The organism is Paenibacillus montaniterrae, from assembly GCF_018403185.1.
Classification (GTDB): domain Bacteria; phylum Bacillota; class Bacilli; order Paenibacillales; family Paenibacillaceae; genus Pristimantibacillus; species Pristimantibacillus montaniterrae.
This window is the reverse complement of record NZ_BOSE01000007.1, coordinates 1-115,343: the sequence shown is the minus strand read 5'-3', so window position 1 is coordinate 115,343 and position 115,343 is coordinate 1. Positions and strand designations below refer to the sequence as shown.

The 115,343-nt window shown below is 48.1% G+C and carries 85 protein-coding genes (1 of these 85 running past the window's edge); 59 read left to right on the top strand and 26 right to left on the bottom strand.

Going from position 1 to position 115,343, the window contains the following annotated elements; translation table 11 throughout:
* On the bottom strand, nucleotides 1–400 hold the 5' portion of the coding sequence (locus tag KJS52_RS17775; RefSeq protein WP_306433587.1) for an exosporium glycoprotein BclB-related protein. The gene continues 608 nt to the left of window position 1, outside the view; only the first 400 of its 1,008 coding nucleotides appear in the window; it begins with the start codon at nucleotides 398–400; the stop codon falls past the left edge of the window.
* A 269-nt stretch (nucleotides 401–669) separates the two neighbouring features.
* Between KJS52_RS17775 and KJS52_RS17770 the strand changes: the two genes are divergently transcribed.
* Nucleotides 670–1,524, top strand: a complete 855-nt coding sequence (locus tag KJS52_RS17770) for a VOC family protein (RefSeq protein ID WP_213517797.1) — start codon at nucleotides 670–672, stop codon at nucleotides 1,522–1,524.
* Nucleotides 1,525–1,657: 133 nt separating this feature from the next.
* Here the strand turns inward: KJS52_RS17770 and KJS52_RS17765 are convergent, their stop codons facing one another.
* Nucleotides 1,658–2,305: a DUF4358 domain-containing protein gene (locus KJS52_RS17765; RefSeq protein ID WP_213517794.1), complete on the bottom strand. Its 648-nt coding sequence runs from the start codon at nucleotides 2,303–2,305 to the stop codon at nucleotides 1,658–1,660.
* A 326-nt stretch (nucleotides 2,306–2,631) separates the two neighbouring features.
* A complete protein-coding gene (locus KJS52_RS17760; protein ID WP_281425627.1) occupies nucleotides 2,632–4,089 on the bottom strand; it encodes a collagen-like domain-containing protein in 1,458 nt (485 codons plus the stop codon).
* 426 nt (nucleotides 4,090–4,515) lie between these two features.
* Between KJS52_RS17760 and hisJ the strand changes: the two genes are divergently transcribed.
* The 10 genes from hisJ to KJS52_RS17710 all read left to right on the top strand — a co-directional run bounded on the left by hisJ (nucleotide 4,516) and on the right by KJS52_RS17710 (nucleotide 17,375).
* Entirely contained in the window at nucleotides 4,516–5,343 is an 828-nt protein-coding gene (hisJ, locus tag KJS52_RS17755) for a histidinol-phosphatase HisJ (RefSeq protein WP_213517791.1), read from the top strand.
* A gap of 1,162 nt (nucleotides 5,344–6,505) precedes the next feature.
* Entirely contained in the window at nucleotides 6,506–8,143 is a 1,638-nt protein-coding gene (locus KJS52_RS17750; RefSeq protein ID WP_246563696.1) for a Na/Pi cotransporter family protein, read from the top strand.
* Nucleotides 8,144–8,347: 204 nt separating this feature from the next.
* Nucleotides 8,348–9,361 carry an ABC transporter substrate-binding protein gene (locus KJS52_RS17745; RefSeq protein ID WP_246563695.1) on the top strand — a complete coding sequence of 338 codons (1,014 nt, stop codon included), beginning with the start codon at nucleotides 8,348–8,350 and terminating at the stop codon, nucleotides 9,359–9,361.
* Nucleotide 9,362: 1 nt separating this feature from the next.
* A complete protein-coding gene (locus KJS52_RS17740; protein WP_213517789.1) occupies nucleotides 9,363–10,151 on the top strand; it encodes an IucA/IucC family C-terminal-domain containing protein in 789 nt (262 codons plus the stop codon).
* 627 nt (nucleotides 10,152–10,778) lie between these two features.
* A complete protein-coding gene (locus KJS52_RS17735; RefSeq protein ID WP_213517786.1) occupies nucleotides 10,779–12,536 on the top strand; it encodes a helix-turn-helix domain-containing protein in 1,758 nt (585 codons plus the stop codon).
* A gap of 119 nt (nucleotides 12,537–12,655) precedes the next feature.
* The gene (locus tag KJS52_RS17730) at nucleotides 12,656–13,087 is read left to right on the top strand and encodes a VOC family protein (RefSeq protein WP_213517784.1); all 432 of its coding nucleotides are present in this window, start codon (nucleotides 12,656–12,658) and stop codon (nucleotides 13,085–13,087) included.
* 217 nt (nucleotides 13,088–13,304) lie between these two features.
* The gene (locus KJS52_RS17725; protein ID WP_213517781.1) at nucleotides 13,305–14,348 is read left to right on the top strand and encodes a FecCD family ABC transporter permease; all 1,044 of its coding nucleotides are present in this window, start codon (nucleotides 13,305–13,307) and stop codon (nucleotides 14,346–14,348) included.
* A 57-nt stretch (nucleotides 14,349–14,405) separates the two neighbouring features.
* On the top strand, nucleotides 14,406–15,380 hold the full coding sequence (locus tag KJS52_RS17720) for a FecCD family ABC transporter permease (RefSeq protein ID WP_213518266.1): 975 nt from the start codon (nucleotides 14,406–14,408) through the stop codon (nucleotides 15,378–15,380).
* A 49-nt stretch (nucleotides 15,381–15,429) separates the two neighbouring features.
* Nucleotides 15,430–16,479, top strand: a complete 1,050-nt coding sequence (locus tag KJS52_RS17715; protein WP_213517780.1) for an NAD(P)/FAD-dependent oxidoreductase — start codon at nucleotides 15,430–15,432, stop codon at nucleotides 16,477–16,479.
* A 23-nt stretch (nucleotides 16,480–16,502) separates the two neighbouring features.
* Nucleotides 16,503–17,375, top strand: coding sequence for an ABC transporter ATP-binding protein (locus KJS52_RS17710; protein WP_213517777.1), 873 nt, complete (start codon nucleotides 16,503–16,505; stop codon nucleotides 17,373–17,375).
* A gap of 120 nt (nucleotides 17,376–17,495) precedes the next feature.
* On the opposite strand, the gene KJS52_RS17705 is transcribed toward KJS52_RS17710, so the two are convergent.
* The 3 genes from KJS52_RS17705 to KJS52_RS17695 all read right to left on the bottom strand — a co-directional run bounded on the left by KJS52_RS17705 (nucleotide 17,496) and on the right by KJS52_RS17695 (nucleotide 20,508).
* A complete protein-coding gene (locus KJS52_RS17705; protein WP_213518264.1) occupies nucleotides 17,496–18,395 on the bottom strand; it encodes a glycine betaine ABC transporter substrate-binding protein in 900 nt (299 codons plus the stop codon).
* A 72-nt stretch (nucleotides 18,396–18,467) separates the two neighbouring features.
* Entirely contained in the window at nucleotides 18,468–19,313 is an 846-nt protein-coding gene (locus tag KJS52_RS17700; RefSeq protein ID WP_213517775.1) for an ABC transporter permease, read from the bottom strand.
* Nucleotides 19,300–20,508: a quaternary amine ABC transporter ATP-binding protein gene (locus KJS52_RS17695; protein WP_213517772.1), complete on the bottom strand. Its 1,209-nt coding sequence runs from the start codon at nucleotides 20,506–20,508 to the stop codon at nucleotides 19,300–19,302. Before KJS52_RS17695 ends, KJS52_RS17700 begins: the two co-directional genes overlap by 14 nt.
* A gap of 499 nt (nucleotides 20,509–21,007) precedes the next feature.
* Here KJS52_RS17695 and KJS52_RS17690 point away from each other — a divergent pair, with 499 nt between their 5' ends.
* On the top strand, nucleotides 21,008–21,565 hold the full coding sequence (locus KJS52_RS17690; protein WP_213517770.1) for a GbsR/MarR family transcriptional regulator: 558 nt from the start codon (nucleotides 21,008–21,010) through the stop codon (nucleotides 21,563–21,565).
* Between the two features lie 86 nt (nucleotides 21,566–21,651).
* Here the strand turns inward: KJS52_RS17690 and KJS52_RS17685 are convergent, their stop codons facing one another.
* On the bottom strand, nucleotides 21,652–22,845 hold the full coding sequence (locus KJS52_RS17685; protein WP_213517768.1) for a ParB/RepB/Spo0J family partition protein: 1,194 nt from the start codon (nucleotides 22,843–22,845) through the stop codon (nucleotides 21,652–21,654).
* Nucleotides 22,846–23,101: 256 nt separating this feature from the next.
* Here KJS52_RS17685 and KJS52_RS17680 point away from each other — a divergent pair, with 256 nt between their 5' ends.
* Together KJS52_RS17680 and KJS52_RS17675 are read left to right on the top strand one after the other, a co-directional pair.
* On the top strand, nucleotides 23,102–23,605 hold the full coding sequence (locus KJS52_RS17680; RefSeq protein WP_213517766.1) for a CYTH domain-containing protein: 504 nt from the start codon (nucleotides 23,102–23,104) through the stop codon (nucleotides 23,603–23,605).
* 52 nt (nucleotides 23,606–23,657) lie between these two features.
* A complete protein-coding gene (locus tag KJS52_RS17675; RefSeq protein ID WP_213517764.1) occupies nucleotides 23,658–24,644 on the top strand; it encodes a Gfo/Idh/MocA family protein in 987 nt (328 codons plus the stop codon).
* A gap of 379 nt (nucleotides 24,645–25,023) precedes the next feature.
* Here the strand turns inward: KJS52_RS17675 and KJS52_RS17670 are convergent, their stop codons facing one another.
* Both KJS52_RS17670 and KJS52_RS17665 read right to left on the bottom strand, forming a co-directional pair.
* A complete protein-coding gene (locus KJS52_RS17670; RefSeq protein WP_246563694.1) occupies nucleotides 25,024–25,401 on the bottom strand; it encodes a helix-turn-helix domain-containing protein in 378 nt (125 codons plus the stop codon).
* Nucleotides 25,402–25,464: 63 nt separating this feature from the next.
* The gene (locus tag KJS52_RS17665; RefSeq protein WP_213517762.1) at nucleotides 25,465–26,430 is read right to left on the bottom strand and encodes an aldo/keto reductase; all 966 of its coding nucleotides are present in this window, start codon (nucleotides 26,428–26,430) and stop codon (nucleotides 25,465–25,467) included.
* Nucleotides 26,431–26,578: 148 nt separating this feature from the next.
* Here KJS52_RS17665 and lplA point away from each other — a divergent pair, with 148 nt between their 5' ends.
* A complete protein-coding gene (gene lplA, locus KJS52_RS17660) occupies nucleotides 26,579–27,568 on the top strand; it encodes a lipoate--protein ligase (protein WP_213517759.1) in 990 nt (329 codons plus the stop codon).
* A 294-nt stretch (nucleotides 27,569–27,862) separates the two neighbouring features.
* Here the strand turns inward: lplA and KJS52_RS17655 are convergent, their stop codons facing one another.
* Nucleotides 27,863–28,372 carry an SRPBCC family protein gene (locus KJS52_RS17655; RefSeq protein ID WP_213517757.1) on the bottom strand — a complete coding sequence of 170 codons (510 nt, stop codon included), beginning with the start codon at nucleotides 28,370–28,372 and terminating at the stop codon, nucleotides 27,863–27,865.
* Between the two features lie 28 nt (nucleotides 28,373–28,400).
* On the bottom strand, nucleotides 28,401–28,730 hold the full coding sequence (locus KJS52_RS17650) for an ArsR/SmtB family transcription factor (protein ID WP_213517754.1): 330 nt from the start codon (nucleotides 28,728–28,730) through the stop codon (nucleotides 28,401–28,403).
* Between the two features lie 238 nt (nucleotides 28,731–28,968).
* Here KJS52_RS17650 and KJS52_RS17645 point away from each other — a divergent pair, with 238 nt between their 5' ends.
* From KJS52_RS17645 to KJS52_RS17630, 4 genes are all read left to right on the top strand, one after another.
* Entirely contained in the window at nucleotides 28,969–30,204 is a 1,236-nt protein-coding gene (locus KJS52_RS17645; RefSeq protein WP_213517752.1) for an aminopeptidase, read from the top strand.
* An 869-nt stretch (nucleotides 30,205–31,073) separates the two neighbouring features.
* Complete coding sequence (desA, locus tag KJS52_RS17640) at nucleotides 31,074–32,102, top strand: Delta(5) desaturase DesA (protein WP_213517750.1); 1,029 nt, start codon at nucleotides 31,074–31,076, stop codon at nucleotides 32,100–32,102.
* 523 nt (nucleotides 32,103–32,625) lie between these two features.
* Entirely contained in the window at nucleotides 32,626–33,762 is a 1,137-nt protein-coding gene (locus tag KJS52_RS17635) for a sensor histidine kinase (RefSeq protein ID WP_213517748.1), read from the top strand.
* Nucleotides 33,759–34,361 (top strand): response regulator transcription factor, encoded by a 603-nt coding sequence (locus KJS52_RS17630; protein ID WP_213517745.1) that lies wholly within the window; start codon nucleotides 33,759–33,761, stop codon nucleotides 34,359–34,361. The genes KJS52_RS17635 and KJS52_RS17630 overlap by 4 nt, the downstream gene beginning before the upstream one ends.
* A gap of 1,113 nt (nucleotides 34,362–35,474) precedes the next feature.
* On the opposite strand, the gene KJS52_RS17625 is transcribed toward KJS52_RS17630, so the two are convergent.
* Nucleotides 35,475–39,317, bottom strand: coding sequence for a galactose-binding domain-containing protein (locus tag KJS52_RS17625; protein WP_213517744.1), 3,843 nt, complete (start codon nucleotides 39,315–39,317; stop codon nucleotides 35,475–35,477).
* Between the two features lie 297 nt (nucleotides 39,318–39,614).
* On the opposite strand from KJS52_RS17625, the gene KJS52_RS17620 reads away from it, so the two are divergent.
* The 6 genes from KJS52_RS17620 (at nucleotide 39,615) to KJS52_RS17595 (ending at nucleotide 49,133) form a co-directional block, all read left to right on the top strand.
* A complete protein-coding gene (locus KJS52_RS17620) occupies nucleotides 39,615–41,459 on the top strand; it encodes a sensor histidine kinase (protein WP_213517742.1) in 1,845 nt (614 codons plus the stop codon).
* A 21-nt stretch (nucleotides 41,460–41,480) separates the two neighbouring features.
* On the top strand, nucleotides 41,481–42,809 hold the full coding sequence (locus KJS52_RS17615; RefSeq protein WP_213517739.1) for a response regulator transcription factor: 1,329 nt from the start codon (nucleotides 41,481–41,483) through the stop codon (nucleotides 42,807–42,809).
* 99 nt (nucleotides 42,810–42,908) lie between these two features.
* Nucleotides 42,909–43,832, top strand: coding sequence for a carbohydrate ABC transporter permease (locus tag KJS52_RS17610; protein ID WP_246563693.1), 924 nt, complete (start codon nucleotides 42,909–42,911; stop codon nucleotides 43,830–43,832).
* Nucleotides 43,829–44,698, top strand: coding sequence for a carbohydrate ABC transporter permease (locus KJS52_RS17605; RefSeq protein ID WP_213517737.1), 870 nt, complete (start codon nucleotides 43,829–43,831; stop codon nucleotides 44,696–44,698). The genes KJS52_RS17610 and KJS52_RS17605 overlap by 4 nt, the downstream gene beginning before the upstream one ends.
* Nucleotides 44,699–44,843: 145 nt before the next feature.
* Nucleotides 44,844–46,283: an ABC transporter substrate-binding protein gene (locus tag KJS52_RS17600; RefSeq protein WP_213517735.1), complete on the top strand. Its 1,440-nt coding sequence runs from the start codon at nucleotides 44,844–44,846 to the stop codon at nucleotides 46,281–46,283.
* A 111-nt stretch (nucleotides 46,284–46,394) separates the two neighbouring features.
* Nucleotides 46,395–49,133, top strand: coding sequence for a discoidin domain-containing protein (locus tag KJS52_RS17595; protein WP_213517733.1), 2,739 nt, complete (start codon nucleotides 46,395–46,397; stop codon nucleotides 49,131–49,133).
* A 41-nt stretch (nucleotides 49,134–49,174) separates the two neighbouring features.
* Here the strand turns inward: KJS52_RS17595 and KJS52_RS17590 are convergent, their stop codons facing one another.
* Nucleotides 49,175–50,611, bottom strand: coding sequence for an MDR family MFS transporter (locus KJS52_RS17590; protein ID WP_213517731.1), 1,437 nt, complete (start codon nucleotides 50,609–50,611; stop codon nucleotides 49,175–49,177).
* A gap of 381 nt (nucleotides 50,612–50,992) precedes the next feature.
* Here KJS52_RS17590 and KJS52_RS17585 point away from each other — a divergent pair, with 381 nt between their 5' ends.
* From KJS52_RS17585 to KJS52_RS17570, 4 genes are read left to right on the top strand one after another with little or no spacing between them, the layout of a single operon-like run.
* Entirely contained in the window at nucleotides 50,993–52,021 is a 1,029-nt protein-coding gene (locus tag KJS52_RS17585; RefSeq protein WP_213517729.1) for an ATP-binding cassette domain-containing protein, read from the top strand.
* Entirely contained in the window at nucleotides 52,018–52,833 is an 816-nt protein-coding gene (locus KJS52_RS17580; RefSeq protein WP_213517727.1) for an ABC transporter permease, read from the top strand. The genes KJS52_RS17585 and KJS52_RS17580 overlap by 4 nt, the downstream gene beginning before the upstream one ends.
* Before the next feature lie 16 nt (nucleotides 52,834–52,849).
* The gene (locus KJS52_RS17575) at nucleotides 52,850–53,524 is read left to right on the top strand and encodes a response regulator transcription factor (RefSeq protein ID WP_213517725.1); all 675 of its coding nucleotides are present in this window, start codon (nucleotides 52,850–52,852) and stop codon (nucleotides 53,522–53,524) included.
* A 29-nt stretch (nucleotides 53,525–53,553) separates the two neighbouring features.
* The gene (locus tag KJS52_RS17570; RefSeq protein ID WP_213518260.1) at nucleotides 53,554–54,633 is read left to right on the top strand and encodes a sensor histidine kinase; all 1,080 of its coding nucleotides are present in this window, start codon (nucleotides 53,554–53,556) and stop codon (nucleotides 54,631–54,633) included.
* Nucleotides 54,634–54,744: 111 nt separating this feature from the next.
* Here KJS52_RS17570 and KJS52_RS17565 read toward each other — a convergent pair whose 3' ends face one another.
* Nucleotides 54,745–55,557, bottom strand: coding sequence for a 3'-5' exonuclease (locus tag KJS52_RS17565; protein WP_213517723.1), 813 nt, complete (start codon nucleotides 55,555–55,557; stop codon nucleotides 54,745–54,747).
* A 354-nt stretch (nucleotides 55,558–55,911) separates the two neighbouring features.
* Here KJS52_RS17565 and KJS52_RS17560 point away from each other — a divergent pair, with 354 nt between their 5' ends.
* The 9 genes from KJS52_RS17560 (at nucleotide 55,912) to KJS52_RS17520 (ending at nucleotide 66,568) form a co-directional block, all read left to right on the top strand.
* The gene (locus KJS52_RS17560) at nucleotides 55,912–56,727 is read left to right on the top strand and encodes an undecaprenyl-diphosphate phosphatase (protein WP_213517720.1); all 816 of its coding nucleotides are present in this window, start codon (nucleotides 55,912–55,914) and stop codon (nucleotides 56,725–56,727) included.
* A gap of 377 nt (nucleotides 56,728–57,104) precedes the next feature.
* On the top strand, nucleotides 57,105–58,313 hold the full coding sequence (locus KJS52_RS17555) for a multidrug effflux MFS transporter (protein ID WP_213517718.1): 1,209 nt from the start codon (nucleotides 57,105–57,107) through the stop codon (nucleotides 58,311–58,313).
* Between the two features lie 778 nt (nucleotides 58,314–59,091).
* Nucleotides 59,092–59,760 (top strand): bifunctional 2-keto-4-hydroxyglutarate aldolase/2-keto-3-deoxy-6-phosphogluconate aldolase, encoded by a 669-nt coding sequence (locus tag KJS52_RS17550; protein ID WP_213517716.1) that lies wholly within the window; start codon nucleotides 59,092–59,094, stop codon nucleotides 59,758–59,760.
* A 191-nt stretch (nucleotides 59,761–59,951) separates the two neighbouring features.
* Nucleotides 59,952–61,337 (top strand): class II fumarate hydratase, encoded by a 1,386-nt coding sequence (gene fumC, locus KJS52_RS17545; protein ID WP_213517714.1) that lies wholly within the window; start codon nucleotides 59,952–59,954, stop codon nucleotides 61,335–61,337.
* Between the two features lie 173 nt (nucleotides 61,338–61,510).
* The gene (locus KJS52_RS17540) at nucleotides 61,511–63,433 is read left to right on the top strand and encodes an ABC-F family ATP-binding cassette domain-containing protein (RefSeq protein WP_213517712.1); all 1,923 of its coding nucleotides are present in this window, start codon (nucleotides 61,511–61,513) and stop codon (nucleotides 63,431–63,433) included.
* A gap of 6 nt (nucleotides 63,434–63,439) precedes the next feature.
* Entirely contained in the window at nucleotides 63,440–64,063 is a 624-nt protein-coding gene (locus KJS52_RS17535) for a fumarylacetoacetate hydrolase family protein (RefSeq protein ID WP_213517709.1), read from the top strand.
* A 1,020-nt stretch (nucleotides 64,064–65,083) separates the two neighbouring features.
* The gene (locus KJS52_RS17530) at nucleotides 65,084–65,671 is read left to right on the top strand and encodes a TetR/AcrR family transcriptional regulator (RefSeq protein WP_246563692.1); all 588 of its coding nucleotides are present in this window, start codon (nucleotides 65,084–65,086) and stop codon (nucleotides 65,669–65,671) included.
* 55 nt (nucleotides 65,672–65,726) lie between these two features.
* On the top strand, nucleotides 65,727–66,191 hold the full coding sequence (locus KJS52_RS17525; protein WP_213517707.1) for an SRPBCC family protein: 465 nt from the start codon (nucleotides 65,727–65,729) through the stop codon (nucleotides 66,189–66,191).
* Nucleotides 66,188–66,568 carry a VOC family protein gene (locus KJS52_RS17520; protein ID WP_213517704.1) on the top strand — a complete coding sequence of 127 codons (381 nt, stop codon included), beginning with the start codon at nucleotides 66,188–66,190 and terminating at the stop codon, nucleotides 66,566–66,568. The genes KJS52_RS17525 and KJS52_RS17520 overlap by 4 nt, the downstream gene beginning before the upstream one ends.
* A 52-nt stretch (nucleotides 66,569–66,620) precedes the next feature.
* Here KJS52_RS17520 and KJS52_RS17515 read toward each other — a convergent pair whose 3' ends face one another.
* On the bottom strand, nucleotides 66,621–67,631 hold the full coding sequence (locus KJS52_RS17515; protein ID WP_213517702.1) for an alpha/beta fold hydrolase: 1,011 nt from the start codon (nucleotides 67,629–67,631) through the stop codon (nucleotides 66,621–66,623).
* Nucleotides 67,632–67,767: 136 nt separating this feature from the next.
* On the opposite strand from KJS52_RS17515, the gene KJS52_RS17510 reads away from it, so the two are divergent.
* The gene (locus tag KJS52_RS17510; RefSeq protein ID WP_213517699.1) at nucleotides 67,768–68,676 is read left to right on the top strand and encodes a LysR family transcriptional regulator; all 909 of its coding nucleotides are present in this window, start codon (nucleotides 67,768–67,770) and stop codon (nucleotides 68,674–68,676) included.
* Nucleotides 68,677–68,823: 147 nt separating this feature from the next.
* On the opposite strand, the gene KJS52_RS17505 is transcribed toward KJS52_RS17510, so the two are convergent.
* The 5 genes from KJS52_RS17505 to KJS52_RS17485 all read right to left on the bottom strand — a co-directional run bounded on the left by KJS52_RS17505 (nucleotide 68,824) and on the right by KJS52_RS17485 (nucleotide 75,238).
* The gene (locus KJS52_RS17505) at nucleotides 68,824–69,258 is read right to left on the bottom strand and encodes a Dps family protein (RefSeq protein WP_213517697.1); all 435 of its coding nucleotides are present in this window, start codon (nucleotides 69,256–69,258) and stop codon (nucleotides 68,824–68,826) included.
* Nucleotides 69,259–69,547: 289 nt separating this feature from the next.
* Nucleotides 69,548–71,485, bottom strand: a complete 1,938-nt coding sequence (locus KJS52_RS17500; RefSeq protein ID WP_213517695.1) for a glycoside hydrolase family 15 protein — start codon at nucleotides 71,483–71,485, stop codon at nucleotides 69,548–69,550.
* 5 nt (nucleotides 71,486–71,490) lie between these two features.
* Nucleotides 71,491–72,519 carry a LacI family DNA-binding transcriptional regulator gene (locus KJS52_RS17495; RefSeq protein ID WP_213517693.1) on the bottom strand — a complete coding sequence of 343 codons (1,029 nt, stop codon included), beginning with the start codon at nucleotides 72,517–72,519 and terminating at the stop codon, nucleotides 71,491–71,493.
* A gap of 240 nt (nucleotides 72,520–72,759) precedes the next feature.
* Nucleotides 72,760–74,517, bottom strand: a complete 1,758-nt coding sequence (locus tag KJS52_RS17490) for a sensor histidine kinase (protein WP_213517691.1) — start codon at nucleotides 74,515–74,517, stop codon at nucleotides 72,760–72,762.
* Nucleotides 74,507–75,238 carry a response regulator gene (locus tag KJS52_RS17485; protein ID WP_213517688.1) on the bottom strand — a complete coding sequence of 244 codons (732 nt, stop codon included), beginning with the start codon at nucleotides 75,236–75,238 and terminating at the stop codon, nucleotides 74,507–74,509. The genes KJS52_RS17490 and KJS52_RS17485 overlap by 11 nt, the downstream gene beginning before the upstream one ends.
* Before the next feature lie 160 nt (nucleotides 75,239–75,398).
* Between KJS52_RS17485 and KJS52_RS17480 the strand changes: the two genes are divergently transcribed.
* The 6 genes from KJS52_RS17480 (at nucleotide 75,399) to KJS52_RS17455 (ending at nucleotide 81,822) form a co-directional block, all read left to right on the top strand.
* Nucleotides 75,399–76,406: a M23 family metallopeptidase gene (locus tag KJS52_RS17480; RefSeq protein ID WP_246563691.1), complete on the top strand. Its 1,008-nt coding sequence runs from the start codon at nucleotides 75,399–75,401 to the stop codon at nucleotides 76,404–76,406.
* Between the two features lie 158 nt (nucleotides 76,407–76,564).
* Nucleotides 76,565–77,737 carry an acyl-CoA dehydrogenase family protein gene (locus KJS52_RS17475; RefSeq protein WP_213517686.1) on the top strand — a complete coding sequence of 391 codons (1,173 nt, stop codon included), beginning with the start codon at nucleotides 76,565–76,567 and terminating at the stop codon, nucleotides 77,735–77,737.
* 23 nt (nucleotides 77,738–77,760) lie between these two features.
* A complete protein-coding gene (locus tag KJS52_RS17470) occupies nucleotides 77,761–78,627 on the top strand; it encodes a phosphorothioated DNA-binding restriction endonuclease (protein WP_213518254.1) in 867 nt (288 codons plus the stop codon).
* A gap of 42 nt (nucleotides 78,628–78,669) precedes the next feature.
* Entirely contained in the window at nucleotides 78,670–79,098 is a 429-nt protein-coding gene (locus KJS52_RS17465; protein ID WP_213517684.1) for a (deoxy)nucleoside triphosphate pyrophosphohydrolase, read from the top strand.
* A gap of 23 nt (nucleotides 79,099–79,121) precedes the next feature.
* On the top strand, nucleotides 79,122–80,777 hold the full coding sequence (locus tag KJS52_RS17460; RefSeq protein ID WP_213517682.1) for a helix-turn-helix domain-containing protein: 1,656 nt from the start codon (nucleotides 79,122–79,124) through the stop codon (nucleotides 80,775–80,777).
* A 97-nt stretch (nucleotides 80,778–80,874) separates the two neighbouring features.
* A complete protein-coding gene (locus KJS52_RS17455) occupies nucleotides 80,875–81,822 on the top strand; it encodes an iron-hydroxamate ABC transporter substrate-binding protein (RefSeq protein WP_213517681.1) in 948 nt (315 codons plus the stop codon).
* Between the two features lie 84 nt (nucleotides 81,823–81,906).
* Here the strand turns inward: KJS52_RS17455 and KJS52_RS17450 are convergent, their stop codons facing one another.
* Nucleotides 81,907–82,527 (bottom strand): hypothetical protein, encoded by a 621-nt coding sequence (locus KJS52_RS17450; protein WP_213517679.1) that lies wholly within the window; start codon nucleotides 82,525–82,527, stop codon nucleotides 81,907–81,909.
* Nucleotides 82,528–82,968: 441 nt separating this feature from the next.
* Here KJS52_RS17450 and KJS52_RS17445 point away from each other — a divergent pair, with 441 nt between their 5' ends.
* The 8 genes from KJS52_RS17445 (at nucleotide 82,969) to KJS52_RS17410 (ending at nucleotide 102,674) form a co-directional block, all read left to right on the top strand.
* Entirely contained in the window at nucleotides 82,969–84,009 is a 1,041-nt protein-coding gene (locus KJS52_RS17445; protein ID WP_213517677.1) for a LacI family DNA-binding transcriptional regulator, read from the top strand.
* Between the two features lie 107 nt (nucleotides 84,010–84,116).
* Nucleotides 84,117–85,451: an extracellular solute-binding protein gene (locus KJS52_RS17440; protein WP_246563690.1), complete on the top strand. Its 1,335-nt coding sequence runs from the start codon at nucleotides 84,117–84,119 to the stop codon at nucleotides 85,449–85,451.
* A 74-nt stretch (nucleotides 85,452–85,525) separates the two neighbouring features.
* The gene (locus KJS52_RS17435) at nucleotides 85,526–86,809 is read left to right on the top strand and encodes a sugar ABC transporter permease (protein WP_213518245.1); all 1,284 of its coding nucleotides are present in this window, start codon (nucleotides 85,526–85,528) and stop codon (nucleotides 86,807–86,809) included.
* Nucleotides 86,810–87,652, top strand: a complete 843-nt coding sequence (locus KJS52_RS17430; protein WP_213517675.1) for a sugar ABC transporter permease — start codon at nucleotides 86,810–86,812, stop codon at nucleotides 87,650–87,652.
* A gap of 35 nt (nucleotides 87,653–87,687) precedes the next feature.
* The gene (locus KJS52_RS17425; RefSeq protein ID WP_213517673.1) at nucleotides 87,688–90,237 is read left to right on the top strand and encodes a glycoside hydrolase family 31 protein; all 2,550 of its coding nucleotides are present in this window, start codon (nucleotides 87,688–87,690) and stop codon (nucleotides 90,235–90,237) included.
* Between the two features lie 876 nt (nucleotides 90,238–91,113).
* Entirely contained in the window at nucleotides 91,114–97,533 is a 6,420-nt protein-coding gene (locus KJS52_RS17420) for an S-layer homology domain-containing protein (protein WP_213517671.1), read from the top strand.
* A 578-nt stretch (nucleotides 97,534–98,111) separates the two neighbouring features.
* Entirely contained in the window at nucleotides 98,112–101,192 is a 3,081-nt protein-coding gene (locus tag KJS52_RS17415; RefSeq protein ID WP_213517669.1) for a carbohydrate-binding protein, read from the top strand.
* A 447-nt stretch (nucleotides 101,193–101,639) separates the two neighbouring features.
* Complete coding sequence (locus KJS52_RS17410) at nucleotides 101,640–102,674, top strand: LacI family DNA-binding transcriptional regulator (RefSeq protein ID WP_213517667.1); 1,035 nt, start codon at nucleotides 101,640–101,642, stop codon at nucleotides 102,672–102,674.
* 154 nt (nucleotides 102,675–102,828) lie between these two features.
* Here KJS52_RS17410 and KJS52_RS17405 read toward each other — a convergent pair whose 3' ends face one another.
* Together KJS52_RS17405 and KJS52_RS17400 are read right to left on the bottom strand one after the other, a co-directional pair.
* A complete protein-coding gene (locus KJS52_RS17405) occupies nucleotides 102,829–103,893 on the bottom strand; it encodes a hypothetical protein (protein ID WP_213517665.1) in 1,065 nt (354 codons plus the stop codon).
* Between the two features lie 70 nt (nucleotides 103,894–103,963).
* Nucleotides 103,964–104,422 (bottom strand): hypothetical protein, encoded by a 459-nt coding sequence (locus KJS52_RS17400; protein ID WP_213517663.1) that lies wholly within the window; start codon nucleotides 104,420–104,422, stop codon nucleotides 103,964–103,966.
* Nucleotides 104,423–104,902: 480 nt separating this feature from the next.
* Between KJS52_RS17400 and KJS52_RS27925 the strand changes: the two genes are divergently transcribed.
* A complete protein-coding gene (locus KJS52_RS27925; RefSeq protein ID WP_213517662.1) occupies nucleotides 104,903–105,076 on the top strand; it encodes a transposase in 174 nt (57 codons plus the stop codon).
* 548 nt (nucleotides 105,077–105,624) lie between these two features.
* On the opposite strand, the gene KJS52_RS17390 is transcribed toward KJS52_RS27925, so the two are convergent.
* On the bottom strand, nucleotides 105,625–106,911 hold the full coding sequence (locus KJS52_RS17390) for an adenylosuccinate synthase (RefSeq protein ID WP_213517660.1): 1,287 nt from the start codon (nucleotides 106,909–106,911) through the stop codon (nucleotides 105,625–105,627).
* A 112-nt stretch (nucleotides 106,912–107,023) separates the two neighbouring features.
* Here KJS52_RS17390 and KJS52_RS17385 point away from each other — a divergent pair, with 112 nt between their 5' ends.
* Nucleotides 107,024–107,926 (top strand): LysR family transcriptional regulator, encoded by a 903-nt coding sequence (locus KJS52_RS17385; protein ID WP_213517658.1) that lies wholly within the window; start codon nucleotides 107,024–107,026, stop codon nucleotides 107,924–107,926.
* A gap of 52 nt (nucleotides 107,927–107,978) precedes the next feature.
* On the opposite strand, the gene KJS52_RS17380 is transcribed toward KJS52_RS17385, so the two are convergent.
* Nucleotides 107,979–108,851: a helix-turn-helix transcriptional regulator gene (locus KJS52_RS17380; RefSeq protein WP_213517656.1), complete on the bottom strand. Its 873-nt coding sequence runs from the start codon at nucleotides 108,849–108,851 to the stop codon at nucleotides 107,979–107,981.
* A gap of 171 nt (nucleotides 108,852–109,022) precedes the next feature.
* Here KJS52_RS17380 and KJS52_RS17375 point away from each other — a divergent pair, with 171 nt between their 5' ends.
* The 4 genes from KJS52_RS17375 to KJS52_RS17360 all read left to right on the top strand — a co-directional run bounded on the left by KJS52_RS17375 (nucleotide 109,023) and on the right by KJS52_RS17360 (nucleotide 113,509).
* The gene (locus KJS52_RS17375; RefSeq protein WP_213517654.1) at nucleotides 109,023–110,162 is read left to right on the top strand and encodes an LLM class flavin-dependent oxidoreductase; all 1,140 of its coding nucleotides are present in this window, start codon (nucleotides 109,023–109,025) and stop codon (nucleotides 110,160–110,162) included.
* Nucleotides 110,163–110,176: 14 nt separating this feature from the next.
* Nucleotides 110,177–111,466, top strand: coding sequence for an ABC transporter substrate-binding protein (locus KJS52_RS17370; RefSeq protein ID WP_213517652.1), 1,290 nt, complete (start codon nucleotides 110,177–110,179; stop codon nucleotides 111,464–111,466).
* A gap of 1 nt (nucleotide 111,467) precedes the next feature.
* Entirely contained in the window at nucleotides 111,468–112,340 is an 873-nt protein-coding gene (locus KJS52_RS17365) for a carbohydrate ABC transporter permease (protein WP_213517650.1), read from the top strand.
* Between the two features lie 353 nt (nucleotides 112,341–112,693).
* Nucleotides 112,694–113,509 (top strand): carbohydrate ABC transporter permease, encoded by an 816-nt coding sequence (locus tag KJS52_RS17360; protein WP_213517647.1) that lies wholly within the window; start codon nucleotides 112,694–112,696, stop codon nucleotides 113,507–113,509.
* A 128-nt stretch (nucleotides 113,510–113,637) separates the two neighbouring features.
* Here KJS52_RS17360 and trxB read toward each other — a convergent pair whose 3' ends face one another.
* Nucleotides 113,638–114,561, bottom strand: a complete 924-nt coding sequence (trxB, locus tag KJS52_RS17355; RefSeq protein ID WP_213517645.1) for a thioredoxin-disulfide reductase — start codon at nucleotides 114,559–114,561, stop codon at nucleotides 113,638–113,640.
* Between the last annotated feature and the right edge of the window lie 782 nt (nucleotides 114,562–115,343).

The window sequence follows — 115,343 nt, the reverse complement described above, 5'->3', positions numbered from 1 at the left end:
TGGCTCCAGTAGCGCCAGTGGCCCCAGTAGCGCCAGTAGCACCTGTGCCTGGCCCAGTAGCGCCAGTAGCGCCAGTAGCGCCAGTAGCGCCAGTAGCGCCATTGGGACCGGTAGCGCCAGTACCCGCAGGCCCTGTAGGTCCAGTAGCGCCAGTCGCACCAGTTGCACCAGTCGCGCCTGTGCCTGGCCCAGTCGGCCCTATAGCACCAGTAGCCCCGGTAGCGCCGGTTGGCCCAGTAGGTCCAGGCATGCCAGGAAAGCCCATTGCCCCCGTCGGCCCGGTCGGTCCAGTTGGCCCAGTAGGTCCACAATGAATTGGACGAATACCGCTCGTCGTAACTTCTTTCTCTGGAAGAGAAGAAGATGGTTCAAAGTTTTCGTTATTGGATCTTATATCCAAAATAGGACACCTCCTCAAAGTTTCTATGAGTTTTAGAACTTCTATATCATATGATAGCTGGTAAAATTTGCATGTGCGAACGCACATCTGAAAGTCAGCTTTTTTTCGAGCTCGCTGCAGTGCACTATGGACCGCTTCGTTATCAAAGTCGGGCTGTTGGGACATCCTCTAAATTAGGGTTATTAACCTTGCGCATTGACAAGCAAAGCTGCTCACAGTAAAATAAACTTACAAAAAGTAAGTTACAATAAAATTTGGAGGTTTGTACTATGACCTATCAATTAAATCCGGCAACCTCTCTTGGGATTGTTAAGTTAAAAGTTTCAGATATTAAGCGTTCTATTGCTTTTTATGAGCAGGTAATTGGCTTGAAAGCTATCCATACGACGGATGCTGCGGCAAGCTTGACTGCGAATGGAGCTGATGTTCTGCTTGAGCTGGAGCAGACAAGCAAGCCTTATTCAGGCAGCCATCGTGGACATACCGGGCTGTACCACTTTGCACTTTTAGTTCCTAGCAGAAGGGCATTAGGCAATATTTTGAAGCATTTTGTTGACTTGAAGGTTGCAGTTGGGCAAGCGGATCATATGGTTAGCGAAGCATTGTATTTGTCGGATCCGGATCAGAACGGAATAGAAATATACCGCGATCGGCCGCGTTCCGAGTGGGCGTATGATGCTCATGATCGAGTTAAAATGGCTACAGACCCAATCGATTGGGAAGGGATATTGGCAGAAGCTGATCAGGGACCGTTTCAAGGGCTTGATCGTGGAACAGTCGTAGGGCATGTGCATCTTCATGTAGCAGATTTGAATACGGCGTATCAGTACTATTGCGAGCTGCTTGGCTTTTCACTTGAGTCCGACTGGTCGGCGAATGGAGCGTTATTTGTAGCAGCAGGCCGCTACCATCATCATCTAGGCTTGAATATATGGAATGGTCGTGGCGGTACGCCGCTGCCGCCACACGCTACAGGCATTGAATATTACACGATAAAATTAGCCAATGCTGATGAGCTTGATACGATTGTAGAGCGTTTGACGAAGGCAGGCTACGCCGTTCATAAAAATGAAGCCGGTTATTATACAAAGGATCCATTTGGCATCGGGATTCAGCTGCAATAATGGAGTAAGCAGCTTAACCAATTTATATGCTGCGGCTATAGACAAAATAAAAACACACCCTGCTGTTGGACATTTGTCCTGAACCAGGGTGTGTTTGCGTGTTTAGTTTTTTCTGTTAGTTGCTGAAAGCCAATTATTTCAAAGCTGCTTTAAATGTTTCCAGCACTTTTTCCTGATCATGAGAAATTGAGTAAAGCACATACTCACCTTCTTGTACGATCTGGTAGTTTTTGGCGTCCTCATGCTGATCTGGCAAATAAGTACTGAATGTTTTAATAACATCCTCGGCACGCTTAGTTAATGCTTCCTTGATTGTATCGAAGTCATTGGTATCATTTAATTTAATGATAGCCATGTCGGTTGCCTTTATATTCATCATTGCAACGAGGAACACGCCTTCAGCATATTGATCGGCCTCTAAATAAAAGGTGTCTTTAATGGCGTCGCCATCGAGCTCCATCATCGGAGGCATTTCTACATTCTCATTAATTTGTTGAACGATGCCTTGCAAGCCTTCTGCTTTTTCTGGCGTGGTATTGTCCGCTCCAGCGTCAGTTTCAGGAGCATTTTCTTGATTTCCATTTTCTGTATTTTCTTGTCCAGGTTCGCTATTATTGGAGTCCTCAGGAGCAACGGCGTTGCCGGAGCCATTTTCCGAAGCAGGTGTTTCAGTAGGCACAACCTCGCTATTATTGTCTTTATTGCTGCTGCAGCCACTTAGCACAATTGAGCATGCAAGCAAAAGCGTAGCTGTCCATTTCCATACATGATGTCTTTTCATAAGCTGATCTCCTTTTTAATGTCTTTCATAGTTGTAAACGACAGCAGCGTACAAAATGTTGCATAGCTGATATAATCGTCAAGCATGAACAAGCAGAGGCATCACGCGTTTCTCATATCTGTGGTAAAATAAATTGAATTTATACATGTAGATGAGGTGCCGAGCAAATCGAAATTACGGTTGGCGTGGAGCTTGATTATTTGCACGGCAGCGTTGAATATACGGATCGTTTGTTGGAACAATGGGGCATTGAGCGGACAAAGACAATCAGTGAGAAGAATAACGGCATAAAAAAGGGGGAGCATACACTCCCCCAGTGAAACTTATTAGCACTCTGTTAATACCATGTTCACTTTAACAATTTCAATGCTGGTAACATTAGTATTATATTGAGCAGGAAGTCCTCCTGTTAAAGAAACTTGAACATTTCCTGCTTGACCGTTTGTTTCAAAAATGTTCACGTAACTATAAGCAAAGATCCCGTTGCCAAGCGGGTTAAAAGGAGCGCCGCTCGGGTGGAAATAAGAGGCGTAAACCGTTCCTTCATCATGACCTGCTGCGTTCAGATCAAGGGATAAATTTATAAATGCTTCTTCAGCCACATTTACATAAGTCGGCGTTACGCTTAAATAATATTCAACTTTAATTCTTGATCCTGCCTGGATGTTAATCGTGCTAGATGCCAAAGTAAGGCTTTGGTCCAAAGCGATATTTTGACTACTTTCTGTAACAAGGACTACATTGTTTTGGCCTGCTGGTCCCGTTGGTCCAGTAGCTCCTGCTGGACCTTGATCGCCAACAGGTCCTTGAGCTCCTGTAGCGCCTTCAGGTCCTGTTGGCCCAGAGAAACCGCTAGGACCCGTAGGACCCGTTGGACCTGTACTACCATTAGCCCCTGGTAAACCCGGTAAACCTGTTGGTCCTGTTGGTCCTTGCTCACCAGAAGGCCCCTGGGTTCCCGTAGGCCCTTGAGGTCCAATCACTCCTTGAGGTCCAATTGGTCCTTGAGGCCCTGTCGGCCCTGTTGGCCCAGAGAAACCTGTAGGCCCAGCCGGTCCCGTGGGGCCTGTTGGACCTGTACTACCATTAGCCCCTGGTAGACCCGGTAAACCTGTTGGTCCTGTTGGTCCTTGCTCACCGGAAGGCCCCTGGGTTCCCGTAGGCCCTTGAGGTCCAACCTCTCCTTGAGGCCCTGTCGTTCCTGTTGGCCCAGAGAAACCTGTAGGCCCCTGGGTTCCCGTAGGCCCTTGAGGTCCAACCTCTCCTTGAGGCCCTGTCGGCCCTGTTGGCCCAGAGAAACCTGTAGGCCCAGCCGGTCCCGTGGGGCCTGTTGGACCTGTACTACCATTAGCCCCTGGTAAACCTGTTGGTCCTGTTGGTCCAGAGATACCTGTAGGCCCCTGGGTTCCCGTAGGCCCTTGAGGTCCAACCTCTCCTTGAGGCCCTGTCGGCCCTGTTGGCCCAGAGAAACCTGTAGGCCCCGTAGGTCCAGTGGAACCGGTAGGTCCTGTAGGTCCAGTGGAACCGGTAGGTCCCGTATACCCAGTTGGCCCTTGATCGCCTGCAGGTCCTGTTGGCCCAGAAAAACCGGTAGGTCCCGTATCTCCAGCTGGCCCTTGATCGCCTGCAGGTCCTGTTGGGCCAGAGAAACCGGTCGGCCCCGTAGATCCCGTAGGTCCCGTGGAACCGGTAGGTCCTGTAGGTCCCGTGGAACCGGTCGGCCCCGAAGGTCCTGTTGGTCCGACATCTTGTAGAGCCGACAAATTACGTTCTTCTGTTGACATAGACATCAAACTCCTTTGCACAAAATGCTCTCGGTTCGGCTTTCGCCGAGGCGATGAAGCAGAAACTTTTTGTACCGATTCAATTCATCCTGTTCTGTTTATAATACAGTTCTCTAAAAACGAAAAATTGATTTTTACGCCTCCTTCCTCCTTGACTTCTGTAGAGAAACTCTTCTGGATGAAAAGAACTTGTCGCGCATTGTTAATTCAGGATGGATGGTACAAGTTATTAATATGTGCGGTAATTCGGCAATGCGTGGGGAAGAGCCTCTTTGAACGATAAATATGCAAATTCCCCGTCTGTCCTCCTTTCAATTTTTATATAACTGCACTCTTGCTCGAGCATGAACAAGCAGAGGCATCACGCGTTTTTCATATCTGTGGTAAAATAAATTGAATTTATACATGTAGATGAGGTGGAACAACATGCTGAAATGGGATGGACATACCCATACACAGTTTTGTTATCATGGCAGCAACGCTCCCCTGGAGGAGTATATTGAGCGCGCGATTGCGTTAGGCTTTCAGCGTTATACGGTTACGGAGCATCCTCCTTTGCCGCAGGGCTGGGTGAAGGATAAAGCTTTATTTGACGAGCTTGGCATGCCCGAAGCTGAGCTGCAGCAATATTTTGATTACGTATTAGCAGTTAAGAAGCGCTATGCTGAGCAAATCGAAATTACGGTTGGCTTGGAGCTTGATTATTTGCACGGCAGCGTTGAATATACGGATCGTTTGTTGGAACAATGGGGGCACTTGCTAGAAGATGTCATTTATTCGGTCCACTATCTGCCTGGTGAGGATGGCAATTATTGTGTAGATTTTACGGTAGATGATTTTAAAGCGAATTTGCTTTCGTTCTATGGTTCAATCGACGTGCTCGTCGATATGTATTTTGATCATGTCGAGCTTGCTATACAGGAAGCGGGCAAGCTGCCTGTTCGCAGTCGTATCGGCCACATAAATTTAATCCACAAATTTCAAAAGCAGCTTCCAGCAATGAATGAGCAGCAATTCAACCAGCGGCTGGAAGCGCTGCTGCCCTTGCTTAAGGAGCATGGAGTAGGCGTAGACGTTAATATAGCTGGCTTCCGTGTGGCAAGCTGTGAGCAGGAGTATGTACCGCAATGGTTCATTAAGCGCTGCCTGGAGCTGGATATTCCTGTTGTCTACGGGTCGGATGCGCATAGGCCCGAACAAGTAGGGTTATTTTGGGACTGGTTTGAAGATGTAACTTCAAATACTGGACTTTGATGACGATGTAGTTGCGTTGTAGCGTATTCGACGGCGAAGATAGCATTCATCGGGAGCCTGCGGTGCTCACGTACCAAAACCGTACGCTGCGCTCCTCATTCCCTAACTTCATGCTATCTTCTTGGTCCTGAAAGCCCAGCATTTGAACTCTCATTGGAAGGGGTAAGTTCAACTGCTGGACTTTGATGACGATGATGGGCGTTGTAGCGTATTCGACGGCGAATATAGCATTCATCGGGGGCCTGCGGTGCTCACGTAGCTATTGGCCTACGCTGCGCTCCTCGCCCTCTAGTATCGTGCCATCTTCTTGGTCCTGAAAGCCCAGCATTTGAACTCTCATTGGAAGAGGTAACTTCAAATACTGGACTTTGATGACGATGATCTGCTCTTTGGCGGATTCGGCGGCGAAGCTTGAACGCTAGCGAAAATTCCGGTGCTCACGTAGCTTATTGCCTACGCTGCGCTCCTCATTTTCTACTAGCGTCCAAGCTTCTTGGTCCTGAAAGCCCAGCATTTGAACTCACAATGAAAGAGGTAAGTTCAACTGCTGGACTTTGATGACGATGATCTGCTCTGTGGCGGATTCGGCAGCGAATCTTGAACGCTAGCGAAGGAATAGGCTTCCAGCGGGCTGCCTAAAAAGTGAGGGTGCTAGTGGCCTAAGGAAACTGGAGAACGTTAATTGAGACAAATGAGGCAGTTCTCAATTCTAATGAATGTGTAGCGTCTTATTTGATGATTTTTACTACAACCAAGGTAGTTTATCATCATTAACGTTGTGTATATTCATTAGATCTCGATAAGCTCCAACTAAATTCATTTAACGTTACCAGAATTCTTTAAACCTTCTCTGTAACCTGCCAAGGGGTTTTCTACACAGCCTTTTAGTTGCTCACAAGTAGTGCTGCAGCTAGCACTCCTTGCCTTATACTAGCGCACAAGCTTCTTGGTCCTGCATTCAAAAAGCTACTCCGTAGCGCTGAGAAACGCTTTGCTCCGGAGCACAAAAAAAGGACCCACAGCAACGGGCTGTGGGCTGTCAAATTTATATATCATTAAAAAGGGGGTCACTTAGAAGTATAGACAAAGTATGTTAAAGGGAAATGAAAGGAATATTTCAGTTATGTTACAAATTCACTGCAGGCATTACAAAGCATCATAAATGCCCGGCGTTACGGAGGAAATCGTGGATACACAGCATTTGGTCTTTTATCTGATAGGCGGTATAGCGATTTTTTTATTCGGTATCAAGTCCTTGTCCGAAGGCTTGCAAAAAATAACTGGAGATCGAATTCGTCACTGGCTGGCAACCTATACGGCGCATCCTTTGCTCGGCGTTGTTGCGGGAATTTTTATTACGACCCTGTTTCAAAGCGCTACAGGTGCGGTCATTTTAATAATCGGTTTGCTGAATGCGAGTATTTTAAGCATGAAGCAGGCTGTGCATGTGTTAATCGGTGTTAATTTGGGGACAATCGTAACGATTTTTATCGTAGGCTTTCGCATTGAGGACTACGCGCTTCCGATTGTCGCAGCTGGCGTATTTTTGCTGCTGTTTGGCCATTATAAACGTATTCAGTATGTTGGACAAATTATTCTCGGCTTTGGCACCTTGTTCCTCGGCTTATCATTCGTTAGGGACGGCTTGCGTAGCGACAGTCTGTCGAACGAGATGACAATGTTTCTGCTCAATCTTGCTGACTTCCCGCTGTTTGGCTTGCTGGCGGGCATCGTGCTGTCGCTGCTGCTGACTAGCTCCAACGCCGCGATTGGCGTGCTGCAAACGGTGGCAGATGAAGGGCTGATTGATCTGGCGGGGGCGCTGCCCATTTTGCTCGGCAGCAATCTGGGCTCGGCGATCATTGCTTGCATAGCTGTCATTGGCGCAAGCATTAAAGCAAAGCGCGTCGTATTGATCGATGTGATGTACTATCTGTTTGGAGCGATTCTGTTCCTCGTTTTGCAAAAGCCGTTGCTTTCCTTAATGTCGTGGCTGGAGCAGCTTACACACATGAAGCTTCAGCTTGCAGTTGCGCATAGTTTATTTCAGGTGCTGACAGGCGTTGTATGCCTGATGCTGGCTCCATGGCTGCTGCGGATCGCCAATCATCTCATTCAAACGCATCAGACGACCGCAGAGGTATGGTTTGGCGCGCAATATTTGGACAAGCGCTTTTTAGCTACGCCAAGTGTCGCCCTCGGGCAAGCTCAGCATGAAATATTGCGGATGGGCGGTATCGCGCGCGAGACACTGGGACATGCTTCGCAATACTTTTTCGAGCATGACAGCCGCTCGGCGAATTTGGCATTGAAAAAGGAAACCTTGGTCAATGAGCTCAATCAGCTTATTACCGACTACATTGTCAGCATCCATCAGCATGACTTAACGGCAGGAGAATCGGAAAAGCTGACGGGTCTGCTCCATATTGTCAACGATATTGAGCGGATTGGCGACCACGCGGAAAATATTGTCGAGCTGGCTGACTATTGTGTGCGAAATCGCGTACAATTTTCTGAGGAAGCAACGAAGCAATTGCATCAAATGATTGATGCCGCAGATTGGATTATAGGCAGAGCGCTTTACGCGTTGGAGCAGCAGGATCGCTCAGCCGCTGCCGACGTGCTTGGACGTGAAGCGGATTTGGATCGTATGGAGCATGAGTTCCGCACAGGCCACTTTAAGCGTTTGAATGAAAATTTATGCCGCGGCAATGCGGGAGCTATTTTCCTCGATGTGCTCAGCAATTTGGAGCGGGTGGGCGACCATAGCAAAAATATAGCTGAATATGTATTGAAATAAGTACCTCGGGCATCATTTCAACAATGATCGTCGAGGTATTTTTTTTTGCGACGGCACAAGCTGTCTTCTTGAGCTTCACATGCTGTGTCGTTAAAGTTCATTTTTTCTGTCGCAGGATTCCATTGAAATAAAAGGCTCCGCTAAGTATACTCTAACTAATAATGAAAATCATTATCATAAACACATATGAAGGGGATAGTTAGCGTGAAGAAAGGCAAATATGCAAGTTGGCTGGCAGCAGCAATGCTTAGTTTTATGTTGATATTAGGAGCGTGCAGCTCTGGCGAAGAAGGCAACCCGGTGGCGTCAAGCAATACGAATACAGAAGAACCTGCGGGCAATACGAATACAGGAGCTGAGTCGAATAGCGAAGCAGCATACCCTGTAACGATACAGCATATGAAGGGTGAATATACATTAGAGGAGAAGCCTGAGGTTATTGCTGTGCTCGATACCAAATTTGTTGATCAACTGATTGTGCTTGGCGAGCAGCCAGCAGGAAGTGTAACAGCAGCAGGCTCGGATACTGATTTTCCAGAGTATTTAATGGATCAAATAGGAGATGTAAAGCTGCTTGGCACTCGCGATGAGCCTAATTTGGAGGCAGTGCTGGCATTGGACCCGGATTTGATTATTGCTACAGATTTTCAGGCGGAAATTTATGACAGCCTGGACAAAATAGCACCTACTATTATGCTTGATTTTTATGAGGACTGGCGCGTGACGCTGGATACGATCAGCAAAATTGTCAATAAGCAGGAGGAAGCAAAAGCAGTCGAGCAGGCCTATGATGAGAAGGTAGCTGGCCTGAAGCAGCAGCTGGCGGACAAGCTTGGCGATCAAACTGTTGCGCTTATTCGTCCACGTGATGAAGGCATTCGCGTTCATACGCCGCAGCATCGTACCGGTGCTATTCTCTATGAAGATTTGGGCTTGCATGCACCTGCAGCAACGACCGAGGTGGATGATACCGCCTATGAAATTCCTTTAGAAGTATTGAGTGAGATTGAGGCCGATCATTATTTCCTGCTGTCCGATGCGATGTTTGCCGGCGCGGTTGAGGAAGTGCTGGGAACGAATACATGGACCTCGCTTGAGCCAGTTAAAAATAATCGCGTGTACGAAGTAGACACTACGCTTTGGATCGCCTACTATGGTCCGATTGCGATAAATTTGATCGTTGATCAGGCAGCCGAAGCGTTGCTCGGAGCTCAGTAGCATGGAGCCATTTCTGTCCTCGCCAGCCTGGAACGAATTGATGAGCGATTATAGCATTGGCTGGGAACATGATGAGAGGCTCGCTCAGCCGCTTAAGTCGATAGCTGTTAGCGAGCTGCTGCAGCGCGAGCAGTGCGACGCGTATTTAAGCTGGTTTGCTCAATATATTGGCGCCGCGAGCATCAGCATTGCAGCGTCAATGCTGATCAAGCGCTATGCGTTCCTGCTTGCTGCACCTGCCCTTTATGCGATGACCTATTATGACAAAGGGATTGTGCCGAGCCTTACAGGCTGTCAGCTCGTAACGATAGCAGAAGCAGAAAATCGCTCGCGTTCGCGCTTTCCCGACCTGCGGCTTGCTTCTGTGGAGCTGACTGCACCTGCAGCGAGTGGGGGCAGCAGAGAGCAATGGCGCGAGCAGTATGTAGGCCAGCTGTTTGCTGAGCACATTGCACCGCTGCTGCAAAGCGTCGCTACTGCTGGCTCCGTGTCGACGGCGATTTTATGGGAAAATGTAATGGTGCGGATTGCTCCGCTTTATGCTGAGGATGATCAGGATCCTCCTCAGCTGCGTCAGCGAAAAAAGGATGACTTTTCCTTCCTTGCCGTTCATGCTCCGGCGCAGCTTTTTGCAATGAGAAAAAATCCGCTGACCAGGTTTGTCGAGCAAGCGGAGCCAGACACTGTTGTGCCCAGGAGCCAAAGGCTTACTTGTTGTTTGTATTATCAGATGGCCCCAGAATATTGCAAAAAATGCCCCAAAAGCGGAAGTCAAAAAGCTCGACTTTGATGACGATGCTGTTTCATTGTAGTGGATTCGACGGCGAATATGTCACGCTACCGAAAGCTCCGGTGCTCACGTAGCTTTTGCTCTACGCTGCGCTCCTCGCTTTCTAGTATCGTGCCATCTTCTTGGTCCTGAAAGCCGAGCTTTTTGAACCTTTATTGAAAGCGGAAGTTCAAAAACGGGACTTTGATGACGATGAGGTGCGTTGTAGCTTAGTCGGCGGCGAATCTTGAACGCTAGCGAAAACTGCGGTGCTCACGTAGCTTTTGCCTACGCTGCGCTCCTCGTTTTCTACTAGCGTCCAAGCTTCTTGGTCCTGAAAGTCCCGTTTTTGAACCTTTATTGAAAAGCGGAAGTTCAAAAACGGGACTTTGATGACGATGAGGTGCGTTGTAGTTGACTCGACGTCGAATATGTCACGCTACCGAAAGCTCCGGTGCTCACGTAGGTCTATCTACGCTGCGCTCCTCGCTTTCTAGTATCGTGCCATCTTCTTGGTCCTGAAAGCCCCGTTTTTGAACCTTAGCCTTGTGCACTTATTTCGTTGACAATGAGAATGATTATCAAATAAAATAAAGCAAGATTATATTTTCGGAATAAAGTGCTGTTTTAGTATTGGAGATGGGGCGAATGAGGCTACTGGAACAATTGCCGCTTTGGAATGAAGCGGCAATTAATGTACTGGATGTGCAGCGGCTAGATGTGCTTGCAAAGGATGGCGTGCAGCAGTTGCTGTTAAAAAGCAGCATAATTTTATTTGTGAGCAGCGGGCAAGGCTTGCTGCAAATCGATCGGACTTCCTTCAAATTTGCCGGCTTTTTTATTTGCCATGCTGACAAGGGGAGTACGCTGCGTTTGACTGCAAGCAAAGGCGCTGTCCAATGCTACAGCATTGCCTATACCGCTGTGCTGCCGCGTGTCGTGCAATTGGAGCCTGCCAGCCGCTCCAGTGCAAGCGTGACGCCGAGCATGGATCGGTCCTCATTCGGCTTTGCTCCTGCAGAGCCTTTCGCGTTGCATCATATGCTTCAGCTGATGCATGACAAATGGAGCTCCGACTCACTGCTCAATCAGTTCCATGTCAAGGCGCTGCTGCATGCCCTGCTGTATGAGCTGATGGAGCAAAGTCAGCAGCTTGCAGGCAGTCTGTCTGCTGCACTTGATGGTGCAGACATTGTCCAGGCTTATATTGAAGCGCATGCGCATAAGCGGATTGAGCTGCAGCAGCTGGCTGAGCTTGCTTCCTGCAGCCCGCGACAGCTGCAGCGCTTATTTCGAGAGCGTCTGCAGAAAGGGCCGATGGAATATTTGATTCAAGTGAGAATGGAAAAAGCGCAGCGGCTGCTGCAAACTACCTCGGCTTCGATTGGTGATATTGCGCAACAGGTGGGCTACCAGGATGTGTATTACTTCAGCCGTGCATTTAGAAAGTATGTCGGCATCTCTCCCTTGCAATTTCGTCAAAATCAACAACTCCATCCTGATAGCCACAATACTAAGGAGGAGCATCAGCTCCTCGCTTATTCGCCCATCGTTTATTGTGTTCAGAGCGAGACAGGCGTTATGCTCAAGCATATGAAGGGCGAACTGCTCTTTAAACAAAGACCGCGACGGATAGCCGTTCTGGACCTGCAATATGCAGATCAGCTTACTACGCTGAATAAGCCGCCTGCAGGAAGCGTGCAAGCTGCCGGGACAATCGCTTATTTTCCTGACTACTTGCAGCGCAGGCTGACGCAAACGGTCGTGCTTGGCACATACGAGCAGCCGAATATAGAAGCGGTAAGCTCGCTTAAGCCCGATCTTATTATTTGCACCGAGGTCCATGAACCGATATATGCTAGCCTGGCCGCTATCGCTCCGACGGCGATGTTCAAGCGCAACGAGGATTGGCGCAATATGCTGATTACGTTTGGCATGCTGGTTGGCAAGGAAAAGCAAGCGACACATATTTTGCAATCGTATGAGAAGAAAACCGCACTGCTGTCGAGCAAGCTCGCTGCGCGTCTGCATGGGCAGCGTGTAGCGTTAATTCGTCCGCGTGAAGCGGTTATTCGCGTGCATACCGCAGCACATCGCACAGGAGCTGTTTTATATGAAGATTTACGCTTGCCGGCTCCGCAATTCGTAGCAAATGCTGCTGATACCGCCTATCATATTTCGCTCGATGCTTTGCCCAAGGTAGACGCCAATTACTATTTCCTGCTCAGCAATGATTACTCCAGACAGACGGTGATCGAAATGCAGCAAACAGACGCCTGGAACTCGCTGGAGGCAGTAAAGGAAGAGCATGTCTACACAGTCGATGCTGCAACCTGGATTGGCTCCTACGGTCCAATGGGCATTAATCGAGTGGTCGAGCAAATTGCCAGTTCCTTGCTCGCTTAGGGCGTGTTTGCATTCACGCTCTAGCAGGAATTATCGGAAAAATGCCGAAATTTGAGGAGGCTAAGATACGGCAAGGCATGCATGTATCTTTGGCACAATACAGGTTAAGGAGTGGAAGGATGAGCGACAAACTGAACTTTACGCAAATTGGCTACGTTTATATTCCGACAAATGATCTTGATGCCTCAATTGCCTGGTATACGGAAAAGCTCAATTTCAAGCTGATGAACAGATTCAAGGATCGCGGCTCTTTTTTAGCGGTGCTGCATCATCCGCACAAGCATTCGATCGCTGCACTATTAATTGAAACAACTGACCACAATCGAATGGAAATAATGCGCAACGGCAGTCCATTTCCGATTATGGCAATCAATTGTCAGGATATCGAAGCTGCACATGCTTTTTTGAAACAGCAGCAGGTTGAGGTCGATGAGCTTCATGTACTGGGAGAAGGAGAAGCGAAATATTTTTACTTTAGAGACAATCAAGGACATCTGCTTGAGGCGGCATGGTCGATGTGGGATATGCAGGATGAGCTAAAGTGGCAATAACCGAATATTGAGAAGCATAAGGAGAAAAAGCGTATGGAAAATGTTGAACGATTATTCACATTTTACGCTTTTTCTGCTTTTAAAGGATAAAATAAATTGACAAAGCAGCAACAATATTTTATGATTTTGACAATGAGAATCATTATCTGTGAAATAAAATTGATACTAATAATCATTACTACTTACATATTATTGAGTTAGAGTGAGGAGTACATCGATGTCATCCATTCATCCTTCTGAGATCCAACAGACTGAAAATATTCGTACTCGGCCATTGGTAGCAAGCTTTATCTTGTTTGGCGGAGTTATTGCATTATTGCTTGGAATTGCCGTCTCAGTTTCCTTTGGTGCGGCGGATATTGCGTTTACGACGGTTTGGGAAGCTGTCTTTCAGTTCAATCCGGATTTAACCAATCACCAAATTATTCAGGAGCTGCGGCTACCAAGAGTGCTGGGAGGCGCGATGGTTGGCGCCTGCTTCGCTGTTGCAGGCTCGATCATGCAGGGCATGACTCGCAACCCGCTGGCCGACTCAGGCCTGCTAGGTCTTAATGCAGGAGCGGGCTTTATGCTGGCGTTATGCTTTGCATTCTTTCCTGGTCTGCCTTATATGTCGCTTATTTTATTTGCTTTTCTTGGAGCAGCACTTGGCGCCGGGCTTGTGTTCGGGATCGGCTCGCTTGCCAGAGGCGGCTTGACGCCAGTTCGTTTGGTGCTTGCAGGCGCGGCAGTGAGCGCACTGCTCGTTGCGCTTAGCGAAGGTATTGCATTGCATTTCCGCATCGGACAGGATTTGGCATTTTGGTATGCTGGCGGCGTGGCGGGCACGAGATGGTCGCATCTCGAGATTATGTTTCCCTGGATCGCCGCGGCCTTGATCGGTGCTCTAATCATTTCCCGTTCCATTACGCTGCTCAGCCTTGGCGAGGAAATTGCAGTTGGTCTTGGACAGCGTACCAAGCTGATCAAACTCGTCGGCATGATTATCGTACTAATTTTGGCGGGAGCTGCGGTTTCGGTAGTCGGAGCTGTCAGCTTTGTCGGACTGATTATTCCGCATTTGACGAGATATTTGGTTGGCGTAGATTATCGCTTAATTATTCCATGCTCGGCGGTGCTGGGCAGCTTGCTGGTCGTGCTGTCTGATTTGGGCGCGAGAATGATCAATCCGCCTTATGAAACACCGATTGGCGCGATTATTTCGCTTATAGGCGTTCCGTTCTTCCTTTACTTGGCACGTAAGGAAAGGAGGGGGCTGTAAGTGGAATCTTCCATTTTTGCTGCAGATCGGCGCAAGCGAAAACGCGCCTATACGATTATGCTGATTATAGGCGGGCTTGTCATTCTCAGCTTTATTATTAGTATGAATACGGGTCATATTCGCCTTTCGCCGCTGGATGTATTCAAAACGTTGTTTGGCATGGGCGTAGATAATCAGCCGCTTATTCTATTTGAGTTTCGCTTGCCGCGAATCGTCATTTCGATATTGATCGGTTCGGGCTTAGCGGTTTCAGGAGCGATTTTACAAGGCATTTCACGCAACGCATTGGCTGATCCCGGCATTCTCGGCATTAACGCCGGAGCGGGTCTGATGGTGATGCTGTTCGTATCCTTTTATCCGGTAACGTCAAATGCTCCAATATTTTTATTGCCGATCATGGCTTTGTTTGGCGCAGGCTTTGCTGCGCTGCTCATCTTTATGCTGTCCTATAAAAAGAATGAGGGCATCTCGCCTACGCGGCTTGTGCTGTCAGGTATCGGTGTTGCGGCGGGCATAAGCGCAGCAATGATTGTGCTGACGCTGCGGCTTGATCCTGAGAAATATCAGTTTGTCGCAACGTGGATGGCGGGCAGCATTTGGGGAACGAATTGGAAATTTGTTGTTGCCTTGCTGCCGTGGATCGTCATCTTGCTGCCGCTTGTATTTTACAAGGCGCGCGTGCTGAATGTGCTTAATCTTGGCGAGCAGACCTCAATCGGGCTCGGCACGCCAATCAAGAAGGAGCAGATTTGGCTGCTAGCCGCTGCTGTAGGCTTGGCTGGATCATCCGTATCAGTGAGCGGTGGCATCGGTTTTGTTGGACTAATTGCCCCGCATTTGGCAAGAAGGTTGGTCGGACCGAGACATGAGTTGATGCTTCCGACTTCCGCTTTGCTGGGCAGCTTGCTCGTGATTGCCGGCGATACGATTGGTCGTACCATTTTACAGCCGTCAGAAATTCCTGTCGGCATTGTCGTAGCCGTTATTGGCGCGCCGTACTTCTTATATTTATTAGCTCGTTCCCGAGCCTAATTCAAGTACATGAACTGCTTTTAATAAATGAAAACAGAGGTGTTGAGCGATGAGTGAAATATTTGAAGTGACGATCATTGGCGGCGGCCCAGCTGGCTTGTATTCCGCGTTTTATAGTGGCTTGCGAGAAATGAAAACAAAAATTATTGAGTTTCAGCCATTCCTTGGCGGCAAGGTTCACGTTTACCCTGAAAAAATGATTTGGGATGTAGGCGGTCTTACGCCAATGCCTGCCGAAAAGCTGATTGAGCAGCTTGTGCAGCAGGGCTTAACCTTTAAGCCGGAAGTTGTGCTGGGCGAGAAGGTAACCTCTATTCAAAAAAATGCAGACGGCATTTTTGTTATAGATACAGCATCAGGCCAGCAGCATTACTCGAAAACGGTCATTCTTGCTGTAGGCGGAGGCATACTGAAGCCGACCAAGCTGCAGCTTGAAGGAGCGGAAAAATTCGAGGTTTCCAATTTGCATTATACCGTAAAATCGCTGGCGCGCTTTAAAGGAAAAACCGTGCTTATATCGGGCGGCGGCAATGCCGCAATTGATTGGGCGAATGAGCTGGAGCCGATTGCGAAAAAGATATATTTGACCTACCGCAAGGATATGCTAAAGGGGCATGAAGCTGAAGTGTCCAGACTGATGAACAGCTCGGTGGAATGCCTGCTGAATACGACAATTGAGAAGCTGGTGGCGGCTGACAATCATGAAACGATTGAAAAGGTCGTGCTGAAAAGCATTGATGATCATACGACCCGTGAGCTTGAGGTCGATGAAGTTATCATTAATCATGGCTTTGAACGAGATAGCGATTTGCTGAAAAACAGCCCGCTCAATATTGAGCTCAAGGATGATTTCTATGTAAAAGGAACGCCAATGAGCGAAAGCTCGGTCGAAGGGCTATATGCTGCAGGCGATATTTTGCACCATGAAGGCAAGCTGCATTTGATTGCTGGCGCCTTCCAGGATGCGGCAAACGCGGTAAACAAAGCGAAGCAGTATATTTCGCCGGATGCGCATGCATGGGGAATGGTTTCCTCCCATAATGAGCTGTTTAAAGAGAAAAACAAAGAGCTGATTCATCAAATGATTTTGAACTCATAATCAAACATGAGGAGGGGAAATGGATGAGCCGATTATATACAGAAGGTTTAAGTATTGGGTACGTCGACCGCTTGATCGTGGAGGATTTGAACCTGTCCATACCGCAAGGGAAAATTACGGCGCTTGTTGGCGCCAACGGTTCTGGCAAGTCTACTATTCTGAAAACGATGGCGAGAATTATGAAGCCGCGCAACGGAACAGTGTTTTTGGATGGCAAGTCGATTCATAGCCAGTCGACGAAGGACATAGCCAAGGAGCTGGCTATCCTGCCGCAAAATCCTGTTGCGCCAGACGGCCTGACGGTGTTCGAGCTAATATCGTACGGGCGCTTTCCGCATCAGAAGGGCTTTGGCAGCTTGACTAAGGAAGATAAAAAATATATTGAATGGGCGCTTCAAGTAACAGGCATGATCGATTTTTATGATCGTCCTGTCGACCAGCTATCTGGCGGGCAGCGGCAGCGGGCATGGATCGCGATGGCGCTGGCCCAAGGGACCGATATGCTGTTTCTTGATGAGCCGACGACGTATCTGGATATGGCGCATCAGCTTGAGGTGCTGAAGCTGCTTGAGCATTTGAATGAGGAAGAGAAGCGGACGATTGTAATGGTCGTGCATGATTTGAATCATGCTACTCGCTTTGCTCAGCATATGGTAGCGATTAAAACAGGTCGTGTCGTGTGCGAAGGCTCTCCTGCTGAGGTCATGACAAGCGAGGTGCTGCGCGAAGTATTCGGAATCGAAGCAGACATCATCCCTGATCCGCGGACGGGAGTGCCGCTCTGCTTGCCGTATGAGCTTGCGGGCAAGGAAAGAAAGCCTGCCAAGCCGACAGCTAAAGCAGACGAAGCGATAGCCGCCGAGCAGGTTGAAGTAAAAGAGGAAGTGCTTGTGTAAGTAATAACATAGAAAAAAGCAGCAAAGACTGGGGCCATCGCAGGCCCTTTCTCTTTGCTGCTTTAAGCTGCTTAATGCTGCTCAATGCTTATGTTACCATATACAATTTAGTACGTGCTCTTATTGCAGCCAAGCATCTACCTTGTCAGCATTAGCCTCTACCCAAGCCTTTGCAGCATCCTCAGGAGAAGCTCCTTCAACAATTTGCATCATAACCTCTGCCATATCGTCTGGCGACCAGTTGAAGGCGTCGAGGAACGCATATGCTTCCGGCTGATCATCCTTTAGGCCAGTGCGCACGACAGTATGAATTTGCTCATCCTCACCGTAGATGCCTTTCGGGTCCTCCAAATATTTCAGATCCATGCTCGCAAATTTCCAATGCGGTGTCCAGCCCGTAACAATAATTGGCTCTTGCTTGCTGTACGCATCCTGAAGTGCTTTCGCCATAGCAGCGGAGGAGCTTTCCATCAAGGTCCAGCCGTTGTCCTGCAAGCCGTATTGCTCGAACACTTCTTCTGTTTTCATCATTAATCCGGCACCTGGCTCGATTCCGATAATCGTATTGTCTACCGTGCTGCCAACCTCAGCATTTAAATCCTCGATGCTGTTGATGTCCATATAAGCAGGTACGACCAAGCCCAGCTTAGTTCCGCTCAAGTTCGGACCCAAGTCCTCGAATTTACCTTCCAGCTCATTAACATAAGACTCATGCGTTGTAGGCAGCCAAGCGGCAACCATCGCGTCTGCGCTGCCATCGGCAATTCCTGTCCACATCGGGCCAGCGTCAACCTGCAGCATTTCAACCTTGTAGCCAAGCTTCGTTTCCAGTACTTCCTTCACTACATTCGTGCTGGCAATTTCTGAATCCCACGCAACATAAGCCAGCTTAATGCTTTTGTTTTTGTCGGAGGAGCCGCCGTTGCCGGCATTATCTGTATTACTGCCCCCGTTGCCATTATTGTTTGTACCGCAGCCTGCAAGTAGGACCAGTACAGCCAGAATCGCAGCAAATACCATCGTCTTGTTTTTCTTCAAATCAATCACTCCTGTTTTTCAAATTTATTTATTTGATGACTCATGGATCATAGCTTAACGGCCTTCTGCAGCTTTACCGTTGCGCATCGCGCGCTGCGTAAAGCGATCCAGAATAATAGCCAAAATTACGATCGCAATACCGGCTTCAAAGCCGATCCCTGTTTTAACCTGAGTTACAGCACGATAAACGGTAGCGCCAACCCCTTGTGCCCCTACCATCGAGGCGATTACGACCATCGACAGCGACAGCATAATCGTTTGGTTAATGCCGGCCATAATGGTTGGCATCGCAATCGGCAGCTGCAGCTTGAACAGCTTTTGCGACGGCGTTGAACCAAAGGCGTCTGCTGCTTCAACAAGCTCGGCTGGCACTTGGCGTATGCCGAGATTCGTAAGTCTGATCGTCGGCGGAATCGCAAATATAATAGATGAGATTACGCCAGGTACAACGCCCAGACTGAAGAATGTAATCGATGGCAGCAAATAGACAAAGGCTGGCATCGTCTGCATAAAGTCAAGCAGCGGTGTAATAATGCGCTGCATTCTGTTGCTGCGTGCACATAATATGCCAAGTGGAACACCGATCAAAATCGAAATAATAGCGGCTGTCAGAACGAGAGCAAGTGTCTGCATCGTTTGATCCCAATAGCCCAAATTTTCAATTAACAGCAAGCCAATCGCTGTAAATGCGGCAAGCCCCCATCTGCCGATAAGCCAGGCAAGCGCCGTGAAAACAATAATAATGATAAGAGATGGTGGGTAGCGGAGAACAGTCTCTAAACCGTCGACGATGCCGCGTATAATGAGGGTAATGAAATCGAATAAAGGCTCAAAGTTTTGATCCAGCCATTTTTCCAAAGCTTCAATCCAGGAGCCGAGCGGAATTTTAGGAAGATTCATGGTTGCCACCTCCGTCAGCTAACGAATTTCCTGCCAGAGCAGCCAATACAGCACCTTTAATGACGACACCCTTCAGTCGTCTATTGCTGTCAACTACAGCGACAGGCAGTCTGGAATTGCCCATTAGCTCGAATAGCTCGTTAAGCACCGTATCCGGGGCAATCTCAGGCACATCCTGCTGGATTAGCTCCTCCAGCTTTTGGCCTTCTTTAATGGCGTTAGATGCATCCTCAGCGCTTACTAGTCCGAGCAGCTGCATCGATTTATCGACAACGTACAAGCTGGATACGCCGCGCTCCCGCATAAATTGCAAGGCTACGCGAGGTCCTTTATCAATCGTAATCGTTTCTGCTTTTTCCATTACATGTGCTGCTGTCAGTACTTTGGATAAATCAACGTCCTCAACAAATCGCTCAACGTATTTGTTGGCTGGCTGCATCAGAATTTCTTCTGGCGTGCCAATTTGCACGATGCTGCCATCCTTCATCAGCGCGATTTGATCGCCTATTCGCAATGCTTCATCCAAATCATGCGTAATAAATACGATGGTTTTTTTCATTTTGCTTTGCAGTTCGAGCAATTCATCCTGCATATCCTTGCGAATCAGGGGATCAAGCGCGCTGAACGCTTCATCCATAAGCAGCACATCAGGATTGTTGGCCAAGCCGCGCGCCAAACCGACACGCTGCTGCATACCGCCGCTCAGCTGATCGGGCAAGCTGTTTTCCCAGCCTTTCAGACCCACCAGCTCGAGGGCTTGCATCGCCATTTCCTTTCTTTTGCTTTTCTCCATACCTTGCACCTCTAGTCCGTATTCCACATTGCGGAGTACGGTGCGGTGAGGGAACAAGGCGAATTTTTGAAATACCATGCCGACATTTTTTCGTCTAAATTGTCTTAGCTGCTCAACGGACATATTCATAATGTCCTGGCCTTTGAATAAAAGCTGACCTGAGCTCGGCTCGATCAGGCGGTTGAGTAGTCGAACCAGTGTCGATTTACCACTTCCTGACAGGCCCATAATGACGAAGATTTGTCCTTCTTCTATCGTAAAGCTGGCTTGATTAACGCCGACAGTCATTTTTGTTTCGGCCAAAATTTTATCTTTAGTCCAGCCTTGCTGCAGTAAAGACAACGCCTTTTTGGGCTCTGAGCCAAATATTTTGGTCAATTGTTTTGCTTCGATAATCGACATGCTGTATCCCCCTTTCATTGTGATGTACAGCAACTTGAACATTAATAAGATGTTCAAAAAGCTTGTTTTTTAGTAGCCTCCAAGCTTGCTGCTCATAATAGCGAACCTTTTGAACACGCACTATAAGTGTAGAAAAAAAATACAGATGGGGTCAAAGCGGCTGAGCCTTTGTGTAGTACGTACAGTTTTAACTTTACAAACTTTACGTACTGTATGCTCTGGATAACTCCCTTTTTCGCCCAGATCACATTCTTTACAGCTGCAAGTCGCTAATTTACAATGGTGTAAATGGTGTAGGGCGTGTCTGAGGACTCCGAGGACAGCCAATTTCGCCGAATTTCCGTTCCATGCAAGGCGCGTTTGAGAAGGCGTACTGGGCGTTGGCCTGCGCAAACGAAACGAAGCAGGGGGCGAAAAGGCGGTGAAAGGGGCCACTGAGCGGGTTTTAGACAGGTTCTAGCTAGCTCGCATCGCCATACGGCTTTCAGGGAGGCACATAATGAATGAACTAGATGTATTAACAGAAGAGCAGCGCTCGCAATTGCTGAATACGAGGAGACGCGTCATCGAATCGATCGGAAAAAACATGGATTTGTATGGCATCACACTCTCCATCGGTTATTTATATGGAAATATGTATTTTAACCGTGGGCCTGTAACCCTGGATGAAATGAGCCAGACGATGGGTATGAGCAAAACATCGATGAGTACGGGCATGAGAACACTTCATGATTTGAAAATGATAAACAAGGTTTGGGAGAAAGGCTCGCGCAAGGATTTATATGAGGTAGTCCCTGATTGGTATCAAAACTTCAGTGACTTTTTTTCGATCAAATGGAGAAAGGCAGTCGAGCAAAATATGAGTGCGCTCAAGCGCAGTCTGAAGGAAATCGAGGCAATGATGGTGCAGCATGAAGGCCATCCGCAGATGATGCAGCTGCTGCAAAGCGATAAGGAAAAAATAGAAGAAGCGCTCGCTTATTATAGATGGCTGGACCGCTTGATCGACACCTTTGAATCAGGGGAGATTTTCGAGTTTATACCGAAGGAGCAATAGCTTCTCAAGCCAATAAAAGAGCTCAAGGCATAATGGATGCATGTGCAATGCCCTTATGCCTTGAGCTCTTTTTTGTAAGCAGCACACTACATGCGGCTTGTTTGCTGAATCGTCTGCCATAGCTGCTGCAGCTGCTCCAGCTTGACAAGCATATCAACGGCCAACTGCTCGCAGGCTTCATGCTGCTGTAGCACGCCGCTTTGCAGCTCTTGCAGCAGAGCATCTGCTTGCTGCAACGCTTGCTCTAGACCAGCAGCATACTGGTCCTTGTCCAGTGGTAAAGTATTTCTACTGCGATCTGCTGTATGGCTGTCTGCGGTGGAGTGATTTTCTGCGCTGCCGCCAGTCGAGCTGCTCGCTGCCAAGCTGCTGTCTGGCGCGCTGCCGCCTGTTGAACTGCTCGCTGCCAAGCTGCTGTCTGCCGCGCTGCCACCTGCCAAGCTGCTTTCGGGCTGGATCGCTCCAAGGTCTGCAGTACCGGACTGCAGTGCAGCGGCTTGTCCTTCGGCTTTCCGCTCTTCTTCCTGCCGTGCTCTTTCATTCTGCTCCTTTTCCCTTGCCAGCTTTTCCTTGCGATTTTGTTCGTAGACAGACCATGTTTCAATCAAGCTGCTGCCGTTTTTCATGAGTAGCTTTTGTTTTGTTGCATCTGAAATCGAGCTGTCCTTGAACAGCTTGGCGATTTTTTTCACATCGCTCACCGGCAGCTCATCACGTGCCGCTGTTAGAGCGAGCGTATCGCGAAATTCAAGCGGCAAATCCTTCAACGGCATAAGCTGATCCTCCGTCAGACAGTCCTTGCGAATTTGCGTGCCGCTTACAATAAGCTTTTTTACGGCGCTGCTGAATTTCAACAGCTCCAGCTTGTTTTTTATGTAGCTTTCCGGTTTGCCAAGCTTGCTGGAAAGCAGCTTGCTCGAGCTGCGAAAACGATCATCATTCATCAGCTTGTGGAAAGCCTCTGCTTCTTCAATCGGTGAAAAATCCTCGCGTGTCAAATTTTCTGCAATTTGCTCCAAATAAATGTCCATTTCATCCGATGCAGTAGATACAATGCAAGGAATAGCTTCGAGTCCAACCATCATAGAAGCTTTATAGCGGCGATTGCCATAAATGATTTTGTAGCGGCCATTATCCATCGCCCGAACTTTAATCGGCGAAAGCAGGCCAATTTCGCGAATGCTGTTCGCAAGCTCCTCGAGCGCCTCTTCATTAAACTGATATCTTGGCTGCTCCTTATCCTCATCGATTAGCGACAGCTTGATTGACGTTATTTCCATTGCGAAACTCCCTTCTGAACATTAGGACGTGCCTGAAAACCTGTTCTTGGACGTTCTCAGACGCGACTTGGACGTTCTTCGACACGCCCTGGCTGCTTCTATTGTACCATGATGCTTCAAGCTTGAGACCATACGCTATCGCTACTTGCACAGAGCGGCATATTTTGATAGCGTGTAGAATGGAACATGCTTCCGCTGCAACTTTTTGTCGCAAAGAAGTGATACTAGCTATGAAAGCTTTTAGGAGGAATACATAATGGCGTTGGAGATTGAACGAAAGTATTTATTGGAAGTTCCGTATCAGCAATTGGTTGATCAAGGCATCATAGCTGTGCAATCCGAGCAAAGGATTGAGCAAACCTATATTGCGCTGGATGAGGATCAGGAGCTGCGCGTGCGGCGGATCAAGGATCTTGCAACGGGTGCTTATGAATATACGCATACATTTAAAAATGGAGTGGGGCTTGCTCGCGAAGAAGTAGAGTACAGCATCACTCAGGTCATTTATGAGCAGCTCATCGCTGCCTGCGGCTATGTACCGCTAACGAAAAACCGCATTACCGCAACCTGGAATAATACGACTGTGGAAATAGATGTGTATGACCAGGTTAATTTTATCGTAGTTGAGGTTGAGTTTGCATCGATGGAGGAAGCAGATTCATTTGCCCCGCCAAGCTGGTTTGGAGAAGAAATCAGCTTTAACAAAACGTACAGCAACAAGTCGGTATGGAGACAGCTGCAACAGTCATCGCAGCAATAGCGCTTAGCGCTGCACATAGCCCAACAATACCGAGATGAAGGAGAGAAACGTTATGGTTTCGTTTGGAATGATTGGAACGAATTTTATTAGTGATCGTTTTATTGCCGCAGGCTCGATGCTGACTAATTTCAAGGTGAGTGCGATTTGCTCCCGAGCGATGGAGACGGCGCAGGCCTTTGCTGCCAAGCATCATATTCCGCATTGCTTTACCGACGTTGAGGAAATGCTGGACAGCGGCTTGATCGGGGCGCTTTACATCGCATCGCCGACAAATTTGCATGCGTATTATGCCAAGCTGGCATTAAGCAAAGGCATACATGTGCTGTGTGAGAAGCCGGCAACCTCGAATGCAAGAGAGCTTAAGGAGCTGCTTGAGCTGGCTCGCGCTAAAGGCGTGCTGTTTATGGAAGCGATGAAATCAACCACGCTGCCGGCCTTCAGGCAAGCCGTCGAGCAGCTTGATAAGCTGGGTACGATACGCCGCTATTTTGCGAGCTTTTGTCAATACTCCTCGCGCTACGATGCCTATAAGCAAGGGACGGTGCTGAACGCCTTTAAGCCCGAATTTTCCAATGGCGCATTAATGGATATTGGCGTCTACTGCATCTATCCGGCGGTTATGCTGTTTGGCAGGCCGCGCGCGATCCATGCCTCGGCAGTGATGCTCGAGTCCGGCGTTGATGGACAAGGCAGCATTATTATGCAATATGACGGCCTGGATGCCGTTATTCAATACTCGAAAATTAGCAACTCATATTTGCCGCTGGAAATTCAAGGCGAGGAAGGCTCATTTCTGCTTAACCGGGTTAGCGATCCGAATGAACTGATCTGGAAAACGCGAACGGGTGAGGTCAATGACCTGTCGCTGCCGACCGTTACTCATGATATGTACTACGAGATCCAGCATTTTATAGCGTTGATCGAAGAAAACAAGAAGGAATCGCCGATAAACAGCCACGCCAACTCGCTGGCAACGATGGAAATAATGGACGAGGTAAGAAAGCAGATCGGGCTCGTATTCCCTGCTGACCATACTTAAACAAAAAGGCTGAGCTGTAAGCCGCTTTGCAAGGTAAAAGTGAGGGTTTAAGAATCTGGATAACGTTAAATGATCCATTTGCAGGCGATGGACATTCTTACGAACATGCATAACCTTAAGTACGGAAAGCTGCCTCAAATACGGGGAAAACCGCCTAATAAGACGCTGTATATTCCTTAGCCTGAGCAAGGCTTCATTGGTCGCACATAACGTTATCCAGCTTCTTTAGCGACTAGCCATCCCCTTTGCCTGCCTTTTACCACTGCGAAAAGCCGTCGGCGAAAATCTCTGCCATCTGGTTTCTAACCTCTACACCCGCGCGATCTGCCCGAACAACCTCAAATGTGCCTGAATGCTTCACAACGCTTCACCTTCCTTTTCAAATATTAAGGTCAAGAGCGATCTCGACGGCATCGAAAATTTCTCCTCCAGCATCACCTTCACGGAACTTGCCTTGCCGCTGCCCTTTGGCGATAAGCTCAGCAGTCGTTTGCAGTAGATCGCTATTGATCTGTTTGAGAACTGCTTGCTGACCCTTCGTGACCGTAGAGAAGAAGGATTGCGTCATCAACAGTAAGAGGTGTGCCAAGTCATCGCTGGAAGAAAGATCGAGATACACCTCGTCCGCAAACCGTGTCAATTCCTCGAATAGCTGATCCATTGTTTTGTAATGGCGGTACAGCAGACCGATGCTAATGCCAGCCTGATCGGCAATATGCTGCACATTGGTGGAACCGTATCCTTGCCGAACGAACATTAAAGCCTGATGCAATCCAAAATAAAAATGGAGCACCAGGCTTTAAAAGTGACTGAATCAATGCTAAATGCGATAAAAGGCGAACGGCTCGCCATGCTTGAAGGGAGCGCTTATTTCATCAAGTCGCTGCAGCACGCTGGCATCAAGCTCCAGCTCCAGCGCTTGTAAATTATCCAGCAGCTGCTCTGGCTTAGTCGCGCCGACAATGACGCTGCCTACGACAGGCTGATGCAGCAGCCAGGCGATCGACAGCACATTTGGAGATGTGCCGAGCTCCTGGGCAAGCTGCGCGACCTGCTTGCTAAGCACTAGCGTGTGCTCCGAGAAAAAGCGATTGAAGCCTGGATCAGTTTCCGCTCTCGAGCCTTGCGGAATGCCTTGCACATACTTGCCTGTCAAAATGCCGCCGGCAAGTGGGAAGTATGGGATAATCCCGATGCCTTGATCGAGACAAAGCGGAATCAGCTCGCGCTCCGGCGTGCGGTCGGCCAAGGAGTAGCTTGTCTGATGCGAAATATACGCGCTAATGCCAAGCTGTCTGCTGATGCCCAGCGCCTTCATCAGCTCCCATGCGTAGTAATTGGAGCAGCCGATATATCTGACCTTGCCCGAGCTGATCATATGCTCCAGGCAGCGCAGCGTCTCCTCAAGCGGTGTGTGCGGGTCGAAGGTGTGAATTTGATACAGGTCAACATGATCGGTTTGCAGCCTGCGCAGGCTCGCTTCAAGCTGCGTCATAAGATGGCGCGCTGATGAGCCGCGATCGTAAACGCCAGATCCTGCTGGCAAGCCCGCTTTCGTGGTTAGCACGACCTGCTCTCTTTTACCCTTTAGCGCTTCTCCGATTATCGTCTCCGATTGTGTGCCAGCGTAAATATTCGCTGTATCAATAAAGGTAATGCCTCGCTCAATTGCTTGCTCAATGATAGAAATCGACGTCTGGCGGTCAGCCCGCTTGCCAAAGGCATTTGTGCCAAGGCCGATAGCGGACAGCTTCAAGCCGCTTTTTCCCAAATTGCGATAGTGCATATGCTTTCCTCCGATCTGCTGCTTACCGCAGCTTTATCAATTTATGGATTCTATACACGCTATTATGGCACTTCCTCATAAGCTTGAAAAGCGCAAAGCAAAAAAGGTATAATTTCTAAATTAATAGTCGACAAGGAGGATCAAGCAAATGTTATTTGTTAGCAATGAGCAGCATCACGATCCAGCCGTTAATCTCGCGCTTGAGGAATATATTTTTAGACAGCTTCCAGAAAACAACTATCTTCTTTTTTACATTAATGAACCCTCGATTATTATCGGTAAAAACCAAAATACAGTCGAGGAAATCAACGCCGATTACGTCAAGCAGCATGGCATCCATATCGTTCGCCGCATGAGTGGAGGCGGTGCAGTCTATCATGATTTGGGCAATTTGAATTTCAGCTTTATTATGAAGGATGACGGATCTTCATTTCATAACTTCAAAAAGTTTACCGAGCCTGTTGTCGCAGCACTGCGCGAGCTTGGTGTAGAGGCTGAGCTGAGCGGACGCAATGATATACAAGTGGGCGAACGCAAAATTTCCGGCAACGCACAGTTTCACTCGCGTGGAAAAATTATTAGCCACGGCACGCTGCTCTTCAACTCGGAAATGGAAAATGTGGCTAGCGCGTTAAAAGTGAATGCCGAGAAATATGTCTCGAAATCAACGAAGTCGGTGCGCAGCCGTGTAGCCAACATATCCGAATTTTTACGGGAACCGCTTACGATCGAGCAGTTCCGCTTGAAAATATTGCATTCTATTTTTGCCGGGCATGATGAAGTGCCTAGCTACAAGCTGACTGAAGAGGACTGGAAGAAGGTCTATCAGCTGGCGGACGAGCGTTATCGCAGCTGGGAATGGAACTACGGTCGTTCGCCGCAGTTTAATATGCAGCAGCGCAAGCGCATTGAAGGAGCAGGAACGTTTGATGTGCGCTTGAACGTTGAGGATGGCGTAATAAAGGATGCAGCTATTTATGGCGATTTCTTTGGACGTGGAGATCGCAACGAAGTCGCTGAGCAGCTTGTCGGCGTTCGTTATGATGAGCAAGCGCTGCGAGCGGTTTCTGAGCAGCTTGATCTTCCATATTACTTCGGGCCTATTACGCTGGACGATTGGATGGGGCTGTTGCTCTAACCCGTTTGACCGATTATATAAAGCGATAAATTGCCAAGCCTGTCTTTCCATGTGAAGGACAGGCTTCTTTATATGCAAAATGCTCGATTTAACCGAGCGTGCCAGTGAAGCTTCACGTACAAGCAGCAGGGTGTTTCATGAAAATAAAGTATTGAAGATGAAACTAACGGGAGACGTTAGTTCAACCAATACAGGGAGCAGGTCGCCGCGGCGACTTGCTCCCTTGAAAAAACAGACTGATTAGTTCAAGTGTAACTATCCATCATGAAAACCGGTATGCGGTTATTATTTCACTTATTGAGCGCTCTGCAGGTGCCCTTCCAGACGATCCCAAGTTTCCGTGATGCCTTGCTCCATGCCCATATCCAACACCTGTTGCAGTGCTTCGGCGGATGCGTAAGTCGCTTGGTTGATTAGCTTTGTTTTGCCTTCGAATTCCACGAACTGTAGGATGACATTCGTTGAAGGCATATCTGCCGAAACATTGCCTTCGCTATCGGAGAAGTAATCGGTGTATTCGATCTGCTCGTTCGTTGTGATTGCCTTGTAGATAGCTTTACCCCAAGACTCCATGCCGTAGAAATCGCCTTGCGCCTTGTCTTCGCACTTCATGCAGTAATGCCAGATGCCGCCCGGGCGGAAGTCGACGTTGCATACTGGAATGGACCAGCCGCTTGGCCCCCACCATTGCTTCAGATGCTCGGCTTCGGAGAATGCTTGGAATACAAGCTCGCGAGGAGCGTTAAAAACGCGCTCCAGAGTCAATACGTTTCCTTCAACTTTGCTCAACATTTGATTTGTCATTGTTTGTTCCTCCTCGAATTTTGGGTTCTTATTCTTTTGGCTTCACTTGCAGTTGCTGCAAATATCGCTCTAAGTTGTCGTAACGCTCGTTCCAGATCCGCCGGTAACGCTCCAACCATTCATCAAGTTCTTTCAAAGGCTCAATTCGAAGCTTGTAGTTCCGCCGATTTGCTTCCGCTTCGACTTCCACCAGGCCGGCTTCCAATAGGACGCGCAAATGTTTGGACGCTTGAGGCTGCCTTAGTTGCAGACTTTTCGCGATCTCGCCCACGGATAGGGGGCCTCCCGCCAGTAAATCCACGATGCGTAATCGGTTGGGCTCTGCCAGAGCGCTAAATGTCGTTGTGTTATTCGTCATTCGGTGCCATCACCTCGTTTTAGCAGTGCCTCTTGCTTACATTTACAATATACCTCAACAGGAATATTCCTGTCAAGGAATATTATAAGCTTAAGTCTAATAACTTGCGCTGCTGTAAGCAAAGAGCGTGCATTTACGAAGAAGCTGCATTGCAGATTTAATCAGTGCTATAATAGAGAGGTCAGCTGTTGATCATACTAAAACGTGGTAATGATCTGATTTTAAAGGAGATGTACATATGACAATGGATTGGAAAGCGCAGTTGCAGAAGTATGCGAAGCTTATTGTTCAGGTTGGCGTTAATGTGCAGCCGGGACAGCCGGTATTTGTAACGGGGGCAGTGGATCAGGCGGAGCTTGTTCGTTTGATTGCTGAAGAAGCCTATGAGGCGGGAGCAAGCAATGTTCACGTCGACTGGATTGACGATAAATTGTCCCGCTTAAAGTATACAAAGGCGGCAGAGGAAATTTTCAGCTACTTTCCTGACTGGGAGGCTGACAAACGTAAGGAGTTTGTAGACAACAACGCAGCATTCGTTTCGCTTGTGTCGTCGAGCCCTGATTTGCTGAAAGGAATTGATTCAAACCGCATTTCAGCTTTCCAAAAAGCGTCAGGCACGAAGCTTGTTGAATTTAGACGTGCCATTCAATCTGATAAAGTAAGCTGGACCGTTGTAGCGGCAGCAGGAGCTGAATGGGCGAAAAAGGTGTTCCCGCAAGCTTCCGAGGAGGAAGCCGTTGCGTTGCTGTGGGATGCAATTTTCAAGGCTGTTCGTCTGGACACGCCAGACCCGATCGCAGCTTGGCAGCAGCACAACGTTAATTTGCACGAAAAGGCAGTGGCGCTCAACAACTATCGCTTCAAAAAGCTGCATTATCGCGCGCCAGGCACGGACCTGACGATTGAGCTTGATGACAAGCATGTATGGGTATCGGCTGGCAGTGAAAATGCGCAGGGACATATCTTTATGGCGAACATGCCGACAGAGGAAGTATTTACTGTCCCTTACCGTGACGGTACCAACGGCTATGTATCGAGCACCAAGCCGCTTAGCTATGGCGGAAATGTAATCGATGAGTTCAAAATTACATTTGAAAATGGGCGCATAGTAGCCTATGAAGCAAAGCAAGGCGAGGAATTTTTGGCGAAGCTGATCGAAATTGATGAAGGCTCGCATTATTTGGGCGAAGTGGCGCTCGTGCCGCATCGCTCGCCGATTTCACAGTCGGGCATACTGTTCTTCAACACGCTGTTTGACGAAAATGCGTCCAACCATTTGGCAATTGGCAGCGGCTATGCCTTCAACATTGAAGGCGGCAAGCAAATGTCGCCAGAGGAGCTGGCAGCCCATGGCGTCAACGAAAGCATTACGCATAATGACTTTATGATTGGCTCAGCAGAAATGGACATTGACGGGATTCAAGCGGATGGGGGGGTTGTCCCCGTATTCCGCAAAGGTGAATGGGCATTTTAGCGGAAGTCCAAAAAGCTGGACTTTGATGACGATGTTGTTCGTTGTAGCTTAGTCGGCGGCGAATATGTCACGCTACCGAAAGCTGCGGTGCTCACGTAGCAATTGGCCTACGCTGCGCTCCTCGCTTTCTAGTATCGTGCCATATTCTTGGTCCTGAAAGCCCAGCTTTTTGAACGCTTATTGGAGAGGTAGTTCAAAAAGCTGGACTTTGATGACGATGTTGTTCGTTGTAGCTTAGTCGGCGGCGAATCTTGGACGCTAGCGAAAATTCCGGTGCTCACGTAGTAAGTGCCTACGCTGCGCTCCTCATTTTCTACTAGCGTCCAAGCTTCTTGGTCCTGAAAGCCCAGCTTTTTGAACGCTTATTGGAGAGGTAGTTCAAAAAGCTGGACTTTGATGACGATGTAATTGCGTTGTAGCTTAGTCGGCGGCGAAGCTTGGACGCTAGCGAAAGCTGCGGTGCTCACGTAGCTTTTTGCCTACGCTGCGCTCCTCGCTTTCTACTAGCGTCCAAGCTTCTTGGTCCTGAAAGCCCAGCTTTTTGAACGCTTATTGGAGAGGTAGTTCAAAAAGCTGGACTTTGATGACGCGGTTTTGCGTTGTAGCTTAGTCGGCGGCGAATCTTGGACGCTAGCGAAAGCTGCGGTGTTCACGTAGTAAGTGCCTACGCTGCGCTCCTCGCTTTCTACTAGCGCCCAGGCTTCTTGTTTTCTTTTTGAAGACGACATGACATTTGTCATGTCGTCTTCCTTACGTTTATGACTTACAACTGGATGAGAAAGCAGTTACAATTATATTATTAACAGGAACGATTACATCTTTGTAGCTGCTTAAGCTTTGGCTGCTGCAAACTAAAGGAGAGGGAGCTTATGCAAGACCCTAGGCAGCTGCAGCTTCGCAAAAGCGTGCAGAAATTTGAGAAAACAACGAAGTCCATTAGTATTGGACAATTATGCAATACACTAATTCCGCTTGTTGCTTTATGGGCTGCTGCTTATTTCAGCTTGTCAATCTCGTATTGGTTGGCATTACCATTAGCAATTGTTAGCGGATTTTTCATTATTCGCACCTTTATCATTTTTCATGATTGCTGTCACGGATCGTTTTTTAGCAGCAAGCGTGCCAATGATATTGTAGGTATTATAACCGGAACTATTACCCATGTTCCTTATCTGCAGTGGAAAAACTCGCATGCGATTCACCACGCAACGAGCAGCAATCTTGACAAGCGCGGCGTAGGCGATTTATGGATTATGACGGTAGCGGAGTATGAGGAAGCATCCAAATTCCAGCGTTTACGCTATCGCTTGTACCGCAATCCGTTTGTGATGTTTGTACTTGGCCCGTTTTATGTGTTTTTAATTCAATACCGCTTTAATCGCAAGGGAGCAAAACGCAAGGAGCGTCTTAACACGTATTTGATGAATGTGTTAATTGTAGCGATGTATGGGATTCTGCTTCTGCTTGTCGGCTGGAAGGCTCTGCTGCTGATTCAATTGCCAGCCTTCTATATTTCAGGGGCACTTGGCATATGGTTGTTTTACGTACAGCATCAGTTTGAAGATTCCTACTTTGAGCATAATGAAGAATGGAGCTATGTGCATGCTGCAGTAGAAGGCAGCTCCTTCTATCGCTTGCCTAAGCTGCTGCAATGGCTGACTGGCAATATCGGCTACCACCATGTGCATCATTTGAGCCCTAAAGTACCGAACTATTACTTGCAGGACGCGCATGAGGAGACTCCTCCACTGCATAAAGCCACAACCATTGGCTTGAAGGAAAGCTTGCTATCATTGAAAGTAGCACTTTGGGATGAGCAGACAAAACGCTTTGTCAGCTTTCGCGAAGGCAGACTTCTAGCTGCAAAACAAACACTAGCGATCGATAAAGCAAGCTGAAAAGCATTAGATTAAAATAGCTGCATAGCAATAAACAAGGGGAATCTCAAGGTCATCAGATGACCGACGAGAAACCCCTTGCTTTGTAGCTAAGCAAAAACAGCTTAATACGGACGAAGCAGCTTATCTATGATACACTAAAAACAACAACTTAAACTTCAAAGGGCGGGCTTTCAGGACCAAGAAGATGGCACGATACTAGAGGGCGAGGAGCGCAGCGTAGATAGACCTACGTGAGCACCGGAGCCCTCGGTAGCGTGACATATTCGCCGCCGACTAAGCTATGTAGCAAATCATCGTCATCAAAGTCCGGCTTTTTAAATTTCCAATAATGAGGTTTAAAAAGCCGGGCTTTCAGGACCAAGAAGATGGCACGATACTAGAGGGCGAGGAGCGCAGCGTAGATAGACCTACGTGAGCACCGGAGCCCTCGGTAGCGTGACATATTCGCCGCCGACTAAGCTACGTAGCAAATCATCGTCATCAAAGTCCGTCTTTTTAAACTACCTCTAGGGGGGCTTGTATGGATAAATGGTACCAAACCTTCCACAAAGGCACAGGCCTGTCGCCGTATATTTGGCTGGTCTTTTGCATATTGCCGTTTTACTTCATATTCGGCCTGTCATCGACGATGCAGGTTGTAACAGGGACGATTCTGATCATAGCGTTCTTCATCTTTTACGTGCTGGCCTTTTTGTCGAAGGGTTGGCCGGTATATGTATGGACAAGTATGCAAATTGTAATTTCAATGGTTATGACCCTTGTTTTCAGCTATGTGTACTTTTCCATCTTTCTTGCATTTTTTATTGGCAATATTAAAAATAAAGCGGGATTTTATACGCTGTACATTATTCATTTGGCCACCACCTTTATAACGGTCAACTACGGTCTGGCTACACAGAGACAAATCTTTTTCACGCAGTTTCCGTTTATCTTAATCTGTCTAGTTGTAGTTATTCTGTTGCCTTTCAATACTTACAATCAGAAGAAGCAGGATCAGCTTGAAGATGAGCTTGAGCATGCCAATAAGCGGATTTCTGAGCTGGTGAAGCTGGAGGAGCGGCAGCGAATTTCGCGTGATTTGCATGATACGGTCGGGCAGAAGCTAAGCTTGATCGGGCTTAAAAGCGATTTGGCAGGCAGGCTGCTGCATAAGGATTTGGATAAAGCAGAAAGAGAGCTTAAGGACATTAGGCAGACGGCTCGCATTGCTTTAAAGGAAGTGCGTGAATTGGTTACAAAAATGCGCGGCACAAGCCTAGAGGATGAGGTCAACAATGTTCGGCAAATGCTGTCTGCTGCTCAAATTGATTTGGTGCTGGAAGGCGATCCGCGTCTGCAATCTACTGCGCTGCTGGCTGAAAATGTGCTTTGCATGTGCATGAAGGAAGCCGTAACGAATGTAGTGAAGCATAGTGAAGCTACGCGCTGTCGCATTGCGATTGAGGTTACCGCCGATGAGGTGCATTTGACGGTCGAGGATAACGGTATTGGTTTAGGCGACAAGCAGGATAGAAAAAGCGGCAACGGGCTGCGAGGTATGAAAGAGCGCTTGGAATTTGTTAATGGAACACTCATGATTTCTGGCGACAACGGTACAAGCTTGCATATAGCAGTACCAAATGCAGTTCGCCAGCCTATGAAGGAGTCGATAACATGATAAATATTGTTATTGCAGAGGATCAACGCATGCTGCTGGGGGCGCTGGCCTCGCTTATTGATCTCGAGGATGATATGCAGGTTGTTGGCAAAGCCTCTAATGGTGAAGAAGCTTTGCAGCTTGTTGAGCAGTTGAAGCCTGATGTGTGTATTATGGATATTGAAATGCCGATCAAGAGCGGGCTGGAAGCAGCCGAGGAACTGAAGGGCAGCGACTGCAAAGTGATCATTTTAACGACCTTTGCCAGAGCTGGCTATTTTGAGCGGGCGATGAAAGCAGGAGTATTCGGCTATCTGCTGAAGGATAGCCCTTCTGAGGAACTGGCAACATCAATTCGCAGCGTCATGGAAGGCAAGCGCATCTACGATGCCGAGCTGATGGACGAAGCCTACAGTGGTGGGGACAATCCGCTTACCGAGCGTGAGCAGGAGGTGCTAGGGCTAGTTGCTGACGGGAAAAACACGAAGGAAATCGCCAGCGAGCTGTTTTTGTCCACGGGTACAGTACGAAACTATATCTCAACGATATTGGAAAAGCTCGGAGTGAGTAATAGGATTGAGGCAATAACGCGTTTCAAAGAAAAAGGCTGGTTCAAATGAGAGAGAGGTAGTTTAAAAACTGGACTTTGATGACGATGATATTGCGTTGTAGTGTATTCGACGTCGAATCTTGAACGCTAGCGAAAACTGCGGTGCTCACGTAGCTTTCTGCCTACGCTGCGCTCCTCATTTTCTACTAGCGTCCAAGCTTCTTGGTCCTGAAAGCCCAGTTTTTAAACCTCTATTTGAAAAGTAGTTTAAAAAGTCCGACTTTGATGACGATGATATTGCATTGTAGTATATTCGACGTCGAAGATGTCACGCTACCGAAGGCTGCGGTGCTCACGTAGCCCTGCTCTACGCTGCGCTCCTCGCCTTCTAGTATCGTGCCATCTTCTTGGTCCTGAAAGCCGAGCTTTTTAAACCTCTATTTGAAAAGTAGTTTAAAAAGCCCGACTTTGATGACGATGCTGTGCGTTGTAGCTTAGTCGACGGCGAATATGTCACGCTACCGAAGGCTGCGGTGCTCACGTAGCTTTTTGCCTACGCTGCGCTCCTCGCCTTCTAGTAACGTGCCATCTTCTTGGTCCTGAAAGCCCAGTTTTTAAACCTCCATTTGAAGTGGAAGTTTAACAAGCACGACTTTGATGACGATGTTATTTCGTTGTAGCGGATTCGACGGCGAAGCTTGAACGCTAGCGAAGGCTTATGCTTACGAAGTATGTTTTCTGCGAAAACATTTGAGGTGCTCACGTGGCTTGTGCCTACGCTGCGCTCCTCATTTTCTACTAGCGTCCAAGCTTTTTGCTTCCTGGAAGCCTAACAAGCTACAGCGGAGGAGCAAAGCATCCGAAAAACGAAGTGAGTCGCCTTTAACATCGTAATGTAACCATTAAAATTCAAATAAGAACATTACGATTTAAAAAGCGACTGGAGGATGCTTAGCTCCGGAGCGCTGAAAGAACTTTGGGGTTTATTCAACATCGAAGTTTAACAGTCAAGAAAAAAGACACCAGCGGAGGAGCAAAGCATCCGAAAAACGAAGTATGTCGCCTTTAACATCGTAATGCAACCTATAAAAATTTAAAACAGGAGCATTACGATTTAAAAAGCGACTGTAGGATGCATTGCTCCGGAGCGCTGACTGGAGGATGCTTAGCTCCGTAACGCTGTTTACCAGTTGTTGCCTTCGAGGCGAATTATGTTAAAGTTCGGGCTGCCTTGCTCGCCGTAGATTGGTGCGACGCCTGGTTGATGGATTTTCACATTTTTAAAGCTTGCTTCACCTCTAGCCGGCCCTTGGCCTTGCTCGGCTCTTACGACGAGCTTGATGCCGTAGCGGCCAGGGTTATTAATGTTTACATTTTCGACGCGTACATTTTCCATTGCCAAATTTTCTGGTGATTTTGTCTGGAACATTAAGCCGAAGTAGACCGGATTGTTAATATCGATATTTTTGACGACGATGTTTTTGAAGGTGCGGTCGCCGCCATGAAACCAGATTGCTCCAAAGTTTTGATACTCATTGATTTTGTCATCCGCGCCTACACTGGTCCAGAAATCCCCGCCTGTTCGATCGAGCGTCGCGCCGTCAATGACGGTGTCTTGATCGCCAAAGCCCAACGTATTGTAGCCAAAGCTTAAGCTGCTAATCGTAATGCCCGGGTAGGTTAATGTGTCCGCCGCATACAGATTTTGAAATAGATTGCCAGAGCCGCCGTAAACAGCGAAGGCTGCTGCGCGTCTGACGCAGGTTGCGGTCAAGTTGATGTACTGATTGCCGACATTGTAGCTGCCGCCTGAGTCGATCGCGCTGAACAAGGCGAAGGCGTCATCGCCGGCCCCGCGCGAGTAGTTGTTGTCGATCACGTTGTAGGAGGAGCCGTTTGTCATATTAATGCCATCGGCGAACGTATTTTTGATTCGATTGTCTTTAAAGGTGTTGTAGGAGGAATTGACACCCCAATATAAGCAAATGAAATGCTCCACCCACAGATTTTGCACAGTCACGTTTTGCATGCCGTTGCCATCGATAAATTTGCCTGGCCCATCGATGCGGTACACATAGTTGCCCCAAGCGGATAAATCCTTAATGGTTGAGCCGTTAGCAGAGGAACCAATGTTAAAGCCAACATCCGTATTGGTCTGATTCTGCGGTGCAACCAGCTTCGTATGCCATGGACCGGCGCCGATTATTTCTGTAGCCCGGCCATACAAATAAATTTTGTTGCTAATTTCCCACTCGCCCGCCGGGATGAAAATGCCTTTCTTCGTACTATCCTGTCTAAATTCATTCAGTGCCTGCTCAATTGATTTCGTAGCTGAAACCTCGACATATTTTGCCGGATCGGGATTTTGCGCGGCTGGCGCAACATGCTCGGTTTCCAGCATATCTACGTAGATCCACGGCACATCGCCTGCGTCCTTCTGAATTTTAATTTTTGTGCCGGCAGGGTACACCTGATCGAGCAGCAGCTGAGCATCCTCATACAGCCAGTAAGCTGTCAGGCCAGGCCCCGGATCATTATTGTAGCCAAGCTGTCCCAGCGTGCTAGGCGTGGCGTATACATAGGCGTATTTGGAGCTGACATTGAAGCTGCCTTTGTCAACGCCGTCTACATAAAGGCTGATTGTTCCTGATGTGTTTTCAGCTACCGCATGGCGCAAAACGAAGGCATTTGCCGGAGCAGTTAGTGTAAACTCCACATATTCTCCCTGCGCATCAAGATATACAGCTGAGCGTCCTGAAGCCTCCCCTGCAAAATCTCCAGGCTTGAAGTTAGGCGCCAGGATGGTTCCGTTGGTCGTATTGGAGCTTGCCTCGGCTTCAAGCACAGTAAACGGCATATTAGCGCCGCGTCCGGCGTAAAGACTGGTGCTGCTCGTATTGTTGGCCTGCTTAAGCTCGGCTTCGTTGCTGTCGATTGAAACGGTTGTTGTAACAGTGTAGCTGCCATCAACTGCTGTCCAGCTGCCAATATTGACGGTTGCCGTTGCACCAGCAGCAAGCACGCCCTGATAGGAGCCGCTCCAGGCTTGAACAACTGCACCGCTGCTGTCTTTCAATGAAACGCTCAGCTGATGCGGACCAGCTCCAGAGGCGATGTTGCCTTGATTTTTTATATGAACGATGAAGGAAACCTGATCTCCATTGCTTGGGCTACCAGGGTTCCAGGCAGCAGTCGCAACCAAATCAGAGCTTGCAATTGGATTGACGGTAAGCGGCGAGCTGCTCGTAAAGCTGTTGTTGCTTTTATTTTGCTCGTTAACAAGCTTGCTTTCATCAACGATCGCGCTAATCGTGTAGCTGCCAGCATGTCTGCTGCCAATGTTTAGCGACACTACTTGCGATGACTGGGCAGACAAAGCGCCAACTGGAGCGCTGCCAAGCAAGGAATTGTCCGCATAGAAGCTGACTTCAGTAGCGGGCGAGCCAAGACTGCCGATATTTTCCACTGTCGTGTGCAGGACGATATCGCTTGTTTCCGTTGGTGAAGCTGGCGTCCATGTCACAGTGCTTATGATCAGATCCGGGTTTGGCGCTGGCGTCCCGTATATTTCCAGCTCGGCAACCTGCCCGGCTGGCGCACCAGTGTTGCTAAGCATATTTAATCGCAGCTGCTTCACGGTAGCTGATACAGGAATCGTGATAGTATTTCCTGTGTCCGGGTTAAACGAATAAGGCTGAGCGGCTGCAAGGCTGCTGAATGCTGTATTGTTGCTGCTGCCCAGCACTTCGATTGTTTGTGTGCGAGCTCCCCATGCTTGAGCAGGATTCAGCTTCACAACAACCGAACTAATAATATATTCCGCCTCAAGATCGACAGTAAGCTGACTTGGACTGCTTCCGCCTTCCCAATACGTCGTGGTGCTGCCATCATTGGCATTGCTGGCTATAAAGGTGTGTACAGTTGAGGAAGCGGTGATCGGTTTGTTCAGGGCAATATTGCTGCCCGCAGGCGGAGTCGCGGTAGGTGAAGTCGTAGGTGTAGCAGTCGGTGTAGCAGTCGGCGTCGCAGTAGGAGTAGGTGTAGGCGTCGCTGTCGGCGCAGGTGTTGGTGTCGCCGTAGGTGTGGCAGTTGGCGTTGCAGTAGGTGCAACAGACGGTGTAAGAGCAAGCTGGTCGAGATTGACGTTGCCCGTGTCGCCTGCATCATACTGAAATACAATCGTGTTGCTGCCCGCCTGCAATGTTATTTGCTCGGTTACGGTTGCCCATGAAGACCAGCTTGCAAGATTAGGCAAGGTCGTTTGCTTAAGCTTGCTGCCATTGACATACAGGCTGAGCGTGCGGCTGCCGTCTGTCGCATTGCCGTAACGGAGGATGGCGTCATAGCTGCCGGCTGCCGGAGCATTAACGGTAAATGAAGTAGCTGCGCCTTGATTCCAGTAGCCGTCAACAAAGCCGCTGCCATTGTAGCCGCTATGATCATTGTTGATCTTGGCCCCGCCCGATAGGCTGGCTTGCTCGGCTTGATAAACGTTGGAAGGCTCAGGCTGCTGTACTGATGAGCCATATACCTCCAGCTCGGAAAGCTGGGCTGCCGGCCAGGCCGTATTGCTGGCAAAGCTTAATTTTACATAGCGGGCAGCAACCGCTTCGAGCTGCAGCGCTACGAGATTGCCGCTTGCGGGCTGAAAGGTGAACGCGCTGGATGGGACAATCGTCGAGTAGCTTGTTCCATCTTCGCTGACCGATACTTCGATCGTTTGCGTGCGCGCCTCCCAACCGGCAGGCAGCTTAAGCACGAGCTGCTCGAGCTCGGCAGTCGAGCCTAGATCAACCTGAAGCCATTGCGGAAATGCATGGTTTGGACTTTCCCAGTACGTGCTTGAATTACCGTCTGTTACATGGCTTGCCTCATAGACATCTGTGTACCCGCTTGCAGTAACCTGCTTGCCTAATGCGAGATTGTGGTTCGCTTCAGCGGCGAAAGCGGGAGGTACGGCAAGCTGCGCGAGCAGCATAATAAGTGCAATAAACGAAAACCAGCATGACTTGAGCTTTTTGCTCATTCCATTCATCCTTTCCTATCAAATTTGCAAGCGCATACATGCTTGCCTAACCAGCATAGCCTATCGGTCGAGGGTGGCTGAATATGCAAAGCTACGATTTTTATGTGCAATATTATGCTTTATGTGCTTTAGCTGCGTGCAGGTAATGTGTATTTCTACGCATCTTTACCCGGCATAACCGTGAAATGCGTAATATTAGCTACACTGCACAGGTTGTTTTTTTGATATATTTCACTTACAAGTAAGTGTTCAAAAATGCTGGCTTTCAGGACCAAATATAACGACAGGAGATCCGCAATGCGCCTAATTCATATCAATCCGCTGACTCGCATGAATATGAAGCAGCAGCTGGTTTTATTGTTTTTGTTAATGGTAAGTCCGATTTTGCTGCTGCATTGGTATGGAAACTATGAGGCGGAGAAGCTGCTGAAAAATCATGTGACGAATGCCTATGTCGAGCTGATTAAGCAAAATCATACGCTCATCCATCGCGACATTGACAACGTAGGCAAAATCACCTCAACGATTATTCACAATCCGATTACCCAGCAGCTATCGCCTAACACAGACGATAGCGTCATCGAGCGTGTTCGCAAATACGACAGTCTTGACCGCTTGCTGGCCAGCTATTCGATCCCGTTAAATGGAGGGGAGGCCGTCTATTACTGGCTGTACATATACGATCCGCATGATGATTACTTTTTTGTACCGCGACAGCAATTCCAGCAGTCGGGCGTTCGCTTTTTTAACGACAGCACGAAGCCGTCATGGTATGACGATGCGATTAGCATGCGCGGCAGCGGCTATATGGACATCATTCCTTACCGAGTCGGCCATAGCCAATTTAATACGCTGGCCTACATTCGTGCAGTTGGCAATGTAAGCAACGGCAAGCAATTTCTAGGAGTGCTCGTTGCCATCAAAATGGATATAAAGTTAGCAGAGTCGCTGCAATCCGTGTCCTTGCCGGAAGGAATCATTCATTATGTTGATGACACTAACCGAATATTGAGCTCTACTGACGCCGCACGGATTGGCGAGCAGCTCGATGTGCCGCAGCAGCTGCTGCAGCCTAATGAGTCAAAGCAGGAGCTTAATCTTGATGACATATACTGGACCAGTGATTTGATTACCTCCGATTTCATCTATATTATGAGCCAGCATGAGCGCTCGGGACATCGGCTCATTTACGAGATTCCCGCCAAGTCGCTGCTTAAGCAGCAAAATGAACTGAAGCGCGTCATCCAAATTATTTCGATCGCTTATTTGCTGTTCGGCTGCATCATGCTCGTCTACTTTTGGCGCTCGTTAATGCGGCCGCTGCAAAAGCTCGCTTATTTTGTAAGAACGTATGAGCCAGGCAGGCTAGTGCCGGAAACGCCGTCCAAGCTGCGCAATGATGAGGTCGGCGTGCTAATGGCCGCCTTGTACGATATGGCGCGCAGGCTGAATGCGCTTATCCATTACAAGTACCGCATGGACTTAAAGGCGAAGGAAGCGCAGCTTCAGCTGCTCTATCAGCAAATCAATCCGCATTTGCTGTACAACACGCTTGAAAGCATTTACTGGAAAAGCACGCTTGAAGGCACGCATGAAACATCGGAAATGATCAAGGAGCTGTCCAAGCTGATGAAGATAGGGCTTAGCCGCGGCAAGGAGCTGATCTCGCTCGAGGAGGAGCTTGAGCATGCCAATGCTTACGTAAATTTGCAGCAAAAGCGCTATGCCTACGAGTTCCAGGTAAGCTGGGATATTCCCGATCCAGTCAAGCGGGTTCGCATTCCGAAAATTACACTGCAGCCGCTTATCGAAAACGCGATGATTCACGGCGTCAAGCAAATGGGCGAGGATGGAGAAATTGCCATTTCCGCGGAGCTGACTGGCGAGCGTGTCACGATCAAGGTGGAGGACAATGGCTACAAGCAAACGAATATTGCCGCAATTGAGCAGCTGCTGTACGAGGAGGAAGCCAATCCGAAGCTGGGCTACGGCATCCGCAACATTCATCAGCGCATTCAGCTGCATTTTGGCAATATGTACGGCTTGCGCTATCGTCATCGCGAGGGCGGAGGGACGGTTGCGATCATTGTACTGCCTGCAACGTACGAGCAGGCGGATGATGGTAATGAATTGGAGAAATGAGCAGAGAGAGGATGATGATGGATGTACAATCTACTGATCGTTGACGATGAGCCTTTAATTTGTGAAGGACTAAGCAGCCTGCTGGCGGCGTCCGGCATTAGCATCGATCATATTTATACAGCCCATAGCGGCTATGAAGCGCTCGACTATTTAAAGATGGAGCAGATTGATCTGTTGATTACCGATATCCAGATGGGCTCGATGAGCGGCATTGAATTGATGCAGCAGGCCAAAATTATTAAGCCATGGGTTCAGGTTATTGTTATATCCGCCCATGAAACGTTCCAGTATGCGCAGCAGGCCATGCGGCTGGGAGCGAAGGACTATTTGATCAAGCCGTTGAACAGCGAGCAGCTGCTGGCTTCGATTCGCGATGTGCTGCTGCACAGGAGCCGGGCAGAGCATAGTCAGGAGCAAATTCTTTCACAGTTTAACGACAGCTTTCGGATGCAGCAGCCTTCGCCTGAGCGCGCGCGGCTGCTTGGCAGACTGGTTACGGCGGACGAAAAGGAGCGCGCGGAAATTACGCATGAGCTTGCCCTGCAATATAGCACGATAGTTAGCGGGCCGTATTTTGCTATGATGAAGCTTAAGCTTGATCTGGCCAGCAGCAAGCGGCTGAATTCTGTGCAGGACGGGCAGCTGCTGCACTACGCAGCAATGAACATTGCCGAGGAGCTGCTTAATGAGCAATGGGATCATTGCACGTACCAGGAGGCAGAGCAGCCTATTGCTACCCTCGTGCAGTGGAGCGAGCAGCAGTATGGCGATGCCAGTGCGGACAAGGTCAATCAGCTAGAGATGATCGGCCGCAGCCTGCAGCATAATATTGAAAAATATTTAGGCTTGTCGGCAGTCATCGGCATCAGCCAAATTTTCAAAGGGCTTGAATTTATGAAGGAAATGGCTGATCAAGCAGATAAAGCGCTAGCCTGGAGTCGCAGATTTCCAGATCATTACGTGTTTTATTTCGGCGATTTTAAATGGGAGCTGTACGGAGACAGCGAGCCTGATGAAGCGGAAATTACGAAGCAAAATAATATGATTGTCGAGCGCTGCCGCAGCTACATTGAACAAAACTATGCGCAAAAGGGCTTGACCTTAAACGAAATTGCGCAAAAAAACCATGTCAGCCCCAACTATTTGAGCTATCTGTTCAAAAAGATTAGCGGCTACAATCTATGGGAGTACGTCGTCAAGCTGCGGATGGAGGAAAGCAAGCGCCTGCTGCTGCAAACGGATTTGCGGCGCTATGAAATTTCGGAGCGTGTCGGCTATGAGTCCCCGGAGCATTTCAGCAAAATTTTCAAAAAATATTACGGCATGAGTCCTTCTGAAATGAAGAAGTAAAAACGCCTATCATTCCGATAGATTCGCACATCGTATTGCCTCGCTCCTTTATCTAAAATGAACGATAGAAACGCACAAAAAGGAATGAGGGACTGCATTATGGAGCAAATCAAAGCTGTACAATCAACGCTGGCAAAGCCGCAAAAGCAGCGGTCAGGATGGAGCAAGGGCTATTTATGGGGATTTTTATTCGTCCTGCCCGCACTGGCGACCTTTACGCTGTTTTTGTGGCTTCCTATCTTTAAAGGGGTGCTGAATAGCTTTTACTACGTCGATTTTGTAAAGGGCGACTCCTTTGTCGGATTCGATAATTACAAGGCGATATTTTCCGATCCGGACGTGCTGACATCGGTTAAAAACACGCTCTACTATATGGGGCTGGCGCTGGCAATCGGCTTCTGGGTGCCGATTTTGTTTGCGCTATGCATTTCGGAAATGCGAAGGTTTCAAGGCTTCGCCCGCGTTGCCGCCTACTTGCCCTATGTTGTGCCATTCGTCGTGCTGTATGGCGTATGGCGCTGGCTTTACGATCCGGTAGGTCCGATCAATGCGTTGCTTAAGGCAATCGGAATTGGGCAAATCAACTTTATGGTTGATCGCAGCTGGTCGATGATTTCGATCGTCATTATGGAAACATGGCAAAGCTTTGGCTCGGCCATGCTCATTTATTTGGCGGCAATTTTAAGCGTGCCGCGAGACTGGTATGAAGCAGCGGAAATTGATGGTGCAGGCATATGGCAGCGCATTCGCCATATTACGCTGCCTGCAATTCGCAATCAAATTGTACTGCTGCTTATGCTTCAGCTTATTTCCACCTCACAAGGCTTTCAAACTCATTATGCGATGCTGGACGGCGGACCGAATAACGCAACGCTTACGTATGCGTTGCTTATTGTGAAGTATGCCTTTGTTAGACAGGACTATGGTGTAGCCTCGGCGCTTGGCGTGCTGATGTTCCTCGCATTAAGCATATTGGCAGTTATTCAGTATCGCGTGAACAACAAAGGAGGCGTCCAAGGATGAAATCGCATGAGCGTGGCATAATGTCCAGCTATGATTTGCAGAAGCCAGCAACCAGATGGGGCTACTATGCGATGAATGTACTCGTAGTGGCCATGATGTGCTGTATGATTTACCCGATTTTAATCTCTATGTTTAACGGCTTGAAGCTGAATACGGAGGTCAACTCATTTCCGCCTACATTCTTTCCGCGGGAGTGGCATTTTGAAAACTATATAAAGGCCTGGAATTATATCGACCTGCCATTTTACTTTAGAAATACGATTATTTTGTTCGTCGGCAATATGCTCGTTACCGTTGTTGTGCTTGGGCTTGCTTCCTATGCGCTGTCGAAGATGAAGGTTCCGTTCAAGAAAGGCATTTATTACTACTTTCTTATGACCTTGTTCATTCCGGCAACAACCTATATGATCCCCAACTTTATCAACCTGAAGGATTTGGGCTTAATGGGCTCCTTTGCGGCAATTTGGCTGCCTGCCGGCGCCAATGCGTTTTTCTTGCTGCTGCTGAAAACATTTATTGATGGCATTCATGTTGAAATTTTCGAGTCTGCGCGGATTGATGGCGCATCCGAGCTGCGCTCCTTTTTCCAAATTGCCTTTCCGCTGTCGATTCCGATCTTTGCCACGCTTGCGATCTTTCTGTTCTCGACAGCGTGGAATGACTGGTTTTGGCCGAGCTTTATTTTAAGCCAGGAAAATAAACCGCTTTCTGTTGCGATTAAAGACTTTGTGCTGAATGCACGCCGTCTGGATATGAATATTAAATTTGCGATTCTTACGATTGTGATGCTGCCGCCAATAGTGATCTTCCTGTTCTTCCAGAAGTTTATATTAAGAGGCTTGTATATGGGCGGGGTAAAGGGCTAATGGAGCGTAAATCGGCAGGTAATCGGCAGGCTCAGCCAAAGCATAGATTTGCACATGATCAGCATAGAGATGCACATCGCGCTTGGCATGCTGTTCCATTATGATGAGCGTGTAGCAAAAATTATCGAGAAAAGGGGAAATACAAATGCGTAAATTTTCATTTATGCTGACTGCATTGCTGGCGTTTGTGCTTGTTGCTACAGCTTGCAGCGGCAACAACGGTGCGAATACTCCAGCCAACAATAACAACACGACAACGCCTCCGGCCAATAATGCTTCAGAACCACCGGCAGAGGAGGATATTACTCAGAAGAAGGTAACGATTAGCGTTTATTATCCTACACCGGATCGCGTGGAGGATCGCGCGCTGGAGGACGATAAAATCAGACGCTTTAATGAAGTATTTCCGAATGTAGAAATTGTTAAGAGCGACTGGCAGTACAACCCGAGCGAGATCGGCATCAAAATGGGAGCCAACGAAGCTCCAACATTATTTAATACGTATGCGTCAGAGGGCAAATTTTTAGCGGAAAAGGGCTGGGCAGCCGATATTACTGAGCTGTTCAACAATTATGAGTTCAAGGATCAAATGAATCCGGTGCTGCAGGATCTGTTCATGGTGGATGGACGTATTTACGGCATTGCGCAGCAAGGCTACCCGACAGGGGTTGTCGTCAACAAAAAGATGCTAGACGAAAAAGGAGTAGCTATCCCGCCATATAATTGGACTTGGGATGACATGCTGCAGGCAGCGCAGGCGGTTGCTGATCCGGATGCGGGTATTTCCGGAATTGCGCCGATGGGCAGAACGAATGACGCAGGCTGGAACTGGACGAATTTCTTATTTACTGCTGGCGGCGATATCCAGCAGGTGGTTGACGGCAAGGTAACGGCGATTTTCAATTCCGAGGCTGGCTTGAAGGCGCTGGAATACTACAACAAGCTGAAATGGGAAGCTAATGCGATTCCGCAGGACTGGGCGCTTAACTGGGGCGATGCAGTCGGTGCATTTGCTCAAGGTCGCACAGCGATGGTCATTGCCGGACCTGACGGCCCTGTTGATCAAGCGTTGAATCAAGGCGGCATGAGGCTGGAGGATATTTTAGTTTATCCGATCCCTGCCTATGAGCAAGGCGGCAAGCATTACGGCGTGCTTGGCGGAGACTTCCTCGTCATTAATCCTAATGCAACGAAGGATGAGCAGGAAATTGCTTTCCATTACGCGACCTTTGATTATTTCTCCGATAAAGGGCTTGAATCACTGGAGCGCAACATTCAAGATCGCAAAAATGAAAATAAATACTTCGTGCCTGCTGTACTGCAGTATTACAAAGCAGATTCTGAATACGGCCAAAAAGTAACAGAGCTGTTCAAAAAGTACGACAACGTCTACCAGTACAATCAGGAAACATTGAGCTTGATCGATGGCAAGCCGGAATCGCAATATAATACACAGGATTACTATGGTGCGATGACTAACGTTATTCAAGAGGTATTCTCCAAGCAAGGCGTCAACATGCAGGAGCAGCTTGATTCGGCAGCCAAATTCATGCAAGAAAAATTTTACGATACGATTCAGCCATAGCTATTCACTATAGCGAGAGCTAAGCAGAGCAGTGCTGCTCGATTGTAGAGAGCATCTACACGGGCAGCCCTGCTTTTCTATTAAATGAGCTGAATGTGGACGGTGAGTATAATGAAAAAGCTTCGTTTGACTCGGCGGTGGATGATGTTGATCGGTGCTGTTTGCCTGGTGCTGGCAATCGGCATCGCCTATTTGATTGGGATAAGGAATGAGCGCAGTATGGTGAAGTTTATAGAAGCTGAGCAGCAGCTAATCGTCAAGCATGATCAATATGAGATTGCCTTCTCCAGACAAAACGGCGGCATTGCCTACGTAAAGCAGCAAGGAAGCGAGCAGCCGCTTTCTGTTGGCAATGCGTCTCTATGGCATGTCCTGCTCGGCGAAACCAGCTCTATCCAGAGCGCGGAAGCAGCCTCGTTCAGCTACAAATGGAAGCAAGCGGAGCGGGAGCTTCAACTCTCCTACGAGGATCCGCTGCCTGTAGAAATCCGCATCTCGTTTGCTGAGCCGCAGCGGATAAAGCTGCAGGCCTCACTTGAAAATAGTAGCAGCGAGGTGATTAAGAGCGTTCGTTTTCCGAATGAGCTGAAGGTAGACGAGGAGATTGTGCACGATGGCATGCTGCCTATGCTTCCAGGCGCCAAGCTGAAAGGAGCGTTTTTTACGGAGCATAATTCATTTGCCGATCAATACCCTGGAGTTATGTTTGCCTCCTATCTAGCAATCGACACGAAGCTTGGCGGCATGGCGATGTATGATGTGCATGATGAGACGATTTTGATGACGGAGCTCGGCTTCAAGCATCAGCTTCAAGATCCGGGAAAAACCTCGTTCGTTCACAATTACAAAACGTGGATCGAGCCAGGCCAGAAGTGGAAAAGCGCGAAGGTAGTCGTTGAGCTGGGCGGCGATTACGAGCAGTCAATTGTCAGCTACCGCGAACAGAATGGCATCGACCAGTATCGCTCGCTTGCAGCCAAGCTTGGCGACCATGCAGAGCAATACTATGAACTGCCGCTTTACAAAACAGATATTTCTGCGCTAAAGGATGCGAGCTGGCAACACTTGTCGGACAACTATGTTGACAAGCTCAACTACAGCGGCATGATTCATTTGGTTGCTTTCCAGCAGGGCGGACATGATGAGAACTATCCTGACTTTCTGCCGCCAGATCCGCAGTGGGGCGGAGAAGCGGCATTTACTGATTTCGTCAAGCGTGCGCAGGCAGCAGGCAACATCGTGGTGCCTTATACGAATATGAGCTGGTGGGGAATTAATGCGCCTACACTAAAAAAGCTGCCTGACGGCGTAACGCTGCAAGAGCTAATGGTGAATCGGGAAAATGGAACGATTGTACAGGAGGACTACGGTCCGCATAGTGGCTATGTGGTCAATACAGGGCACCCGTTTTTTTATGAGCGAACAGCAGAGGAGCATCGCAAGCTGATTGAAGAGGCTGGCTTTGACGGCATCTTCGAGGATCAATGGGGCATTCGCAATTCTCCATATGTGTTTAATCCCGCTATACCTGAAGGCACAGACCCATCGACGGCTTATTTTGCCGGTCTTCGCCGTTACGTTGAGCAGCTAAAGCACCCGTTGTACATGGAGGACGGTACAGATGTATTGGCAGACAACAGCATCGGGTTTATGGGCTCGACTTATTTGTGGGATGTGCTCGGCTATCGTAAAAATACGGCAACCTACACCGAATATTATCCGCTGTCTGGCATGCTGCTGCGCGACAAGGTGATGCAATATCATCATAATTTGGCTGGCGAAACGATGACGGACAATCTCGATATGCTGCGTTGGAATGCGGCTATGGGCTATAACTTGAGCGTCGACCTCTATCATGGTGTAACGAATCCATGGGTCGATGCGGCAGGGGTGCTGCAAAAGCATGTGCTTGCCCGTTATGCTGATGAACGAGTCGTCAGCTTTCAGCAGCCAGCACCCGATGTGAGCGAAACGAAGTTTGAAAGCTACACCGTTACGGCCAATTGGAGCAAGGAGCAGAGCTATGCTTTGAATGAGCAGGTTGAGCTGGCACCGGGCGGCTTTCATATTTCCTCGGCAGATGATGCAGTGAGAGCAGGCCACTATACGGTATACAACGGGCTGGAGCTGGATGCGGGCGAGCATTTGCTGGTAGAGCTGCGCGCTGCTGATCAAATTCGGGTTTATCAGCCGATCGGCTCAGATACGAGCTTGAAAATTAAAAAGCAGGCGGATTGGGCGCATACCGTGGCAACGGCCTATGAAGCCAATGGCAGAAAAATCGCTGAGCTGGTCGCAAGCGAGGCAGGCGACTATGTCAGCTTTGACTACGTCTCTGAAATAAAAGGTGCAAAGGTAGGCTATGTTGCGCTCGTTCGCAGCGATCAGCCAAGCGAAGCTGCGGAGCACTTTGCCAAGCGCCCAGCTGAGGTAAATGCGGCACTGGGCAAGCGGGCAACAGCAAGCTCGATTACAGCAGATGCCTTTGCGGCGGAGCTGACTGTTGATGGCGATCCATTTACGTATTGGGAAAGTACAGCTAACCGTTTTCCTCAATCGCTAACGCTCGAGCTGGACAGTGCGATCAAGGTTCGCAAGGTTAAGCTAAGGCTGCCGCCGCAGGACGCCTGGGAAGCGCGCACCCAGGAAATCGAGCTGCTTGGCAGCATCGATGGAACAGACTACACAACCTTGTATCCGCGCGGCTCGATCACCTATGATCCGGCATCGGGCAATGAGGTCGAGCTTATACTGGAGCCAGCTGCCGAGGCTAAATATATTCGATTAAGCATCTACGCCAACAGCGCATGGTCAGCGGCGCAGCTATCAGAATTTGAAGTGTATGAGTGACCATACAGCCCCATTAGAGCGCTCTAATGGGGCTGTATGATTTATTTTGCTGCCTGCTGCTCATGCTCAATCGGTTTGCCTTTACGAAGAAAGAGACCGAGTACAAGCGCTACGAGAGCGATAATGCTGCCAAACCAGAACGCATTGTTGATGCCAACTGCAAGACCACTAGCGATTTCCGTCGGAGCTTGCGGATCGCTTGCTCCGCTTAAGTAATGCTTCTGTCCGCTCGACATAATACTGATGTATAGGGCAGTGCCGATTGCGCCGGATACCTGCTGCAGTGTATTCAAGATCGCTGTCCCATGCGGGTGCAGATGGCTTGGCAATTGGTTGAGCCCTGCTGTCTGTGCGGGCATCATGACTAGCGCAATGCCAATCATCAATGCAATGTGAACAGTGATGAGGACACCAGTGCTCGTCGCTTCGTCGAAACGGGTGAACTGCCACAACGAAATAACAGTAATGGTCAGTCCGGGGATGATCGTTATGCGGGGCCCAAACTTGTCAAACAGCTTACCTGAGATTGGAGCCATGAGCCCATTCACAATCCCGCCAGGAAGCAGGATCAAACCTGATTTGAAGGCTGTTACCATAAGCACGCCTTGCATAAACATAGGAAGCATGATCGCGGATGAGAAAAAAGTCATCATGAGCACAAACATTAGCATCGAGACAAGCGCAAATGTCGGATACCGAAACGCCCGCAAATCCATGACAGGCTGCTTTAAAAATAGCTGCCTCCAAACGAACAGCAACAAGGAAGCACTGCCCGCAGCAATTGTCCAGATAACCTCCTGTTCCGACCAACCGTGTTCACCAGCACGGCTAAACCCATAAACGATGCCGCCGAAGCCGATCGTTGACAACAAGATCGATAAGAGGTCCACTCGCGGTTTGCTGACCTCCGTCACATTTTTTAAGAAGGCAGCTCCTATAATAATGGAGAGCAGTACAAACGGGATTACAAAGTAAAACAGCCAGCGCCATGATAGCGCATCGACGATTAAGCCCGATAGCGTAGGGCCAATCGCTGGTGCGAACATAACGACAAGCCCGAACATCCCCATCGCGCCTCCGCGTTTTTCCGGCGGATAAATCGTCATAATAACGTTCATTACAAGCGGCATCAGCATGCCAGTTCCTATCGCTTGAATAATTCGCCCGACCAGCAGCACAGCAAATTCCGGCGACGCCGCCGAGATGACCGTGCCGAAGAGAAACAAACACATCGCCGACAGAAATATTTGCCGAGTCGTAAACCATTGCTGCATCATTGCCGTTACTGGAACAAGCACGCCAACAACGAGCATATAGGCGGTGGATAGCCACTGGCCTGTTGCCGCAGACACACCAAACGATTTCATTAATTCAGGAAGAGCATTACCCATTAACGTCTCGTTCAAACCAGCGACAAACATGCCGATAATTAGAGCAAACATGATTGGCCCGCGCTTAATATTATTTAGATCGATCATTCATTTTTCCCCCAAGCTTCTGTAGTTAACTCACCAAAACAATTAATTATGGATAAATAATATCCATGATTATAATGCAAAAAAATCATCACTTCCTGCTTACTTTGCGGTTTATAACTTTATCAACCAAGCCTTTGTTTTTCTTTTTCTCAGTTGATCTGCAAGTTTCCTCCTTTCGTCTCAATAACATTGACAATATGGACCTGTGTTATCCATAATAAATGATTCAACTTTAAAATGCAATGACAATCTTAAAGCGAGTATCGCTTTAAGCGGCAAATCCACTCGCTGCTTTTTTGTTTGCAAAAAAATCTGCTTAATTCAAATTCAGTTCATAATTGTGCTTTATGATCGTCCTAAACCATTAAGGGAGGAATTGCAATGACAGACAAATGGAATGGACAATGGGCAATCGAAGCTGATGGGCTCGTAAAAGCATTCGGTGATAAACGCGCGGTAGACGGCGTAAATCTACAGGTCCGTGCAGGCACGATTTATGGCGTGCTGGGGCCGAACGGTGCGGGCAAAACGACTACGATCCGCATGCTTGCTACGCTGCTGCGGCCGGATGCGGGAACGGTCCGTGTTTTTGGACATGATGCAGCCAAGGAGCCGCATGTTGTTCGGCAATTGATCGGCGTAACGGGTCAATACGCCTCAGTGGATGAATCGCTAAGCGCAATTGAAAATTTGCTTATTTTCTCGAGATTGCTCGGGCTAGGGCGCGCCGAAGCTCGTCGTAAAGCAAGCGAGCTGCTGGAGGAGTTCGGTTTAATGGAAGCGGCCAAGCGACCGCTGAAAAACTTTTCGGGCGGCATGCGTCGTCGGCTAGACCTTGCAGCAAGCTTGATTGCTCAGCCGCCGCTTATTTTCCTTGACGAGCCAACGACCGGGCTTGATCCACGAACGCGAACGCAAATGTGGGAGACAATACGTCGGCTGGTGAAGACGGGCTCGACCGTTCTGCTGACGACGCAATATCTTGACGAAGCAGATCAATTGGCTGACCGAATTGCGGTCATCGATCACGGGCGAGTCGTGGCGGAAGGCACGGTGGATGAGCTGAAAGCTTCTGTAGGCATGTCCTCGCTCCATCTGCGGGTGCAAAATCCGCTGCAGAGCGAGAAGGCCCGGCAAATTATCGAGCGAGTGCTTAAGGTGGAAGCAAGCCTGTCAGCGGAAGCCGGAAAGTTCACGGCTCCGATGGCGGATGCGGACAGAGTTGCAGACCTGTTGATCGCGATTCGCGAGGAGGGAATCAGGCTTGCCGAATTAAGCGTTCAGAAGCCGACGCTTGACGAAGTATTTCTAGCAACGACGGGGCATGGTGTTGCGGCCAATGCCCAGCAGTCATCTGAGCAAACGAATGAATCGAATGAATCGAAGGTATCGAAGGAGGCAATCGGATGAAACACGCAGCAATCCATTCCGGCTCAGGAAGAGCCCTAAAAAAATATGCCAGCTTTGGGCAATCGGTCCGCAACTCGCTCACGATGGCTTATCGCGGCCTGCTAAAGCTTAAGCGTACGCCCGAGCAATTATTTGATGTAACGATTCAACCGATCATTTTTACGTTAATGTTTACCTATATTTTTGGAGGAGCGATTTCGGGCAATGTGCTTGATTATTTGCCGGTAATTATCCCGGGCATTCTCGTCCAGACTGTTATTACGAGCTCGGTTGTCACTGGCGTGCAGCTGAGGGAGGATATGGACAAAGGTGTTTTTGATCGATTCAAATCACTGCCAATTGCACGCATCGCTCCTTTGGCAGGAGCCTTGCTCGCTGACACGATCCGATATACAATTGCCACAGTGCTGACCTTTACAATGGGGTATATTATGGGCTATCGGCCTGAAGGCGGTCTGGAGCATGTCGCGCTCGCCGCGCTGCTCGTTATAGCATGCTCCTGGGCAATTAGCTGGATTTTCGCTTTCTTTGGCGTTATTGCACGTACGGCTTCAAGCGTACAGGGAATATCGATGCTTATTCTGTTTCCGCTCACCTTCGTTTCCAACGCCTTCGTGCCGGTCGAAACGATGCCGAATTGGCTTAATTGGTTTGCCAGCATCAATCCGGTTTCTCATTTGGTCAATGCGGTGCGCGAGCTGGCTAATACCGGGACGATTGGAGCGGATTTTGCCATTTCCTTGATTGGCGCAGCAGTAATTGTTGCTATATTTGCACCGCTTACTGTAAAAGCTTATATGCGTAAAACATAAGATTGGAGGAACTGGAATGACCCGCATATTAGTCGTTGATGACGATCCGCATATCCGTGAATTGGTGGGACATTTTTTGCGGCTGGAAGGCTTTGTCGTGGTTGAAGCGGTGGACGGACTGGACGCGATGAACATTTTGGGTGAGGCGAAGCCCGATCTCATCATCCTCGACATTATGATGCCTGGCATGGACGGCTGGGAGCTGTGCCGCCAGCTGCGCGAGCAGACCGAGCTGCCATTGCTCATGCTTACTGCAAAAGGCGAGCCTTCGCAAATTGTGAAGGGCTTTGAGCTGGGAACGGATGATTACCTGGTGAAGCCTTTCGACCCAATGGTGCTTGTCGCGCGAGTCAAAGCGTTATTGAAGCGCTATCGAATTATGAGCTCGCAGACAGTGCAAATCGGCGATATCACTTTGCGTCGCGACACGTTTGAATGCAGAGTGGGCGACCAGGAGATTACGCTTCCTCTAAAGGAATTCGAGCTGCTGTTCAAGCTGGCCGGCTATCCGGGCAAAACCTTTACGCGAGATCAATTAATCGAGCAAATATGGGGCTATGATTATGACGGCGATGAAAGAACCGTCGATGTGCATATTAAAAGGCTGCGCGACCGATTTCCTGAGGAGCGGCATGCCTTTCGGATTCGCACGATTCGCGGTCTGGGCTATCGGCTGGAGGTGCTGGAATGAAGCGGCTTGCGGATGTTAGAGGTGCTGGAATGAAGCGGCTTGCCGATGTTATGCATGTTGCAATGAACGTCCTGCTCGTCTTGGCGGGACTGCTGCTTGGCTTGACTGCTTCGTTCTTTTTGACTGCTGTAATCTATGCGAAAACCGGCTGGGAGCCTCATGGCCTATTGGCATTAATCATTAATGCAACGTTCGGCTTTCTGCTTTTTGGCTTTGGCTTGGCAATTTTAGGACGGCTTATTCGCCCAAAGGAGCATCAATTCTGGACGGAGCTGATGGAAGCGATCAGACGTATTTCACGCGGCGATTTTCATGTCAATATCCAGCCGCATTTTGGCGATAGAAACGGCAGCAAGCAAAAAAAGCATCCACTGCACCAGCTGGTCATCGGTATTAATGATATGGCGGCAAATTTGAAGGAGATGGAAGAGCTGCGTCAGGAGTTTATTTCCAACGTATCGCATGAAATCGGAACTCCGCTAACGTCGATCAGTGGATTTGCCAAAGCGCTCAAAAATGAGCAGCTTGATCAGCAGCAGCGGCAGCGGTATTTGACGATTATTGAGGAGGAGTGCGCTCGCTTATCCAAGCTTAGCGACAATTTGCTAAAGCTGGCGGTTCTCGATTCAGAGCAGCATCCTTTTCAGCGTTCGGCATATCGGCTGGATAAGCAGCTTACTGCCGTCATTCTTGCCTGCGAGCCGCAGTGGGCGGAGAAAAATATCGAAATGGACGTTGATGCGCAGGCGATCATGATCGCTGCTGATGAGATGCTAATGAGTCAGGTTTGGATGAATCTGATCCATAATGCAATCAAGTTTACGCCAGATGGTGGGAGTATTAGCGTAGCAATGTCGCGCAGCGGAGATAGCGTGCTTGTCTGCATCGCTGACTCGGGAGCGGGAATTGCTGAGGCTGATTTGCCGCGCATTTTCGAGCGCTTCTATAAAGCGGACAAATCGCGCACCCGTACTGCCGGCGGCAGCGGACTTGGCCTGTCGATTGTGCAAAAAATTGTGGAAATGCACCAAGGCTCGATTGCGGTTAGCAGCAAGCCAGGAGCGGGTACGCAATTTACGGTTACTTTGCCGCTTGAATCTAAACGATGAAGCGGAGCTTTCATAAAGAGCGCGACCTGCCGCTAGAGCGTGACCTGCCGCTAGAGCGCGACCTGCCGCTGTCCCGTTTTCTACGGGGCAGACGTGCAGGTCTAGTTGCAATTATTGCTTGCTGCTGTTTTCTTCCTGGACCGCTTTCTTCTGTGGTCTGGCAGGCTTTGCTTTATACGGCTTGGCAGCTTCCTTCTCAAAATGCAGCTTCATTTCCGCCAGCTTGCGCGGGTCTTCGCTTTCGATCTTTTCTTTAAGAAATTTTTCTGCGTAATTTTCCCAGGTTGGCTCTAGCTTGTGCGAGCGCAGCAGTCGAACGGCATTTTTTAGAGCACGTCGTTCTTTGGCATTGGTATACGTATCTACAAAGTATTGCTTGCGTGTAAAGTCAAGCTCGTTAAAGATTGCGCGGAAAATTTGCGCCGTCATAATGGCATCGTCAAGCGCTCGATGAGCCTGGCCCGAGCCTTCAAGCGCAAGCATTTCCAATGCGCCTTCCACACTCACATCATTTGTTAAGCCCTTGTAGCTCGTAAAGCCTTTAAGCAAATCAAAATACGGCGTTTCCATCCAATATTGATCACTTAGCTTGTGCATGCGTGTATCAAGAATAATCCGCTTCATATCCTCTTTGCCCCAAGTAACAAAAATAAGGCTTTCTGAGCGTGCAAGCCATTGCAGAAATCGCTCGCTTACCGCTGGAAAGCGATCCGCACGATCAATTTCTTCCTGCGGGATGCCTGTTTTTTTCTGAATAAAGCTGTTTAGCTTTGTAAAATAAACAGGTTTAATAAATGCTGTAAACGTATCGACCTGCTCTAACTGCTCATTTAGTCTGACCGCCCCTATTTCAATCACTTCCATTGGCAGCTCGCTTGCAAATTTGCGACCATTAAATTCTATATCCAAAATAATGTAATCCAAGTTGTTGACCTCCGTTATCAGCTTGCCTATCTATTTTAACAGAAAGTAGAGAGGTTGAGGCAACATTCCTTTTTCATAGGGAATCGTTTATACTATAAAGGTTGTAATGTTGAGTATAGTCCTCATCCAACTTTTCTATCAAATATCATTTGGTGCGAAAGCAAAATTTGAAACTGCGCAGGGAACAGGCTGTTGAACTTCGTCTATTAATAGAGAAAGGAGAGAGTAATCATGGTCAGGGATAACTAACAATTTTGAACGACAACGAAAACTCAGCCTGTGTACATTTTATCAAATAAGGAGGTAAGCTTCAGTCAGCAAAATATCATCGCATGACAGTGGAGCTATATATATATGTCAGATGTAATTGAATGGTTAAAGTATTTATTGTTAGGCGCAATTCAAGGATTTACGGAGCCGATTCCGGTTTCTTCAAGCGGACATCTTATTATTGCGCAAAATTTGCTGGGCGTAGAGCAGCATGGTCTATCATTTGAAATAATGACAAATACAGCGTCGCTTATTGCTATTTTATTTATTTATCGTGAAGTCATTGCTCGGCTAGTCAAAAATGGAGTAGGCTATGTTGCTACTCGCGATAAGCAGTACAAGTCTGATTTTAACTTTATATTGTACGTCATTATCGGTACAATACCAGCCGGGGTTATTGGTGTTCTCTTCAAGGACAAAATTGAGGAGATTTTTTCCACCTCCGTTACGACCGTCGCAATAGCATTGCTTGTTACGGGTGTAGCGCTATGGTTAATTCGCAACCTGCGCGGCGTTAAACGAGACGGTGATTTATCAATGAAGGATGCGATTATCGTTGGTCTGGCTCAGGCGGTTGCCTTGATCCCAGGGCTTAGCCGTTCGGGCTCAACCGTAATTGCTTCCATCGCTACAGGCATGAAGCAGGATACCGCCCTGCGCTATTCCTTTATGCTATATATTCCTGTCAGCCTTGGCGGCCTGGTGCTGGGTATATCTGATATAATCAGCGACCCGGATCTGCAGGCGTTATGGGTACAATACTTAATTGCATTTTTGACAAGCCTTGTCGTCACTTACTTCTCGATGCGCTGGTTTATGGGCATTATGGAAAAAGGCAACCTGCGCTACTTCTCCTATTATTGCTTCGTAGTCGGGATTTTAATCTTAATCTTTATGTAAAAGCAGTTCAAAAGCTTGGCTTTCGCGAAAAATATCGCAAAGTCGAGCTTTTGAATTTTATTTTATAAAAAGTTCAAAATTCGCCGTCGATCAAGCTAGAGCGCTCAACATCATCAGCAAAGTACAATATTTTGAACTTCATTTCAATGAAAGTTTAAAAAGCTCGGCTTTCAGGACCAAGAAGGTTGGACGCTAGTAGAAAACGAGGAGCGCAGCGTAGAGCAGAGCTACGTGAGCACCTACAATGTTTACGAAGGAAACATACGTCGGAAGCATAACCTTTCGCTAGCGTTCAAGATTCGCCGTCGAATCAACTACGAAGCACCGCATCGTCATCAAAGTCGTGCTTTTTAAACTACCCTACAGGAGAAAACAATATGGAAAACATTGAACAACAAACCCTAAGCAAACGCAAGCGCTTAGGGATTGCCGCAATACTTGGATCATTGTCGGCACTTGGGCCTTTATCAATTGATATGTATTTGCCTGCGTTTCCGCAGATTTCTGAGGAGCTCGGAGCTGCGCCGTCGATGGTTCAGTTAAGCTTGACGGCCTGCCTGGTCGGAATAGCTGTTGGTCAGCTTGTTATCGGGCCAATTAGCGATATAAAGGGTAGAAGAACGCCTCTATTAATCGGCATGCTTATTTATACAATTGTATCTGCCCTGTGCATCATGACATCATCAATTGAAAGCTTTATTATACTAAGATTTGTTCAAGGCTTTGCAGGAGCGGCCGGGCTTGTTATTTCACGCGCCAGCGTACGCGACCTTTATTCTGGTCCTGAGCTGATCCGCTTTATGGCGACGCTTATGATCATTAATGGTGCAGCGCCTATTCTTGCACCAATTATTGGCGGTGAAATTATTGGCTTCATGTCCTGGAAGGGCGTATTTGGCGCGCTATCCTTGTTTGGACTAGTAATGCTGATTGGCATATATTTGTCATTGGGCGAAACATTGCCTGCCGAGCGGCGCTCGCATGGCGGATTTATGCAAACCTTGCGTACATTCGGCTTGCTGCTCAAGGATCGCAGCTTTATGGGCTTTGTAATGACTCAAGGCTTTATGATGGCAGCGATGTTTGCATATATCTCAGGCTCTTCCTTCGTTTTGCAAGGCATTTACGAGTTGTCAGTACGTGAGTATAGTTTAGTATTTGGCTTGAACGGACTAGGCATCGTCCTGCTAGGTCAAGTTGCCGGACGTACTGCCCACCGTATTAAAGGCAGCACCCTGCTAATTTCCGGCTTAATATACAGCTGTATTGGTGCGGTAATTTTATTGAGCGCGATCCTATTAAACGGGCCGCTAGCTTTAGTTATAACTGGACTGTTTTTCGTTGTAAGCAGTGTAGGGCTTGTCAATACGACAGCTAATTCATTGGCGCTGGAGGAGCAAGGCTCGCGAGCAGGCAGTGCTTCGGCCATGCTCGGCATGTCATCCTTCCTGTTTGGCGGCATTGTAGCGCCTCTTGTCGGATTAGGCGGCGAAGATACCGCTGTTCCGATGGCATCGATAATGATGGTTATGGTGCTTGGCGCCCTCCTGTCCTATTTGATCGCGACCGGAAAACGGAAGAAATAGATGCGTTTACGGCATGAATACCCTTTCAGACGAGCATTGCTCTCTATATTTAAAAGGTTTATAATCAACCTGAAAAGGTAGTTCAAAAATCCGACTTTGATGACGATGTAATGGCGTTGGAGGCTATTCGACGGCGAATATGTCACGCTACCGAAGGCTTCGGTGCTCACGTAGCAATTGGCCTACGCTGCGCTCCTCGCCTTCTAGTATCGTGCCATCTTCTTGGTCCTGAAAGCCGAATTTTTGAACCTTCATTGGAAGGGTAGTTCAAAAATCCGACTTTGATGACGATGTAATGGCATTGGAGTGGATTCGACGGCGAATCTTGAACGCTAGCGAAAATTCCGGTGCTCACGTAGCTATTTGCCTACGCTGCGCTCCTCATTTTCTACTAGCGTCCAAGCTTCTTGGTCCTGAAAGCCGAATTTTTGAACCTTCATTGGAAGGGGTAGTTCAAAAATCCGACTTTGATGACGATGTAATGGCGTTGTAGTGGATTCGACGGCGAATCTTGAACGCTAGCGAAAACTATGGTGCTCACGTAGCTTTTGCCGCGGCTAGCGCTCCTCGTTTTCTACTAACGTTCAAGCATCTTGGTTTTGCCTCAAAAAAGCTACAGCGGAGGAGCAAAGCATCCGAAAAACGAAGTGGGTCGCCTTTAACATCGTAATGCAACCGTAAAAATTAAAATAAAAAGCATTGCGATTTAAAAAGCGACTGGAGGATGCTTTGCTCCGGAGCGCTGAAGTACATATGTTTAGAGGGGAGAAGCAGAGAAATGAAGAAGCTTAAAGTGTTGCAGCAGCTTGTTGAAGCTGGTGTTGTAGCTGTTCTGCGTGCTGATTCTGCAGAGGAAGTTGTACGAATGGCGCGTTATGCGGTTGAAGGTGGAATTAAAGCAATTGAAATTACGATGACAGTTCCCCATGCGTTAAAGGCGATTGAGGAGCTAAGCGCGCAATATTCTTGTGAACTGGATCCAACTGATCCGAATTTTGCGATTATTGGTGTTGGTACCGTGCTCGACCCAGAGACAGCTAGAGCGGCTATTATGGCCGGCGCAGAATATGTCGTTGCTCCTGCATTAAACCCGGAAACCGTGAAGCTGTGCAATCGCTATTGCATTCCGTGCTTGCCAGGCGTCATGACGATTCAGGAAATTCAGTCTGCACTTGAGCTTGGCGTAGATATTGTGAAGCTGTTCCCAGGCAATTTGTATTCTCCAAGCGTTATTTCAGCGGTTAAAGGACCGCTGCCACAAGCTAATATAATGCCGACTGGCGGAGTATCCCTTGCGAATTTGAAGGATTGGATACAAGCGGGCGCAGTAGCGGTAGGCATTGGCTCTGACTTGACGAAGGATGCTGTGAAAACAGGAAACTTCGAGCTGATTAAAGAAAAGTCGGCTGCATATATGCAAGCGTATCGTGAAGCGAAAGGGCAATAACAGCTGCGCTCAATCCAGTAATGGACTTGGGCGTATTGTGTATTCTCTATTAAATTGATAACCATCTGGTCCATTACATTAGCAAAAGTGTAAGCGCTGGCTTAACGCAATTACGGAAAGGCTGGCAGCTTGCTGATCTGAAAAATGCGGACTATAAACATAGCGAATTAAAGAAAAGGAGTTGTAAGGCAATGGAATATCGTATTGAACGCGACACTATGGGTGAAATTCAAGTACCAGCCGATAAGCTTTGGGGGGCGCAAACCCAACGCAGCTTGTTGAACTTTAAAATTGGTGGAGAAAAGATGCCGCTAGAGGTCGTTTATGCGATGGCGATTGTGAAAAAAGCATCTGCGCTTGCGAATCAGCGTCTTGGCGTGCTTGATGCGGACAAGGCTGCTGTTATTGCTGAAGCAGTTGATGAAGTGCTTGCTGGCAAATGGGACGATCAATTCCCACTCGTAGTATGGCAAACAGGCAGCGGCACACAAACGAATATGAACGTCAACGAGGTTGTTGCGCATCGTGCCAACCAGCTTTTGGCTGAGCGCGGCAGCGAGCTGCGCATTCATCCGAACGATGATGTTAACCGTTCGCAAAGCTCGAATGATACGTTCCCTGCAGCAATGCATATTGCTGGAGTAATTGCAGTCGAGGATCGCCTGCTGCCAGCTATTGATGTGTTGAATGCGACACTGAAGGAAAAGATGGAAGCGTTCGACCATATCGTAAAAATTGGCCGCACGCACCTGCAGGATGCAACGCCTATTACGCTAGGACAAGAAATTAGCGGATGGTCTGCGATGCTTGAAAAATCGCGTGAGATGATTCAGCACAGCGTTAACAGCATGCGTGAGCTTGCGCTTGGCGGCACAGCGGTTGGTACTGGCTTGAATGCACATCCAGACTATGCGGTGACGGTTGCCGAGGAAGTAACGAAGCTTACTGGCAAACAGTTTGTTACAGCGAGCAACAAATTCCATTCCTTGACTAGCCATGATCAAATGGTATACACCCACGGCGCAATGAAGGCGCTAGCTGCTGATCTGATGAAAATCGCGAATGATGTACGCTGGCTGGCAAGCGGACCACGCTGCGGCATTGGCGAAATTACGATTCCTGAAAATGAGCCGGGCAGCTCAATTATGCCAGGCAAGGTTAATCCTACGCAAAGCGAAGCGATGACAATGGCAGTTTGCCAAGTGATCGGCAACGATACGGCAATTGGCATGGCGGCAAGCCAAGGCAATTTTGAGCTGAATGTATTCAAGCCGGTTATTTTGTACAACTTCCTGCAATCAGTTGCTTTGCTGGCTGACTCGATGATTTCCTTCAACAACAACTGTGCGGTTGGCATTGAGCCTAATGAAGCGGTTATTAAACGCAATCTGGAGCAATCTCTAATGCTCGTTACTGCGCTTAATCCGCATATCGGCTATGAAAATGCTGCGAAAATTGCGAAAACAGCGCATAAGCAAGGAACAACCTTGAAAGAATCTGCTGTAGCGAGCGGACTGCTTACTGCCGAGCAATTTGATGAATATGTTCGTCCGGAAAATATGATTGGCCGCAAATAACGGCATATTATAAATAATTTTAAGCATTTGCGCAAGCGGCGATGGACTGCTTGCGCAAATGCTTTTTATGTTACAATAGAGCTTGAATTATGCTTCCTTCCGTTGCGCATTGAGGCAATGAGCCGCGACTTGGAAGCGGCGTGACAAGTTTTTATAGAAAAGTAGGTAATCACATGCATTTATTATCTGTTGAGCATATAACTAAAAGCTATGGAGAAAAGCTGCTGTTTGAGAATGTCAGCTTTGGAATTGAAGAAGGCGACAAAATTGGCATTATCGGGGTGAATGGTACAGGCAAATCCACCTTTTTGAAGGTGATTGCTGGTCTGGAGCCGGCCGATTCAGGTCAAATCAATGTTGCCAATCATGCGGTTATTCGCATGCTGTCGCAGGATCCGCAGTTTCTCGAGCAGGAAACAGCGCTTGAGCATGTGTTGGGCGGAGATTCACCGCAGCTAAAGGCGTACACCGCATATCGGGAAGCGCTTGAGCTGGTCGAGCTGAATCCTGTCGATGAGCAAGCTCAGCAAAAGCTTGTCAATGCGAACAACGCGATGGAGGAGCTAGGGGCTTGGCAGCTTGAAAGCGAAGCAAAGCAGGTGCTGGGCAAGCTTGGCATTACAGACTGGAGCATGCCGGTCAAGCAGATGTCAGGAGGTCAGCGCAAGCGTGTTGCGATGGCGGCAGCACTTGTTCTGCCATCAGACCTGTTAATTTTGGATGAGCCGACCAACCATATCGACAATGAATCGGTACAATGGCTGGAAATGATGCTGCAAAAGCGGCGCGGCGCAGTGCTGATGATTACGCATGACCGGTATTTTCTTGATCGAGTTAGCAATCGAATTATGGAGCTGGACCAGGGACGCGCCTATTTCTATGAAGCCAACTACAGCAGATTTTTGGAGCTGAAGCTGGAGCGCGAGGAGCGCGAGGCCGCTGCCGAATCGAAACGGCAAAACCTGCTGCGCAACGAGCTGGCCTGGATCCGGCGCGGCGCCAAAGCACGCACAACAAAGCAAAAGGCGAGAATTGACCGCTTTGAACAGCTGCAGGCTGCTGGGCCGAAGGAAGGTAACGGGAAAATTGAGCTATCGGTTGCTTCCACACGCTTGGGCCGTAAAATTGTTGAAATTGAGCAGGTAAGCAAAAGCTTGAGCGGACGCAAGCTCATTCAAAATTTCAGTTACATTGCAACACCGGGCGACCGGGTTGGCATTGTAGGCCGCAATGGCGCAGGCAAATCAACGCTGCTTAAAATGATTGGCGGTCAGCTTGCTCCTGACGAAGGCACAATTGAAATAGGGCCAACTGTAAAGCTGGGCTGGTTTTCACAGGAACGCGAGGAAATGAATGAAAGCCTGCGTGTGCTGGAATATATACGCGAGGCTGCCGAGCAGGTCAAAACAGCAGACGGCACGTCAATATCCGCCAGTCAAATGCTGGAGCGCTTTCTGTTCAATGCAACGATGCAGTGGACGCCAATTGCCAAGCTTTCCGGCGGCGAGAAACGCCGTCTACAGCTATTGCGCGTACTGATGGAAGCGCCGAATGTATTGCTGCTGGATGAGCCGACCAATGATCTTGATATCGCCACGCTTACGATTTTAGAGGATTATCTCGACGATTTCCCTGGTGTAGTATTTGTTGTGTCGCATGATCGTTATTTCCTTGATCGTACCGTTGATAAAATTATTGCCTTTGAAGAAAGCAGCGAACTGCTTGTGCACACTGGAAATTACTCAGATTATGCCGCATACGCTGCGGAGCGTGAGCGACTGTCGGCAGCGAGTCAAGCGCAAGAGCAAGGAAAGGCCGCAGAGCAGCCTAAACAAACACGCCAACAAGAGCGTGCATTAAAAATGTCCTTTAAGGAACAGCGTGAATTTGAGCATATTGAGCAGTGGATAAGTGAAGCGGAACAGGAACTGAAGGAAATAGAGGCGCAAATGGAGCAGCATGCTTCATCAGCAGCTACGCTGCAGGAGCTTTCCGAAAAGCAGCAGCAGGTTGAGCAAAAGCTTGAGGAGCTTATGGATCGTTGGGCAGAGCTGAATGAGCTTGCCGAAAAAATCGAAGCACAGAAGAAGGGATGATGCAGCATGAAGCCTGGCAACATTTATTGTGTTGGACGTAACTATCGCTTACACGCATTGGAATTGGGCAATGAAGTACCGACCTCGCCGATGATTTTTACGAAGCCGACACATGCATTACGTGAAACAGACGGAGGCGTGCTTACTATTCCTCATGATCGCGGTGCTGTTCATTTTGAGCTGGAGCTAGTGCTGCGAATTGGCAGCAGCTATCGCACCGGAATGCCGCTTGAGCAGGCAGTCGATAGCTTTACGCTTGGCCTTGATTTAACACTGCGCGATGTGCAGTCCGAGCTCAAAGCAAAAGGGCATCCTTGGCTTGCCGCTAAAGGCTTCAAAGGTTCAGCCACCGTCGGAAAATGGCTGCCATTTACGTCCTCTGAGCAGCTCATTCAAGGCCAATTCAAGCTGCTGCGCAATGGCGAGACCGCTCAAATTGGCCAGCCTAAGGATATGATCTTTAGCTTTGAACAGCTTGTACGCTATATTGATGAGCAATATGGCCTGGGAGAGGGCGATTTGATATATACCGGCACTCCTGCCGGAGTGGCAGCATTAAACCACGGTGATTGTTTGGAGATGCAATGGAATGAACAAAAACTAGGAAGCTGCTTTGTAGAGGTGGTTTAAAAAGTCCGACTTTGATGACGATGCGACTTCTTCGTAGCGTATTCGGCGGCGAATCTTGAACGCTACCGAAAACTGCGGTGCTCACGTAGCTTTTGGCCTACGCTGCGCTCCTCGTTTTCTACTAGCGTCCAAGCTTCTTGGTCCTGAAAGCCGAACTTTTTAAACCTCATTGGAAGGGTAGTTTAAAAAGTCCGACTTTGATGACGATGTGCTTTCGATGTAGCGTATTCGGCGGCGAATCTTGAACGCTAGCGAAAATTCCGGTGCTCACGTAGCTTGTTGCCTACGCTGCGCTCCTCATTTTCTACTAGCGTCCAAGCTTCTTGGTCCTGAAAGCCGAACTTTTTAAACCTCATTGGAAGGGTAGTTTAAAAAGTCCGACTTTGATGACGATGCTGGGCGTTGTAGCGTATTCGACGGCGAATCTTGAACGCTAGCGAAAATTCCGGTGCTCACGTAGCTTTTGCCTACGCTGCGCTCCTCATTTTCTACTAGCGTTCAAGCTTCTTGGTCCTGAAAGCCGAACTTTTTAAACCTCATTGGAAGGGTAGTTTAAAAAGTCCGACTTTGATGACGATGCGACTTCTTCGTAGCGTATTCGACGGCGAATCTTGAACGCTAGCGAAAATTCCGGTGCTCACGTAGCTTTTGCCTACGCTGCGCTCCTCATTTTCTACTAGCGTCCAAGCTTCTTGGTCCTGAAAGCCGAACTTTTTAAACCTCATTGGAAGGGTAGTTCAAAAAGCACGACTTTGATGACGATGCGACTTCTTCGTAGCGTATTCGGCGGCGAATCTTGAACGCTAGCGAAAATTGCGGTGCTCACGTAGCTTGTGCCTACGCTGCGCTCCTCATTTTCTACTAGCGTCCAAGCTTCTTGGTCCTGAAAGCCGATTTTTCAGGAAGCTCCGCAGGTGAAAGCGATTGACATCTGGAACAATGAAGGATATTATAAACATTAAATGATAGTGAGCACTAACTATCAAGTTATTAGTTGATCAGTTCCGGGAAGGTGATGATTTGGAAGACAAGCAGACATTGGGCAGTAAAAGCAGGTTGATGCTGGCTGCCATCGACTTAATGGCCGAGAAAGGCTACAAGGGCGTATCGACCAAGGAAATTGCCTTAGCGGCAGGCGTCAGTGAGATGACGTTGTTCCGCAACTTTGGCAGCAAATTCAATTTGCTAGAGAAAGCGGTTGACCGTTATCATTATTCGATTGAAATGACCCAGGTCTTTAACGAAAAAATCACTTGGGATCTGAGGACGGACCTGCTTATGATTAGCCGGATGTATCATGAAATTATGGATCGTAACCGTAAATTGTTCCTTATCGTCTTAAGGGACGACGAATTGATCGAAATCCGCGAGAAAGCACAGAAGCATCCACGTAAATTACTGGAGCTGCTGACGAATTATTTTACCGACATGCAGAGCAGGAAGCGAATGATTCTGACGGATGCGGAAACACAGGCGATCACGTTTATGTGGATGAATTACGGGGCCTTCATGACACAGCTACTCGGAGCGTCGACGATTTCGAAAGTAACCCTGCCAGCATTTATAGAGTCGAGTATCGAATTGTTCGTGAGGGGGGTGAGTCCCTAAAAATTTTGTGATGTAGTTAGTTAGTACTAACAAACATAGAGAGAGAAGGGATACGATGAGAAGTAGACCGTCCATATCGAACAAGGTAATCGGTCAAACGGCTTCGGCGGGCTTTCAGGTAGGGGTCCGAAGAACGCTGCTGATCTCGCCGGAGCAGGCATGGGCATACCTGACCTCTGCCGAAGGGTTGAAGCTGTGGATCGGGACCATTTCGCCCCTGTCCTTTAGCGAGGGGGAGACCTTTCACTCCGCGGAAGGCATTTCCGGCCAATTCCGAGTCGTCAAACCGTACAGGCAGCTCCGCTTACGATGGAAGAAGAGGGAGTTGGCGGAGCCGTCCACTCTGCAAATTCGGTTACTATCCAATCAAGCAGACAAAACAACGATTAGTTTTCACCAGGAAAATCTGGATCATCCGACTACGCGGGAGCAGATGAAGCTGCACTGGGAAGACGTGTTGGCCGCTATTCGGGAGCAAACTACTCATTCCAAACATGATGGAGGTAAGGAATCACGATGAACAAATTCAGTCATATTGATCTTCGCGTCAACGATTTGGCAATCGCACTGCCCTTTTATGAAAAGCTTTTGCCCGAATTGGGATTTACACGAACCTTCCACAGTTCGAATTGGCGGGTATTTGCCGCGGATGGGGAATTGCCGAGCGCCGCTTATTTTGCAATCACGGAAGACCGGGAGCATAAGCCTAACGCCAATTTGATCGGATTCTGGGCGAGCGATCAGGCGGAAGTCGATCGCATCGCCGAGATCGTGGTGCAAAATGGAGGAACGATCAACGACGGACCGCGGTTGTTCCCGATCAGTCCGACCTATTACGCGGTTTATTTCGAAGACCCTTGCGGCAATAAGTACGAAATGCTGCATCGCTTGAACTAATTTGAGCAAGCGGCGGACCTGCCAATCACATAAGCAGGTCCTTCCTTTTTATCTATTTAAGCGTCAACAGATGCTTTAAGTTGTCATCAATAAATTTATTATCGGCGCTATTAATTCCTCTACCAGCAAAATGTCCCCAGATTGACTCGATCGGCTTAAACATAGCATTAGGGATAAGCTTGGCCTCGTATTCGTTATCGTCCGCTGTGCAGAAGAGATCGGTGCTCCCTGGCATGATGCAGGCAAGTGCTTTAATGCTTTTGAGTGCATCAGCGAAATTTCCGTTGTAAATTGGGTTGGCACTAATATCCGCATGCTGCCCTGTCCATAGCATGGCAAGTACGTTGTGCGGGTCCATCATCATAAAGCTTTTTTCCCAGACACCGCTCACAAAATCTGCTAATGAGTCGAATCCCATCGCTCGATAAAGCTCTTCTCTGTAAAATGCCTGCGATAAGCCCCAGCCTGCATAGACACGGCCAACTGCTCGCATGTTTGCAGAAGTCAGCTCGTTTAGCCTGCTTGAATCGAAGTTAACTGCAGCCATAAGTGCAGCGCGCATTCCATCAAGTACGATAAATGTATGAGCCCAGGTTTTAGCTACTCCGGCGAAAGGTGCAATTCTTTCCACCATATTCGGATAGCTTGCTGCCCACTGGAATGCTTGAATGCCTCCCATTGACCATCCAACTACAAGGGCGATCTTTTGAATGCCAAATTTTTCAGTCACTAGCCGATGTTGAAATGTGACGTTGTCATAGATCGTGACTTGCGGAAAATTAGCCCCATCAAATGGAGGTGGCGTGTTGCTAGGAGAAGAAGATAATCCGTTGCCTAGCAGATTTGGCACGATTATAAAATATTTTTGCGGATCCAGTGCCATGCCACTGCCAATCAACCATTCATTCTGAGCATGCTGGTCCCCGAAAGCAGTAGGATAGACAATAACATTATCTTTCTGCTCATTTAATGTTCCATAGGTTTTATAAGCCAGAAAAGCGCTTGGCAGCGTTGCTCCTGATTGCAGGGTTACGTCGCCTAAATTAAAAATTTCATAATCCATCGTATTGTTGCTCCCTTCAACATGAATGATAGGGAATGCATTCCTTGTTGTTAGTATAGAACTATGATACGCTCAATAAAAGTGAATAAAACTCAACATAATATTCAATATTATTGAAGATACTGGGGGAAGCATGATGGAATTGCGCCAATTGGTTACGTTCCGCACGGTTGCATCGACTTTAAACTTTACTCGGGCTGCGGAAGTGCTCAACTACGTTCCTTCCAATGTCACGATGCAAATAAAGGCATTGGAGGATGAGCTCGGCGTTCGTCTCTTTGATCGCTTGGGCAAGCAGCTTGTTCTGACAACTGCCGGCAAACGTTTTTTAACTCATACGCAAGATATTCTAAATCAATTGGATGAAGCGCGCAGCGCCGTTCATGACAATGAAAACTTAAGCGGAACTTTAACGATCAGTGCCAACGAGGTGCTTTGCGCCTATCGGCTTCCTGTTGTCTTTCAACGATTTCGTGCGCGATATCCGGGAGTACGTCTCATTTTCCGCTCTGTTCCCAATCAAGAGCTCAAGCAAACGCTTTTTGAAGGAAATGCGGATGTTGTGTTTATGCTGGATGAAACGATTCGTTCAAGCGGACTAGCTGTCGAGCCGCTGCTGGAAGAAGCCTTCCGCTTATTCGCTGCTCCGGATCACCCGCTCGCAAAAAGAGCTGATTTGCAGCTGGAAGATTTTCATGGAGAAGTGTTTTTGACGAATGAAAAGGGTTGCCCCTATCGAACGATGTTTGACCGCTCATTTGAGAAGGAGGGCATCGATAGCATTACGTATTTAGAGTTTCAAAGTGCTGAAGCGATTAAACAATGCGCCATTGCAGGAATCGGCATTGCTTTTCTTCCTGAAATTGTTGTTGAAGCCGAAATTGCACGGGGCGAGCTTATTGCTCTGCCATGGCAAATTCAAGATTTGCATGTGTACACACAAATGTTATGGCATAAAGACAAGTGGCTTTCACCCATTATATCAGCGTTTATAGAAGCGGCAAGAGAAGGGATCGGTATAGCAAGCGAGAATGCATCTGATTAACTGAATGCAATGAACCGAATACATCTAATTAACAGGTAGAGCGATTCTAAAAAAACGGTTGGAGGAGAGCATGCAAAAACAGCGGCAGCTCGGAACTTTATGTTATCATCCCGAGCTGCCGCTGTTACTAAATTATTACGATGCGAATTAGCCGTTAAAGGCAGACAGCATCCAGACATGCTTTTCAAGAGAGGTGTGAATGGCTAGCAGCATATCGGCAGTGGTTTCATCACCAGCCTGCTGTGCAACCTCCATGCCTTCTTTAAGCTCTCCGATTACAGTTGTAAAGTCGTTAATAAGCTGATCCACCATTTCACGCGCTGTTTCATTGCCGTGTGCTTCCTGAATGCTGGAATGCTCCAAATAATCCGCCATTTTAGCAAGCGGCTGGCCTTTGACAGCTAGCAAGCGCTCAGCGATTTCATCGATATGAAGCGCCGCTTCCTCATAAAGCTCTTGGAATTTTGCATGGAGTGTGAAAAATTGTGTGCCCTTTACATACCAATGGTAATTGTGAAGCTTCACATAAAGCACGCTCCAGTTGGCGATTTGACGGTTTAACTGCTCTTGAATGGTACTCATTTATAACTCCTCCTATCCGTAATCTGTTGTGTCTCTGCTTACAGTTTTTGCTAAAATCAATAATCCCATACATTAGAATTTTTGATTTATAAGTATACTTAGATCAATTCCTTGTTTATAATTATTACAAATTACATTCCATTTGTCAAGCCACAAGTCACTGATAATGCTTGCTTTTGTGTATCCTAATTTTACCACCGTTAAATAGCAAAAGCTGCACCCTCAACTGTTACATATAAGCAACAATTGCGGTGCAGCCCAACTTGCATATGTCAAAATCTTGAACGCCCTAGTTCGCTTCAGCCAGCATAAATACGGCCAGTATAAACATAGCATGCGACCAGGTTAACGGAACTACCCACGCCGTTTCACCTGTATGCTTGTCGATTTGCTCAGGCAGCAGCCCTGTTTCCGTGCGATGCTCCAGCACCCATTGAATATAGTTGCGTCCAGCCTCGACATCACCTGTAGCGAAGCGGTAATGTGCAAGCCATAATGTTGTCAGAATCCAAGGGTTGCCGCCAATATAAATGTCGTCCTCATAGCGTTTAATACCGCCAACGTTTGGTACGGTGAGCAGCTTTTCCACGACGTCAGCGGTGCTGCGCATGCGAGCATCAGTAGCGTCAACTGCATTAAACGGAACGCTAATGCCGAGCAAGCTAATATCTACGATCGGATCATGCTTCAATACATATTTTTTGTAGCCTTTGTCGAGATCGAGCACAGTCCCTTGCTTGCCGGCAGAGATCCCCTCATTATATTTGTCTGAAGATACGGTTAGATTGATTCCGCGATAGAAGCATTGCAGCTCTTCGTTAAAGCAGCTTTGTTCTATAGCAGCTTTAACACGGTCAGCCTGCTCGCTCCATTGCTCAGCCAGCTCGTATTCGCCAGCCAGCTCGGCAAAGCCAGCCGCAGCTTTAAGTCCGCCGTAAACTGCCGCCGAGGAATACGTATGCGAGGCTTCGCGCTCTTCCCACAGGTCGATGCTTGGCTTCGGCAAGCCCGTCTCCTCATCGATAAAGGAGGCAAGGAACTGCGCGCCTTTTAATACAGACGGCCATACACGAGAAGCAAAGCCGCGATCCTGCTTCACAAGGTAATGCTGCCACATTCCCCATAAAATAGAGGAGCCTTCATCAATTTGCAAGCCCCATGACGGCGCCAATTGACCATCATGGTAGTGGCGCTGCTGCCAAGAGCCGTCAGGAGATTGTGCGCGCAATGTCCAATCGTAGAAGGCATCGGTCAAATCTGTTAGGCCCACCTTATCCAATGCTGTCGTGATAAAGGCCGCGTCGCGCCCCCAACAGAATGAATAGCCGCCGCAACGGCTGAAGGTTTCGTCAAATTCTGGAGCGGCAATGATCGTGCCTGTTTTTTCATCGGACATAAGCTTAAACGTTAAAATAGAGCGCTCATACAGCTCCTTAATACGTGCATCGTCAACCGGGCAAGGAACAGCTTGAGCGACATAGCTTTGCCAATAGCTGTTCGTTTCATCTGCCCACTGGCCGCTCGTTTTCTGGCGTGCTTCAGCCAGCAGCTGGACAGCGTCCTGTTCATTGTGCGCCGCTGCAATATAAATAGGAAGCACAACCGTTTCTCCCGGAGCAATTGTCAGCTGCCAGGACATAGCGCCAGTCGGCTGCATATCGATCATATTGCCGTTTAGCTCGCCTTGCTGCACATTTTCCCATGAGATGCCGCTTTGAAATTTAGTGCATACGATTGCACTCGAGACCGCAAAAAAGTACTGATGGCGGAAATGAATCAAGGCATCAGCTTCGGCATGAAACATCGTTGTATTGTAAAGGCTGTTTTCACTAATTAGAAAGCTGGAATGCAGTACAAATGAAAGCTGCTTGCTTTCATTGCCTGAGTTGCTAAGCGCATATTCACGGACGAGCAGATCCTTGCCAGGAACAGCAAAATGACGGCTGTTGATCGTTAATTCAGCCTGCTGGCTGGCTGCTTTAATCGCAAGCACATTGCTGCCTTGCACATAGCCAATCTCATGCGACCAGCCATTGCCAGCCTCGTCAAACCATTCAACGGGAGCGCCTTCCGCTGCATGAATCCCGACACGCATTGCATCCATATGCTGCGGTGTATCAATATGAGGCCACCACAGGCGATACATTTTTCCTGTGCGGCCGAGTGTAGCAAGCAGGCTGGAGTTGCCGATCACGGCGTCGACTAAGTATGGTTTTTTTTCATTCATCGTCATTATCCTCTCTTTTGATTGTCTTTAATGGATGATTCTCTTACGACTAAACGATGCGGGATGATGTTGCGTATTTGGGAAGAAGCATTGTCCTGCAGACGTCGCACCAGCAAATGAGAAGCGGTATAGCCAAGCTGATACGTTCCGATATCTACAGAGCTCAGTGCCGGGGAAGCCAGCTCTGATAAGGCGATATTGTTGAAGCTGATTAAGCAAATATCATTAGGGACACTAAAGCCAAGCTCAGTCACGCCGCGCAGCACGCCAAAAGCGGTGACGTCGTCAATGACGACAAGCGCAGTAGGACGCTCTGGAATATTCATGACAAATGACATAGCGCGGTAGCCGCTTTGCTGTAAAAACTCGCTGTCAATAATCCACTCCGGATTTATCGCCAGTCCTGCCTGCTGCATCGCCTTGCGGTACCCCTCCAAGCGATCAACGGATACGGTTAAATTCGGCACGCCGATTACGAAGCCGATTTTGCTATGGCCTTGCTTGATCAAATGCGTCGTAGCATCATAAGCGGCCTGCACATTGTCCGTATCAACCGTAATAATATTATCGTGACCCTCGGTGCGCCCGATAAGAACAGTTGGGAAATCATGATCTGCAAGCATTTTAATTAAAGGATCATCTTGTCTTGAGGATAGCAGCACTACGCCATCTACGCGTCTGCCGAGCACAAGACGAGAGATCGTTTCTTGCTCGTCAGTCGGAGAGGTTGCAGCAGCAAGCAGCATATCGTATCCGGCTTTCGTCGAATGCGCCAAAATGCCGCGCAGCAGCTCCCCGAAGAAAAAGTCCTGAAACAGCTCTTCTGCTGGACGCGGCAGTACAATTGCTAATGTATTGGTTGTTTTGGAGACAAGACTTTTCGCCATCACATTTGGATGGTAGCCCATTTCCTCCATAATTCGTTTCACTTTTATAGTAGTAGCTTTGCTAATTCTCGAATGATTGGATATAACGCGCGATACTGTTGAGGGAGAAACTCCCGCCGCTTTCGCGATATCTTTAATGGTAACCATAAGATCGATCCTTCCTAAAATGAGCCTTCCTATCTACTATAGCGGTTAGTGCAAACTTATGCAATCATTTCATGGCTTGTAATTAATGTACACGGGATAGCAAAAATATACAACTTAAGAAAGCTCGAGAATAATAGAGGAAAAGAGAGAATTATTAAGTGGAACTACAAAAATTAAAGAAATTTCAAAATGTGCAATCGTTTGCTCAAAACTCAAATTAAAAAGCCGACAGCTGCCAGGTTAGCTGTCGGCTGCTGCTTTGTTGCGTTGCCCTTCCCAAATCAAGCTGATCGTCGAGCCCTCATCTGGCTGTGATGCAACCTTGATTCGTCCGCCCATCGCTTGTACAAGCTCCTTCGTAATCGCCATGCCCAGTCCGCTGCCTTCGATCGACTCATCCGTATTTGTGCCGCGATAGTAGCGCTCGAATAGCTGCTCGATCGTTGGCGCATCCATTCCGTTGCCGTTGTCCTGCACATTAAGCTGCCAGCCTTGCTGAGCTAAAGGAATAAGCTCGATTACGATTTTCGTATCGCCCGGGTTGTGCAAAACAGCATTGGCGATTAAATTTTCCACGATTCGCTCAAACCATGGCGGATAAAGATATCCGTAAATGTGCTGCCCGGGAATATGGCATGTTATGCTTCTTCCTGCGCTTAGCGGATTCGCTGCAGCGTGCTCGACCGCTTCTTTCAGCAAAGCGCCAACATTGTGTAAATCCAGTGAAACAGGCAGCTTGCCGCTGCGCAGGCGATAGGTCAGCGCCAAATCCTCCAGCAGCTGATCCATGTACTGGCTTTTCTTCAAAATGGTAGCTGCGAAGGAGCGAACCTCTTCTTCCGTCCAGCTGTATTTATCGGCAGCGAGCATATGCGCATAGCCTTGAATAGAGGAAAGCGGTGTTCTCATATCATGGGTAACTCCGGCAATCCATTCCTCGCGATATGCTTGTGTCTGCTTCGCGGCAGCCTTGCTTGCACGCAGCTCGGCAGCCAAAGCGTGAATGGAATCCTGCACCTCCTTAAACAGATGCTTCCTCCGTTTGAAGATCGATTTTGCTGATGGCTGAGGCAGTTTGTCCGCATCCTCCTGATCGCTGCCAAGGCGCTGAATCCAGCCCACGATATCAATAATTGGCTTAACAAACAGATTCGCGTAGCCGAAGGCAAGCATGACCATAATGAGAAATGCTGCGGCCAGAAACAAGGCAATGCTGATCACAATGATGCGCAGATCATCCGGCATGCCTGGCATGCTTGCAGACTGCTTGGAGCTGTCTAGCGGTGTCTGAACGATCCAGGTAAGCTGGCGCTGCTCATCATATTGCGATTGCAGCATCGTTCCGTACCGCTCGGGATAGCTGGAGCGAAGAGCCAGCTCCCTTAGCGTATAGCTGCTCACAGCATGATCAGGCTTATGCCAGGAGGCGATCTCATTGCCTTGCTGATCGACGATTTGCACCCATGCTTGCATGCTCGTCAGACTCGCTTCCACCTCGTGCGGGAACGTAATGCTGCCGTCGGCAATTTCAGCTTGAGCCATATGCGGCTGCAGTGATAGCGAGCCTACTTTCGACTTGCCGTACAGCATAATAAAGAAGCGGTCATCCTTTTGCTGAATCCAGAAGCCAAGGGTGTACGGAAAAGGCTCGACTCCGTACCAGTAATCGATCAGCTGCCCGGGATGGTAGCTGATCGGCACATCATCAGGTGTAAAGAAGGATTGCAGCACATTGCCGTGCTCATCCAGGCTTTGCAGCCAGCCTCCATCCTGCTCCAGCTGCTCAAGCAGCTTTTCGCTTACGAGCAAGCCATGCTCATCAACCGTTGATTCTGCAATCAAGCGGGAAATGCCATAGGGCGCAAAGTTGCGCTTGATTTCAATGCTCTCCAGCTCTCTGAACATCCAGGCAAAAATGATAATTGCCAAAATAAGCAGCAGCAGGCCGGCAATCGCCATTTGCCAGGCAAAGCGAACTGTCAGCCGTCTACGTAGCATGCTTGCCTCCTGACGGGCTTGGCAGAACAAGCTTATAGCCCATGCCGCGCACATTTACTAAATATTGCGGGTTCGCCGGGTCCTTCTCAATCCGCTCCCGTATGCGGTGAATATGAACCATCACCGTGTTGTCATCATTCAGCATCGATTCGCCCCATACGCGCTCATAAAGCTCGCTTTTGCTGAAAACACGATTGGGATGCTTGCATAGAAACAGCAGCAACTGAAAGACGAGCGCTGGACAGTGCATCGCTTTTCCGTCAACGGTTAACGTCGCCTTCGCCTCATCCACCTGGAAATGACCGAGATCATAAATTTTTGCTGTTGCAGGCGCTTCAGCTTTCTGGCCTTGCAAATATCGGCGAAGCTGAGCGCGTGCTCGAGCTGCGACCTCGAGCGGATTGAACGGCTTGCGAATATAATCATCGCCGCCGACAGCAAAGCCTGTCAGTACATCCAGATCAGAGGATTTTGCGGTTAAAAACAGAATCGGCGCATCCGTTGTCTGGCGAATAAACGGACATATTTCGAGACCGCTTGCCCCTGGCATCATAATATCGAGCAAAATAAGATCGTACTTTTTCTGCTTGCATGCTTCTAGTGCAGCTTCACCGCTATAGGCGCAGTCAATTTGCGTAAAGCCTTCCTTCCTTAAAATCGTTGACACCATATCGACGATCGCTCGCTCATCATCCACGATGAGCAGCTTGGCATTGTCCATCGTTCCACCTCAATTCGTGCTTGCCTTAGGCTGATTACATTTTAGCATGGGTTAGCTGCTGCTGAAATGAATTAAGGTAAAAGTAAGCTTGCGTTTTTTCTCCGTTAAGATAAGGGGGTTACACTGTAACTGTAAAGAATAATGAAGGAGAGAACCAAGTATGAGAAAGAGAAGTTATATGGTCCAGTTGTTTGCGGTAGTGTTAGTATCGGTTTTACTAGCTGGCTGCGGCGACGCGCAAAATCAAGGAGGGAATGAAATGCCTGAAGCAACTAATGAAAATGTGGAGCAGCCACCGAATAACGAAAGCAATATTGCTGGGGAGAATATTGCCAGCGCAATGCTGAAGGGTGAAGCCAAACAGCTCTATGCCCAATTTAGCAGTGATTTGCAGGGCATCGTAACAGAACAAGATTTTATTTCGCTCGTCAATGAATTTACTGCTGGCGTAGCGCAATTTGAGCTGGCATCAACGATGGATATTAACGGCTATCGCAGCTATGTATGGAGCGATGCTGAGCAGAGCAAGGGATTGACGGCGATTGTAGATGAGCAAAATACGATTGCAGGCTTTCAGGTGCTGCCGCTTACTTCTTATCCAGATACGGACCAGCTCTATTCGACAACGACATTCCAGCTTCCATTTGCCGATGAGTGGCTCGTTTTCTGGGGCGGGAAAAATGTGTTCCTCAACTATCATTACGAATACGAGCATGTGCGCTATGCCTATGACTTTATTAAAGTGAAGGACGGCTATTCCTATGATGGTGATCCAACGCACAATGAAAGCTATTATGCGTTTGGCGCAGAGGTGCTCGCGCCTGCAGGTGGCGTAGTTGTTGAGGTGGTAGACGGAATTGAGGATAATATCCCGGGGCAAATGAATGAGCAGCAGCCCGCAGGCAATATAGTCGTGATCGAGCATCAAAATGGCGAGTTCAGCGAGCTTGCGCATTTCAAAAAGGATTCGATTGTTGTGCAGGTCGGCGACACCGTAAAAGCGGGACAGCTGCTTGGGGAATGCGGCAATTCGGGCAATTCCTCTGAGCCGCATATTCACTTTCAAGTGTACAAGAAAAATGAGGATAGCAGCGGCCTGGTCATTCCTGTAGCATTTGCAGATGGCAAGGAATGGGTGCGCGGCGAGTTGGCAGCTGGAAATAAATAAGCATGGTGTGAAGAGCGGAAGCGCATCTTTAGTCAGCATATCAGCGTGATGATAAGCAGACTGGAGATGCGTTTTTTGGTATAGTAAAGAGACAAAAAGCGTGGAGAGCAGTCGTCTTGCTGCTTCTCCAAAATGAGATTAAGCAAAGGGCGAACGCTATGAAACGACTGGATCATTTATTTGTGTTAAACAAGCAGCAGGAGCAGCGCATGAACGCTATTGGCGAGCTAGCGGACAGCTTTGCGGCAGAAGCGCATCGCGTTGACGCCGAGCATGATTTTGCATATAAGCATATTGAAGCGTTGCGCGGCATCGGCTATTTCTCCTATCCCGTGCCGGCAGCGAGCGGCGGCGCAGGCATTTCACTGTATGAGCTTGTATTGTATCAGGAGCGGCTCGCACAAGGAGATGCAGCGACTGCGCTAGGTGTCGGCTGGCATTTAAGCGTGGTCAAGGATATTAATGATAAGCAGCTTTGGCCCCAGGCGGCAATCGCTCAATTAAATGAGCAAATTGTGAAGCAGCAGCTGCTGGTCAATCGCGCCGCAACGGAAAAAGCATCAGGAAGCCCGACGCGCGGAGGCAAGCCGTTGACAACGGCCAAGCAGCGTGAGGATGGCTCCTATGTGCTAAGCGGCAGAAAAACATTTACAACCTTGTCGCCGGTGCTTGATTACTTTATTGTTACGGCGAGCCTTGAGCAAGGGACGGCAGAGTTTATCATTCCGCGCGAGGCGACGGGCCTCTGCATCGAGCAAACCTGGCATATGCTCGGCATGCGCGGTACTGCGAGCCATGATCTTGTGCTGGATAATGTTGTCGTCCCCGAGACGGCTTTAGTCTATCGTTTCCCTGACAAGGCTGCGCGGGCAGCGACGCCTTCCTTGCTGCACATTCCTGCCTGCTATCTGGGAATCGCGCTGGCTGCTAGAAAGGAAGCGATCAAATTCGCTTACCACTACCATCCCAACTCCCTGCCTGCTCCTATTATCCAGCTGCCCAACATAGTGCAGCAGCTCGGGAAAATCGAGCTTGAGCTGCAAGCCGCACGGCACTTTTTATATAGTGTTGCAGCGAGATGGGATCAGCAGGCACAGCCGCAGGAGCAGCTTGTTGCCGAGCTGAATGCTGTCAAGGTAACAGCTATTGAAACTGCTCTATCCGTCGTCGACAAAGCAATGCGCATCGTTGGCGCGCATAGCCTTGCGCTGGATCATCCGCTGCAAAGAATGTACCGCGATGTGCGCTTTGGCCTGCACAATCCGCCGATGGAGGATGCAGTGCTAACAATGCTCGGCAAGCTGGCTGTTGACGACTATGAGAAAGGATAGGAGTAGCACAGATGAATAGCAAAATGGATCCTTCGCAATTGAAGGAAAGGCTTGCGAATCTTTCAATATGGAAAAAGAACGGCCAGCGAGCACCTCATAAGCCGTTGCTAATACTGCTGGCACTGGCTAGACTCCAACAGAATGAAACAGTGCTGCCTTATGAGCTTGTCCGTGAAAAAATGAAAAGCTTGCTAATTGAATTTGGGCCGACTAGAAAGTCATATCACCCTGAACAGCCGTTTGTACGCTTGGAATCTGATGGAATTTGGAGCTTGTCAGGCTCTGTAAATAAGCAAAGCTTTACGGATAAGCAGCTGCTACAGGACGGGATCGCAGGAGGCTTTAATGAACAAGTTCTCGCCTTGCTGCAAAGCAATCATTCTTTAATTCAAGAGCTGGCTTTCATTCTGCTTAATGAGCATTTTCCGGAAACTATTCATCAGGATATTATTGATGAGCTTGGACTAGATATTGCGTTAAGGAGAAAACGAAGCCGCGATTCAAGGTTCAGGGAAAATATATTAAAGGCGTATGAGTATAGCTGTGCAGTTTGTGGCTTTAATGTAAGGCTGGGCAATCAGCTGGTTGCTGTAGATGCCGCCCATATTCAGTGGCATCAGGCGGGTGGACCGGATAAAGAAGCCAATGGGTTGGCACTTTGCTCCTTGCACCATAAATTATTTGATCGAGGCGTGTTTACAATAACAGAAGAAAGAGAATTGCTTGTAGCTGAGCTTGCGCATGGAAGCAATGGTTTTGATGAATGGCTGATGCGGTTCCATGGGAAAAAGCTGCGTGCCCCGGTTCACCCGCTGTACAAGCCAGAAGAAAGCTATATTCAATGGCATGTTAGAGAAGTATTTAAAGGACCTGCACGTTATCGGCTATAAAGCTGGATTCGTTCTATACACAATTGGCTAGGAGTGATTGGCATGCTGGAGGTGGCGGCCGCCATTATCGAAAATGAGCACGGGCAAATTTTGATTGCCAGACGCAAAAAGGGGAAGGCGCAGGAGGGCATGTGGGAGTTTCCGGGCGGTAAGATCGAGGCCGGCGAAACGGGCGAGCAATGCCTGATTAGAGAGCTGCGCGAGGAAATGTCCATTGATATTGAGCCGTATCAATTTTTTGCGGCTAGCGAGCATGTCGATGGCAGCTTGCATATTTTGCTGAAAGCCTATAAGGCAAAATACGTTGGCGGTACGATTGTTTTAAGCGACCATGACAGCTATCAGTGGGTCGAGCTTGAGCAGCTGCCCGAGTTCTCATTTTCTCCTGCGGATATATGCTTTGTTCAGCAGCTGGCAGAAGTGCATGAATTTCCAGTAGATAGGGCAAATATTCATAGGCGAAAAGTTTGACAATGAGATGGAGGCAGTAAAGTATGGGAACGGGCTCGGAATGGCTGGAGTCTTATTTTGCCGCATATAGCTTGACAACTATTGATGCTTGTTATGGCAGTTTGCAGCTCTCTGTTCCGGAGGAGCCTGGCACAACCTTGCTCCTGGCTGTCGCTGGCGGCCAAGGTGAGGCCGTTGTCGAAGGAAGAAGCTATTCGCTGCAGAAAGGGAAGCTGTTGCTGCTGCCAGAAGGCTCTGGCGTATCTATCAAGTCCAGCAGCAACAGTCTGCTCCAGTGCTATGCCGTAGGCGTAGCTCCTGTTATACAGACGAATAAGGCAGCGGGCAGCCTGCAGCGGCAAAGCAAAATTACGTCGCTCAGTAAAGAAGCTTATATTGACGCAGGAGCAAAATTCATTGAGTTTGCTCAACAGCTGTACATTCACCGCTTGCCTGTCGAAGAGCTGCGACATATTAAAAATCAACTGATTTTCCACGAAATGCTTTACGAGCTGCTGCAATGTCTCGAGCATTCGGAAAAAGGCGAGACTGAATTGTGGAGCCTGGAGCAAAGCGTGCGCTATATGGAGCAGCAGTTTCGCGAAAAAATTTCCCGTGAGCAGCTTGCCGCGGCGACGGGCATCAGCAGCTCGCACTATTCTGTAGCCTTTAAGCAGCTAACAGGATATTCGCCCAACCACTATATGACCACTCTGCGTGTTCATCATGCGATGGAGCTGTTGCTGCAGGGCAAAGAAACGTTAAGAGAGGTTGCCATTAAAACTGGCTACAAGGATGAGTTTTATTTGAGTCGCCGCTTTAAGCAGCATACGGGCATCTCTCCGTCCAATTATGCTGCACAGTTTTCCAAGCGAGTTGCGGTGCTGATTCCGCCGTATGCGAGTCATCTTATGCTGCTCGGGGTAGAGCCAACTGTGTCAATCGCCGACAGCAGTGAATATATAAGCTCCAGCGAGTTGTCGGTTCCGCAAACGATGCGCTTAATGAGTGATGACTGCTCAGCCGAGCAATTAAAGCGGGCGCTGCTAGAAAGTAAAACCGAGCTGATTATCGCCTCCGATCCCTCCTCTGCACATCTTGAATTTAATGCCGAGCGGCTTAGAATTATAGCGCCTGTTGTTACGGTTTCCTGGATGGATATGGGGTGGAAGGAGCATTTCCGCTATATTGCAAACATCGTTCAGGAAAGCGAGCGAGCCGAGCGCTGGCTGGCCGAATTTGAGCGGGAGGAAGCAGCAGCGAGGCAGCTGATCAGTCAAACGGATGCCATGCATGCGGTAGTTTCGATTGTCGTTATTAAGCCGCAGCAGCTGCTCGTCTATGGCGCAAGAAATGCAGGCTACGTTATTTATCACTCGTTAGGCTTGGCCCCTCCAGAGCGGATTCGGCAGCAGCTTGAGCGGCACGGGCACAAATTTCATTCCCTTTCGATTGCGTTAAGCGAGCTGCCGCTGTTTGCCGGCGACAAAATGCTCGTCATTGTCTTCCCCGATGAGGAGGGCTCGACAGCACATGCCGATTCCATTGTTCAAAGCGACATATGGCAAAGCTTGCCGGCCGTTCAGAACGGACAAGCCTTTATGCTTGATCAAAATGACTGGATACCGTACAATCCTGTTTCTATTCAATATCAGCTAAGAAGAGCGGTTAAGCTATTTGAAAACAATTGTACAATGTGAATATCGAACAAAAAGACATGGCTTACTGTTAGGCAGCCTACTATAATGAGACTGTAATTAATAATGAGAATCATAATCATTAAAGGAGACTGACCTGATGAATAAGCTTTTGCCAATTGCTTTACTATTAACTTTACTGCTGACTGCCTGCGGCGGGACCACTACCAGCTCCGAGAATTCTGGAGCAAATGCCAACAGCCCAGGTGCTTCGCAGTCTGAGGATACCTTTGTATATGAATCGGAAAATGGCCCGGTCACGGTTCCAAAAAATCCGCAGCGTGTCGTCGTGCTAACAAGATTTTTAACGGGCAATGTGATGCTGCTGGACGTTCCGCTAGTAGGAGTGGACCAGATGGCGAAGGATAATCCTAATTTTGCCGAGCAGCTAAAGGATGTTGAGGTAGTAAGTGATGAAAGTCTTGAGAAAATTTTGGCGCTGCAGCCTGATTTGATTATTGGGCAAAGCAATATTAGCAATCTCGACAAGCTTAATGAAATCGCGCCAACGGTAACCTATACGTACGGCAAGCTGGATTATTTGCAGCAGCATATTGAAATTGGCAAGCTGCTCAACAAGGAAGCGGAAGCCAAAGCATGGGCAGAGGATTTCCAGGCAAGAGCAAGCGAGGCTGGAGAAAACATTAGAGCCAAGGTAGGAGATGACGCAACCGTATCGGTCATCGAAATGTTCAATAAGCAGCTCTATGTCTACGGCTACAATTTTGGCCGAGGAACCGAAATTTTGTATGGTGAAATGGGCTTGAAGCTGCCTGAGAAGGTTGAAGAAGCGACGCAAACTGATGGCTACCTGGCGCTTTCCTTTGAGGTAATGGGCGACTATATGGGCGATTACGTCATTTACAGCAAGGATGAGGCAGAGGACAACTCCTTCCTGGAAACCGAAACCTATAAAAGCATTGATGCTGTAAAAAACAACCGCGTATTTACAGCCGATGCCAAAGCGTTTTATTTCAATGATCCGCTAAGCCTGGAGTATCAGCTTCAATTCTTTATCGATCATTTTCTGGACGGCTCAGAGCAGTAGAATGAATAGCCGGGAGCAGGCGTTAGAGGATTGTATTCCTCCAACGCCTGCTCCTTTTGCTTTGGCAGCTTCCTACTGCACATTTCAATCATGTAAATTAAATTCGAGATAAGAATTCGTTTCTTTATTCTCATAAACTTTTAATTTCGTTATGCTGCCGTCATGCTGATACAACAAGAATCCCTCGCCATTTTCCACTATTAATTTCAGATTGGGATAGGGCTCAGTAACGATATACTCATCATTTATTTTCGTATAATAAACCTCAACTATTAACTCATCTCCCCAATAGCCATGAACAATAATATGATCAGCTTTGAGATTAAACTCATTTATGCGTTCAGTACGGCCAACATAATTAAGCTTTAATTGATTCATAAAAAATTTTGCAAAAGATTCATCGTCAAAGCCGTAGTTTCTCTCTCTATAGATGTCTAAATCATAACTGAGCCAATCAGGGATTAAGCGTATATTTATCTCCAACGTTTTATTTTGATTGTCGAAAGTAGTAAAAGGATCTGAAAGATCAAGGACCTTAGGTTGAGAGTACTCAAACGTTTTAAAATAAGAGCGTATTAAAGTAGTGGTAGGTGTTTTATACAAATTTATTTTTTCACGGAAAAATGGAATAACTGCTGTAAGCATAATTGGCATAATAAGAAGAAGGGATAGCGCACGTTCGACGGAAAACCATTTTTTGGACATGAAGAACACAATAACAGCGAAGACTAAACTGATGCGAGGCATAATATCGAGAAATAGATATGGAATGAGCAACACAATTGGAAAAAAGAGTACAGGTGATAGTAAATATATAGTTAACCATCCGACTACTGCTATGAATAAACTAGTTAAAAAGAATCGTCTATAGTCCATTTTAGGTACCGTCCTTGGTCAACTAAAAAGATGATTTTATTGAATTCAACTATAGTATATCAAATGGTTATAGAAAGTCGAGGCCGCTATGTACTTGAAGCAGGATAGAAGTGTGATCAATCGAGATGAACCGATTGAAAATGAGCCAAGTAAATATTTTTTAATAAGCATATTGACGATGTTTTAATCAGCTGCTATGATTTGATTAAAGGTTTAACCAATGACTGCGATATATGATTAAACCTTTAACCATTAAACTGAGGAGTAGCTATGAAACAGGAAATTAACATCATCGATGTCGCGCAGCTTGCCAAGGTTTCGATTGCAACCGTGTCCAATGTGATTAATGGCAAAGGCAGAGTTTCTACGTTGACAGAGAAAAGGGTTCGCAAGGCGATTGACGAGCTCGGCTACGCCCCAAATTTGTTGGCACGCAATTTGAAAACGAAACGATCCGGCTTGATCGGGCTGGTCGTGCCTACTGTTAAGCCTGGACGGCTTAAGGATAACCCATTCTATTGGGATTTGCTGTCAGGGGTGGAGGAGTACGCGCGTGAACGAGATTTTCACATTATTTTATCCGGGTTTGATGAAGCGGAGGAAAGCTTCGAGTTTGTGAAGGAAAGACAGCTTGACGGCTTGATTATTGTTGGAGCTGGCGAGCAATCCTCGGCGATAGAGAAGGTGCTGGCGCTCAATATTCCGTTCGTTTTTGTTGATAATTATTTGATGAATCCGGATTTGTACCAGGTTTCGCTCGATGACAGGCTTGGCGGCTGGCTGGCAACCAAGCATTTGCTTGAGCTGAACCATCGCAACATTGCCGTCCATATCGGCGACATCCCGCTTGAGCGCATTCATCAATACGGCGTGCTTCATGAGCGCTGGAATGGCTATCGGCTTGCGTTGGAGGAAGCGGGAATTCCGTATGACTCCTCGCTTATGATTCAGCTTCCGACCTCGGCCGAGGGGGGACAAGAGGCGGCGGGCTGGCTGGAGAAGCATTCCGATGTTACGGCAATCTTCTCATTTTCCGATATTGCCGCGATCGGTATTCTTAAAGGCCTGAAGGAGCGAGGCGTTAACGTGCCGCAGGACATATCGGTCGTTGGCTTCGATGATTTGTATATGACAGCGTTTACGAGTCCGCCGCTTACGACGGTTTCGCAAAATATTGTCGTAAAAGGGATCGCTGCGGCGCAGCTGCTGTTTCATCAGATCGAAAACAGCTCCCACTACTCTCGAAAGGTGGTGTTGCCTGTCGAATTGAAGGTAAGAGAAACAACAGGGTGGTTAAACAAGGGTGAATGAGTGCCGCAGCTGCGGCAAATTAGAGAGACGCTGAACATGAAAATGATAGCAAGGGCGTGTCTGAGAACTCCGAGGACAGCGCGTCCTAAACCAAGGGAGGATTTACATTGAAAACAAAACGTATACTAGCGTTTGCAATGACAACGATTTTGGCTACAACGATGCTGTCTGCCTGCGGCCCTGATCGCAGCAATGGCGGCAATACGAACCAAGGCACGAATCAATCGACCAATCAGGCGACCAATACGCCGAGCAGCACACCGGAAGGCACGGATGAAACAGCAAACCAGCCAGAAAAGCCGGCTGAGTTGAAAATTTGGGCAGATGATAATGCTGAAAAACTAGCTGCCTTGGAAACGATTACAAAGCGTTATACCGAGCAAACAGGCATTGCAGTTAAAATTACGCCAATTGCGATGAATGACCAAATTCAAGCGTTGTCGCTTGACGGTCCGGCTGGCAACGGTCCTGATCTGTTCTATCAGCCAGGGATCGGCAGCCTGTCGGTACAAGGGCTTGTTCAACCAATCGAAATTAGCGATGAGGTGCGCGCAAACTTTACAGAGGATACGCTTGGCGCATTGAGCTATGACGGAAATCTGTACGGCATGCCGTTTGTTGTAGAGACCTATGCGCTGCTTTATAACAAAGCGTTAATTCCGGAAGCTCCGAAAACGATCGCCGAGCTGGAGAAAATTGCTGAGGAACAAACGGATGCAAGCAAGGATCAATACGGCTTTTTATTTAATGCGACAGACTTCTACTTCGCTTGGGCATTTATGGGCGGCAGCGGCGGCTACATCTTCAAGGAGGATGGCAACGGCTTTGATATTTCTGATATCGGCTTTAACCAGCAAGGCGCAGTTGAAGGCGCAAAATTGATTCAAAGCTGGTTTGACAAAGGCTACCTGCCTAAAGGCGTCAACGGCGACGTCGTAGGCGGCTTGTTCAATGAAGGCAAAGTAGCGGCTGTTATTAACGGCCCGTGGGCGATTACCGATCATCGCGCTCAGTTGGGCGACAATTTGGCGGTGGCTCCGCTTCCAGTGCTGGAAAACGGCAATCATCCGCAATCCTTTATCGGCGTGAAGGGCTGGATGCTGTCTGCATTCTCGCAAAATGCTTACTGGGCAACTGACCTGGCAGTGTTCCTGACGAATGCGGAAAACTCGCTTGAATGGTTCAAAGCAACGGGAGAAATGCCGCCGAATCTGAAAGCGCTAGAGGATCCGGCAATTACAGAGGATCCGCTTGTTGTCGGCTTTACGGAGCAAACGAAATACGGCAAGCCTTTCCCTAACGTTGCTGAGCTGTCTCATGTATGGGACCCAATGGCCAATGCGCTGAAATTCATTAGCGAAGGCCAGGACGTACAGGAAGTTATGGATGAAGCTGTAACGCAAATTCAAGATTTAATTAAAATGGCTGGCGCCAATCAATAATTACATGAAGCGGGGGATGCAACAGCATCTTCCGCTTTAACAAAGAAGGTGTGAACTTGAAACCACAATCAGAAATGACCGCTGACCGTCGATTCTCGTCGCATAAGCCGATTGCAGCAGTGCTGCTCTCCATATTGCCGGGGCTTGGTCAGCTTTACAATCGCAGATGGATCAAGGGGATATTATTTCTTGTTTTATCGTTTGCCATGCTGGGATTGCTGTATGACTTCATGAACATTGGCTTCTGGGGCATTTATACATTAGGTACAATCCCCATGGAGGATGATTCAAGAAGCTTGCTCGTTCAGGGCTTGTTAAGCGTCCTAGTCACCCTCTTTTTGGCAGTATTTTATGTTTACAATTTGATCGATGCCTACAAGGATGCGAGCAAGCTGAAGCAGGGCTTCAAGTTTCCCAGTGTGTCGGAAGGCGCACGTTTGACCTGGGATCGCGGCTTCCCGTATTTTATGGTGCTGCCGGGCTTGTTTATATTAACCTTTGTCGTTATTTTTCCGCTGGTGTTTATGATCGCGCTCGCGTTCACCAACTACAATATGTACAATTCGCCGCCAGCGAAGCTGCTCGACTGGGTAGGCTTTGAAAACTTTACTGTGCTGTTTACTGATCCGAGCTGGAGATCGAGCCTGATTTCCGTACTGTCATGGACGATTATTTGGACATTCGTCTCCACTACGCTGCAAATTGCAGTGGCGATGGGGCTTGCCGTTATGGTTAATGATGCCAGAGTGAAGTTTAAAAAGCTGATCCGCACGATTTTTATTTTGCCGTGGGCGGTTCCGTCCTTTGTTACGATTCTTATTTTTGCGGCGATGTTTAATGATGGCTTTGGCGCGATTAACCGTGAGCTGCTGGCTCCGTTTGGCATCTCCATTCCGTGGCTGAGCGATCCGACCTGGTCGAGAATCAGCATTATTATGATTCAAGTATGGCTTGGCTTCCCATTCGTATTTGCTTTGTTCAGCGGTGTGCTGCAAAGCGTTTCGAAGGACTGGTATGAAGCGGCCGAGGTCGATGGCGGCAGTCGCTGGGATAAGTTCAGACATATTACGCTGCCGCATGTGATGTATGCAACAGCACCGCTGCTCATCATGCAGTATGCGGGCAACTTCAACAATTTCAATGTCATCTACTTGTTCAATGAGGGAGGACCTCCTGTTCGCGGACAGATGGCCGGCGGCACCGACATTTTGATTTCGTGGGTATACAAGCTCACCTTTGAAAACAACAATTACAAAATGGCAGCTGTGATTTCGATTATTATGGGGGTTATTGTTGCGATTCTGGCACTGCTTCAATTCCGCAGAAGCCGCTCGTTCAGAGAGGAGAAGATGTTCTAAATGAGAAAAACGCTAAAAAATCGCTTGGAGCTAACAGGCATTTATTTGATCGTGCTGTTAATGTTTCTCATTATTTCCTATCCTCTGCTGTGGACGATCAGCTTGTCCTTGAATCCAGGCAGCAGCTTGTTCAGCTCCAGCCTCATTCCTGAAAATTGGTCGTTCGTCCATTACAACTGGCTGTTTAATGATCCAAGCAGCAACTATTTGCTTTGGTACAAAAACACATTGTTTGTTGCGACGATTACATCGATCGCTTCCGTTGTGGTCGTAGCCTTTGTGGCATTTGCCTTTTCGCGCTATGAGTTTGTAGGAAGAAAGTATGGCATCTATTCCTTCCTGCTGCTGCAAATGTTTCCCGTGTTGATGGGGATGGTGGCCATTTACTTGCTGCTCAATACAGTTGGGCTGCTTGATTCCTTATGGGGGCTGGTCATCATTTATATCGGCGGCGGACTTCCGATGAACGCCTTTTTGGTTAAAGGCTATTTCGATACGATCCCGCGCGATTTGGATGAGTCGGCGAAAATTGATGGAGCAGGTCATTTTCGAATATTCTTTCAAATTTTACTGCCGCTTGCCAAGCCAATTATTGCAGTGGTCGCACTATTTAATTTTATGTCTCCGTTTATGGACTTTTTGCTGCCGCGCATTATTTTGCGCAGTCCGGAAAAATTCACGTTGGCGCTCGGCTTGTTCAACTTTATTAATGACAAGTTTGCCAACAATTTTACGAGATTCGCAGCGGGCGCAGTGCTTATTGCCGTGCCAATTGCCATTGTCTTCTTGTTCCTGCAGCGCTACCTGATTTCGGGCCTTGCTGACGGGGCAACGAAGGGCTAAACAGATAAAGAGAATTGGAGAGGAGACAACCAGCATTGGAAACTAGTCTATCAATACATCCTGAGCATTTTGAAGCTGAACAGATCGAGCCGATAACGGCTCCTGGCAATGTCAAGCAGGTTAATACGCTTGGGAGAAGCATTCATTTTCAATGTCAGCATGCTGAAATCTATGCTGTCGTTTATACAGATTCTATCATTCGCCTGCTGCATCGTCCGGCAGGCGCAGCATTAATTTTTGAAAGCTACGGGGTTGTGCTTCAGCCGCAGCCTTGCTCGCTTCACATCGAGCAGCTTGAGCAGCAGACGATTATTCAAACGGCAAATGTAAAAGTCGTTGTCTCACATCAGCCGTTCAGCATCAGCTTTTTCGATGTCCAGACTGGCGCGCTTATTGTTGACGAGCCCGTTGACGGGATGGGCGTGACGCCTTCTGGAGGGGTTCGCTGCACCAAGCAGTCTACGCCAGCGGAGCGCTTCTACGGCTTTGGCGAAAAAGCGGGCTTTCTCAACAAAAAAGGCGAGAAGCTGCTGATGTGGAACACCGATGTGTACGCTCCTCATAATCAGGAAACGAATGCGCTATATGTGTCGATTCCTTATTATTTGGCGATAGATGAGCAGCGAGCCTACGGGCTGCTGTTCGATAATACATCGCAGTCTTATTTCGATATGCGCCATCCTGATTATATGACGTTTGGCGCAGAGAGCGGCGATCTCGATTATTATTTGCTGGCTGGTCCAAATGCGAGGGAAGTGCTTGCGCAGTATCGCGAGCTAACCGGCTATGCGCCTCTGCCGCCGAAATGGTCGCTCGGCTATCATCAATCTCGCTACAGCTATCAAAGCGAGGCGGAGGTGCGGCAGCTTGCAGAGACGTTCCGCGACAAGCAAATTCCGCTTGATGCGATTTATCTCGATATTCACTATATGGACGGCTATCGCGTCTTTACGGTTGATCAGCAGCGCTTCCCGCAGTTTGCCGAGATGAACCGTTCCTTGCAGCAGCAGGGAGTTCGCATTGTGACGATTGTTGACCCGGGCGTGAAGCAGGATGAAGGCTATCATGTTTATGATGAAGGGGCGAAGCGGCGTTATTTCTGCGAGGATGAGCATGGTGCAAGCTTTATCGGTCCTGTATGGCCTGGCGATAGCGCATTTCCCGACTTTACGAGCGAGCAGGTGCGGCGCTGGTGGGGCGAGAAGCAGGATTGGCTTATTAAGCAGGGAGTAGCGGGCATTTGGAATGATATGAACGAGCCGTCGGTATTTAATGAGTCGAAAACGATGGATTTGCATATATTGCATGCCCATGAAGGCAGAGGAGCACGCAAAACGCATCGCGAGCTGCACAATGTATATGGCTTGACGATGAGCAAGGCGACCTATGAAGGACTGCTGCAGTCGCTGCAGGAGCGCCCATTCGTATTAACCCGTTCCGGCTATGCTGGCATTCAACGCTACGGCATGGTTTGGACGGGCGACAACCGCAGCTTTTGGGAGCATTTGCAAATGCTGATTCCAATGTGCTTGAACCTGGGGCTGTCCGGCGTGCCGTTCTGCGGCGCCGATGTTGGCGGCTTCGCGCATGATGCGCAAGGCGAGCTGCTGGTGCGCTGGACGCAGGCAGCAGTGTTTACTCCTTACTTCCGCAATCATAGCGAGCTGAAAAGCGCGCGTCAGGAGCCGTGGGTATTCGGCGAGAGGTTCGAAGCAGCGGTTCGGGAAGCGATTGAGCTGCGCTACCGTTGGCTGCCGCAGCTGTATACACTGGCGGAGGAGGCGGCACGTACAGGGCTGCCGATCATGCGTCCGATGTTTCTTGAGTTTCCGACTCTTGCAGCTGCGGAGTCGATCACCGATCAATTTATGTTTGGCGACAATGTTCTCGTAGCGCCGATTCTGCGGCCCGATCATCACAGCCGCACCGTGCTGCTGCCGCCTGGACGCTGGTTTGACTACTGGAGCGATACCTGCATAGACGGCGGGCAGGTCATCGCAGCAAGCGCCGATCTGCATAAAATTCCGCTATACATCCGCGCCAATAGCGTGCGCTTTGAGGAAAATGTGCGTCAATCAACCGAGCACGCAGCTGAGCAAATTATCTATCATATCTATCTCGATGGCGAGCAGCAAAAGCTGCGCTATCGGTTATATGAAGATGATGGTAAAACGTTTAATCTCGAGTTTGATCATGCTGTAGGCATCGAGCAAGCGGAAGGCCAGGCTTCAAGCAATGAGCAGGTGGAAAGTCAAGCTGCAAGCAATGAGTCAGCGGAGGGCAGTGATGCTTTAGAGGCAAAGCAGGCTGAGCAGTGGCTTGGCATTAAGCCGCATCTGTATGAACAGCCTGCCTATAAGGTTGCGGCTGCGTATGAGGTAGCAGGCACGATCGAGCTGCAGCAGCAGCGCTTGAGCATTACCGAGCAAAAGCTGCACGACAGCTATCGTCCAACCTGGCAAACGCGCAAATTTGTCGTGCACAGCCTCGTTCCGATTAAGGAGCTCAGCTTCGAGGGTAAAACGATACCGCTTCAGCAGGCAGTAGAGGGAAAGAGCAGCAGCGCCGTCATTCCATTTCTTTAAGAGGAAGTTTAAAAAACATGACTTTGATGACGATGTGTTGCGTGAGGGATTACTCGACGTCGAATATGTCACGCTACCGAAAAAGTATGCTTCCGAAGTATGTTTCCTACGGAAACATTGTAGGTGCTCACGTAGCTAGTGCCTACGCTTCGCTCCTCGCCTTCTAGTATCGTGCCATCTTCTTGGTCCTGAAAGCCCTGCTTTTTAAACCTTGATTTGGAAGGTGAAGTTTAAAAAACATGACTTTGATGACGATGTGTTGCGTGGGGGATTACTCGACGTCGAATATGTCACGCTACCGAAAAAGTATGCTTCCGAAGTATGTTTCCTACGGAAACGTTGTAGGTGCTCACGTAGCTAATGGCCTACGCTGCGCTCCTCGCCTTCTAGTATCGTGCCATCTTCTTGGTCCAACACTCAAAAAAAGCTACAGCGGAGGAGCAAAGTATCCGGAAAACGAAGTGGGTCGCCTTTAACATCGTAATGCTACCTTATAAATTCAAATAAGAGCATTACGATTTAAAAAGCGACTGAAGGATGCATTGCTCCGTAGCGCTGACTGAAGGATGCATTGCTCCGGAGCGCTGCTATCCCGCAAGACTTCTGAGCAAAGCTAAAGTGAAGGTTTTAAAGAATCTGGATAACGCTAAAGTAGCAGTTTGCTGTCAATGGAGATCTAACGAATATGTGTAACGCTAATGAAGAAAAACGGCCTCATTTAGTGTGAAAATAAACTAATAAGATGCTGTGCATTCATTAGAACGGAGAAAGACGTCATTTGTCACAAATAGCGTTATCCAGTTTCATTAGGGCGTGTCTGAAACCACCAGTGGTACTATTCACCACCATTTCAAAACAGTAGAAGGGAGCTTTATTATGTTGACAGGTCAGAAACTAAAGCTGATTGCTTTGGCATTGCTGCTGCTGTTTAGCTCCCTCCCTGCTTTTCCAAGCGGGAAGGTGCAAGCAGCGGATGTGCAAGCTGAAGCGGCGCAGGATGCTTCATATGTGCGCATTCAAAATCAGTATACGGGCGCTTATTTGTATGCGCTGGAGGACAAGGTTGCTTATGGCAGCCCGGTAGAAACCGACCAAGCCTCGCACTGGCAAATTGTGCAGGATGGGGAACAAGTAAAAATTCAAAACCGCGAAACTGGTAAATGGATGGCGGTGTCTGCAGCCGAGTCGCATTTGGAGCCCGTTGTGCTTCTGCATGATGAGCAGGCCAGTCAGCCGCAGGAAGCGGAACGTATTCAGTGGCATTTGTTGAATGCGCTTACAGATGGGTTTTTCAACGTAGAGAGCGCTGCAAAGTCACAGTCGTATTTGCATGTCGAGGATGGAACTGGCTATGCCCAGGCGAGCAATATTCCGCCGCAATGGGGCAGTGTGCAGTGGAAGCTTGAACCGGTCAACACCTATATGCGCCTGAAAAACAGCTATACCGGCGCTTATTTGATGGCACTGGATGATAAGGTCAGCTATTCCACAGATACAGCAGAATCAAATCCTGCTGGACATTGGGTGATTGAGCAGCAGGGCGAGGATGTGCGGCTTGTAAACCGCAGCAGCGGCAAGGCCATTTCACGCAGCGGCCTGCAGGACCATCTTAGTCCGCTTGTGCTGGAGGAGTTAAGCGAGCCTGCTAAAGCGGAGACCCAGTGGAAGCTTGTAAGTGCTGGGGAAGGACTGTGGAATATTCAAAGCAGTCAGCAAAGCGAACAGCTGATTCATTTGGAGGATTCGACCGGTTATGCCCAGGCAAGCTCGATCCTCGCAAATTGGGGCTCAGCGCAATGGATGCTGGAGGAGGTAAAGACGAAGGCTCCTCATGTTGACAATCCCGATCAGGAGCAGCCGGGCTATATCCGCATTCAAAATGATTGGCTTGAGCTGTATATGTATGAGGATGAAGGCGTTCTTCGTTACGGCAATGTAAGCAGCTCCGATGAGCGCGGACACTGGCTGGTTGAAGAGCATGACGGCGCATATACGCTGCAAAATCGCGCTACAGGACACTATATCAGCTTGAACGGTGTAACCGATGACCTTACCCCTGTACCACTTGTTGAGCAGGTGGAAGTAGATGACGCTATATTATGGAATATTGCCAATATGCAAACAGCGGGCAACAAGCATATTTCGGCGATAAATGAGCAGGGTGAAATTTACTTGCATGTAGAGAAAAAGCTCGGCCATGTGCAATATGGAGCTATTCCAGCCGCATGGGGCAGTCCGCAGTGGCGTTTTATTGCTGTTAAGGATAGCGGACCAAGCTTTATTCGCTTGAAGAACAGCTATACCGGCCAATATTTGTATGAGCAGGATGGCAAGGTTGCATACGGCGAGCCTGCATTGGAGGATGCTGCTTCCCATTGGCAGCTGGAAGCACTCGACAATGATCAGTATCGCATTATAAATCGGGCAACGGGCCATTACATCCATATTGAAGGGATGGATAGCGGTGAAAATGCCCATCTGGCGCCATTGCCTGCTGGTGAAATTGAGTCAAGCTGGACTAGCGCAAAATGGACGCTGCCGGAAAGCGGCGAGGGCATCATCAATATCGTGAACGTTTATCAGCCTGACAAGCTTGTTCATGTTGAGGATGGAACTGGCTATGCGCAGGCGAGCAATATTCCTTCATTCTGGGGAAGCGCGGGCTGGATTGTAGAAGCAGCGCCAGAGCATATGCCGATCGCTATTCCAGAGGGATACGCGCGCTTGAAAAATGAGGCTACCTCGCAGTATTTGTATGAAAACGCCAACGGCGTCATTTTATATGGCGAGCTTGCCGAAACAGATGGCAGAGGGCATTGGCTAATTGAAGCAAATCCCGATACGCCGCAGCAATATACGATTACAAATCGCTTAAGCGGCAAGCAAATCCAGTACAGCACAAAGGATCAGCTGCTGGTGACGGTCAGCCCAGCCGCTGGCGAGGAGCAAAGCTACTGGTGGATTGAGCCGGCGCCAACAGGCAGCCATGCGCTTATTCGCAGCACAACGGCTCCGCTTGAATATGTGCATTTGCGTGATCGGGCAGGCTATGCGCAGCAATCGCTGCAGTCGGTTGAAGCGGCAGATTTGCACTGGAGCATTGAGCAGGCAAGCGAAACGGTAGTGCCTCATGCGGAGGAAAGCAATAGTGAGCCTGTATATACAAGCTGGATTCCGCACAACCAGCCATTCCAGCTGCATGGACAAGGCAAGCAGCTGCTCATTAAGCAGGAGCAAATTGTGCTTGAAGAAAGCTCGGCGACATATGCGCCGGATGAAGCAGAGTGGGTGCTGTGGGATTATAACGGCTATCAATGGCTGCAACATAAAGCGACTGGCTTGTTCGTTTATTGGAACGATGAGCTTGGACGTTACGAATCGGCAACGCAGCAGCAGCTTGGCGCTGAGCCTGACGCCAGCTTGTCCTGGCAACTTGCATCAGGGAAAGGCAAGCTGGAGCTGACGCCGTATAAAGCGGCGAGCGTTGCAAATGCATCAAGCGCGTCAAGCGCTCCACAGCTAAGCATCGTTTACACAGTAGCGGATGTAACGATTCAAGCTGAGGACGCTTTTGTCAGAGGCGGGCTTGCAGTTGAAACGCTGCTGGCACGGAATGCGGAAGGAAGCGGCGTTGTAGCGGGCTTTACCGACCAAGAGCAGCAGCTTATATTTACGGTTCATGCGCCTGAAGATGGCACCTACAAAACTGCACTGCGCTACGCCTTCGCCGGCAGCGGCAGCAAGCAGCTTGAGGCTAAGGTTAACGGACTTGCTGGTGGAACGGTGCAGCTCAACTCCGCGGCAAGCTGGGATGAATGGCAAACCGCACAATTTGAGCTTTCGCTGCGCCAAGGGCTAAATACAGTCGTGTTGTCCAGCGTCTATAGCGACAAGCAGCCGCTGTGGCTTGATCAACTTACTGTCGAGCAGGTGCTGCCGCTAGCCTATCGCGGCGCAACGGCTGAAGCGGTTGTTTATGAAGCGGAGCTGGCAGCAACGACTGGCGAGCTGCTGGAGCCAGGCAGACAGTATTATTCTATGGCAGCAGAAAGCTCGGCAAGAGGCGCAGTGAAGCTGGTTGAAGCCGAGGATGACATTACCTTTGAGGTTCAGCAGGCTGCAAATCGTTTGACCTTGCGTTACATTTTGCCGGATAGCGAGGATGGCAGCGGAATAACTGCGCAGTATGGGCTGCTTATTAACGGCAAACTGGTCGAGCAGCCTGTTATTAGCTCACAATATGCGTGGGTATACGGCAGCTATCCGTGGAGCAATCGTCCTGCCGATGGCAATGCTCATCGCTTCTATGACGAGCACACAATTGCTATTCCTGAGGTTAAAGCTGGCGATGTCATTACGATTCAAAAGCTGAACGAGCAGCCATATATGATTGTGGATCTGATCGAATTGGCGCTTGCGCCAGAAGCCTATGAGCAGCCGCAGGGCTATGTCAATGCAGCAGATTATGGAGCAGTTGCGGGCGATGGACAGGATGATCGGGCAGCGATAATCGAGGCGATCGCGGCTGCGCAAAAGCTGGGCTATGGTGTTTACATTCCTGCTGGTCAATATGAGATAGCAGGCGAACCTATTCCAGTATCCAACATTACGATACGCGGAGCGGGCAAATGGCATACAGAGCTGATTGGCTACGGCTTTATCGGGCTTGGCAGCGATGTGGAAATATATGATCTGGCGATTGACGGCAAGCGCTCCGCTCGCATCGACGAGCTGGAGGAATCTGGATTTGACGGCACATACGGCACGGGCTCGATTCTGTCTCATTTGCGAATTAACCGTACGAAAACGGGCATTTGGATCAATCAGAAGGAGCTGGACAGCGGAGAAATGCTGGCTACTACAGGCTTGTACGTGTCAGATGTACAAATTCGCAATACGTATGCCGATGGCATTAACTTCAGCAGCGGCACCAGCCATTCAATGGCGGAGCATGCTTCCATACGCTATTCGGGTGATGATGGATTGGCAATGTGGGCGAACGGCACACAATCAGTGGGCAATACGTTCCGCTTCAATACAGTAGAGCTGCCATGGCTGGCAAGCAATATATCAATCTATGGCGGCAAGGATGTGACGGTTGTTGACAACATTGCGGCTGATACGATTGCATTTGGCGCAGGTATTAGTGTAAGCACGAGACATAATCCTGAGCGCTTTGAAGGCACAACGCTAGTAGCACGCAATACGCTGCTGCGTACAGGGGGCAGAGAGCATAACTGGCCTGCAGATTTTGGCGCGATGTTTATTTATACGAGTGATCGACCGCTGGATGGCAGTATTGTCATTCAAGACAACAGTATTGTCGACAGCACCTATCAAGGGATTTCCTTCCTTGGCGAGCAGCCGGCGAGTGGACTGCTGCTGGAGCGCAACAGCGTTGAGCGTTCTGGTACTTGGGGGATTGCAGCTTCAGGCAATATTTCCGGCACTGCTGCGCTTGGCGGGACGATCGTGAGAGACTCAAGACTGGGCGATTTACGTGAAGGCGCTGCGGCATTTGAGCTGAAACGGTTAAACCAAGGCTACAGCTTTAAGGATTTTGATTTCTACGTGACCTTTAACGGCGTGCGGCAAGCTCCGTTTGTGCTGGAGCTTGGCGATACGGCCGAGCTGACAGCTTGGACAATGGCAGGAGATAAGCTTGATTCGGCAAGCATTGCAGTGGAGGGAGAGGCAGTTGCAGTACAGCCAGATGGCAGTTTGCAAGCGGTTAAGGCAGGCAGCAGCGTTGTAACGGTGACGGCAGGCAGCAGCACAAGAGCTTATACAGTGACAGTGCGTGACACTGAGGCTCCGGTATGGAGCACAAATGCTGCTCGTCTATCGGCAAGCGTGCAAAGTGCTTCGGAAATTAAATTAACATTGCCGGAGGCAGTCGATGCAAGCGCGGTCAGCTATCGTTTGACCTGGAATGGCGGCTATCAGCTTATAGCCGGCACGGAAAAAGAAGTGCTCATTTCCGGATTGCGCTCAGGCAGCAGCTATCAATTTATGTTGGATGCAGTTGATGAAAGCGGCAATTGGAGCAAGAATAGCTTGACGGCTACAGCGGCAACTACAGGCGGAGCAGTCGTTCAGCCCCAGCCTCAGCCTGAACAGCCGAAGCCTGACAGCAGCTTTATTGTCACAGAGCGCAAGGATGAGCAAGGCCAGGCTGTAACAGCCTACCAAGTGACAGATAGCGCTTGGCAGCAGCTGCTTAACCATGCGACAGGAGAGGGCATGCTGATCAGGATGCCTGCAGAAGCGGCAGCCAAGCAGGCAGCGCTGGAGCTTTCTGCTGAACAGCTGCAGCAGCTTGCAGCACAACAGCAGCTCAAGTCGATTGTTGTACAGTTGGGCGAGGTGCAATATAGGCTTTCTACAAGGGAGCTTGCAAATCTGCTTGGACAAGAGGGCGAGCTGATTGCATTGTACATGTCGCAAGCTGAGCAGCTTCCTCTTACGTTGCCGGAGATGAAGCCGCAAAGCGCATTCCATTCGATTTCCGTATATGTCGATGGCAAGCAGGTTGATTCTGCGCAGCAGCAGCTTACGCTGCAAGTGACCGCTCATTTGGATGGAACAAAAGCGGAGGAAGCAGTCGTACAGCAAAAATGGAGCGTGCAATACTATGATGCTGCCGCCAAACGTTACCGCTATGTGCCGGCAGTGTTGACCAAGCAGGAAAACGGCGGCTTGACGGTTGAGATTCCACAGCTGTACAGCAGCAACTGGGTAGTAGTCGAGCAAGCACGAAGCTTCGATGATATTCAGTCGCATTGGGCTAAGCAGGAAATCGAGCGCTTGGCTGCATATGGCATCATCAATGGCAAGAGCGATAAGCGTTTTGCACCAGAGGAGCGAGTGACGAGAGCCGAATTTGCACAGCTTATTGTCAATGCGCTGGGCATGCCTGGAGTCGGAGCAGCGCGTTTTACGGATGTAGCCGAGCAGGATTGGTATTATGCAGCGGCAAGCGTTGCAGGCGAACTGCAAATTGCTCAAGGCTACGCGGACGGCAGCTTTAAGCCGCAAGCCTTCATTACCCGTGAGCAGCTCGTCGTTATGCTCGTACGCACATTGCGCCTGGTCGATCCTGAGCTAGCGCCTATGCAGGCGGATTTGTCGCTTTATAAAGACGGAGATCAGGTGTCGACATGGGCACAAGCCGATGTTGAAACGGCTCTGGCGATCGGTCTGTTGAAAGGCACGACCCCAGATACGCTGTCACCGGGAGGGGAGGCGACAAGGTCAGAAGCAGCAATATTAATCAACAGATTCATAGAGAGGTAGTTCAAAAATCCGACTTTGATGACGATGCGGGGCTTCGTAGTAGATTCGACGGCGAATATGTCACTCTACCGAGTGCTCCGGTGCTCACGTAGCTTTTGCCTACGCTGCGCTCCTCGCCCTCTAGTATCGTGCCATCTTCTTGGTCCTGAAAGCCGAATTTTTGAACCTTCATTGGAAGGGGTAGTTTAAAAAACAGGACTTTGATGACGATGCGTAGCTTCGTAGCGGATTCGACGGCGAATCTTGGGCGCTAGCGAAAATTCCGGTGCTCACGTAGCAATTTGCCTACGCTGCGCTCCTCATTTTCTACTAGCGTCCAAGCTTCTTGGTCCTGAAAGCCCAGCTTTTTAAACCTCAATTGGAAGGGGTAGTTCAAAAATCCGACTTTGATGACGATGTGATTGCGTTGTAGCTTAGTCGGCGTCGAATATGTCACGCTACCGAGTGCTCCGGTGCTCACGTAGCTTTTGCCTACGCTGCGCTCCTCGTTTTCTACTAGCGTGCCATGCAACAATAGACTAATTTCATATAAACAGCAGGGGAAAGGAATGTGAACGATGACGGTTAGGCGATTTAAGGTGAAGGCAAGTTTGGTGTATGTCATCATTGCTTGTCTTATTTTTTCTTTGCTTCCATTAAGCTCAAAGGTTTATGCTGCGAGTTATGAAGCGGAGCATGCTTCTCTCTTTGGGGGAGCAAGCTATGCTTCTGATCATAGCGGATATTCAGGGACGGGCTTTGTTGGAGGCTTTACGGATGGAAATAAGGGCAGTGCAGCGGTGCAATTTACGGTTAGTTCAACAGCAGCTGCTCTGCATCAGGTCAGTTTGCGCTATGCGAATGGCACGAATAGTACAATGACGCTTAGCCTTTATGTGAACGGTGTCAAGCAAAAGCAAGTTGCACTGCCGGCAACGGCAAATTGGAATTCATGGTCTGCAGTAAGCGAGCTTGTCCAACTGCAGGCTGGCAGCAACACGATTATGTATCGCTTTGACAACTCAGACAGCGGCAATGTCAATTTAGACAAGTTGGATATTGAGCTTGCTGCTCCGCCGAGCGAATCGCGCTATGAAGCTGAGGCAGCGATATTGTCTGGGGGTGCTGTTGTTGAAACCGAGCATGCAGGTTATTCAGGCTCAGGCTTTGTTGGCGGGTTTACCGACAGCAATCGGGGAAGTGCTGCTATTACATTTGCATTGAATTTATCTGCTGGCGGCACTCAATCCTTTATTATCCGTTATGCCAACGGTACGGGCAGCAGCAAAACAGTCAGTCTTTATGCTGATGGCGTAAAGCAGCGCCAGCTTACTTTGCCTGCTACAGCAGGCTGGAGCAGCTGGGCTACAGTAAACGAAAGCGTAACGCTTGGCAGCGGCTATCGTACGCTGACTTTGAAATTCGATGGAACAGACAGCGGCAATGTCAACTTCGATTATATTGAGCTGACAGGTGCGCCAACACCAACAGCAACGCCAACGGCGATACCAACAGCAACGCCAACGGCGACACCAACGGCGACACCGACAGCGACGCCAACGGCGACACCAACAGCAACGCCAACGCCAACGGCGACACCAATAGCGACGCCAACAGCAACACCAACAGCGACGCCAACGCCAACGGCGACACCAACAGCGACGCCAACGGCAACACCAACACCAACGCCGACACCTCCAGTGGGGGGCTATGTTTATGAGGCGGAGGATCAATTTGTGGCAGGCGGTGCTACAGCAGCTGCCAATTATGTTACAGGCTTTACATCCGAAGGAGCGCGCATCATCTTTACTGTTCGCGCTGCTAAAGAAGGCAGTTCAGATGCTGTGTTGCGCTATGCAAGAGCTAGCAGCGGCAGCGGGCAGCTTAATGTGTATGTAAATGGAATATTATTGAAAACGATTGCATTGCCAAGCACAGGCGGTAGCACCGCATGGAGCGAATTTACGGATAGCTTCCCGCTGCGCAAAGGCTTAAATACGATTAGTTTACAGTACGATGCCGGCAATACGGGAATAGTCAATCTCGACAAGCTGACGCTAGCCAACGGCATTCCGCTTGAAGTGCGTGGTGCAAGCTTGCCGTATGTTGAGCTAGAGGCAGAGCATGGAGCGACCAATGCAGTAATTTTAAATCCTTCTCGTACTTATTTGACGGTAGAGGCTGAATCGTCAGGCAGAAGCGCAGTAAAGCTGACCAATACTGGCCATTATGTAGAGTGGATCGCACCGATTGAGACAACGGGGCTCGTTATTCGCTATCAAATGCCGGATGCGCCTAATGGCGGCGGTCTGGAGGATACGCTCAGCTTGTATGTAAATGGCGTGAAAAAGCAAACTTTGCAATTAAGCTCCAAATATGCATGGACATATGGACAATACCCGTACCACGATCATCCATCGGGTGGCAACGGGCATCATTTTTATGATGAAAGCCGTTTTGTTGTAGATTCAATCCCGGCGGGAGCAACCGTTCGCTTGCAGAAGGATAGCGGCGATACAGCAAGCTATTACACGATAGATCTAATTAATTTCGAGCAAGTCGATGCGCCTTACAGCATGCCAAGCGATTTCGTAAGCATTACCGATTTCGGGGCAGTAGCCAATGATTCGGGCGATGACACCAATGCGATTCGCAGCGCGATCAACTATGCGAAAGCTAACGGCAAAGCCGGGGTATGGATACCGCCGGGCACATTTAGAATGAATGATAGAATCAATGTTGAGCAAATTCATATTCGCGGCGCGGGTCCATGGCATACCGTTCTGCAGGGAACAGGCGGCAAGGGCGGCTTTTATGGCACAGGAAGTCGTGTAACGATCGCAGATCTGGCGATATTCGGAGATTCACTGTTCCGCAATGATAGCGGCGACCATGCGGCGTTTGAAGGCAATTTCGGTCAGCGCTCATTGATTCAAAATGTTTGGGTTGAGCATATGAAGGTGGGCGTATGGCTGAGCGCAGGCACAGACGGCTTGTACATCGTGGACGGCAAAATCCGCAATACATGGGCTGACGGCGTAAACTTCCATGGCGGCGTCAAGTATACAACAATTAGCCATTTTAATGTGCGCAATACGGGGGATGATGCATTCGCGATGTGGTCGAGCGGCAGCGCCAACGAGCATAACAGCTTCCGCTACAATACAGCCCAAGTACCAGTGCTCGCAAATACGTATGCCATCTATGGCGGAACCTCCAACAAAATTTTAGACAATATCGGAGCAGATACCGTAACCGCATCCTCGGGGATTGTGATCAGCACACGCTTCAATCCAGTCGGATTTGCTGGAACAACCGAAGTCAAGCGCAACACACTCAACCGCACAGGCGGCTGGGAGCCCAACTGGAACACGAGCTTCGGCGGCTTGTGGATTTACGCAGAAGGGCAAAATATTAACGCGCCAATTGTGATCGAGGATGTACAGATTAACAGCAGCACCTATGAAGGAATCAAATTCAGCTACGGGCAAAGCATTAACAACGTATCACTTCGCAATGTAGCAGTGAACGGAGCAGGTACGTACGGACTTCTCTTCGACAGCGTAATAGGTTCAGGCACATTTACCAATGTGAGCGTAACAGGTGCAGCCTCTGGCGGCATATCCAACCCTGGCAACCAATACACGATCATTTCAGGAGGCGGCAACACAGGCTGGTAAATTACCTGGGGGGATATTAGGAATGGTGTTAGCTGGGCATAAAAGCACGGACCAAGCGTCATAAACAAGCGCAGGCTTTGAGGTTGCACAAACCTTGAAACCTGCGCTTTCTGCTTCTAATGAAACTGACAAACGCTATTCAATCAAACAATGCACCTGCAGGACGTAACGAATCCAGGACACGCTAATCGACTATTTGTCGATACACCACCGTCAAATACCTCAAATAACGTGATAGAAATTCATTAGAACTCAAAAGATCTCTAATTGACCATAATAGCGTGTCACAGCTTCCTTAGAAATGGCTGTGCCTTCAGAGCATCGACCACAAACGCCGAAGCACCAGCCTGCGAGCATCACAAATAAAAAAATCAAATGCAACGCTCGCGAATATGGTAAAATATATCCATATGCAAGTTGAGAAGGGTGAAAGTGAGCGAACGTTTCATGAAGAAAGATATTAGTATTGTTGATGTAGCAGAGGAAGCTGGCGTATCAATTGCAACTGTGTCCAACGTAATAAACCAAAAGGGCAGAGTCTCTGAAAAAACTCGTAAAAAAATCCAGCAAATCATTGACAGACTTGGCTATACGCCCAACTTGACGGCACGAAATTTAAAGACGCGCAGAAGCGACCTGATCGGCATGGTTATTCCGGTCATGAAGCCTGGGCGGATGCAGGACAATCCCTTTTACTGGGATTTGCTAGCAGGCGTAGAAGAAGGAGCTAGAGATCGGCGCTTCCATATCATTTTAATGGGAATTGATGAAGCTACTGAGACATTTTCTTTTGTGAAGGAGCGTCAGCTTGACGGCTTAATTGTCGTGGGAACGAATCAGGGCTCGCAGGTGATCGAGCGTGTAAACAAACTGAACATTCCTGTTGTATTTGTCGACAGCTATTTAACTGATGAGCAATTTTATCAGGTTTGCCTGGAGGACAGGCATGGCAGCTATTGCGCGACGAAGTATTTGATTGAGCTGGGTCATCGGAAAATAGCGATATTGACAGGTGAAGTGCCCGAAGAGCAGCTTCCATACTACGGCGTGCTTCATGAGCGCTGGCTGGGCTATAAGGATGCGCTTGCCGAAGCGGGGATTGCGTACGATTCCCGTATGGTGATTCAGCTGCCTACATCTCTGGATGGCGGCTATCACTCTGTCGACCGCATTTTACAGCTTGACGATGTAACAGCAATCTTTTCTTTTTCTGACGTAGGCGCGATGGGTGTGCTGAAGCGAATGAAGGAGCTGGGCAAGAAGGTGCCTGAGGAATACTCCGTTATTGGTTTTGATAATTTGTTTATATCGAACTATACGTCACCTACCTTGACAACCGTTGCGCAGGATATTGTGCAAAAAGGAAAAGCAGCCGTTACGATGCTGCTTGATCAAATTGACGGGAACTATATTCCACAGCGCAAGGTATCACTTTCTGTCGATGTTATTGCAAGGGAAACGACAGGTCCGTGCAAAAGCTAGAATTACCTTTATTTTTACTGCAAATGTCTGTATTATATTTTTCGGTACAGGCAAAGAAGTGCTTCTTCATAAACAATCGCCTACTGATTAATTTCCAGTAGGCGATTGTTTAACAATAAATTTACAACAAAATATATCTTTAGGTGTGTGTAAGCTATATTAAGTATCCAGGTAAATTAACAAAAACTGGTGTGTGAGTGAATTGTGCTCCATTATAACCAGTAATTTTTAGTGACCCAAAACTTTCTATTCTATGATAATTGCTGATATGCCTATTATTATGAAATGAAGTTACATAATCATACCAAACTCCATCTGTACTGCTAGTCCATTCTTGTAACGTGGCATATTCAGTTTTAGCTTGCCCATTATAATTAAATTGTGCTATTCCTCCTCTTGAATAATTAAATTCTCCTCCAGTACCCATGAGTTTCCAACTATTGTTGTGATATATATAATAATAAGTTAGAGAAGATGTAGAACTAGAATAAATTCTATATAAAGGCTCATTTCCACTATATATATTTGATGAATTATACGCGCCTAATCCTGCAATAACTGCTCCCATTGTCCAATCAATTGCAACACCTATTGGTTTCTTTGATAAAAGAGATGAGAAAGAATACTTAAAAGTATGGCTTAAAACAGCTCTTATAACTGATTGTGTTGCATTTCTAGGTGCAGCATCAAATTCATTTCTAATGTATAATTTGTTGTATCCTTTATTGTCAACAACACGGATATACGCGTAGTCATAAGTTGTATTATCGACAGTATATGTCCCTTTATAATGATATAATGTATATATCGAAGCTATTGCAGATAAATTTGGAGGATCTGGAATCTTAGCTGTACTGTTGTTCGTAGAAATAGTTCCTTTTTCTTGATCAGCAAACAATTCTTTTAGCAATAACATATCAGATTGGTTATTAGGATCAATTTTTCTGACACCTAGATTGCTTAATTGTTGTTCTAGTTGCAGTATGTTCGTCACTTCATTCGCATAAGATGAACTCTTCATTTGTGTATTTATTCCCAATGAATTCAAGTATTTCATGTGATTTTGTGTGTTAACAATTCTGTTCATTTCAGTGAAAACTTTATCAATTTTTTCTTGTTTACGTATTTCGATATCTTCTAGTTTAAATGAGTTTGCTTGTACGGGGTATGCTGAAGAGAATAAGCCAACCAACAATACTAACACAATAATTTTTTTCACCCTATTCATTCCTTTCAATTTGTAATTACTTGATTAAACTTTAGCATCACTCCCTTCATAGATGATTCATTTAACTATCCATAAATTTTTTTGACAATATTATTGCTTCATTAGCATTTATTGCTGGTCCGTAAAACACTTTAGATGTCGGTGAAATCCTCTCATCATACTGCATGAAATAACTCTGCTCGAATATATTGCTTTCGTCTAGTATAATTACGATCCTTTTTAATTCTTCTGACCCGACAGCTCCATCAGCTATAAACCAAGGGTATTCCAATTCGCCATTAATTTTTTTGTAAAGTCGTTGGATAAAATTACGATTGGAGTCTGGTTGAAAACTTCTGTAGGTTATTTCATTTAATGTTATTTTTCCCTCAACTCTATTTGGAACTAACAGTAGGCGATAATATGTAATATCAATTTTGAAATTTGCAATTTCACCGTCAATGGTACTTACTTGATAGTTTCTCTCATATTTAGATGGAATATGATACAATATTAAACCAATTAGGATGATTACTGTCATGAAAATAAGATTTTTTTTAATAAGCTCACCCCCAATCTTGAATTAAGATAAGCTATGCAATCTATATGAAAAAAAGGAAGGAGTATTAGGAGATGCTTTAGAATAGTTGTGAATAAGTAAAAATGTGTATAATTAATCAATATATACCATTTTATCAGTATTCATAAGAAGTTGTCAAATATAAAATGCTTCCTCCTACACTGAATGCCTGATGTTTCCCTCGTTGAGTAAAAGTGAATACTGCTACAGTAAGAATATGAGCAGGATGGTATGAATAGTATGATAATCTGATTACGAGTATGTTTAAACCGCATTCGCACTCGAAGAAGCATGGCAACTAACCTACATCAAGTATAACGATCAAGTTATGGCCGAGCTTAATATGGATGTTGATACTAAGATGTCGTGTTCGCGACCGAGGTAAAGGGTCAAGATAACATCATTTACTGCTATAGAAGGGAGTAAACGTCACACGAATACATGAAATCAGCTGTGGTATGTCGGTTGTCTCTTCGTGGAATTGAAGATCAGTTCCCTACCATAGTGATTACTTTCGATAAATTTCACGTCATGAAAATGGTGAACAAGGCTGTCGATGACATGCGAATCGCCGAGCAAAAGGAAGCGCCGCAGTTGCGGGGCCTACTGCCTTAAATAGGCCCTGCAAGTATTTGCCGATGTTTATTTACGCGAGTGGATGAACTGGGCAAAACGTTCTCAGCCGCAGCCTATGATTGAACTGATTAAGACGGTTAAACCATGAAGAAGACATTCTTCGCTGGTTTAACAGCAAGATGGCAAATAGCCTGCTTGAAGACATTAACAGCCTTGTATAAGCTAAAAAACGACGAGTTCGGTGCTACCGTAATGTTGAAAATCTAATTGCGACGGTCTATATGACTGGCAAATAAAATTCGCCTGCCGTCACTTGCTGCATGTCTAAACCATCTTTTCACCTTTCCCTTTTCGGCCAACGGTTTAAGAATCTCTTATTTCGAAACCACCCTATGAAGCGATTCTACTCTGCTTTGTAAATCCAGAAGAGCGAAAACCACTCCTTTATAAACTCACCCTCTATCGTTCGATGATGCAGGTATACGAACTAAAAGCAGCTCTATTGTACCATGTCGATCAGCTTGGCAACGAACAATCGTAATAAGCAACCGCATCTTGCTCATAACTGTAGGATGGCACTAATTTATTTAAATACTTCTGGCGATTAGTTGCTCACGCTTTGGTCCTACAGAAATATAGGTTACTTTTACGCCGACTTCAGATTCAATAAAATTGACATAATTTTGCGCCGCTGAGGGAAGTTCATCAAAGGAACGCACATGGGAAATATCACTTTTCCAACCATCAAAAAATTGAAATAGTGGTTTTGCCTTGTCGAGCTTTGCGCTTACCGGGAAATACCTGGTTTTCGTACCGTCTTCGAGTATATAGTCTGTACAAACTGGAATCTTTTCTAAATATCCGAGTACATCAAGATTGGTTAGCGCTACTTCAGTAGCTCCTTGTGCCATACATCCATACCGAGTCGCTACTGCATCAAACCAACCTACTCGGCGCGGCCGTCCTGTCAAGGTCCCAAATTCTCCTGCGCTGCCGCCGCGTTGTCTCAGCTCTTCTGCTTCGCTGCCATCTAATTCCGCAACAAATGGTCCTGTACCAACACAGCTGGAATAGGCTTTTACAACAGCAATTATGTCGGTTATTGCATACGGTGGAATGCCTGCACCAACAGGAGCAAAGCCTGCAAGTGTAGAGGATGAAGTCGTGAATGGATAGATACCATGATCCGGATCGCGAAGAGCGCCCAGCTGACCCTCCAACAATACTGTTTCTCCATTGGCAAGCGCCTTGTGAAGCAGCGTCGTCGTGTCGCATAGAAAAGGAAGTAGTCGTTGGCCATAATTTAACAAAGTGGTGACCAACTCCTCTGCATGAACAGCTGCTTTATCGTACAAATGCTTAAGCAGGATGTTTTTAGACTCCAACGCTTGATCAATTCTTTGCCGAAGTCTCGCTTCATCGTATAAATCTGCTGCCTGAATCCCTAGTTTTTCATATTTGTCGGAATAAAATGGCGCGATTCCGCGTTTCGTTGATCCGAAATGGCGAGCACCTAAACGTTCTTCTTCGAACTCATCGAATAGGCGATGAACTGGAAGTACAATTTGTACCCGCTCAGAGATGCTTAAACGCGGCTTGGCGATTCCTCTTGCCAGCAGCGCTTCAAGCTCTTTGAATAATTGCTCAACATCCAGCGCGACGCCAGGGCCAATCACATTTATAACGTTTGTATGGAATACACCCGAAGGCAGCATATGAAGTGAGAACTTTCCGTAGTCGTTTATGATCGTATGACCAGCGTTGCTTCCACCTTGAAAACGAACTACATATGATGATTTTTCCGAAAGGAAATCCGTCATTTTTCCTTTACCTTCATCTCCCCAATTTGCCCCTACAATGGCTTTAACCGACATCATAATAGCCTCCTCGTTAACTTGAAATCAATTACAGGGTTCATTATAATTTTGCTATCTATATAAGTAAAATTGTTATTAATAATGATATCCATAAAGAGAGGTAATGACTTTGAGCTTGAATTTGGAATGGTATCGGGTTTTTTATTGGGCCGCTAAGCTTGGAGGGGTAACAAATGCAGCAAAAAAGCTCAATATTACGCAACCAGCAGTCAGTCATACGCTAAAGCAGCTTGAGGAGGGTATCGGAGGAAAGCTGTTTTTTCGAACTCCCAAGGGCGTGATTTTAACAACAGAAGGAGAGGTTCTGTTTCAATTTGTAGAGCAGGCGATTCATTTAATCGATTTGGGGGAAAAGAAGATTAATGAAATGCAGAGCTTGCTCTTTGGTGAGATTAATATTGGGGCAAGCGATACGTTATGCAAACATTATTTGCTGCCGTATTTGGAGCAATTTCATAAACAATATCCGGAGATAAAGGTTCGTGTCACAAATCGTACTACACCTGAAACTATTGTGCTCTTAAAAGAAGGGGCAATTGATTTTGGGGTTGTAAACCTGCCAGCTGAAGATGCTAAGCTCAACTTTCATAAGAGCACAGCGCTGCAGGACTGTCTGGTAGGAGGGCCTGCTTTTGAAGCATTGTCACATAAGCCGCTGCAATTAGACGAGCTGCATCGCTTCCCCTTGCTGCTTCTGGAACAAGGGGGAAGTACTCGAACCTATCTCGATGAATACGCAGCGGCTAACGGAGTCAAGCTTCATCCAGAGTTTGAGCTGGGAAGCATTGATTTGCTTGTGCAATTTGCTCAGAGCGGCTTTGGACTTGCATTTGTCGTTCGGGATTATGTGATGGAGGAATTGGCAAGCGGAAAGCTGATCGAAATTCCGCTTAATCGGCCAATACCAACGCGCCATGCCGGGATTGCTACACTGAAAGATGTTCCCCTTTCGTCAGCTTCAAAGCGATTATTGAGCTTCATGCTTCCTGAAACGGAAGGCAACATTCTGTAAAAGAGTTCAATTGTGCCTAGTCGTTCAGCTTCACTATTCTATTAACCACCGTTCACCCATCTAGCCTCCCCCCTTCACGATAAGCGTGAGGGGAAATGCCAACCCGTTTTTTGAATGCTTTGGAGAAGGAGGAGATATCCTGGTAGCCGACAGCCTGGGCGATCTCAGCGATTTTATAGCTAGTGTGCTGGAGCAGCAGCTGGGCCTCCTGCATTCTAAGCTGAAGCAGAAAGTCGATTGGCGCAATGCCATAAACTTTGCGATACATTTTGGAAAAATGACTCCGCTCAATGCCTACCAAATGAGCAATTTCCTCGATGGTAATCGGTTCCGAAAAATGATGCTCGATCAGCTGCTTGCCTTTCTCCAGCCAATCGAGCAAGCCTTCATGCTGCTGAACCAGCGGGTTTTGCAGCTCCAGAGAATGAAAGATTGCATACATGCCATGCAGACGGGCAATCGCTTGCTGATGCTCGTTAAATAAGTTCAGGAAAGCTGTAATTGTTTGCTCGGAAACGCGCTCTGCCATATGCGGCTGCTCCGGCGTAAGTCCAAGGCGAGCCAAGGTGGCGAGCGCCTGCTTGCCATCAAATGCCAGGATCAGCTTTTTGATCGGCTGCTGCGGATCACAATAATATTCATGGATAACTTGCGGAAACAAGCAAAAAATGTCGCGCGGCTGCAGTACATAGCGCTTTTTCCGCTGTATAAATGTGCCCTCTCCTTCCAGCACGCACAGTAAGTAATAGTATTGTGTCACACGCGGACCGATATGATAGTGCGGCTTGGCAATATTGGCTCCAATCCGCAGCGGCCAGATGCCGTGCTGCTTTTCGTAATCCGTTGGCTGCAGCGGGTAGATGGAAAGCCACTCCTGCTCATGCTCATTCATATTGTCGAGGCAGATTCCTTGCGCAAACTCCATTGCATTCCACTCCTAACCTACACGGGGCTAGCCGCCCACAAATTGACAAATCAATCTACAACAAATGGACATAGACGGTTGTGACAACTTTTTGTAATCTACTTATAGCACATTAAACCAAGTAAATCTATAGGGAATTAAGATTATGAATCGGAGCATGGAGGGAGACATATGTCAGAACAGCAACAGGTTGAGGTCGGATGGTTCATACCAACGACAGGGGACGGAGAATATGTGGGGATTGCCCCGCAACGACCAGCATCTCCGCAATATTTGACGGAGGTGGCCAAAGCAGCTGAACAGGCAGGCTACGAATTTGTGCTAATCCCTACTGGCGGAGATTGCTGGGATGGCTTTGTAGTCGGCTCCTGGATTGCTGCGCACACAAGCAAGCTGAAAACGCTGGTCGCACTGCGCCCAGGCTTGATTTCGCCAGTGCTTGCTGCGCGCAATGCAGCCACATTAGACCAAATGACAGGCGGCAGAACGATGGTCAACGTCGTGACGGGGCATTATCCGCAGGATTTGAAGGCATGTGGCGATCCGCTTTATGACAAGCATGATGAGCGTTATGAGCGAACGCTGGAGTTTTTGCAGGTTGTTAAAGGGGTTTGGGAAGCGGGTGACGTAAAGACAGGTGGCTTCAACTTTGAGGGCAAGCATTATCTCGTTGAAGGAGGCTCCTGTCAACCAGCTGTTCTGCAGCAGCCCCACCCGCCCGTTTATTTTGGCGGCAGCTCGGTTGCTGGCAAGAAAACGGCCGCATTGACAGCCGATGTCTATTTAATGTGGGCGGAGCCGCCTGATTGGATTGAATCGCAAATTCAAGAAATGAAGGGTTATTTGCAGGAGCTGAAAGAGCAGCAAGGAATCGAGCGCACGCTAAGATATGGGATGCGGGCCCAACTTGTTGTCAGAGAAACAGAGGAAGAGGCGTGGGCAGCAGCGTGGAAAATCTTAAGCAAGGCCGACCCGGAGCTCGTAAAGTCTAAAGAAAAGCTGCACGCGAAAACAGATGCTGTAGGTCAAAATCGGCAAATGGATTTGTTCAATCAGTCGCTTGAGGATAATTATGTGATTGCGCCAAATATGTGGGCGGGATTGTCTGCTATTCGCGGCGGCGGCGCCGTTGCCTTTGTTGGAACTCCTGAGCAAATTTCCGACCGTATTCTTGAATTTGTCGACATTGGTGTTACATCGTTTATTTTGTCCGGCTATCCGCATTTGGAGGAAGCTGAGATTTCAGGACGGCTGCTTATGCCGGTATTAAAGCAGAAGCTTGCCGAGCGAGGCTTGGTTAAGCAAGATTAGGAGGCAGATTGGATATGAGAAAATGGAGCTGGATGACAATACTTGTGGCGGTGATGCTGCTTGTGTCAGCATGCGGCAGCAATTCTAGCGGCAGTCAACATAACAAGCAGCAAAGCAATGGCGGAAATAGCGGCAGTGAGGCTGAGAAGCAGGATGTGACGCTTAGCTTTATTCACTGGCGCGGCGAGGATGTTGAAGTGCTGGACGGCATTATAGCCAAATTTGAGCAGGAATATCCCTATATACATGTAGAAACGCAGGTTTTCCCGTCGGATCAATATCAATCGACTGCTCAGGCTAAAATCGCAGATGGCTCTGTCGGCGATGTGTTTACAGTATTTCCAGGCGCACAGTTCCAAGCGATTGCCAGAGCTGGATTGTTTACCGATCTGACAGGCGAAAGCTTTGTCGAGCATTTTGAACCAAACCTGATCGCCGCAGGACAGCAGGATGGCAAGCAATTTGCGCTGCCATATCAGTTGGTGTACAACATCCCGATTTACAATGTTGCGCTGTTTGAGCAGCATCAGGTAGAGGTGCCTCTTGACTGGGACAGCTTTTTGGCTGCGCTGGAGGTGTTCAAGCAAGCCGGGCTTACTCCGATTGCATTTCCCGGAGCGGATATTGGACCGGGCCAACTCATGAATTCGATGGTAATGAACAATGCGCCTGATGAGGACATTTTCGTCAAGCTGGAGGCAGGCGAGGCCAAGCTGACTGATGAATGGTGGGTTAAAACGCTGGCACAGTTCAAAGAGCTGAATGACAAAGGATATTTACAAAAGGATGCTGTCGGCGCGAAGCAGGATTCGTCGATTGCGCTGTTTGTACAGGAGCAGGCTGCAATATTAGGTACGGGCTCCTTCCATCTCGCCTCCAATAAAGCGAGCAATCCAAATCTGAAGCAGGGCTTGCTGGCGCCGATTACGGTATCTGCGGATGAAGCGGTTTATGAGGGTATTCATACGACTACATTTATGCTGGCGGTCAACAGCAAGTCGAAGCATACTGAGGAAGCGAAGCTGTTCATTGAATTTTTGAGCCGCAGTGACATTGCTGCTGAATATGCAAATGGAACCGGGCAAAACGTGACGGTCAAGGATGTAGAATATACATCCGAGGAGCTGCAAATTGTTAGTGAATGGACGACCAAGCATACACGCTTCCAGCCGCGCTTTACCATTTCAAATGGCGAGGTGCAGAAGGCGGTCACGAATTCCATTCAAGCCGTTTTAAGTGGGGTATCGGCTGAGCAAGCCGCAGCCGAAGCGCAAGCGATCGTGGAGCAGCAGATCGGGCAGTAGCATGAAAAAGCATTTGCGCTTGCTTCCGTTTATTTTGCCTGGACTTGTGTTATATGCAGTGCTGTTTATGTACCCTACCATTTCGGCACTCTACTACTCCTTTACGAATTGGGACGGCCTTTCGCCGTCCTATCAGTATGTCGGCTTGCAAAACTATGTAAAGGTGAGCGAGGACATAATATTTCGCAAATCACTGGGCAATAACGTGAAGTTTATGCTGACGGTCGTACTCATCCAGACAGTTGTGTCCTTGCTGCTGGCGCTGCAAATATATAAAAAGTCGAAGCTGAACGTTTTTTTGCGGGCGTTATATTTTTTGCCTACGATTTTGTCATCGGTGTCGGTCGGCTTTATTTGGACGTTTATCTATGATTCCAATCTAGGCGCACTGAATAAGCTGCTGCAAATAATCGGTTTGGAGAGCTTGGCGCAAAATTGGCTCGGCAATCCGGGCATCGCGATCTTTTCTATTGCTGCAGTGCAGGCCTGGGCGCATATTGGGCAAATGGCGGTACTGTTTGTTGCTGGCTTGCAGTCCATTCCGGCAGAAATTAAAGAGGCAGCGATTCTCGATGGCGCTTCGCAGACGGGGTTGTTTTTTCGCATTACTTGGCCGCTGCTCGCACCAGCCGCAGCAATCGTTGTATCGTATACGACGATCCAGTCGTTTAAAGCATTCGATCTTGTATTTACGATGACAGGAGGCGGCCCTAACTATGCCACGGAAATTTTATCGACGTATATTTACAGCTCAGCCTTCCTCAATTATGCGTTTGGCAAAGCTGCGACAGCATCCGTTTACTTTCTGCTGCTTATAGCAGTCATAACCTTCCTGCAATTCAAGCTGCTGCGAACAGACCGCGTCAGCTATTAAATCAAATACTAGAAAACGAGGAACGCAGCGTAGAACGGAACCTACGAGAGTACCGGAGTTTTCGGTAGGCAGTCATATTCGAAGTCGAATACGCTACTTCCGAATAGCATCGTAATCAAAGTCGTGCATTTTGAACTACCGATTCAAATAAAGGTTCAAAATGTAGGGCTTTCAGTACCGAGAAGATGGCTGAATACTAGAAAACGAGGAACGCAGCGTAGAACGGAACCTACGAGAGTACGGGAGTTTTCGGTAGGCAGACATATTCGAAGTCGAATACGCTACTTCCGAATAGCATCGTAATCAAAGTCGTGCGTTTTGAACTACCGATTCAAAAAAAGGAGGGATGGGTTATGCTTCGTTTTATAGGCAAACTCCTGCTTGCTTGCTTCGCAGGCATCATTATTGCTCCGCTGCTGATCGTCGTATTTACAACATTTAAAACGAATGCAGAGTTTTATGCCAATCCGTTGTCATGGCCAGCGCAGCTTACGCTGGACAATTTGCAAGTTCTGTTTGCCAAGCAAACGATGTGGCGCTATTTTTGGAATAGCACGCTCGTTACCTTCGTTACGGTTGCACTTGAGCTGCTGCTGGCGGGAAGCATTGCCTATGCCATTATGCGCTACGGTAAAAGCAAGATCGGAGCGATGCTGTTTTCGCTGTTTGCGGTCGGCTTAATGATTCCATCACAGGTTAATATGATTCCGATTTATACACTGCTGCGAGATCTGTCGCTAACGAACAGCCACGCTGGGCTTATTCTCGTTACGCTAACTATTTTGCTGCCGCTAAGCGTCTTTATGCTGACAGGCTTTGTCAAGACGCTACCGAAGGAGCTGCTGGAAGCGGGAGAGATCGATGGCGCAGGCGAGTTCAGACTGTTTACGCAAATCGTAGTTCCGCTCATCGCTCCTTATTTGGCAACGACAGCGGCATTTTTGTTTGTTATTGTATGGAATGATCTATTATTCCCAATGCTGTTGCTAGTAGAGAAGGGCAAGCTGACCTTGCCGCTTGCACTCATTCAATTTAAAGGGGAGTATATTACGAACTATCCGCTGCTAATGACCGGCGTTATCGTTACAGCGCTGCCGATGATTGTTATGTTTGTTTTTTTGCAGCGTTATTTTATCGCAGGAGCGTTGGCCGGCTCATTGAAAGGATAGCTTGCCGCCGCTACCGTCTGGCTTGAATAGAAAGAAAAGCGATTGTCGCTTGCTTTGCTGACAGACAGAGAGTCTTGTCGGCAAAGCTGAGACAATCGCTTTTGCATGTAATGGAATGATCCTGATGCTTACTCCAAGCCTTCCAAGAAACGCTCGCATTCAAGGGCAGCCATACAGCCCGTGCCTGCAGCTGTAATTGCTTGACGATATACGGTATCTTGAACGTCACCGCATGCGAATACGCCAGGAATGTTGGTAGCAGTTGTGCCAGGCTTAACAAGAATGTAGCCGCTAGCATCCGTATCGATTTGACCGCCAAGGAAGCCAGTGTTTGGCGTATGTCCGATTGCGACGAATACGCCGTCAGTTTCGATGACCTCTTCCTCGCCAGTTTCATTGTTGCGAACCTTTAAGCCGGTAACGCCCATGCCGTTAGCAAGCACCTCAACCGGTGTGCGATCAAGCGCCCAGCTGATTTTTTCGTTGGCGCGCGCACGATCCTGCATAATTTTCGAAGCGCGCAGCTCGCTGCGACGGTGCACAAGTGTTACCGATGTAGCAAAGCGAGTCAAGAAGTTTGCTTCTTCCATTGCAGAGTCGCCGCCGCCGATTACGACGATTTTTTTGCCGCGGAAGAAGAAGCCGTCACAGGTTGCGCATGTACTTACGCCGCGACCGATATTGTCCTGCTCGCCAGGAATGCCAAGGTATTTAGCAGAAGCGCCAGTGGAAATAATAACAGATTCCGCTACGACCTCGCCCAATCCTTCTACATCAAGCGTAAATGGACGTTTGCTGAAATCTACACTTTTTACTGAGCCCGTTTTGAACGTAGCGCCAAAGCGCTCAGCTTGCTTGCGCATATTAGACATCAATTCAGAGCCCAAAATGCCTTCAGGAAAGCCTGGGAAGTTTTCGATTTCAGTTGTTGTGGTCAATTGACCGCCAGGCTGCCAGCCTTCAATAACGACAGGTGACATGTTGGCGCGTGCCAAATAAATCGCTGCTGTTAGTCCCGCAGGACCAGTTCCGATTACTACTGTTTTATACATTATGATTTCCTCCGTTATCTCTATTCTATAACTGTATTGACATACATTACAGTTGTGTACTATTAAAGTATACCAAACTGTAACATATGTCAATACAGTTCATCTAACTTTCACTTTCCAGCGTGGTTAAGAGTGCTCCTGAACGGGTTGCAGACACTCCCTATTTAAGGTTTGAAGTTTTGCCCAAAGCTATGCATCAAATTGCACATACATGTGGAAGTGAATTAATTAAGAAAGCACTATCTTTATTATAACGTAAGTTTAGACCATTGGGCAGCCAGAAAACAAGTTAATCAAGATTAGTTTTGCATTGTACGTACAAGTTGCTGATATGCTATACTGTTCCCATACAACTCATAGAGGAAGTTCAAAAAGCCCAGCTTTGATGACGATGTAGTTTCTTTGTAGCGGGATCGACGTCGAATATGTCACGCTACCGAAGGCTGCGGTGCTCACGTAGCTTATTGCCTACGCTGCGCTCCTCGCCTTCTAGTATCGTGCCATCTTCTTGGTCCTGAAAGCTGAGCTTTTTGAACACTCATTTTAAGAGGAAGTTCAAAAAGCTCAGCTTTGATGACGATGCAGCTTCTTTGTAGCGGATTCGGCGTCGAATATGTCACGCTACCGAAGGCTGCGGTGCTCACGTAGCAACGCTCTACGCTGCGCTCCTCGCCTTCTAGTATCGTGCCATCTTCTTGGTCCTGAAAGCTGAGCTTTTTGAACACTCATTTTAAGAGGAAGTTCAAAAAGCTCAGCTTTGATGACGATGCAGCTTCTTTGTA

Coding starts and splice junctions, on each gene's coding strand:
- KJS52_RS17770 (WP_213517797.1), top strand. CDS start 670: ATGACCTATCAATTAAATCCGGCAACCTCTCTTGGGATTGTTAAGTTA.
- KJS52_RS17765 (WP_213517794.1), bottom strand. CDS start 2,305: ATGAAAAGACATCATGTATGGAAATGGACAGCTACGCTTTTGCTTGCA.
- KJS52_RS17760 (WP_281425627.1), bottom strand. CDS start 4,089: ATGTCAACAGAAGAACGTAATTTGTCGGCTCTACAAGATGTCGGACCA.
- hisJ (WP_213517791.1), top strand. CDS start 4,516: ATGCTGAAATGGGATGGACATACCCATACACAGTTTTGTTATCATGGC.
- KJS52_RS17750 (WP_246563696.1), top strand. CDS start 6,506: ATGCCCGGCGTTACGGAGGAAATCGTGGATACACAGCATTTGGTCTTT.
- KJS52_RS17740 (WP_213517789.1), top strand. CDS start 9,363: ATGGAGCCATTTCTGTCCTCGCCAGCCTGGAACGAATTGATGAGCGAT.
- KJS52_RS17735 (WP_213517786.1), top strand. CDS start 10,779: ATGAGGCTACTGGAACAATTGCCGCTTTGGAATGAAGCGGCAATTAAT.
- KJS52_RS17730 (WP_213517784.1), top strand. CDS start 12,656: ATGAGCGACAAACTGAACTTTACGCAAATTGGCTACGTTTATATTCCG.
- KJS52_RS17725 (WP_213517781.1), top strand. CDS start 13,305: ATGTCATCCATTCATCCTTCTGAGATCCAACAGACTGAAAATATTCGT.
- KJS52_RS17720 (WP_213518266.1), top strand. CDS start 14,406: ATGCTGATTATAGGCGGGCTTGTCATTCTCAGCTTTATTATTAGTATG.
- KJS52_RS17715 (WP_213517780.1), top strand. CDS start 15,430: ATGAGTGAAATATTTGAAGTGACGATCATTGGCGGCGGCCCAGCTGGC.
- KJS52_RS17710 (WP_213517777.1), top strand. CDS start 16,503: ATGAGCCGATTATATACAGAAGGTTTAAGTATTGGGTACGTCGACCGC.
- KJS52_RS17705 (WP_213518264.1), bottom strand. CDS start 18,395: ATGGTATTTGCTGCGATTCTGGCTGTACTGGTCCTACTTGCAGGCTGC.
- KJS52_RS17700 (WP_213517775.1), bottom strand. CDS start 19,313: ATGAATCTTCCTAAAATTCCGCTCGGCTCCTGGATTGAAGCTTTGGAA.
- KJS52_RS17695 (WP_213517772.1), bottom strand. CDS start 20,508: ATGTCGATTATCGAAGCAAAACAATTGACCAAAATATTTGGCTCAGAG.
- KJS52_RS17690 (WP_213517770.1), top strand. CDS start 21,008: ATGAATGAACTAGATGTATTAACAGAAGAGCAGCGCTCGCAATTGCTG.
- KJS52_RS17685 (WP_213517768.1), bottom strand. CDS start 22,845: ATGGAAATAACGTCAATCAAGCTGTCGCTAATCGATGAGGATAAGGAG.
- KJS52_RS17680 (WP_213517766.1), top strand. CDS start 23,102: ATGGCGTTGGAGATTGAACGAAAGTATTTATTGGAAGTTCCGTATCAG.
- KJS52_RS17675 (WP_213517764.1), top strand. CDS start 23,658: ATGGTTTCGTTTGGAATGATTGGAACGAATTTTATTAGTGATCGTTTT.
- KJS52_RS17670 (WP_246563694.1), bottom strand. CDS start 25,401: ATGTTCGTTCGGCAAGGATACGGTTCCACCAATGTGCAGCATATTGCC.
- KJS52_RS17665 (WP_213517762.1), bottom strand. CDS start 26,430: ATGCACTATCGCAATTTGGGAAAAAGCGGCTTGAAGCTGTCCGCTATC.
- lplA (WP_213517759.1), top strand. CDS start 26,579: ATGTTATTTGTTAGCAATGAGCAGCATCACGATCCAGCCGTTAATCTC.
- KJS52_RS17655 (WP_213517757.1), bottom strand. CDS start 28,372: ATGACAAATCAAATGTTGAGCAAAGTTGAAGGAAACGTATTGACTCTG.
- KJS52_RS17650 (WP_213517754.1), bottom strand. CDS start 28,730: ATGACGAATAACACAACGACATTTAGCGCTCTGGCAGAGCCCAACCGA.
- KJS52_RS17645 (WP_213517752.1), top strand. CDS start 28,969: ATGACAATGGATTGGAAAGCGCAGTTGCAGAAGTATGCGAAGCTTATT.
- desA (WP_213517750.1), top strand. CDS start 31,074: ATGCAAGACCCTAGGCAGCTGCAGCTTCGCAAAAGCGTGCAGAAATTT.
- KJS52_RS17635 (WP_213517748.1), top strand. CDS start 32,626: ATGGATAAATGGTACCAAACCTTCCACAAAGGCACAGGCCTGTCGCCG.
- KJS52_RS17630 (WP_213517745.1), top strand. CDS start 33,759: ATGATAAATATTGTTATTGCAGAGGATCAACGCATGCTGCTGGGGGCG.
- KJS52_RS17625 (WP_213517744.1), bottom strand. CDS start 39,317: ATGAGCAAAAAGCTCAAGTCATGCTGGTTTTCGTTTATTGCACTTATT.
- KJS52_RS17620 (WP_213517742.1), top strand. CDS start 39,615: ATGCGCCTAATTCATATCAATCCGCTGACTCGCATGAATATGAAGCAG.
- KJS52_RS17615 (WP_213517739.1), top strand. CDS start 41,481: ATGTACAATCTACTGATCGTTGACGATGAGCCTTTAATTTGTGAAGGA.
- KJS52_RS17610 (WP_246563693.1), top strand. CDS start 42,909: ATGGAGCAAATCAAAGCTGTACAATCAACGCTGGCAAAGCCGCAAAAG.
- KJS52_RS17605 (WP_213517737.1), top strand. CDS start 43,829: ATGAAATCGCATGAGCGTGGCATAATGTCCAGCTATGATTTGCAGAAG.
- KJS52_RS17600 (WP_213517735.1), top strand. CDS start 44,844: ATGCGTAAATTTTCATTTATGCTGACTGCATTGCTGGCGTTTGTGCTT.
- KJS52_RS17595 (WP_213517733.1), top strand. CDS start 46,395: ATGAAAAAGCTTCGTTTGACTCGGCGGTGGATGATGTTGATCGGTGCT.
- KJS52_RS17590 (WP_213517731.1), bottom strand. CDS start 50,611: ATGATCGATCTAAATAATATTAAGCGCGGGCCAATCATGTTTGCTCTA.
- KJS52_RS17585 (WP_213517729.1), top strand. CDS start 50,993: ATGACAGACAAATGGAATGGACAATGGGCAATCGAAGCTGATGGGCTC.
- KJS52_RS17580 (WP_213517727.1), top strand. CDS start 52,018: ATGAAACACGCAGCAATCCATTCCGGCTCAGGAAGAGCCCTAAAAAAA.
- KJS52_RS17575 (WP_213517725.1), top strand. CDS start 52,850: ATGACCCGCATATTAGTCGTTGATGACGATCCGCATATCCGTGAATTG.
- KJS52_RS17570 (WP_213518260.1), top strand. CDS start 53,554: ATGAAGCGGCTTGCCGATGTTATGCATGTTGCAATGAACGTCCTGCTC.
- KJS52_RS17560 (WP_213517720.1), top strand. CDS start 55,912: ATGTCAGATGTAATTGAATGGTTAAAGTATTTATTGTTAGGCGCAATT.
- KJS52_RS17555 (WP_213517718.1), top strand. CDS start 57,105: ATGGAAAACATTGAACAACAAACCCTAAGCAAACGCAAGCGCTTAGGG.
- KJS52_RS17550 (WP_213517716.1), top strand. CDS start 59,092: ATGAAGAAGCTTAAAGTGTTGCAGCAGCTTGTTGAAGCTGGTGTTGTA.
- fumC (WP_213517714.1), top strand. CDS start 59,952: ATGGAATATCGTATTGAACGCGACACTATGGGTGAAATTCAAGTACCA.
- KJS52_RS17540 (WP_213517712.1), top strand. CDS start 61,511: ATGCATTTATTATCTGTTGAGCATATAACTAAAAGCTATGGAGAAAAG.
- KJS52_RS17535 (WP_213517709.1), top strand. CDS start 63,440: ATGAAGCCTGGCAACATTTATTGTGTTGGACGTAACTATCGCTTACAC.
- KJS52_RS17525 (WP_213517707.1), top strand. CDS start 65,727: ATGAGAAGTAGACCGTCCATATCGAACAAGGTAATCGGTCAAACGGCT.
- KJS52_RS17520 (WP_213517704.1), top strand. CDS start 66,188: ATGAACAAATTCAGTCATATTGATCTTCGCGTCAACGATTTGGCAATC.
- KJS52_RS17515 (WP_213517702.1), bottom strand. CDS start 67,631: ATGGATTATGAAATTTTTAATTTAGGCGACGTAACCCTGCAATCAGGA.
- KJS52_RS17510 (WP_213517699.1), top strand. CDS start 67,768: ATGGAATTGCGCCAATTGGTTACGTTCCGCACGGTTGCATCGACTTTA.
- KJS52_RS17505 (WP_213517697.1), bottom strand. CDS start 69,258: ATGAGTACCATTCAAGAGCAGTTAAACCGTCAAATCGCCAACTGGAGC.
- KJS52_RS17500 (WP_213517695.1), bottom strand. CDS start 71,485: ATGAATGAAAAAAAACCATACTTAGTCGACGCCGTGATCGGCAACTCC.
- KJS52_RS17495 (WP_213517693.1), bottom strand. CDS start 72,519: ATGGTTACCATTAAAGATATCGCGAAAGCGGCGGGAGTTTCTCCCTCA.
- KJS52_RS17490 (WP_213517691.1), bottom strand. CDS start 74,517: ATGCTACGTAGACGGCTGACAGTTCGCTTTGCCTGGCAAATGGCGATT.
- KJS52_RS17485 (WP_213517688.1), bottom strand. CDS start 75,238: ATGGACAATGCCAAGCTGCTCATCGTGGATGATGAGCGAGCGATCGTC.
- KJS52_RS17480 (WP_246563691.1), top strand. CDS start 75,399: ATGAGAAAGAGAAGTTATATGGTCCAGTTGTTTGCGGTAGTGTTAGTA.
- KJS52_RS17475 (WP_213517686.1), top strand. CDS start 76,565: ATGAAACGACTGGATCATTTATTTGTGTTAAACAAGCAGCAGGAGCAG.
- KJS52_RS17470 (WP_213518254.1), top strand. CDS start 77,761: ATGGATCCTTCGCAATTGAAGGAAAGGCTTGCGAATCTTTCAATATGG.
- KJS52_RS17465 (WP_213517684.1), top strand. CDS start 78,670: ATGCTGGAGGTGGCGGCCGCCATTATCGAAAATGAGCACGGGCAAATT.
- KJS52_RS17460 (WP_213517682.1), top strand. CDS start 79,122: ATGGGAACGGGCTCGGAATGGCTGGAGTCTTATTTTGCCGCATATAGC.
- KJS52_RS17455 (WP_213517681.1), top strand. CDS start 80,875: ATGAATAAGCTTTTGCCAATTGCTTTACTATTAACTTTACTGCTGACT.
- KJS52_RS17450 (WP_213517679.1), bottom strand. CDS start 82,527: ATGTCCAAAAAATGGTTTTCCGTCGAACGTGCGCTATCCCTTCTTCTT.
- KJS52_RS17445 (WP_213517677.1), top strand. CDS start 82,969: ATGAAACAGGAAATTAACATCATCGATGTCGCGCAGCTTGCCAAGGTT.
- KJS52_RS17435 (WP_213518245.1), top strand. CDS start 85,526: ATGACCGCTGACCGTCGATTCTCGTCGCATAAGCCGATTGCAGCAGTG.
- KJS52_RS17430 (WP_213517675.1), top strand. CDS start 86,810: ATGAGAAAAACGCTAAAAAATCGCTTGGAGCTAACAGGCATTTATTTG.
- KJS52_RS17420 (WP_213517671.1), top strand. CDS start 91,114: ATGTTGACAGGTCAGAAACTAAAGCTGATTGCTTTGGCATTGCTGCTG.
- KJS52_RS17410 (WP_213517667.1), top strand. CDS start 101,640: ATGAAGAAAGATATTAGTATTGTTGATGTAGCAGAGGAAGCTGGCGTA.
- KJS52_RS17400 (WP_213517663.1), bottom strand. CDS start 104,422: ATGACAGTAATCATCCTAATTGGTTTAATATTGTATCATATTCCATCT.
- KJS52_RS27925 (WP_213517662.1), top strand. CDS start 104,903: ATGAAATCAGCTGTGGTATGTCGGTTGTCTCTTCGTGGAATTGAAGAT.
- KJS52_RS17390 (WP_213517660.1), bottom strand. CDS start 106,911: ATGTCGGTTAAAGCCATTGTAGGGGCAAATTGGGGAGATGAAGGTAAA.
- KJS52_RS17380 (WP_213517656.1), bottom strand. CDS start 108,851: ATGGAGTTTGCGCAAGGAATCTGCCTCGACAATATGAATGAGCATGAG.
- KJS52_RS17375 (WP_213517654.1), top strand. CDS start 109,023: ATGTCAGAACAGCAACAGGTTGAGGTCGGATGGTTCATACCAACGACA.
- KJS52_RS17370 (WP_213517652.1), top strand. CDS start 110,177: ATGAGAAAATGGAGCTGGATGACAATACTTGTGGCGGTGATGCTGCTT.
- KJS52_RS17365 (WP_213517650.1), top strand. CDS start 111,468: ATGAAAAAGCATTTGCGCTTGCTTCCGTTTATTTTGCCTGGACTTGTG.
- KJS52_RS17360 (WP_213517647.1), top strand. CDS start 112,694: ATGCTTCGTTTTATAGGCAAACTCCTGCTTGCTTGCTTCGCAGGCATC.
- trxB (WP_213517645.1), bottom strand. CDS start 114,561: ATGTATAAAACAGTAGTAATCGGAACTGGTCCTGCGGGACTAACAGCA.